The organism is Actinoplanes lobatus (assembly GCF_014205215.1).
GTDB lineage: Bacteria > Actinomycetota > Actinomycetes > Mycobacteriales > Micromonosporaceae > Actinoplanes > Actinoplanes lobatus.
On the sequence record NZ_JACHNC010000001.1, the window covers coordinates 8,288,695 to 8,404,037 of the forward strand.

At 70.8% G+C, this 115,343-nt stretch carries 93 protein-coding genes, 1 tRNA gene and 1 pseudogene (2 of these 95 only partly in view); 42 read left to right on the forward strand and 53 right to left on the reverse strand.

Going from position 1 to position 115,343, the window contains the following annotated elements:
* Window positions 1-716: the 5' portion of a carbohydrate ABC transporter permease gene (locus BJ964_RS37945; RefSeq protein ID WP_229807335.1), read on the reverse strand. It extends 205 nt beyond the left edge of the window; the window shows 716 of its 921 coding nt (coding positions 1-716); its start codon is at window positions 714-716; the stop codon falls past the left edge of the window.
* A gap of 61 nt (window positions 717-777) precedes the next feature.
* Window positions 778-2,067: an ABC transporter substrate-binding protein gene (locus BJ964_RS37950; RefSeq protein ID WP_188125163.1), complete on the reverse strand. Its 1,290-nt coding sequence runs from the start codon at window positions 2,065-2,067 to the stop codon at window positions 778-780.
* A gap of 178 nt (window positions 2,068-2,245) precedes the next feature.
* On the opposite strand from BJ964_RS37950, the gene BJ964_RS37955 reads away from it, so the two are divergent.
* Both BJ964_RS37955 and BJ964_RS37960 read left to right on the forward strand, forming a co-directional pair.
* Window positions 2,246-3,253, forward strand: coding sequence for a LacI family DNA-binding transcriptional regulator (locus BJ964_RS37955; RefSeq protein WP_188125164.1), 1,008 nt, complete (start codon window positions 2,246-2,248; stop codon window positions 3,251-3,253).
* A 1,557-nt stretch (window positions 3,254-4,810) separates the two neighbouring features.
* Entirely contained in the window at window positions 4,811-5,113 is a 303-nt protein-coding gene (locus BJ964_RS37960) for a hypothetical protein (RefSeq protein WP_188125165.1), read from the forward strand.
* Here BJ964_RS37960 and BJ964_RS37965 read toward each other — a convergent pair.
* Complete coding sequence (locus tag BJ964_RS37965) at window positions 5,068-6,327, reverse strand: RNA polymerase sigma factor (RefSeq protein WP_203832439.1); 1,260 nt, start codon at window positions 6,325-6,327, stop codon at window positions 5,068-5,070. The genes BJ964_RS37960 and BJ964_RS37965 overlap by 46 nt on opposite strands.
* 113 nt (window positions 6,328-6,440) lie before the next feature.
* Window positions 6,441-6,776 (reverse strand): YciI family protein, encoded by a 336-nt coding sequence (locus BJ964_RS37970; protein WP_188125166.1) that lies wholly within the window; start codon window positions 6,774-6,776, stop codon window positions 6,441-6,443.
* 130 nt (window positions 6,777-6,906) lie between these two features.
* Here BJ964_RS37970 and BJ964_RS37975 point away from each other — a divergent pair, with 130 nt between their 5' ends.
* The 5 genes from BJ964_RS37975 to BJ964_RS37995 all read left to right on the forward strand — a co-directional run bounded on the left by BJ964_RS37975 (window position 6,907) and on the right by BJ964_RS37995 (window position 10,100).
* Entirely contained in the window at window positions 6,907-7,743 is an 837-nt protein-coding gene (locus tag BJ964_RS37975; RefSeq protein ID WP_188125167.1) for an arginase family protein, read from the forward strand.
* A 79-nt stretch (window positions 7,744-7,822) separates the two neighbouring features.
* Window positions 7,823-8,752, forward strand: a complete 930-nt coding sequence (locus BJ964_RS37980) for a hypothetical protein (protein ID WP_188125168.1) — start codon at window positions 7,823-7,825, stop codon at window positions 8,750-8,752.
* A 137-nt stretch (window positions 8,753-8,889) separates the two neighbouring features.
* Window positions 8,890-9,096, forward strand: coding sequence for a Clp protease N-terminal domain-containing protein (locus BJ964_RS37985; protein WP_188125169.1), 207 nt, complete (start codon window positions 8,890-8,892; stop codon window positions 9,094-9,096).
* Between the two features lie 205 nt (window positions 9,097-9,301).
* Window positions 9,302-9,745, forward strand: a complete 444-nt coding sequence (locus tag BJ964_RS37990) for a GNAT family N-acetyltransferase (RefSeq protein WP_229807334.1) — start codon at window positions 9,302-9,304, stop codon at window positions 9,743-9,745.
* Entirely contained in the window at window positions 9,738-10,100 is a 363-nt protein-coding gene (locus BJ964_RS37995; protein ID WP_188125170.1) for a hypothetical protein, read from the forward strand. Before BJ964_RS37990 ends, BJ964_RS37995 begins: the two co-directional genes overlap by 8 nt.
* Here the strand turns inward: BJ964_RS37995 and lipB are convergent, their stop codons facing one another.
* The gene (gene lipB, locus BJ964_RS38000) at window positions 10,101-10,754 is read right to left on the reverse strand and encodes a lipoyl(octanoyl) transferase LipB (RefSeq protein ID WP_188125171.1); all 654 of its coding nucleotides are present in this window, start codon (window positions 10,752-10,754) and stop codon (window positions 10,101-10,103) included.
* A 132-nt stretch (window positions 10,755-10,886) separates the two neighbouring features.
* Here lipB and BJ964_RS38005 point away from each other — a divergent pair, with 132 nt between their 5' ends.
* On the forward strand, window positions 10,887-11,372 hold the full coding sequence (locus tag BJ964_RS38005; RefSeq protein ID WP_188125172.1) for a hypothetical protein: 486 nt from the start codon (window positions 10,887-10,889) through the stop codon (window positions 11,370-11,372).
* A 4-nt stretch (window positions 11,373-11,376) separates the two neighbouring features.
* On the opposite strand, the gene BJ964_RS38010 is transcribed toward BJ964_RS38005, so the two are convergent.
* Window positions 11,377-11,814 (reverse strand): MarR family winged helix-turn-helix transcriptional regulator, encoded by a 438-nt coding sequence (locus tag BJ964_RS38010; RefSeq protein WP_188125173.1) that lies wholly within the window; start codon window positions 11,812-11,814, stop codon window positions 11,377-11,379.
* Window positions 11,815-11,889: 75 nt separating this feature from the next.
* On the opposite strand from BJ964_RS38010, the gene BJ964_RS38015 reads away from it, so the two are divergent.
* On the forward strand, window positions 11,890-13,164 hold the full coding sequence (locus BJ964_RS38015) for an alpha/beta fold hydrolase (protein ID WP_188125174.1): 1,275 nt from the start codon (window positions 11,890-11,892) through the stop codon (window positions 13,162-13,164).
* A 30-nt stretch (window positions 13,165-13,194) separates the two neighbouring features.
* Window positions 13,195-13,581 (forward strand): nuclear transport factor 2 family protein, encoded by a 387-nt coding sequence (locus BJ964_RS38020; RefSeq protein WP_188125175.1) that lies wholly within the window; start codon window positions 13,195-13,197, stop codon window positions 13,579-13,581.
* A 39-nt stretch (window positions 13,582-13,620) separates the two neighbouring features.
* Here BJ964_RS38020 and BJ964_RS38025 read toward each other — a convergent pair whose 3' ends face one another.
* Genes BJ964_RS38025 through BJ964_RS38035 form a run of 3 tightly spaced genes read right to left on the reverse strand, consistent with a single transcriptional unit; the run spans window position 13,621 to window position 17,197 of the window.
* Complete coding sequence (locus BJ964_RS38025) at window positions 13,621-14,691, reverse strand: tetratricopeptide repeat protein (protein WP_188125176.1); 1,071 nt, start codon at window positions 14,689-14,691, stop codon at window positions 13,621-13,623.
* Window positions 14,688-16,940 carry a CHAT domain-containing protein gene (locus tag BJ964_RS38030; protein ID WP_188127401.1) on the reverse strand — a complete coding sequence of 751 codons (2,253 nt, stop codon included), beginning with the start codon at window positions 16,938-16,940 and terminating at the stop codon, window positions 14,688-14,690. The genes BJ964_RS38025 and BJ964_RS38030 overlap by 4 nt, the downstream gene beginning before the upstream one ends.
* Window positions 16,941-16,945: 5 nt before the next feature.
* On the reverse strand, window positions 16,946-17,197 hold the full coding sequence (locus BJ964_RS38035) for a hypothetical protein (RefSeq protein WP_188125177.1): 252 nt from the start codon (window positions 17,195-17,197) through the stop codon (window positions 16,946-16,948).
* A 73-nt stretch (window positions 17,198-17,270) separates the two neighbouring features.
* Here BJ964_RS38035 and BJ964_RS38040 point away from each other — a divergent pair, with 73 nt between their 5' ends.
* Window positions 17,271-18,215, forward strand: a complete 945-nt coding sequence (locus tag BJ964_RS38040) for an aldo/keto reductase (RefSeq protein ID WP_188125178.1) — start codon at window positions 17,271-17,273, stop codon at window positions 18,213-18,215.
* Window positions 18,216-18,248: 33 nt separating this feature from the next.
* Here the strand turns inward: BJ964_RS38040 and BJ964_RS38045 are convergent, their stop codons facing one another.
* Window positions 18,249-19,319: a tetratricopeptide repeat protein gene (locus tag BJ964_RS38045; RefSeq protein WP_188125179.1), complete on the reverse strand. Its 1,071-nt coding sequence runs from the start codon at window positions 19,317-19,319 to the stop codon at window positions 18,249-18,251.
* A 104-nt stretch (window positions 19,320-19,423) separates the two neighbouring features.
* Between BJ964_RS38045 and BJ964_RS38050 the strand changes: the two genes are divergently transcribed.
* Complete coding sequence (locus BJ964_RS38050; RefSeq protein WP_229807333.1) at window positions 19,424-20,716, forward strand: FAD-dependent oxidoreductase; 1,293 nt, start codon at window positions 19,424-19,426, stop codon at window positions 20,714-20,716.
* 60 nt (window positions 20,717-20,776) lie between these two features.
* Here BJ964_RS38050 and BJ964_RS38055 read toward each other — a convergent pair whose 3' ends face one another.
* Window positions 20,777-22,192 carry an AMP-binding protein gene (locus BJ964_RS38055; RefSeq protein WP_188125180.1) on the reverse strand — a complete coding sequence of 472 codons (1,416 nt, stop codon included), beginning with the start codon at window positions 22,190-22,192 and terminating at the stop codon, window positions 20,777-20,779.
* Window positions 22,193-22,246: 54 nt separating this feature from the next.
* Between BJ964_RS38055 and BJ964_RS38060 the strand changes: the two genes are divergently transcribed.
* Window positions 22,247-23,539 carry a helix-turn-helix domain-containing protein gene (locus tag BJ964_RS38060; RefSeq protein WP_188125181.1) on the forward strand — a complete coding sequence of 431 codons (1,293 nt, stop codon included), beginning with the start codon at window positions 22,247-22,249 and terminating at the stop codon, window positions 23,537-23,539.
* On the opposite strand, the gene BJ964_RS38065 is transcribed toward BJ964_RS38060, so the two are convergent.
* The 9 genes from BJ964_RS38065 to BJ964_RS38105 are packed head-to-tail and all read right to left on the reverse strand — an operon-like array spanning window position 23,506 to window position 32,561.
* Window positions 23,506-25,038, reverse strand: a complete 1,533-nt coding sequence (locus BJ964_RS38065; protein ID WP_188125182.1) for an ATP-grasp domain-containing protein — start codon at window positions 25,036-25,038, stop codon at window positions 23,506-23,508. The two genes, BJ964_RS38060 and BJ964_RS38065, sit on opposite strands and share 34 nt — an antisense overlap.
* 56 nt (window positions 25,039-25,094) lie before the next feature.
* Entirely contained in the window at window positions 25,095-25,838 is a 744-nt protein-coding gene (locus BJ964_RS38070) for a class I SAM-dependent methyltransferase (protein ID WP_188125183.1), read from the reverse strand.
* Entirely contained in the window at window positions 25,828-26,796 is a 969-nt protein-coding gene (locus BJ964_RS38075; RefSeq protein ID WP_188125184.1) for a hypothetical protein, read from the reverse strand. The genes BJ964_RS38070 and BJ964_RS38075 overlap by 11 nt, the downstream gene beginning before the upstream one ends.
* Window positions 26,793-27,758 (reverse strand): PLP-dependent transferase, encoded by a 966-nt coding sequence (locus BJ964_RS38080; protein ID WP_188125185.1) that lies wholly within the window; start codon window positions 27,756-27,758, stop codon window positions 26,793-26,795. Before BJ964_RS38080 ends, BJ964_RS38075 begins: the two co-directional genes overlap by 4 nt.
* A complete protein-coding gene (locus BJ964_RS38085; protein ID WP_188125186.1) occupies window positions 27,758-29,203 on the reverse strand; it encodes a radical SAM protein in 1,446 nt (481 codons plus the stop codon). The genes BJ964_RS38080 and BJ964_RS38085 overlap by 1 nt, the downstream gene beginning before the upstream one ends.
* A gap of 13 nt (window positions 29,204-29,216) precedes the next feature.
* Complete coding sequence (locus BJ964_RS38090) at window positions 29,217-29,672, reverse strand: SAM-dependent methyltransferase (RefSeq protein WP_188125187.1); 456 nt, start codon at window positions 29,670-29,672, stop codon at window positions 29,217-29,219.
* Window positions 29,669-30,724, reverse strand: a complete 1,056-nt coding sequence (locus BJ964_RS38095; RefSeq protein ID WP_188125188.1) for a thioesterase domain-containing protein — start codon at window positions 30,722-30,724, stop codon at window positions 29,669-29,671. The genes BJ964_RS38090 and BJ964_RS38095 overlap by 4 nt, the downstream gene beginning before the upstream one ends.
* Window positions 30,721-31,917 carry an MFS transporter gene (locus tag BJ964_RS38100; protein ID WP_188125189.1) on the reverse strand — a complete coding sequence of 399 codons (1,197 nt, stop codon included), beginning with the start codon at window positions 31,915-31,917 and terminating at the stop codon, window positions 30,721-30,723. Before BJ964_RS38100 ends, BJ964_RS38095 begins: the two co-directional genes overlap by 4 nt.
* Window positions 31,911-32,561, reverse strand: a complete 651-nt coding sequence (locus tag BJ964_RS38105) for an alpha/beta fold hydrolase (RefSeq protein ID WP_188125190.1) — start codon at window positions 32,559-32,561, stop codon at window positions 31,911-31,913. The genes BJ964_RS38100 and BJ964_RS38105 overlap by 7 nt, the downstream gene beginning before the upstream one ends.
* Before the next feature lie 228 nt (window positions 32,562-32,789).
* Here BJ964_RS38105 and BJ964_RS38110 point away from each other — a divergent pair, with 228 nt between their 5' ends.
* Both BJ964_RS38110 and BJ964_RS38115 read left to right on the forward strand, forming a co-directional pair.
* Window positions 32,790-34,556, forward strand: a complete 1,767-nt coding sequence (locus BJ964_RS38110; RefSeq protein WP_188125191.1) for a flavin-containing monooxygenase — start codon at window positions 32,790-32,792, stop codon at window positions 34,554-34,556.
* Window positions 34,544-36,001, forward strand: a complete 1,458-nt coding sequence (locus BJ964_RS38115) for an SMP-30/gluconolactonase/LRE family protein (protein WP_188125192.1) — start codon at window positions 34,544-34,546, stop codon at window positions 35,999-36,001. Before BJ964_RS38110 ends, BJ964_RS38115 begins: the two co-directional genes overlap by 13 nt.
* A gap of 41 nt (window positions 36,002-36,042) precedes the next feature.
* Here BJ964_RS38115 and BJ964_RS38120 read toward each other — a convergent pair whose 3' ends face one another.
* Window positions 36,043-37,086, reverse strand: coding sequence for a M15 family metallopeptidase (locus BJ964_RS38120; protein ID WP_223149682.1), 1,044 nt, complete (start codon window positions 37,084-37,086; stop codon window positions 36,043-36,045).
* A gap of 169 nt (window positions 37,087-37,255) precedes the next feature.
* Between BJ964_RS38120 and BJ964_RS38125 the strand changes: the two genes are divergently transcribed.
* Window positions 37,256-40,024, forward strand: a complete 2,769-nt coding sequence (locus BJ964_RS38125) for a S8 family serine peptidase (protein WP_188125193.1) — start codon at window positions 37,256-37,258, stop codon at window positions 40,022-40,024.
* Between the two features lie 44 nt (window positions 40,025-40,068).
* Here the strand turns inward: BJ964_RS38125 and BJ964_RS38130 are convergent, their stop codons facing one another.
* Complete coding sequence (locus tag BJ964_RS38130; RefSeq protein ID WP_188125194.1) at window positions 40,069-41,271, reverse strand: MFS transporter; 1,203 nt, start codon at window positions 41,269-41,271, stop codon at window positions 40,069-40,071.
* A 134-nt stretch (window positions 41,272-41,405) separates the two neighbouring features.
* Here BJ964_RS38130 and BJ964_RS38135 point away from each other — a divergent pair, with 134 nt between their 5' ends.
* The 6 genes from BJ964_RS38135 to katG all read left to right on the forward strand — a co-directional run bounded on the left by BJ964_RS38135 (window position 41,406) and on the right by katG (window position 50,592).
* Window positions 41,406-44,981: a nitrate reductase subunit alpha gene (locus BJ964_RS38135; RefSeq protein ID WP_188125195.1), complete on the forward strand. Its 3,576-nt coding sequence runs from the start codon at window positions 41,406-41,408 to the stop codon at window positions 44,979-44,981.
* A 1-nt stretch (window position 44,982) separates the two neighbouring features.
* Complete coding sequence (gene narH / locus BJ964_RS38140; RefSeq protein ID WP_188125196.1) at window positions 44,983-46,620, forward strand: nitrate reductase subunit beta; 1,638 nt, start codon at window positions 44,983-44,985, stop codon at window positions 46,618-46,620.
* The gene (gene narJ, locus BJ964_RS38145; protein WP_188125197.1) at window positions 46,617-47,198 is read left to right on the forward strand and encodes a nitrate reductase molybdenum cofactor assembly chaperone; all 582 of its coding nucleotides are present in this window, start codon (window positions 46,617-46,619) and stop codon (window positions 47,196-47,198) included. The genes narH and narJ overlap by 4 nt, the downstream gene beginning before the upstream one ends.
* Window positions 47,195-47,914 carry a respiratory nitrate reductase subunit gamma gene (narI, locus tag BJ964_RS38150; RefSeq protein WP_188125198.1) on the forward strand — a complete coding sequence of 240 codons (720 nt, stop codon included), beginning with the start codon at window positions 47,195-47,197 and terminating at the stop codon, window positions 47,912-47,914. Before narJ ends, narI begins: the two co-directional genes overlap by 4 nt.
* A 69-nt stretch (window positions 47,915-47,983) precedes the next feature.
* Window positions 47,984-48,418: a Fur family transcriptional regulator gene (locus tag BJ964_RS38155; protein ID WP_188125199.1), complete on the forward strand. Its 435-nt coding sequence runs from the start codon at window positions 47,984-47,986 to the stop codon at window positions 48,416-48,418.
* Window positions 48,415-50,592, forward strand: coding sequence for a catalase/peroxidase HPI (gene katG / locus BJ964_RS38160; protein ID WP_188125200.1), 2,178 nt, complete (start codon window positions 48,415-48,417; stop codon window positions 50,590-50,592). Before BJ964_RS38155 ends, katG begins: the two co-directional genes overlap by 4 nt.
* A gap of 45 nt (window positions 50,593-50,637) precedes the next feature.
* On the opposite strand, the gene BJ964_RS38165 is transcribed toward katG, so the two are convergent.
* Window positions 50,638-51,606 carry an NAD(P)-dependent alcohol dehydrogenase gene (locus BJ964_RS38165; protein ID WP_188125201.1) on the reverse strand — a complete coding sequence of 323 codons (969 nt, stop codon included), beginning with the start codon at window positions 51,604-51,606 and terminating at the stop codon, window positions 50,638-50,640.
* Window positions 51,607-51,754: 148 nt separating this feature from the next.
* Here BJ964_RS38165 and BJ964_RS38170 point away from each other — a divergent pair, with 148 nt between their 5' ends.
* Complete coding sequence (locus BJ964_RS38170) at window positions 51,755-52,417, forward strand: lytic polysaccharide monooxygenase auxiliary activity family 9 protein (RefSeq protein WP_229807332.1); 663 nt, start codon at window positions 51,755-51,757, stop codon at window positions 52,415-52,417.
* Window positions 52,418-52,473: 56 nt separating this feature from the next.
* Window positions 52,474-52,995 carry a hypothetical protein gene (locus BJ964_RS38175; RefSeq protein ID WP_188125202.1) on the forward strand — a complete coding sequence of 174 codons (522 nt, stop codon included), beginning with the start codon at window positions 52,474-52,476 and terminating at the stop codon, window positions 52,993-52,995.
* Between the two features lie 4 nt (window positions 52,996-52,999).
* Here BJ964_RS38175 and BJ964_RS38180 read toward each other — a convergent pair whose 3' ends face one another.
* Genes BJ964_RS38180 through BJ964_RS38190 form a run of 3 tightly spaced genes read right to left on the reverse strand, consistent with a single transcriptional unit; the run spans window position 53,000 to window position 54,612 of the window.
* Complete coding sequence (locus tag BJ964_RS38180; RefSeq protein ID WP_188125203.1) at window positions 53,000-53,614, reverse strand: HAD-IA family hydrolase; 615 nt, start codon at window positions 53,612-53,614, stop codon at window positions 53,000-53,002.
* 57 nt (window positions 53,615-53,671) lie between these two features.
* Complete coding sequence (locus BJ964_RS38185) at window positions 53,672-54,106, reverse strand: HIT family protein (RefSeq protein WP_188125204.1); 435 nt, start codon at window positions 54,104-54,106, stop codon at window positions 53,672-53,674.
* Between the two features lie 20 nt (window positions 54,107-54,126).
* The gene (locus tag BJ964_RS38190; protein WP_188125205.1) at window positions 54,127-54,612 is read right to left on the reverse strand and encodes a hypothetical protein; all 486 of its coding nucleotides are present in this window, start codon (window positions 54,610-54,612) and stop codon (window positions 54,127-54,129) included.
* A gap of 336 nt (window positions 54,613-54,948) precedes the next feature.
* Here BJ964_RS38190 and BJ964_RS38195 point away from each other — a divergent pair, with 336 nt between their 5' ends.
* Complete coding sequence (locus tag BJ964_RS38195; RefSeq protein WP_203832443.1) at window positions 54,949-55,872, forward strand: cation transporter; 924 nt, start codon at window positions 54,949-54,951, stop codon at window positions 55,870-55,872.
* A gap of 160 nt (window positions 55,873-56,032) precedes the next feature.
* Here BJ964_RS38195 and BJ964_RS38200 read toward each other — a convergent pair whose 3' ends face one another.
* On the reverse strand, window positions 56,033-56,560 hold the full coding sequence (locus BJ964_RS38200; RefSeq protein ID WP_188125206.1) for a hypothetical protein: 528 nt from the start codon (window positions 56,558-56,560) through the stop codon (window positions 56,033-56,035).
* 457 nt (window positions 56,561-57,017) lie between these two features.
* Here BJ964_RS38200 and BJ964_RS38205 point away from each other — a divergent pair, with 457 nt between their 5' ends.
* Window positions 57,018-57,434: a DUF1801 domain-containing protein gene (locus tag BJ964_RS38205; protein ID WP_188125207.1), complete on the forward strand. Its 417-nt coding sequence runs from the start codon at window positions 57,018-57,020 to the stop codon at window positions 57,432-57,434.
* A 229-nt stretch (window positions 57,435-57,663) separates the two neighbouring features.
* Here the strand turns inward: BJ964_RS38205 and BJ964_RS38210 are convergent, their stop codons facing one another.
* Window positions 57,664-58,488: a YwqG family protein gene (locus BJ964_RS38210; RefSeq protein WP_188125208.1), complete on the reverse strand. Its 825-nt coding sequence runs from the start codon at window positions 58,486-58,488 to the stop codon at window positions 57,664-57,666.
* Between the two features lie 194 nt (window positions 58,489-58,682).
* Between BJ964_RS38210 and BJ964_RS38215 the strand changes: the two genes are divergently transcribed.
* Entirely contained in the window at window positions 58,683-59,309 is a 627-nt protein-coding gene (locus tag BJ964_RS38215) for a ClpP family protease (protein ID WP_188125209.1), read from the forward strand.
* Entirely contained in the window at window positions 59,306-59,920 is a 615-nt protein-coding gene (locus tag BJ964_RS38220) for a ClpP family protease (protein WP_188125210.1), read from the forward strand. The genes BJ964_RS38215 and BJ964_RS38220 overlap by 4 nt, the downstream gene beginning before the upstream one ends.
* 90 nt (window positions 59,921-60,010) lie before the next feature.
* Here BJ964_RS38220 and BJ964_RS38225 read toward each other — a convergent pair.
* Window positions 60,011-60,274: pseudogene (locus BJ964_RS38225) on the reverse strand (helix-turn-helix domain-containing protein); the annotation flags it as partial.
* A 143-nt stretch (window positions 60,275-60,417) separates the two neighbouring features.
* On the opposite strand from BJ964_RS38225, the gene BJ964_RS38230 reads away from it, so the two are divergent.
* A complete protein-coding gene (locus BJ964_RS38230; protein WP_188125212.1) occupies window positions 60,418-60,960 on the forward strand; it encodes a hypothetical protein in 543 nt (180 codons plus the stop codon).
* A 164-nt stretch (window positions 60,961-61,124) separates the two neighbouring features.
* Here the strand turns inward: BJ964_RS38230 and BJ964_RS38235 are convergent, their stop codons facing one another.
* Window positions 61,125-62,012: an alpha/beta fold hydrolase gene (locus tag BJ964_RS38235; protein WP_188125213.1), complete on the reverse strand. Its 888-nt coding sequence runs from the start codon at window positions 62,010-62,012 to the stop codon at window positions 61,125-61,127.
* A 153-nt stretch (window positions 62,013-62,165) separates the two neighbouring features.
* Here BJ964_RS38235 and BJ964_RS38240 point away from each other — a divergent pair, with 153 nt between their 5' ends.
* Window positions 62,166-62,672 carry a hypothetical protein gene (locus BJ964_RS38240; protein WP_188125214.1) on the forward strand — a complete coding sequence of 169 codons (507 nt, stop codon included), beginning with the start codon at window positions 62,166-62,168 and terminating at the stop codon, window positions 62,670-62,672.
* A 54-nt stretch (window positions 62,673-62,726) separates the two neighbouring features.
* Here BJ964_RS38240 and BJ964_RS38245 read toward each other — a convergent pair.
* Window positions 62,727-62,853: transfer RNA gene (locus tag BJ964_RS38245), tRNA-Pro, on the reverse strand.
* Window positions 62,854-63,246: 393 nt separating this feature from the next.
* On the opposite strand from BJ964_RS38245, the gene BJ964_RS38250 reads away from it, so the two are divergent.
* On the forward strand, window positions 63,247-64,089 hold the full coding sequence (locus tag BJ964_RS38250) for a TRADD-N-associated membrane domain-containing protein (protein ID WP_188125215.1): 843 nt from the start codon (window positions 63,247-63,249) through the stop codon (window positions 64,087-64,089).
* A gap of 618 nt (window positions 64,090-64,707) precedes the next feature.
* On the opposite strand, the gene BJ964_RS38255 is transcribed toward BJ964_RS38250, so the two are convergent.
* Window positions 64,708-65,625 (reverse strand): tyrosine-type recombinase/integrase, encoded by a 918-nt coding sequence (locus tag BJ964_RS38255; RefSeq protein WP_188125216.1) that lies wholly within the window; start codon window positions 65,623-65,625, stop codon window positions 64,708-64,710.
* Between the two features lie 295 nt (window positions 65,626-65,920).
* On the opposite strand from BJ964_RS38255, the gene BJ964_RS38260 reads away from it, so the two are divergent.
* The 3 genes from BJ964_RS38260 to BJ964_RS38270 all read left to right on the forward strand — a co-directional run bounded on the left by BJ964_RS38260 (window position 65,921) and on the right by BJ964_RS38270 (window position 67,831).
* Window positions 65,921-66,364: a YunG family protein gene (locus BJ964_RS38260; RefSeq protein WP_239163843.1), complete on the forward strand. Its 444-nt coding sequence runs from the start codon at window positions 65,921-65,923 to the stop codon at window positions 66,362-66,364.
* Window positions 66,365-66,419: 55 nt separating this feature from the next.
* Window positions 66,420-66,803, forward strand: coding sequence for a hypothetical protein (locus BJ964_RS38265; RefSeq protein WP_188125217.1), 384 nt, complete (start codon window positions 66,420-66,422; stop codon window positions 66,801-66,803).
* A gap of 590 nt (window positions 66,804-67,393) precedes the next feature.
* On the forward strand, window positions 67,394-67,831 hold the full coding sequence (locus BJ964_RS38270) for a chemotaxis protein CheW (RefSeq protein ID WP_188125218.1): 438 nt from the start codon (window positions 67,394-67,396) through the stop codon (window positions 67,829-67,831).
* Between the two features lie 285 nt (window positions 67,832-68,116).
* Here the strand turns inward: BJ964_RS38270 and BJ964_RS38275 are convergent, their stop codons facing one another.
* From BJ964_RS38275 to BJ964_RS38285, 3 genes are all read right to left on the reverse strand, one after another.
* Complete coding sequence (locus tag BJ964_RS38275) at window positions 68,117-68,500, reverse strand: hypothetical protein (protein WP_188125219.1); 384 nt, start codon at window positions 68,498-68,500, stop codon at window positions 68,117-68,119.
* Between the two features lie 180 nt (window positions 68,501-68,680).
* On the reverse strand, window positions 68,681-69,229 hold the full coding sequence (locus BJ964_RS38280) for a tetratricopeptide repeat protein (RefSeq protein ID WP_188125220.1): 549 nt from the start codon (window positions 69,227-69,229) through the stop codon (window positions 68,681-68,683).
* An 18-nt stretch (window positions 69,230-69,247) separates the two neighbouring features.
* Window positions 69,248-69,766, reverse strand: coding sequence for a hypothetical protein (locus BJ964_RS38285; RefSeq protein ID WP_188125221.1), 519 nt, complete (start codon window positions 69,764-69,766; stop codon window positions 69,248-69,250).
* A gap of 43 nt (window positions 69,767-69,809) precedes the next feature.
* Here BJ964_RS38285 and BJ964_RS38290 point away from each other — a divergent pair, with 43 nt between their 5' ends.
* Genes BJ964_RS38290 through BJ964_RS38300 form a run of 3 tightly spaced genes read left to right on the forward strand, consistent with a single transcriptional unit; the run spans window position 69,810 to window position 72,603 of the window.
* Window positions 69,810-70,238 (forward strand): hypothetical protein, encoded by a 429-nt coding sequence (locus tag BJ964_RS38290; protein WP_188125222.1) that lies wholly within the window; start codon window positions 69,810-69,812, stop codon window positions 70,236-70,238.
* Window positions 70,239-70,279: 41 nt separating this feature from the next.
* The gene (locus tag BJ964_RS38295; RefSeq protein WP_188125223.1) at window positions 70,280-70,969 is read left to right on the forward strand and encodes a response regulator transcription factor; all 690 of its coding nucleotides are present in this window, start codon (window positions 70,280-70,282) and stop codon (window positions 70,967-70,969) included.
* Window positions 70,966-72,603: a sensor histidine kinase gene (locus BJ964_RS38300; RefSeq protein WP_188125224.1), complete on the forward strand. Its 1,638-nt coding sequence runs from the start codon at window positions 70,966-70,968 to the stop codon at window positions 72,601-72,603. The genes BJ964_RS38295 and BJ964_RS38300 overlap by 4 nt, the downstream gene beginning before the upstream one ends.
* On the opposite strand, the gene BJ964_RS38305 is transcribed toward BJ964_RS38300, so the two are convergent.
* A complete protein-coding gene (locus tag BJ964_RS38305) occupies window positions 72,578-73,804 on the reverse strand; it encodes a glycosyltransferase family 4 protein (RefSeq protein ID WP_188125225.1) in 1,227 nt (408 codons plus the stop codon). The two genes, BJ964_RS38300 and BJ964_RS38305, sit on opposite strands and share 26 nt — an antisense overlap.
* A 63-nt stretch (window positions 73,805-73,867) precedes the next feature.
* On the opposite strand from BJ964_RS38305, the gene BJ964_RS38310 reads away from it, so the two are divergent.
* Complete coding sequence (locus BJ964_RS38310) at window positions 73,868-74,830, forward strand: LacI family DNA-binding transcriptional regulator (RefSeq protein WP_188125226.1); 963 nt, start codon at window positions 73,868-73,870, stop codon at window positions 74,828-74,830.
* A gap of 39 nt (window positions 74,831-74,869) precedes the next feature.
* Here the strand turns inward: BJ964_RS38310 and BJ964_RS38315 are convergent, their stop codons facing one another.
* Window positions 74,870-75,748, reverse strand: coding sequence for an aldo/keto reductase family oxidoreductase (locus BJ964_RS38315; protein ID WP_188125227.1), 879 nt, complete (start codon window positions 75,746-75,748; stop codon window positions 74,870-74,872).
* Between the two features lie 73 nt (window positions 75,749-75,821).
* Here BJ964_RS38315 and BJ964_RS38320 point away from each other — a divergent pair, with 73 nt between their 5' ends.
* Complete coding sequence (locus BJ964_RS38320) at window positions 75,822-76,265, forward strand: winged helix-turn-helix transcriptional regulator (protein WP_188125228.1); 444 nt, start codon at window positions 75,822-75,824, stop codon at window positions 76,263-76,265.
* Between the two features lie 18 nt (window positions 76,266-76,283).
* On the opposite strand, the gene BJ964_RS38325 is transcribed toward BJ964_RS38320, so the two are convergent.
* From BJ964_RS38325 to BJ964_RS38350, 6 genes are all read right to left on the reverse strand, one after another.
* A complete protein-coding gene (locus tag BJ964_RS38325; RefSeq protein WP_188125229.1) occupies window positions 76,284-77,339 on the reverse strand; it encodes a FecCD family ABC transporter permease in 1,056 nt (351 codons plus the stop codon).
* Entirely contained in the window at window positions 77,336-78,340 is a 1,005-nt protein-coding gene (locus tag BJ964_RS38330; protein WP_229807199.1) for an iron chelate uptake ABC transporter family permease subunit, read from the reverse strand. Before BJ964_RS38330 ends, BJ964_RS38325 begins: the two co-directional genes overlap by 4 nt.
* Window positions 78,337-79,110 (reverse strand): ABC transporter substrate-binding protein, encoded by a 774-nt coding sequence (locus BJ964_RS38335; RefSeq protein WP_188125230.1) that lies wholly within the window; start codon window positions 79,108-79,110, stop codon window positions 78,337-78,339. Before BJ964_RS38335 ends, BJ964_RS38330 begins: the two co-directional genes overlap by 4 nt.
* Window positions 79,111-79,118: 8 nt before the next feature.
* Window positions 79,119-80,093 (reverse strand): ABC transporter substrate-binding protein, encoded by a 975-nt coding sequence (locus BJ964_RS38340; RefSeq protein WP_188125231.1) that lies wholly within the window; start codon window positions 80,091-80,093, stop codon window positions 79,119-79,121.
* A 75-nt stretch (window positions 80,094-80,168) separates the two neighbouring features.
* Window positions 80,169-82,310: an AMP-binding protein gene (locus BJ964_RS38345; protein WP_188125232.1), complete on the reverse strand. Its 2,142-nt coding sequence runs from the start codon at window positions 82,308-82,310 to the stop codon at window positions 80,169-80,171.
* Complete coding sequence (locus tag BJ964_RS38350) at window positions 82,307-103,111, reverse strand: non-ribosomal peptide synthase/polyketide synthase (protein ID WP_188125233.1); 20,805 nt, start codon at window positions 103,109-103,111, stop codon at window positions 82,307-82,309. Before BJ964_RS38350 ends, BJ964_RS38345 begins: the two co-directional genes overlap by 4 nt.
* Window positions 103,112-103,181: 70 nt before the next feature.
* Between BJ964_RS38350 and entS the strand changes: the two genes are divergently transcribed.
* Window positions 103,182-104,465, forward strand: coding sequence for an enterobactin transporter EntS (gene entS, locus BJ964_RS38355; protein WP_188125234.1), 1,284 nt, complete (start codon window positions 103,182-103,184; stop codon window positions 104,463-104,465).
* Window positions 104,466-104,519: 54 nt separating this feature from the next.
* On the opposite strand, the gene BJ964_RS38360 is transcribed toward entS, so the two are convergent.
* The 9 genes from BJ964_RS38360 to BJ964_RS38400 form a co-directional block, all read right to left on the reverse strand.
* Window positions 104,520-107,072 carry an ABC transporter permease gene (locus tag BJ964_RS38360; RefSeq protein WP_188125235.1) on the reverse strand — a complete coding sequence of 851 codons (2,553 nt, stop codon included), beginning with the start codon at window positions 107,070-107,072 and terminating at the stop codon, window positions 104,520-104,522.
* A 4-nt stretch (window positions 107,073-107,076) separates the two neighbouring features.
* Window positions 107,077-107,841, reverse strand: coding sequence for an ABC transporter ATP-binding protein (locus BJ964_RS38365; RefSeq protein ID WP_188125236.1), 765 nt, complete (start codon window positions 107,839-107,841; stop codon window positions 107,077-107,079).
* 85 nt (window positions 107,842-107,926) lie between these two features.
* Entirely contained in the window at window positions 107,927-108,730 is an 804-nt protein-coding gene (locus BJ964_RS38370; RefSeq protein WP_188125237.1) for a siderophore-interacting protein, read from the reverse strand.
* A 73-nt stretch (window positions 108,731-108,803) separates the two neighbouring features.
* Window positions 108,804-109,025: an MbtH family protein gene (locus BJ964_RS38375; RefSeq protein WP_188125238.1), complete on the reverse strand. Its 222-nt coding sequence runs from the start codon at window positions 109,023-109,025 to the stop codon at window positions 108,804-108,806.
* The gene (locus BJ964_RS38380) at window positions 109,022-109,276 is read right to left on the reverse strand and encodes a phosphopantetheine-binding protein (protein WP_188125239.1); all 255 of its coding nucleotides are present in this window, start codon (window positions 109,274-109,276) and stop codon (window positions 109,022-109,024) included. Before BJ964_RS38380 ends, BJ964_RS38375 begins: the two co-directional genes overlap by 4 nt.
* The gene (locus BJ964_RS38385; RefSeq protein WP_188125240.1) at window positions 109,273-110,625 is read right to left on the reverse strand and encodes a lysine N(6)-hydroxylase/L-ornithine N(5)-oxygenase family protein; all 1,353 of its coding nucleotides are present in this window, start codon (window positions 110,623-110,625) and stop codon (window positions 109,273-109,275) included. The genes BJ964_RS38380 and BJ964_RS38385 overlap by 4 nt, the downstream gene beginning before the upstream one ends.
* Before the next feature lie 60 nt (window positions 110,626-110,685).
* On the reverse strand, window positions 110,686-111,306 hold the full coding sequence (locus tag BJ964_RS38390; protein ID WP_188125241.1) for a GNAT family N-acetyltransferase: 621 nt from the start codon (window positions 111,304-111,306) through the stop codon (window positions 110,686-110,688).
* Window positions 111,307-111,412: 106 nt separating this feature from the next.
* Entirely contained in the window at window positions 111,413-112,375 is a 963-nt protein-coding gene (locus tag BJ964_RS38395; protein ID WP_188125242.1) for a hypothetical protein, read from the reverse strand.
* A gap of 82 nt (window positions 112,376-112,457) precedes the next feature.
* Window positions 112,458-112,913, reverse strand: coding sequence for a TetR/AcrR family transcriptional regulator (locus BJ964_RS38400; RefSeq protein ID WP_229807198.1), 456 nt, complete (start codon window positions 112,911-112,913; stop codon window positions 112,458-112,460).
* A 185-nt stretch (window positions 112,914-113,098) separates the two neighbouring features.
* Between BJ964_RS38400 and BJ964_RS38405 the strand changes: the two genes are divergently transcribed.
* Window positions 113,099-113,674, forward strand: coding sequence for a dihydrofolate reductase family protein (locus BJ964_RS38405; protein ID WP_188125243.1), 576 nt, complete (start codon window positions 113,099-113,101; stop codon window positions 113,672-113,674).
* 30 nt (window positions 113,675-113,704) lie between these two features.
* Here the strand turns inward: BJ964_RS38405 and BJ964_RS38410 are convergent, their stop codons facing one another.
* Window positions 113,705-114,673 (reverse strand): Acg family FMN-binding oxidoreductase, encoded by a 969-nt coding sequence (locus BJ964_RS38410; RefSeq protein ID WP_223149684.1) that lies wholly within the window; start codon window positions 114,671-114,673, stop codon window positions 113,705-113,707.
* A 176-nt stretch (window positions 114,674-114,849) separates the two neighbouring features.
* Between BJ964_RS38410 and BJ964_RS38415 the strand changes: the two genes are divergently transcribed.
* Window positions 114,850-115,343, forward strand: the 5' end (the start) of a protein-coding gene (locus BJ964_RS38415) for a zinc-dependent alcohol dehydrogenase (RefSeq protein ID WP_188125244.1). Its footprint extends 517 nt past the window's final position; 494 of the gene's 1,011 nt are visible here — the first part of the coding sequence; it begins with the start codon at window positions 114,850-114,852; its stop codon lies beyond the right edge, outside the window.

Consider the following 115,343-nt stretch of genomic DNA (forward strand, 5'->3'; position numbering starts at 1 on the left):
GATCCGGTCACGCAGAGGATGGCGCACAGGGCGAGCGACGGTTTGAGCAGTGGCAACGTGATGTGCCGGAAGGTCTGGAGCCGTGAGGCGCCGTCCAGGCGGGCCGCCTCGTAGACGTCACCGGAGATGCTCTGCAACCCGACCAGCAACAGCAGCATGTAGAAGCCGGCGAACCGCCACACGATCAGCGCCACGGTGGACCAGAGCGCCGAGCTGGGCGTGCCGAGGAACGAGTCGATGCCGAGGAACCCGAGCGGGCTGCTCTGCGGCGAGTAGAGGGCGTAGAACAGCAGCGACGCCGAGGCCAGGCCGAGCGCCGACGGCACCAGGAACGAGCTGCGCAGGATCCCGGTCCAGCGGCTCGACTCCTGCACCAGCAACGCCAGGGCGAGCGCCAGCCCGAGCAGGATGACGGTGGTGACGACGGTGTACTTGATCGTGAACCAGACGGCCGGCCACAGCAGCCGGTCGTCCATGACGTCCTGGTAGTTCTCCGGCGCGTTCCAGCCACGGTCACCGGTGAACAGCCCCCAGTCGGAGACCGACATCCGCGCGACCAGGACCACCGGCACGACGAAGAAGATCAGAACGAACAACGCGGTGGGTGCGGCATAGGCCCAGCCGGTCAGCCTCGGCCGGCGTCGTCGTTTCGAACCCCTCATCGGTACGGCCGGCGAGCTCCGTTGTTGTTCCAGGGTGGAGACGGGAGATGCCACGGTGGCTCGGTCCTTAAGGTTGGTGCGGCGCCCGGCTCACTGCACCGGGCGCCGCCACTCGTCACTGTCCCAGGACTCCGGTCACGGCCTCGTTGTCCTTCTCGAGGCTGCCGGCGTCGCCGTACACCTGATTGCGCAGAAGGGTGACCCACGGGCTGCCCGGCGCGTTGAACGCCTGCTGGAAGTTGACCGCGACCGGGGTCTTGCTCTGCGGCGAGGCCGCGGCCTTGTTGATCGTCACCACCCGCGGGTCCTTGGCCGAATACTGGTTGTCCACCAGATCGGTGCGGGCCACGCTGGAGTTGTTCTTGGCGAGAACCTCGACCTGCGCCGCCTCGGACATCAGCCAGGACATGAAGTTCCAGGACTGCTGCGTCTTCTTCGAGTCCTTGGAGATGCCGATGCCGTCGCCGCCGACGAAGGTGGAGCCACCACCGGTGACACCCGGGATCGCGGTGACGCCGACGTCGACGGTCTTCGACGCGGTCGGCAGCAGCGTCGCCGGGTAGGGCATCACGCCGATCTTGCCCTCCTGGAAGGCGGCGACCCAGGTGGCCCCGGTCTCGTCCTTCGAGCCCGGCGCGATCGCACCGGCCCCCTGGAGTTCCCGCCAGGTGGAGTAGACCTTCTGCGCAGCTGGACCGTTGAGCAACGACTTCGTGCCGGCCGGGTCCATCACCTCCTCACCGCTGGCCCAGACCATCGGGAACCAGGTGAAGACGTTGCAGCCGCCGCAGTTGCCGCCGAAATAGGTGCCGTAGACGTCCTTCTTGCCGAGCTTCTGTACGGCGAGGGCCTGCTGTTTGAACTCGTCCAGAGTGGTCGGGCCCTTCTCCGGGTCGAGTCCCGCCTCCTTGTAGAGCCCCTTGTTCCAGAACACCACCGACAGGTCCAGAACGAAGGGCAACACGTACTTCTTGCCCTCGTAGGTGCCGGCCTGGACGTGCCCCTGGTTGATCTTGTCGGCGTAGGAGAGCTGCCCGATGCTCTCGGTAAGGTCGAAGAACAGGCCCGACTTGGTCCAGTTGGGCACGTAGACGATGTCGGCGGCGAACAGGTCGGGCAGGTCGCCGGAGCCGGCCGCCGCGCCGACCTTCGCGACGTAGTCGTCGTTCGGGACGATGGTCAGCTCGACCTGGTTCTTGTGCGAGGCGTTGTACGCCTCCACCAGGGCCTTGGCCTGCAGTTCGAGGGGAGCACGGGTCCACAGGGTCAGTTCGGAGCCGTCGTCGACCCCGTCGACGCCGGCGCCGGCCGGCGGGGCGGCTGTTCCCTTGTCGCCGTCCCCGCCACAGGCGGCCAGCCCGGTGATCAGCAGGCCCGCCAGGGCGGCGCTCAATATTCGACGCACGGAGCACCTCCGGTTTTCGGTGAGTTTCGGTGCGGGTATATTCGCGGGTACGCTCGGGACGAGTTGAGCAGTGAAGAGGTACGAGCCAGGCGTACCGAAAAGGTTTTCCGGAACGTAATACGGAGGAAAAACCGTTGTCAAGAGCTTCGATGGCCCGCTCCGATGTGGAGGTGCTCCCGTGACCACCCGTCCCGTCACGCTGCGCGAAGTCGCCAAGCTCGCCGGCGTCTCCATCGCGACCGCGTCGAAGGCCCTCAACGGACAGCCCCAGGTCCGCGCCAGCACCCGTGACCGGGTGTTGCGTGCCGCCGAGCAGCTGAACTTCTCGCCCAACACCCTCGCCCAGGGCCTGATCACACAGCGCAGCGGGACGGTCGGGCTGCTCACCTCCGACCTGGAGGGCCGATTCTCCATCCCGATCCTGATGGGCGCCGAAGACGCTTTCGGATCCGACCAGACGTCGGTGTTCCTCTGCGACGCCCGCGGCGACAACGTGCGCGAGAAGCACCACCTGCGAGCCCTGCTGTCACGCCGCGTCGACGGGCTCATCGTCGTCGGCGCCCGCCCCGACGCCCGGCCATCGCTGGGCGAGTTGCCGGTGCCGGTCATCTACGCGTACGCGCCGTCCGAAGACCCCTCCGACCTGTCCCTGGTCACCGACAACATCGGCGGCGGCCGGCTCGCCGTCGACCACCTGATCCGCCACGGCCGCCGCCGCATCGCCCACATCACCGGCGACGCCACCTACGGCGCCGCCCAGGACCGCGCCACCGGCGCCCTGGCCAGACTCGCCGAGGAGGGCCTCGAACTCGCCGGCGACCAGGTGTGGTTCGGCAACTGGTCGGAGGCGTGGGGCCGCGGCGCCACCCGCATGCTGCTGCAACGCGACCCGGAGATCGACGCCGTCTTCGCCGGCTCCGACGAGATCGCCCGTGGCGTCCTCGACGTCCTCCACCAGGAGAAACTCGACGTACCGTCCCAGGTCGCGGTGATCGGCTTCGACAACTGGAACATCCTGGCCGCCAACGCCCGGCCACCGCTGTCCACCATCGACATGAACCTGGAACAACTCGGCCGCCTGGCCGCCCAGCGCCTGTTCGCCGCAATCGGCGGCACCCTCGGCTCCGGCACCGAGACCGTCCCGTGCCGCCTGATCACCCGCGAGTCGACGGCCCCCGTCAGCTAGAGATCTTTCATGGCCGAGGTCCGCGTTTCGCTTCCGGCTCTTTCCCGGTACGCGTGACGCCGTCCCCGTCTCATCAGGGCCGTCCCGTCCGGTCGGCGCGATCTCGCTGCCCACTCCGGCCCGTGCCGCGCCCGCCGGGCGTAGATCGGTCGGATACTCCCGCATGTGCCGCCCTGTCGCGCCGGGTGGGTGGTTGCGGTGGTGATCGCCAGGCAGCCGAAACGCTGCCCCGGCCGTCACGCCGATCACGCCGGGCGGCCGGTTGCGGCTGTGATCGCCAGGCAACCGAGGCGCCGCCCCCGGCCGTCACGCCGATCACGCCAGGCGGGTGGTTGCGGTGGTGATCGCCAGGCAACCGAGGCGCCGCCCCCGGCCGTCACGCCGATCACGCCAGGCGGGTGGTTGCGGTGGTGATCGCCAGGCAGCCGGGGTGCTGCTCCCGGCCGTCACGCCGGGTCGCGCCGGTTGGGTGGTTGCGGTTGACGCCGGTCGTGCCTGGGGGAATCCGTCGGGGGTCACTCACCGTAACCATGGCGGTGAGTGCGTGGAGGCGCGTGGTAGATCGGTGCTGTTCCGGCCATCTCGATCTTCCACAAGGGCCGGTGACCGGGGTTCCGCGCTTACGCGGAGTGTCGGCTGACCGCGTTGTCGGGGTGAGCGGGCGCGAAAGCCGTCGGGTGGGTGGCCGTCACGGCGATGGGCGGGGTGGGCACACACGCTGGTGATGTCGTGGTCGGCTACCTGCCTTATAGCGGTGGTGGCCCCGGACGCGGTGACTTGCGTGTGCGGCCACCGCCGCTTCGACAGCCCGACCGTGTGTGTCTACCCGCGCTGAGGCCCGACCGTGTGCGGCCGTCGGACCTGGCGGGGCCGGGGATGACGATTACGGTGACCGGCGCAACGGCTGGGAGCGGCACCTCGGGTGTCTGGGAAGCAAGACCGTGACCACCCACCCAGAGCGACTGGCGTAACGGTCGGAAGTGGGCACCTCGGGTGTCTGGGAAGCAAGACCGTGACCACTTGCTCAGGGTGACTGGCGTGACGACTGGGAGCGGCACCTCGGGTGCTTGGGAAGCAAGACCGTGACCACTTGCTCAGGGTGACTGGTGTGACGGTCGGGAGTGGCAGCCCGGGTGCTTGGGAAGCGACACCGCTACCAGCCGCCCAGGGTGACCCCGGTCCGCCGAGGGTGGGAGCCGACGCCCCGGCCGTGACCGGCGGCAAAGAGGGACGCGGCACGCCGGCTGGCCTGCCCGGCCACCGATCTACGCCCGGCGGGCGCGGCAAAGGCGGGAGCGGGCAACAAGCGAGCGCCGACCGGACGGGACAGCCCTGATGAGGCGCGACGAGGTCGCGCGTACAGGAAAGAAGGAGTTGGAAGCGAAACGCGGACCTCGGCCACAAGAAACCGGCCATCGCAGCCTGGGAGGTCGGTTTCCGGGCCGCGACAACGGCCGGCACGGACCGGGGCCCGGCTCTGCGGCGCCGGGGTCATCCGTTGGGACAGCCCACTTCCGGGGGACGGCTCAACACCCTGCTGAGCTGCTAGTTTTCGTCATGGCCTTCATTCAGATCATCGAGTACGAGACCGAACGCGCCGACGAGATGTGGGCTCTCGGCGAGGCCCGGAGTGCGGCGATGGGCGACTCACCGCCCGGGTTCCGGCTCAAGGTCACACAGGATCGCGACGATCCGAAGCGGTTCGTGACGATCGTGGAGTTCCCCTCGTACGAAATGGCGATGGAGAACAGCGCGAAAGCCGACACCGACGCGTTCGCCCGGCAGATGGCCGCTCTCTGCACGGGCGCTCCTCGTTACCGCAATCTCGACGTCAGGCGGACCGTTCCGCAGGAGGAGTGACCCAGGGGCGGCCCGGCGACCGCCTCAGCATCCGGTGGCTCGGCCTCGGCCAGGCGTTCGGTGAGGTAGGCGCGTTCGGTCTCGTTGCCGGTCAGGTCCAGGGCCTGGCGGTAAGCGTGGGCTGCCTCGGCGTTTCGGCCAAGTCGCCGTAGCAGGTCCGCCTGAACGGCCGGCAGGTAGCGGTAGCCGGACAGGCGGCCGCCGAGTTCCAGCCGCTCGACCTCGGCCAGCGCCGGCTCCGGCCCGTGGACCTCGGCCAGCGCGACCGCACGGTTCAGCGTCACCACCGGCGACGGCCACACCCTCGACAGCGCGTCGTAGAGCGTCAGGATCTGCGGCCAGTCGGTCTCCTCGAAGGACGGCGCCTGCGCGTGCAGGGCGGCGATCGCGGCCTCCAGCACGTACCGCCCGGGGCGGCGGGCCCGCAGCGCGCCCACGATCAGGCCGTCCGCCTCGGCGATGGCCGCCCGGTCCCACCGGGAGCGGTCCTGCCGGTCCAACCGCACCAGCTTGCCGTCGTCGCCGACCCGGGTGTCCCGCCGGGCCTCGGTGACCAGGAGCAACGCGAGCAGGCCGCGAATCTCCGGCTCGCCGGGCATCAGATCGGCGAGCGTCCGGGCCAGGTGCAGGGCCGGGCCGGTGAGATCGGTACGGATCAGGTCCCGGCCCGCCGGCGCGCTGTGCCCGGTGGTGAACAGCAGGTGGATGACCCCGAGGACCCCGCCGAGGCGCTCGGGCAGTTCGGCCGGTTCGGGCACCCGCAACGGGATCCGGGCGGCGGTGATCTTCTTCTTCGCCCGGGTCAGCCGGGCCGCCATCGCCGGCTCGGAGACGAGGAACGCCTGTGCGATCTCCGCCGTGCTCAGACCGCACACCAGTCGCAGGGTGAGAGCCGGTCGCACCTCGGGCGCCAGCGCCGGATGGCAGCACATGAAGATCAACCGCAAACGCTCATCGGGTACGGCGTCCGCCGGGTCCTCCGGCTCGGCGGCCTCCTCGTCCGGCCGGGCCAGCAACGCCAGCTTGGTACGGAGCACCCGCTCCCGCCGGAGGACGTCGAGCGCCCGCCTGCGGGACGCCGTGATGAGCCAGGCGGCCGGATTCGCCGGAACCCCGTTCTCCCGCCAGGCCGTCAGCGCGGCCGCGTAGGCGTCCTGCACGCATTCCTCGGCCACCTCCACGTCCCGGGTGACCCGTACCGTCGTGGCGAGCACCACCGCCCAGTCACCGCGGTGCGCGTCGGTGACCGCCCGGTCGGCGGAGTGCACCGCGGCGGCTGGGTGGTGCGCGTCGGTGACCGGGCGGTCGGCGGCGTGTGTCACGCCGGTCACCCGTGCGCCGGCGGCCGGACGAAACCACCGGCGACCGCCCGGATTTCGACACCCCCGCCCTGCCGGACGGCCGGATTGCGGCCCGCGATCGCCAGCGCCTCGTCCAGATCGGAGGCGTCGATGACGTAGAAGCCGGCGATCACCTCCTTGGACTCGGCGAACGGCCCGTCGGTGATCCCGGCGCCCCGGATCGAGGTCGCGGTGCTCCCGTCCGCCAGCGCGAACGCCGCCGCGAGCCGGCCCGACCCGGACAGTTCCGCGGCGTGCCGGTCGTGCATCTCCAGGTCCCCGGGCGCGTCCCCCGCATAGATCAGGACCGCGTACTGCGGCATGGTCGTCCTCCCTCTCGTGATCACGATCGTCCCGCACCCTTACGACGAACGGCCCACAAGAAATCGACAGAACGGCCGGGACTGAAATAATATTCACTCGACCGCATATCGATAGAAGGAGGAGTGGCGAATGGTGGAGACTCCCGTTCTGGAGATCGCCCAATGGCAGGGCTCGGGGACGCCGACCGCGCGGCGGCTCCGGCGCGGGGCCGCCGACCTGGCCGCGCTCGTCCCCGCGGGCGACCACATCCGGGTCGACGTGAGCGACCGGCCCGGCACCGCGACCGACGGGGTGGCCGCCCTCGACGTCCTGTCGAGGAACCTCCAGGCCGTCCGCGCCGCCATCCCGGACCGCCCGGCAGTCGTGCTGGGCGGTGACTGCGGGGTCGAGCTGGCGCCCGTCGAAGCGGCGCTGGCCCGCCACGGGACCGGGCTGGCCGTGATCTGGTTCGACGCGCACGGCGATCTCAACACGCCCGAGTCGTCGCCGTCGGGCGCCTTCCACGGCATGGTCCTGCGTACCCTGCTCGGCGACGGCCCATCGGAGCTGCTGCCCGCGCACACGCTGTGCCCGGAGCAGCTGGTGCTCGCCGGGGTCCGCGCCCTCGATCCCGGGGAGCGGGCCTTCGTCGATGCCGGCGCGGTCGAACGCATCGGGGTGGCGGATCTGGTGGACCCGTCGCCACTCCTGTCCGCGGTCGAGGCCACCGGCGCCGAGGCGGTCTACGTCCACATCGACGTCGACGTGCTCGACCCCGAGTTCTTCGCCTCGGTCGGCACCCCGGAACCGCACGGAATCACCCCCGCACGGCTCGTCGGCGCGGTGCGTGCGCTCGCCGCCCGGTTCCCTCTCGCCGGGCTCGGCATCACCGAGTACGAACCGGCCCGCCCCAGCGATCAGGACGTCGTCCGTGAGATCGTCCGCGCCCTGGTCCCGCAGGTGCGATCCACCCCGCCGGGCCGGTGATCCGTACGGGAAAATGTTTCATATTCGGCGCCGCGTGACCGAAAGGACTGCGAAGCGCCGGAGAGGAGCGGAGGTCACGATGGCTGTGCGCACGATCCTGCGCTGGCCGGCCATGCTCGCCGGGCTGGTGGGCGTGCTCTCGACGGCGGCCTCGGCGCCCAGGTGGACCGGGCCGTCCGACGGCCCGGCGCTGTACGCGGAGTGCCGGGAAGCGGCCCAGGAAGTCTTCGAGAAATACCGTGACCAGCCGAATACATTGTTCGACTTCGTCTGTGCGGTGCCGGACGGCACCCCCGTCGACCCCGGGCTGTGGATTCCGGCCGCACCGGTGCTGCCGGCGCCGACCCCGGTGCTGACCGCCGGCCACGAGGTCTGTGTGACCGGCCCGGGGCGGCCGGTGACCGGCACGGCCCTGACGAAGGCGCTGGCGAACGGCGACGGTGCGGAACTCGTCTACGAGTACGAGCACCTGGGCGGCGGCGAGACGATGGTGAGGGGCGGCGCCTCGGCCCTGGAGTTCCGTCCCGGCGACCTGGCGCCGGGCGCCTCCTACCGCTGGCGGGCCCGGGTGGACGACCCCGCGGACCGGGACTCCTCAGAGTTCGTCTACCGAAGCCCCGAGGCCGAAGAGCGCCGGTGGTCGCCGTGGTGCGAGTTCACCGTGTCCGCGGACGCCGTCGACTACCGTGAACTGGGCGACGTCAGCCTGGAGGCGCTGACCGAGCTGGGCCTGCGGCCCGATCGCCCGTACACGATCAGCCTGTCCGGCGCCCAGCGGCGCCTCCTCCGCAAGGGCACCGACATCGGCACGACCACCGCCCGGATGACCCGGACCGGCCTGCGGTGGACGGACCTCCTCACGCAACTGGACCGGTCGGCCTTCTTCGCGGACGAGTTGGCTCTCGAGATCGGCGACGAGTCACCCCGGCAGGACGGCATCGCCTACCGGCGCCTCCTCAGCGAGCTCTCCGTCAAGCTGGGTGGACCACGCCACCCCCACCTCGCCTGAGCCACGTCAGCCCGATCCCGCCGACGCTATGGTGACTCGACGGCGCCCTGCCGTTCGTGGCCGGTGTCGAAAAACGCGTCCAGATAGGCGCCCGGTTCGAGGGTGCTCCCACGGAGCAGCGAGAAGATCTCCGCTCCGTGACCGGGTTCGTCGGACAGGGAGTAGACCTGCGCCAGTCCGAGATATTCACCGGCCACATCGGCACCGAACACCTGCTGCTCGGCGTGCTGGCCGCGACTGACAACGCCGCCGTCGCGAGGTTCGGGAAGGTCGGGGTCGGCTACGACGCCGCTCTGGCGGAGATCGAACGGCTGCGGCGGCCGGCTGGGCGTCACCGGTCGTGACCGGCGGCAGTGGGGTGGAGGTGACGGGCCGGCCCGCCCGGCCACCGATCTACGCCCGGCGGGTGCGGCACAGGCGGGAGCGGGCAGCGAGATCGCGCCGACCGGACGGGACGGCCCTGATAACGGCGGGACGAGGACACGCGTACCGGAAAAGCGCGGAAGCGAAACGCGCACCTCGGCCACGAGGTTCTCTAGACTCCGGCGGGTGATCGTGCGGATGGGCAGTGTGGCGGATGCGGCGGCGCTGGCGGAACTGCGGGACATCGGGCCGGACGGGATCGCGGCGCTCGCCGGGTGGATGGCCATGCATGCGGAGACGCATCTGCCGTTCGTCGCCGAGGTCGACGGGTACGTGGTCGGCTGCGCCTGGCTGTTCGTGGCGCAGCGGGTGCCCGGCGGCCGGGCGATGGACCGCCGCTTCGGTGACGTGCAGTCGGTCATGGTCCGTGAGGAGTTCCGGCGCCGGGGCATCGGCGCGGCGCTGATGGCCGCGATCCTGGCCGAGGCCCGCGACCGGCGGCTGCTGCACGTGACCGTCCATTCCGGCCGCCGGGCGGTCGATTTCTACCTGCGTAACGGTTTCACCCATCACCGCCAGATTCTGATCTGGGAGTCGACACCTTCGGATGCCAGGATGAGCCATGCCTGAGGTACGAGTCGTCAGCACCGTCCTGCACGCGATGGCTGTGGTGATCTTCGGTCTGCTCGCGTGGAGCGGGGCCGACGGGATCCGGTCGGGTGTGCCGGAGCTCGGCGTCCCGATGCTCATCGCCGGCGTCGCGGGTTCGGTCGGCGCGCTGGTGATCCTGTCGTCGGTGCTGCGCCGGCGGCACGGCACCGCGGATCAGCGGGCGGCGCGCATCGGCATGGCCGTGGCCGCGGTGGTCACCGTCGTGGTCGGCGTGGCCCTGGCTCCGGCCGGCTGGGAGCGGGGCTTCGTCATCGCGGTGAACGCTGGAGTCGGTTTCCTGCTGGCCGTTTTCGCCGCGCTCGCCGGGAAGTAGTCACGCTCCGAGGCGGTCGGCGACGGCGTTCCGGATCTCGGCGTCCGACGGCATCCGGACACCCTGCTCGGCGGCCACCTGCCGCACCGAGGTCATCTCGACGTCGCGCAGGCCGCAGGCGATGAACGTGTCGTAGACCGACATGTCCGGGTCGATGTTGAGGGCGAAGCCGTGGCTGGTGATCGTGCCGCGCACCCGCATCCCGATCGAGGCGACCTTGCGGTGGTCCGGTGTCCACACCCCGACCAGGCTGGTGGCGCGGCGCGGGGTGTCCCGGCGGACGGCGGTCAGGCCGAGGTCGGCGAGCGCGGTGATGAGGCCGAGTTCCAGCCAGCGGACGATGTCGCCGGGTCCGCGGTCGCGCAGGCCCAGCACCAGGTAGCCGACGAGCTGGCCGGGTCCGTGGTAGGTGGCCAGCCCGCCCCGGTCGGTGGGGACGGCCGGGATGCCGGGTAACAGCGCTGCGAAGTGCTCCGGGCTGGTGGCCCGCCCGTAGGTGACGACCGGCGGATGGCTGAGCAGAAACAGCCGGTCGCCGGCCTCCCGTTCACGCCGCTGCCGGACCCACTCGTCCATGTCGGCCATGGCCCGCTCGTACGGCACCTCGCCGAGATCGACCCGGCCCAGTGGCGGCGGTGTCCTGTTCCCTCTCATCACTCCTCCATGGAAGCAGCCTTCCGGCGGTGTCGTAGCATCCACCGTCACAGTGTTGACCTTGGAGGCGGGATGGCAGGCGGACACGGCAGCGGATGGACGCCGGAACAATGGCGCCGCGTGCTGGGCCCGATGCTAGCTCTGTCGGTGATTCTCCTGGTGGGCCGCAATGTTCTGGCCAAGGAGCCGGTGGAGAACGAAGCCGGGAAGCAGGCGATCATCGACTCGCTCTTCACCAAGGGACGCGTTCAGGTCACCGACCCGAACGCACTGGACCAGTGGCTGGGCGAGCCGGTGACGGTGTTCGTGGACCAGACCGAGTTGCGGGTGACACCCACCCGGGCCACCACGGGTACCGGGGGTTGCGCTTCGGGTCCACGGGTCACGATCGACCTGACCGTGGAGCCGGCGGCCCATGCGGCGGCCCTGGCCCTGGGCAAGTTTCAGCTGAGGACCGCGGACGGTTCCGTGGTGGGCGCGATCAGGGGGTGCTCGGAGGGTTTCGGGGAGACCACCGGCCGGCTCTCCATCGTCTTCGAGGCGGAACGGCCGGACTGGCTGATTCTGGCCAACCTCACCGAGAGCCCGGAAGCGATGTGGCAGCTCCAGGTCTCGTAGGACGTCAGCCGAAGGCGACCTTCGTCAGCAGTTCGGTGAGGGCCTTGCGCTCACGGTCGGTGAGGTTCGCGAAGCTGATGTCGCCGGCCTCCCGCACCGCCGTGAGCCCCCGCTCCAGAAGCTCCCGGCCGCCGGGCGTGGCGACGATGATCCGGGAGCGCCGGTCCCGCTCGTCCGGGCGGCGCTCGACCAGCGCACGCCGCTGCAACTCGTCGACGAGCGCCACCACCTGGCTGGGGTCGAGACCGAGGAACTCGCTGAGCTCCCGCTGTGTCGGCCCCAGGTCCTGGCTGGCGAGCCACAGCACCGACAGTGACCGGACCTTGAGGTCGAGCGGCGCCAGGCGGGCGTTCGCGGCTCCGCTGGTCACCGCGCGGGCACGGGCCAGCAGGAAGGCGGGATCGGCGGCCAGGTCCGATCCGAGCAGCCGATGTTCAGACATTGAAAACCTCAATCATTGACTTTCTCAAATATATAGCGGGACGATGGCGGGCACGCGAGCCTCAGGGAGGACCTCATGCGTACCGTGAAATGTTTGGCCCTGGCAATGATTCTGGCCATCGCCGCCGCACTGCCCGGCAGCCCGGCCACCGCGGCCCCACCCGCCGGAGAGCACCGCGGCACGCTTGCCGGCGGGGCCACCTGGCTGGGCCACATCCCGGACGACTGGAACGGCACGGTCCTGCTCTTCGCGCACGGCTTCGGCCCGCTGCGCCCGCAGGACGCGCCCAGCGACCGGACGCGGGAGTTGCTGCTCGCCGAGGGGTACGCGATGGTCGGCTCCTCCTACTCCGGCCCGACCATGTGGGCGCTGGAGACGGCCGAGAACGATCAGTACGCCGCGCTGCGGGCGTTCGAACAGATCCTCGGTACGCCGCCGCGGCGCACCATCGCGATCGGCCGGTCGATGGGCGGCCTGGTCAGCGCACGGCAGGCGCACCACCCGCGCGGCGGCATCGACGGGGTGCTCACCACGTGCGGGATCGTGGCGGGCGGCCTGAACCTCAACAACTATCAGCTGGACGGGCTGCACGCGCTCTCCGAACTGCTCGCTCCCGGCCGTACCATCCCATTGGTCCGTTATGACGGCCCGGAGCAGGCCGCGCAGGCCGCCGCCGACATCCTCGCCGTGACCACCGAGGCGCAGGCCTCGCCCCAGGGCCGCGCCCGGATCGCGCTGGCCGCCGCCCTGTTCAACCTGTCCGGCGGAACCGGCGACCCTGCCGGGCAGCAGCAGCGGCAGTTCCTCGCGCTGACCGCCGGCGGCGCCCTCAACCGGTACGTGACCGCCCGCCAGCAGATCGAGCTCTCCGCGGGCGGCAACAGCGCCTATAACAGGGGTGTCGACTACCGCGCCCTGCTGACCGGAAGTGTTCACTCGGCGCAGGTGCGGGCCCTCTACCGGGAGGCGGGCCTCGACCTGCGCGCCGACCTGGACCGGCTCACCGCGACGGCGGACGTGACCGCCGACCCGTGGGCGGTCGCCGACCTGCGCCGCTCGTCGATGGTGAACGGGCCGCTGCGGGTGCCGCACCTGACCATCCACACCCTCGTCGACGAGTTGGTGCCAGTCGAGCACGTCGCCTGGTACGGCGCGCACACCCGGCACCGCCCGGATCTGTTCCGCAGCCTCTACGTGAACGCCATCGGCCACTGCGCCTTCCAGCCCGCCGACGATCTGGCCGCGCTGCACCTGCTGGAGGCACGCCTCGACACCGGCCGCTGGCCGCGAATCGTGCCCTATCACCCTGGACGGCTGGTCGGCGGACTCGGCGAACCCGGGCGGCTATAGTCAACAAATTGACTATCCCTCGGAGGATCGATGACCACCTTCCGTAAGGCCGTGGAAGCCCGCGACGCCGCCGCCATCGAGGCGCTGCTCGCCGACGACGTCGTCTTCACCAGCCCGGTCGCGTTCAAGCCCTACGAGGGCAAACCGATCACCGCGGCCATCCTCCGCGGCGTGCTGCGCGTATTCGAGGACTTCCAGTACGTCCGCGAGATCGCCGACGGCCGTGACCACGCCCTCGTCTTCGAGGCCAAGGTCGACGGCAAGGCCATCACCGGCTGCGACTTCCTGCACTACGACGAGAACGGCCTCATCGACTCGTTCATGGTCATGGTCCGCCCGCTCTCGGCGGCGCAGGCCTTGGCCGAGGCGATGGGCGCGCAATTCGACCGGATCCGCCAGGAGGCCACAAACCCGTAGACCCAAATCCGTTTCCGGTACGGGCGGAGCGCCGCGAAATCAGGATGCGGCGCGCGCCCGTGCCAGCTCCTGGCGGACCTGCTCCAGCATGGCGGTGTCGGACGCGAGGTCGGGGTGGCTGACCTGCCGGTCGAGTTCGACGACCAGCTCGAGTTCGCGGACCGCCTGATCGAGGTTCCCGGTCGCCCGGTAGTTCATCGCCATGTTGAACCGGGTGACCGCCTCACCCGACCGATCCTCCACCTCCCGGCGGATGACGAGAGCCCGCTTCAGGAACCGCATCGCCCGATCCCGGTCGCCCATGGTGTCGTACAGGAAGCCGAGGCTGTTGAGCGTGGTCGCCTCACCCCTTCGATCACCCACCTCACGATGGATGTGCAGCGCCTGCCCGAAGTAGTCCTGCGCCCGAGTTTGATCACCCAGGGCGCTGTGCACGAGACCCAGGTTGCTGAGAGTGATCGCCTCACCCGACCGATCACCCAAGTCCCGCTGAACCGGGAGCGCCTGCTCCAGATAGCTGCGCGCTCGAAGCCGGTCGCCCAGGCCGTTGTGGACGAGACCTATGTTGCTGAGGAGGATCGCCTCGCTCGCCCGATCACCCAGCTCCCGCAGAATCGGCAGAACCCGCTCGTAGTAGTCCAGCGCCTGCCGCCGGTCGCCCAAACGGTCATGGACGCCGCCGATGTTGTTGAGGGTGGCCGCCTCGCCCTTGCGGTTTCCCGCCTCCTGGGCGATGGGCAAGGACTGCTCCAGGTACTCCAGGGCACGCTGCGGGTCACCCAGCCGGCCGTGCATGACGCCGATCTCGCCGAGGATGACCCCCTCGTTCGGCCGGTCGCCGGCCGAACGGCAGAGGCGCAAAGCCTCTTCATAAGCCGCCAATGCCGGCCGGGCCTGCCCGAGGGCGGCTTGAGCCCTGCCCAGGTGGTGCAGGGCCGCGGCGTCCGGGCCCAGAGTCAGGGTCAAACTCACGAGAGCCACCACGTCGGCGAACCGGGACATCCGTAGCCACATCGGCGACAACTGGCGCGAGAGAAGGCGGGCGATCGCCGTCTCCCCACCCGCCACCGCCAAGCGGTGCACCTCCACCCACCGCTCGACGGATGTCATGCGCTGGCGTCGGACTCGGCGGGGTCGGTGACCCAGATCTTGTAGAGGGAGCGGGCGGCCGCCGCGCACGCCGCGACGTGCTCCTCGTCGGTGAGCAACGGGCGGATCAACGGGCGCAGCACGTTGGAGACGAAGTAGCGGGGCTGGCCGTTCTCCGGGTCGGTGCCCTCTTCGAGGAGACCGAGGTCGGCGGCCCGCCGGATGTGCTTGCCGGCGTCCGGATGGTCGTGGACGGCGCGGACCGTCTCGGCCGGCACCGGCAGCTCGACGACGTTCACCTTGGCGAGCATCCGCTGGAGGTCCTCGGGCTGGGAGCTGAGCAGCTTCTTCGCCAGGATGGTCTCCCGGCGGAAACGGTCCGCCTCCGCCTGGATGGCGGTGATGAAGCCGTCGATGTCGAGGCTGGTGTCGGCGACGATCAGGTCCAGCCAGTCCAGCAGACGCGGGTTGCCGGCCGCGGCCTCGACGGCACGCTCCCGGATGCCGGGGTCGAGGGCGGAACCGGGCCGCAGGTTCGCCAGGTTGGAGATCTTCTTGTCCTGCTCGACCTGGGACAGGGTCTCCAGCGCCTCGACGACGACGGTGGTTCCGGCGGGCTCCGGGAAGCGGTACCGGCTGGTGATGATGACGCGGCTGGGACTGCCGGTCCCGCGGATCGCCTTCAGCAGCGCCGGCAGGATGTCGGCCATCTCGGCGGAGAGGATGTGGCCGCCGTTGCGCTCCTCGAGGTTGCCCTCCTCGAAGTCGTCGAACACGAACAGGCACGGCGTCTGCGCGAGCGGCCCCTTGAACAGGAACCGCAGGCGGACGGCGAGCGGGGCCTGCTCGTTGTCGAGCAGCTTGGTGGCCTCGATCTGCTGCTCCATGGTCGGGAAATCGATCTTGTCGGTCAGTTCCCGGAACTTGGTCGGATCGACCCGGCCGTACCAGACGACACGCTGGTGGGTGGGCATCCGCTCCAGCAGCCGGGAGGAGAGACTGCTCTTGCCGAGACCGCCCATCCCCTGCAGAACCAGGGCCTCCGCGGCGCCCGCCCCGTCCAGAGGCTGTTTGAGGGTCCGCAGACAGCGCTGGATGACGCGCCGCCGCCCGACGAACGCGGCGCGGGACGCCACCCGGGACAGCCGGGTCTGCGGATCCAGGAAGTCCTGGTCGGCGGACCGGATCCGCGGCAGCGCGCGCCCGATCGTCCGCAGCGGAGTGACCATCGGAGCGAGCGGCGAACGGTCGGCGTAGACCCGTAACAGGTGCCAGTCGCAGCTCTTCTGGGCGAACAGGTGCCGGCGGGCCTCGACGATCGCCCGGTCGAGGCGCTGCCCGTCGGCGAGCCCCTGGTAGAGCTGTGCCGCGAACTCGGTCGCGGCCAGGTCGCTGACCGGCAGGGCCCATCCCAGTACGGCCGGGGCGCCGGCCCGGACCAGGCTCTCGCTCATCGAGGGCAGTGTTCCGCCGTCCGGCGCGTTCCCGGTGAGGCAGCCGGAGACGAAGACGAGGCGGGGCCAGTACCCGGCCATGGCCTGGGCGATCTGGTCAGCGGTCACATCGGAGCGCCGGCCCAGCTCGTCCTCGGCCACGAAGACGGGCTGCCCGTCCGTACCGATGGTGGCGTGGCCGCTGAGATGCAGAACGTCGAAATAGCCCTCGCCGTGGTCGAGGCTGAGGAAGCGGAGACCGTCCAGGGTGCCGCTCTCCTCGACCACCAGCTCGCTGCCGGCGCGCGAGGTCGCGGCCAGGATCTCCCCCTCCTCGCGCTCGTAGTTCAGCACCGGCGTGACCCCCTCCGGGGAGGTGGCCATGAACAGCACCCGCAGCGGCCGGTTCCCGGGAGCCACCGGTTCCTTGAGCGCCGTATTGGTGCCGATGGCCCGCACCGGAAGCAGCGGCGCCGTCCCGGAGACGGTCAGATAGGCGCCGTCCCTGGCGAGCAGCTCCCACGGCAGGTGCCGGAGCCGCTCAGCCGCCGTGATCCGCAGCGTGCTGCCCGGCGGGCTGCCGAGGACGTCCTCGAGCCACCGCTCGTCGGAGTCCAGCAGTTCCGCCAGCTTCGCGCCCAGTTCCCGCAGCTGCGACGACTCGAAGAGCTTCTGAGCGATCGCATGCGGCGTGTAGACATGCTCGACCACCCCGATCAGCTCCTCGATGGCGGCCTTGTCCAGCGCCCGCGTCTTCGGCTTCCCCTCGCCACTGGACAGCCGAAGCTCGGAGTAGTCCGAGGTCTGCTCGAAGACTTCCAGCTCGAACACATTCATCCGGCTCACGACCGATCCTCGTTCTCTCTCGCCGCCTGCTCGATCTGAGCGAGGAGGGCTCGCAACCGATCAAGGTCGGGACGGCTGGCGTCCGGCCCCGGAGTCAGCGTCAGGCTCGCGAGGTTCGCGGCATCCGTGAACCGGGACGTGAGCAGCCACTTCGGCGCCAGCACCCGCTCGAGCCGGTGGGCGATCGCCGGCTCCCGGCCGGCCACCGCCAAGCGGTGGACCTCGATCAAAGGTTCGACGGTGGTCATGACTGGGACTGACGGACAGGACGGTGACGATCGATTGGTTTTGTTTTCACAGTTGGGGAGTACGGTGATCTTCATGAGTGGCATCGGTGCTGGGCTTGAGGTCTTTCCGCTCGCCCTGGGTGGCAACACGTTCGGCTGGACCAGTGATGAGACCGCGTCGCACCAGGTGCTCGACGCCTTCGTGGAGGCCGGGGGCGACTTCCTCGACACGGCCGACGGCTACTCGGCGTGGGTGCCGGGGAATTCCGGCGGCGAGTCGGAGACGATCATCGGGGACTGGATCGCCTCGCGCGGCAGCCGGGACCGGGTGGTCATCGGCACGAAGGTCAGTCAGCACCCACAGTTCCGGGGGCTGGCCGCCGCCACGGTGCGGGCCGCCGCCGATGCCTCACTGAAGCGGCTGCGGACCGACCACATCGACCTGTACTGGGCGCACTTCGACGACCCGAGGACGCCGCTCGAGGAGACCGCCGCCGCGTTCGACGGGCTGGTCAAGGACGGCAAGATCCGGGCGGTCGGCCTGTCGAACTACACCGGTGAGCGGATCCGCGAGTGGTTCCGGATCGCCCGCCGGGACGGGCTCACCCTGCCGGTCGCCGTGCAGCCGCACTACAACCTGGTCCGCCGGGGTGGCTATGAGAGCGACATCGCCCCGGTCGTCGCCGAGGAGAATCTGGCCGTCGTGCCCTACTACGGGCTGGCCAGCGGGTTCCTCACCGGAAAGTACAAGACGGCCGAGGACCTCGACGGCGCGATCCGGGGCGGCGCGGCAGGCAACTACCTCAACGACGCGGGGCTGGCCGTCGTCAAGGTGCTGGAGGAAATCGCCAGGGACCACGGCGCCGCCCCGGCGACCGTGGCGCTGGCCTGGCTGCGCGGGCGGCCCGGCATCGCCGCCCCGATCGCCAGCGCCCGTACCCTCGACCAACTCCCGGCGCTGATCGCCTCCGCGACCCTGCACCTGACCTCCGCCGATGTGGAGGCGCTCGACGAGGTCTCGGCCCGAGTCCCGCAGTAGTCGTCTCGCTTCACGATCGAATCCCGATCTCGATCAGGCGTTGTCGCGGTCCTGGTCCCGCTCGCGGCGTACCTGGTCGAGCACGGCGATGTCGGCGTGCAGGTCCGGGTGGCTGACCTGCCGGTCGAGTTCGACGACGACCTCCAGCTCACCGATTGCGCCATCGAGGTCCCCGGCCGCACGGTGAATCGTCGCCAGGTTGAATCGGGCGGCCGCCTCGGCCGTACGGTCGCCGACATCCTGGCTGATGCGCAACGCCTGCAGGTAGCAGACCAGCGCCGGCTCCCATGCGTCCAGTCCGGCATGGACCGAACCGAGGTAGTTGAGGGTGGCCGCCTCACCCGCCCGGTCGCCCACCTCCCGGACGATGAGCAGGGCACGGTGCAGGCAGGCCAATGCCGACTGGTGATCATCCAGATACTCGTACACGCCGCCGATGTTGTGCAGGGTGGTCGCCTCACCGGCCCGGTTTCCCTCCGCCCGGAGAATCGGCAGAGCCTTCTGGAAGAAGTCCAGCGCCCGTCGCCGGTCATCCCGATCGTTGTGCACGTGTCCGATGTTGTTGAGGGCCGCCGCCTCGGTCGCGCGGTCGCCCACCTCCCGGCTGATCCGCAGAGCCTCGTCGAAGTTGTCCAGGGCCGCCCGCAGGTCGCCCAGGTGGCTGTACACGCTGCCGATGTTGTTGAGCGTGGCCGCCTCGCCCGGCCGGTCGCCCGTCTCCCGGCTGATGAGGGCCGCCTGATGGAAGTTGTCCAGGGCCGACCGCCGGTCACCCAGGGTGTTGTACGCGCTGCCGATACCGTTGAGCGTGACGCCCTCGCCCGTCCGGTCGCCCTGGCTCCGATAGAGGCGCAGCGCCCGCCCGAAGTCGGCGAGCGCCTCCCGGGGCCGCCCGGTGGACGTCCGCGCCCGGGCCAGGTCATGGAAGGCGGACGCGTCCGGGCCCAGGGTCAGAGTGGCGCATGCCAGTGCCGCGATGTCCTCGAACCGGGAGCCGCGCAGCCAGAACCAGCGCACGCTGCGGCCGACGTCCCGGGCGATCTCCGGCTCCCGGCCGGCCACCGCCAGACGGTGCACCTCCACCCACTGCTCGATGACGCCCATGACGGGAACTGACGGACGTCGCTGTGGCGTTCGCCGGACACCATCGCCTGACTTCGGCGGGAAAGCGAGGGCGCCCGGACCGGGCCGTCGTCATGATCATCAGCATGGAGCGGGTGGTGATCATGGGGGCGAGCATCGGGGGGATGCTCGCCGCGCGGGGACTCAGCGGCCGGTGCGGGCGGGTGACCGTCTTTGATCGGGACAGTCTTCCGGAGACCGCGCGGCCCCGGCGCGGGGTGCCGCAGAGTCGGCAGGCCCACGCCCTCCTGGCCCGTGGCAGCACCGTCCTCGACCAGCTCTTTCCCGGGTTCGTGGACGAGATGCTGGCGGCCGGTGTGCCCCAGGGTGACCTGCACGACGACTGCCACTGGTATCTCGACGGTTATCCGATGCGGCGCGCGCGGTCGCCGATGCCGGTCTACGGCGTGACCCGGGCGCTGCTCGAGCACCTGATCCGAGAGCGGGTACGCGCTCTCCCGAACGTGGAGATCATCGACGGTGCCGAGGTCACCGGGCTGTTGCATACGGGCGGCGTGCGCGGCGCACGCGTACGAGTGAATGGGGTTGACAAGGAGATCGAAGCGGATCTCGTCGTCGACGCGGGTGGGCGGTCGTCGCGGTCGCCGGTGTGGTTGCGGGAGCTCGGCTACGGGGAGGTGCCGGCGAGCACCGTGCGCACCGACGTCGTCTATACGACTCGTCACTATCAATATGAACCGGGTCGTATCGACTTCGCGGTGATCATGGCGCCGTACCCGGGGATGCCGCGCACCGGCGTCACTATCCGTCAGGAGGGTGGCCGGGTCGTGCTGCTGCTCGCGGGCATGCACGGCGACGAACCTCCGGTCGACGACGCCGGGATTCTCGCTTTCGCTCGATCGTTTCCCGGGCCCGAGATCAAAGACTTCCTGGGTACGGCGGTCGCGCTCGATGATCCGGTCCGGATGCGCTTTCCGGCGAGCGTCCGTCACCACTACGAACGCCTGCCGCGCCGCCCGGCGGGGTTCGTGGTGGTCGGTGACGCGCTGTGTAGTTTCAATCCGATCTACGGTCAGGGCATCACGGTGGCCGCGCTCCAGGCGCTGCTGCTGACCCGGATGACCGGAATCGATCGCTACTTCACCGAGGCGGCCCGCCTGGTGGCCACACCGTGGTCGCTGGCCACCGGCACCGATCTGCGGTTTCCGCAGGCGGAAGGCCCGCGGCGCGCCGTCGACCGGCCACTCAACGCCTACCTGGCGCACTATCGCGCGGCCGCCTCCCGGGATCCGGCTCTCGGCGCGGCCTTCCTACGGGTGTCGAACATGCTGGCCCCGCCCACCCATCTGCTGACCCCGGGCCGTCTGCTGCGGGTGCTGCGCTCGGCGCCCGGAGCCCGGCGGGTCACACGTGGTTGACGAACCCGGCGGGTCACAGACGGCTGGCCGGTTCAGGCCCGGCGCCCGGCGCCCGGCGGATCACAGGCGGCTGAGCAGGAGGCGGGTGTCGGTTTTGCCGTTCGGGGTGACCGGAATCGAGGGGACCTGGCGGATCGTGTCAGGGACGGCGTAGGGCGGGAGGACGGCGGCCAGGCGGCTGCGCAGCCAGGCCGGGCCGCTGCCGGGTGGGGCCGTGTAGAAGAGGGCCAGCTTCTCGTACGTGCCGGGGCGGGCTCCGGGCACCGGGACGACCACGCACTGTTTGACCTGGCCGATGCCGCTGGTGACCGCCTCGATCTCGGACGGCTCGATGCGGTGGCCACGGATCTTGACCTGGCGATCGGCGCGCCCACGGAAGTGCAGCACCCCGTCATCATCGAGAAGACCCAGGTCACCGGTACGGTAGAGCGCGTTCCGAAAGCGCTCGGCGGTGGCCCCGGGGTCGCCGAGGTAGCCCAGCGCCAGCCCGGCCCCGCCGATGTGGATCTCGCCGTCGATCAGCTCGATCGTGGTGTCCGGAACCGGGCGGCCGAGTGGAATCCCGTCCGGCCGGTCCACGTCGGCCGCGACGATCGGGTGGTAGGTCGCGAAGACGCAGGTCTCGACCGGCCCGTACCCGTTGGCGAGAACGGTCTCCGGGAACCGCCGCAGGAACCGGCCGATGTGTGGCGGTGACAGGCGTTCGCCGCCGGTGAGCACGTGGCCGAGGCCGGTGAAGCAGTCCGGCTCCAGGTCGACGAAGAGGTTGAACAGCGACGCGGTCAGCCAGGCGGTGTTCACGCCGTGGGCGGTGACGAGCTGGTGCAGCACGTGCGGCAGCAGGTGGTCGTCGGGGGCGACGACGACCGTTCCGCCGGTGGTGAGCGGGCCCCACAGTTCGAGGTTGAACGCGTCCCAGGCCGCCGGCGACGACTGGCACATCACGGTGCCGGGGCCGAAGGAGAGCGGTCCCCCGGCGGCGAACAGCCGGGTGGTGGCGCGGTGCGGGGACACCACGCCCTTGGGCACGCCGGTGGTGCCGGAGGTGAAGAAGACGCAGGCCGGGTCGTCGGCGGTGCCGTCGACCGGGGGTGGCCGCTCCCCCAGCGCCGCCCATTCGGACAGATCATGGGAGAACGGATTCCAGCCGGACGGGCCGGCGACCACCGGCGGGTCGAGGGCTTCCAGGAGCAGGCCGACGCGGTCCGGGGGCCATCGCGGGTCGAGAGCCGCGTACGCCGCACCGGTCTTCAGAACGGCGAGCAGTGTCATCACGAGGTGGGCGCCGCGGGGCAGGCGTACCGCCACGAAGGTTCCCGGGCCGGCGCCGTGCCGGGCCAGGTCGGCGGCGGCGGACTCGGCGGCCGCGTCGAGGGTGCGGTAGTCCACCGCGACACCCCGGTCGATCACCGCGACGGCGTCCGGGCGTTCCACGGCACGCGCGGCGACCTGCTTGTTGATCATGTGGTGCGGCATTTAACACTCCCGTGATTAATGTGGACACCGCGGTACGACGGGAAAGGCGCGGACTTGGGCGATTTCCGCTGGGAACAGCTCGGCGAGACGGCGGTGCGGGCGTATGCCTACGCGGCCGCCCGCACCGACGTCGACCGCACCGAACTCAGCGAGGCTCTCGGCCCGCGAAACGCCGCCGCAGCCGACCGCACCGACACCGAACGCTTCGAGCCCGGCGCGGCCAACCAGACCGACGCCGAACGCCCCAAGCCCGCCGCAGCCAACCAGACCGACGCCGAACGCCCCGGAGTGGGCGTTGCCAATCTGGCCGATATTGAACGCCCCGGAGTGGGCGTAGCCAATCTGGCCGATATTGAACGCCCCGAAACCGGCGCGGCCAACCAGACCGACCCCGAACGCCCCGGAGTGGGCGTAGCCAATCTGGCCGATATTGAACGCCCCGAGACCGGCGCGGCCGGTCCGGTCGGCATCGAGCGTGCCGCGCCCGGCGAGGCTCTTGGGGATGTCGGCGTGGCTGTGGAACGGCTGGTCGCCGCGGGGTTGCTGCGGCCGAGCGGGGACGGCCGCCGGCTGGCCGCGGTGTCGCCGGAAATCGCCCGGACACTGCTGCTCGGGCCGGTCGAGCAGGCGATCGCCGAGCTGCGGGCCCAGGCCGACGAAGCGCGGCTGGCGCTCGACGATCTGATGCCGGCGTACCGGGCCGGGCTTCCGGGCCGGGCCCCTGAACACGCGATCGAGCTGGTGCAGGGAGCTGACGAGGTGAGCCGGACGATCGCCGACCTGGCCGCCCACTGCACCGAGGAGGCGCTGCTCTGCGAGCCGGGCGAGCCGTGGCCGGGTCTGGTCGCCGACGAACTGCCGCAGCGTGGGGTGCGGTTGCGGATGCTGTACCGGCACGCAGACCGGTACCGCCCTCCGACCGCGGCGCGGGCCGGGGAGTTGACCGCGCTCGGTGCCGAGATCCGCAGTTCGGCGCCGGGCACGGCACGACTGCTGATCTTCGACCGTACGGTGGCGGTGGCACCGGTCCGGTCCGGCCCTGACGGTGTGGTGCTGCTGCGGGAGCCGAATCTGATCGGCTGTCTCGCCGAGCAGTTCGAACGGTTCTGGATTGCGGCGCTGCCGTTCCCGGACCGGGGCGCGCCGGTGCTGACGGTCAGCGACGACATCCGGGCGCAGATCATCCGCCTGCTGGTCGAGGGCGAGGAGGACAAGGTGATCGCCCGACGGATCGGGCTGTCGCTGCGCACGTGTCAACGACACGTTGCCGAGATCATGGCCCAACTGGGCGCCCGAAATCGTCTGCACGCCGGCTACCTGCTGGCCCGCCGCGCACCGTCACCATGAGACGTGCTGTCGACACGAGACATGCCATCAATACAAGACGCGCCATCAACACGAGAGGCATCGTCAAGACGAGACGCGCCATCAAGACGAGACGCATCGTCAAGACGAGACGCGCCATCAACACGAGACGCATCGTCAAGACGAGGTGCGTTGGCAAGACGAGACGCATCGTCAACATGAGACGTGCCGTCAAGACGAGGTGCGTTGGCAAGACGAGGCGCGCTGTAGAGGCGGGAACCGTCGAGTTCGTAGACGAGTTCGGTCAGTGCGGTGTCGAGGACTTGGATCATCTCGGCGTGGTCGGCGGCGTCGCCGGTGAGCATGTCGAGTTCCTGGGTGTGCACACCGCCGGGTAGCCGTTCGCCGGGGCGAACGAACGGGCGGATCCGGTGGACCCCGGGTGTCGCGCTCGCCGCAGCGATGCCGTGGATGGCGGTGACCGTGCACGGTTGTTCGGGTGCGACGGTGTTGTGCTGGAAGTACACACGATCGGGGCTGGCTCGCCGTACCGGTGGGGTCTCGCCGAGGGCGATGCGGGCGGCCAGATCCAGCAGGTCGAGGCCGGCGGCGCGGTGGGCGAGTTCGGCGATGCCGCCACCGAGCCGCCCGTTGACCTCGATGATCCGGGGCCCTGCCGGGGTCAGTTTGATCTCGACGTGGCTCAGGCCGGTGGTGACGCCGAGGGCCTCGACGGCGGCGACGGCCAGGGCCGCCACCTCGTCCTGGTCGGGGTCGCTCAGGTGTGACGGCCAGAATCCGCCGGTCTCCCGGAACGGTGGGAGGAGGCGGAACTTGCCGGTCACCGCGAGGGCGGTGACCGTGCCGGCGGCGGCCGCGCACTCGACCGACACGTAGTCGCCAAAGTTCGGTTCCGGGCGTCCTTCCAGGTACTCCTCGAGGACGAAAGCGCCGGGCGGCAGTCCGGGCAGGATCGCGGCGGCCTGCGCCTCGTCCCGCAGCAGGTGGGTGTCGCGGCTGGCCTCGCCGTGGCGTGGTTTCACCACGGCGGGCAGGCCGGTGTGGGCGACCGCCTCCGGCCACCGGGCGGGATCGGTCAGCGGCCGGTGGCGTACGGGCGTCACCCCGGCCGTGTCGAGGGCCTCGCGCTGCCGGTGCTTGTCGGTGAGCAGCGCCGCCACGGCCGGGGTGTGGAACGGCAGGCCGAGACGTTCGGCGAGCGCCGCCGTGGGGACCAGCATGCGCTCGCTGAACGTGACGATGCCGTCCGCGGTCAGGTCGGCATCGCCGATACCGGTGACGATGCCGTCCGCGGCCACATCGGTGCCGCCGAAGCCAGCGACTGTGCCGCCCGCGGTCAGGTCGGCGCCGGCGAGAGTGGTGACGTGGTCGAACTCGGCGAACATCGGCATCATGGCGGCCGCGTGTGGCGAGTCGCCCACGATCACCGCCATCGGTGCGTACCTGGCCGCGAGGAGGCTGAGCTCCAACGGCGACGCGGCGCCGGTGTCGTAGACGACGGCGAGCCGAACTCGACCCACGGCATTCCCTTCTCGGCCCTTGCGGCGGGCTCTGATGTTCAGCTGAACAAAACCGGTCAGCCCTTGCGGCGGGCCTTGATGTTCAGGCGGACGTAGTCGATCACCGGCTCCGGCAGGCGGCTCGCCACGTCGTGGACGAAGGTGCGGTGCTCGGATTCGGGGAGCCGGTCGACGTACGGGCCGATGACGACGGTGCCGAGGTAGCTTTCCAACTGCTCGCCCGGTTCCAGGGTGGCCGGGTCGTCGAGCAGGTCGACCTCGATGTCGGTGAAGCCGTTCTCGCGCAGCCGTTCCACGGTCTCGTCGACCCCGGCGAAGTAGGCGGCGTCGGCGGGCTGGCCGAGCACGTCCTCGACGGCGCCGAGCACCCGCCGTACACAACCTTGGCCACCGCATTCGGCGACGAACCAGCCGCCCGGGCGCAGCACCTGGGCGATGTTGGCGAACAGGGCGCTGTGGTCGTGGATCCAGTGGAAGGTGGCGACGCTGAACACCGTGTCGACCGGCTGCTCGACGGGCAGCGGCTTGGTCAGGTCCGCGTTGATCACGTCGACCCGGTCCAGTTTGCCGTCGAGTTTCGCCTTGAGCTGGGTGAGCATCTTGACCGAGCCGTCCACCGCCACGACCCGGCCCTCGGGGAGCAGGTCGAGCAGGGAGAGGGTGTCCCGGCCGGTTCCGGCGCCCGCGTCGAGGACGGTCTCGGTGCCGGCGAGTTCCAGGCGGGCGAGGGTGCGCTTGCCCCAGAACTTGTGCGGCAGCGGCAGGGAGTCGTAGGTGGTGGCGTCCCATTCACGGGGCATCTGGTGTTCTCCGGTTCTCGATCTCGATGGACACGTCGGTGGGCTGTCGCAGCAGTTCGAGCACCGGGCCGGGGGCCGGGATCGGCGCCTGCGGGTCGAGACACTGCACGAGGATGTCGCGCAGCCCGACCGGGGCGCCGTCGAAGCCCAGGCCGCCGCGCAGGTCCTGGCGGGCCGACACGTGCACCTCACCGCCGGTGCGGGCGAGGGTCTCGGCGGCAAGGGCGGCGAGCAGGCATTCCTCCGGGGACGGGCCGCGATCGGTGCCGAACAGCTGTTTCGGCCGGTCGATGACGATGGCGCGGTCGGCGGCGGTGACCGTGGACCGGGCGCCCTGCTGCCACACGGCATGCGCCTCAGCGGCGGCATCAGGAAGCGGCGGTCCGGCAGGGTGCGCCGACGGCGAATCACCAGGCACCCCACCAACTCCCGCCAACGGCGAACCAAGCGGTGCTCCACCGGCACCCGCCGACGGCGAGTCAGGCAGTGGTCCGGCGAGGTGGACCGGTTGCGAGCCGTCCGGGGTCACGAGCAGCAGGCGTACGGGAGTCGGCTCGGCCAGGGTCCGCAGGATGACGCTGTAGCGGCGGACGTGGTCGGCGGCCGCCGCCAGTTGGGTGGGGGTGATCAGGCCGGCGACGTCGAGGTGCACTCCCATTTTCGGCGCTTGTCCGGCGTACCCCCGGATGTTGATCTTTGTGGGGAGCGCGCCCTGCCGGGTGAGTGAGATGGCGACGGTGGCCGCGGTGTCGGCGGCGAGGGCGCTGAGCAGCAGCGCCACCGGATCGCCGGCGACGGTGAAGGGGCGCGCGACGCGGGACGGGCCGAGCAGCATGGGCCGCACGGTGATCTCCGGCCCGGCGGCGGACACGCTGATCGTGGCCTGCGCCTCCCAGGAGGCCCGCCGGACGGTGCCGGCCAGCTCACGCCAGCCGGCCAGGTCGACTCCGGCGATCATGCGGCGGCCTCCTGGGACAGAAGTGCCCGCAACCGCCCGATCAGCGGGGCCGCGTCGTCGTGTCCGGCCGCGACCCGGACCAGGTGCGGGTCGAGACCTGGCTGTTCCCAGGCGGGCAAGGTGATCGCGCCACCGGTCCGGGCAGCGTCGACCGGCACGTGGGTGGTGAACGACAGCAGCCCGCCGAAGCCGGTGTGCGTCTCCACCGCCCACGGCGCCTCGTCGAAGCCGGCCCGGTGGACCGTCGCGACCGCCGGGTGTTTGCGCAGGTACTCGGCTATCTCGTCGGCGTGCCGGTGGTGGGCGGCCATCCGCAGGTCCAGGGTGCGCAGCGCCTGTGCCAGCATCCGGTCCGACCACGGGTCGGGTCGCCCACCGGTACGGGCCACCTGCGCGCTGATCCGGCGCAGCAGCCGCGACGGACCGCATACCGTCGACAGCCCGAGTCCGGCCAGGTCGTCGAGGTAGGGGGCGCAGGTTTCGACGACAACGGTGGCGCCGAGGTCGAGGGGCCGCAGCTGGGCCGGGGACAGCGCGGTGTTGTCGACGACGAGCAGCAGGTCGGTGCTGTGGGCGAGCGCCGCGAGGTCGTTGACCGGGATCGGCCGCATCCCGGGATCGGTCATCGACTCGGTGAGGATGAGCTGGGTCCGCGGGCCGACCAGGGCGGCGACCGCGTCGAGGTCGTCGCAGTCCACGAGGTCGACGGTCCGCCCGGATTCGAGGAATTCCCGCTCGACGTGTTCGCGGGCGGCGCCGCCGAGTCCGGCGGAGACGATCACGTGGCCGCCGGGGTTGGTGAGCGCGGCCAGGGCGTACGCCGTCGCCGCGCCCGGCCCGGACAGGACCACCGCGGTCTCGGCGCCGTGCAGGTCGCACAGTCGCCGCTCGGCGCCGCTGAGGGTGGCCGGGGCCGGCCGGTCGTCGCCGGCCAGCCATCCGGTGTCGGGGGATCCGCTCATCAACGCCTGCATACCGGGGCGTCGGACAGGCTGATCCGCTGGTGGAAGTAGTGGTAGATGATCTCCTCGTGCAGGGCCTCGCCGTCGAGGGTGGGTTTCAGCGCGGCCCCGCCGTCGACCACCTCGACGAGTTTGCGGTCGATGAGGTCGGAGAACGCCGACGCGAACGGCTCGGTCTCCAGCAGGTCGGCGCCGAACTGCCGCTTGTAGCGGTCCAGGACGATCGGCTGGTTGGCCTTGAAGTTGAAGCCGAGCGCGGTGCCGATCGCCTTGTGCCCGTCGAGGCGGCGGCCGTACGCCAGCGGCAGGTCCGGCTGCGTCTGCATGTACCGCACGTACCCGGAGATGTCGGTGTCGTTGTGGGTCTGCACGAACTCGGCGCCGTCGCCGGTCAGCCAGCCGTACGCCCCGGGCCCGTGCGCGATCATCGTGTCGTAGTGCTCCCACTTGTTCTTCGAGGTCTGCGGGATGTTGCCGCCCTCGTAGGTGCCGGGCCGGCTCCACCAGCCGCACGGGCTCGGGTAGTAGTCGTGCTCCAGCAGCACCTCGACGGCCGCCTGCCGCATGGCGTAGGTGGAGGTCAGGTCCGGGAAGTAGCCCTGCTGGATGAGCCGGTCGCGGACCGCCGGGTTGTTCCAGACGGCCCGGTTGCCGATGCCCATCTCGGCCCGGTCGGCGTTGCGCAGCCGGTAGATGGTGATCGTCGGGACGCCCAGTTCGGTGAGCGCGGTGAGGTCGGCGCGCACCGACTCGGGTGTCTGGTAGGGCAGCCCGAACATCATGTCGACGTTGAACGGGCAGCCGGTGTCCAGAAGGTTCCGGACGGCGGACAGCGACTCCTCGGCCGTGTGCCGGCGCTTGGTGAACTCGTTGACCTCGTCCTGGAGTGACTGCACGCCCAGGCTGAACCGGTTGAAGCCGAGGTCCCGGGCGAGCCGCAGGTTGTCGCGGGTGAAGTTCTCCGGGTTGCCCTCGATGTTGAACTCGGCGCCGTCGGTCAGCTGGTAGTGGCGGCGCACGTGCTCGACCAGCGGGGTGATCGTGTCCGCGCTGTTGAGCAGCAGCGCCGCGGTGCCGCCGCCGATGTAGAAGGAGTCGATCCGGGCGTCGGACACCCAGCCGAACCGGTCCAGCCAGCGCCGGGACTCCTCGATCAGCAGGTCCTGCCACAGCCGCAGCGACGAGTCCTCCTTGCCGCGGGGGACCAGGCGCTTGACGTAGTTGCAGAAGTGGCAGATGTAGTTGCACAGCGGCAGGTGGAAGTAGAGGTGGGCCGGCTGGCCGGCGCCGGGGAAGGCCGCGATCTCGTCGATGAGCTCCGCGGGGGTGAGCCGGCCGCCCTCGTTCGAGGTGACGTTGATGTTGTACTCGTCGCGGGGAATCTGGAGCGCCGGGTTGCGCTCCAGGAGGGCTCCAAGGTCGAGTTCCAGGTCATGAACGGCCATGCTGATGTCCTTCCTAGAGGTAATAGGACTTCATGACGTCGTGCACCCAGCCGGGTTCGCGGACGGCCTCGACGGGCGGGACCATGGCGCTCAGGAACGCCTTGACGTCCAGCACGGGAGTGCCGTCGATGGCGTCGAGGCCGCGGACGTGCAGGCGCAGCCCGTCGACGCGGATCAGCTCGCAGCGGGACACGCCGATGTGGTTGGGGCGGTCCTTGACCCGCTGGGCGAGCACGCCGACCTTCGGCAGGGCGGTGTTGCCGCGCGGGTGCCGGGCGCCGCGGGTGGTCCGGGCCGGGTCGCACAGGTGGAAGGAGAAGACCACCTCGATGTGGGAGAACTCCTCCAGCCCGAGGGTGGCCTCGACGTCGACCTGCGCCGGGTCCAGTTCGATCACCGAGTCGACCTTGCCCCAGTGGTCGTCCTCGGGGGTGGTGCGCTCGTTGCGGACGATGCCGATCGGTGTCACTTGTCTTCCTCCGTGGTGGTGGCGGCGTCGACCAGGGCGGCGATGGTCTCCACCTGGCCGGGTTCGATCATGCTGAAGTGGTGGCCCGGCACGTCGTGGACGACGAGTTCACCGGCCCGCCGGGTCCAGTCGAGGTCACGCGGCAGCAGCACCGGCTCCATGGCGTGGTCGGTCACCCGGTAGAGGGTGACGGTGCCCGGGTAGCCGGCCGGGTCGTAGCCGACCAGCGCGTCCAGGTTGTACCGGTACATGTCGACCATCCGCAGCAGCCGGTCGCGGTCGAAGTCGGCCGGTACGGTGCCGGCCGCGACCGCCTCGGTCAGCAGCAGCTCGGCGCGGGCGTCCGGTTCCATGGCCCGCACCTCGTCCAGGTCGAGGTCGAGCTTGAGGCCGCGGCGCAGCAGGGCGTTGAGCGCGTAGTCCTCGTCGCCGCCGGTGTCCGCGGTGGGCCGGGTGTCGAGCAGCCCGACCAGGCCGACCGGTTCCCCGGCGGCGTGCAGCTGCTTGGCGATCTCGTAGGCGTACACGCCGCCCATCGAGTAGCCGACCAGGTGCCACGGTTTCCCGGCCGGGTGGACCTTGCGGGCCCGGGTGATGAAGTCGGCGGCCACGTCCTCGACCGTGGTGAGCGGCTGTTCCCCCGGCTGGAGGCCGACCGACTGCAACGCCCAGAACGGCCGGTTGCGGGGCAGCGCCTGCATGAGCCGTACGTAGACGAGGGTGGTGCCGGAGACCGGCGGCAGCCCGTAGACCGGGGCCAGCTCCGGGTCGCCGTGCCGCAGCCGGGCCAGCGGGCTGGGCGCCTCCCCCGGGTTGCCGCCGCGGACGATCTCGGCGAGTTTCGCGATGGTGTTGGCCTCCAGCAGCTGCCCGGCGGTGACGTCCACCCCGAACAGCCGGCGGATGCCGACCACCACGCTGATCGCCAGCAGCGAGTGCCCGCCGACCTCGAAGAAGTCGTCGTGCACCCCCACCTCGGGGATGCCGATGGTCTCCCGCCACAGGTCGGCGATCTGTAGTTCGGCCGGGTCACGCGGCGCGACGGTCGTCATGGGGTGCTCCGTTCGTACTGGTGGGCGCGGGCGGTGGCCGGGCCGGTCGCCCAGCCGGCGGCCAGGAAGGCGGCGGCCAGCACGAGCCAGCCCGGCCGGCCGCCCTCGATCAGCAGCAGGGTCAGGGCGGCCGGTGCGACCATCTGTGACACGGCCGTCCCGGAGTTGAAGAAGCCCTGGTACTGGCCCTGCCGGTCGGGCGGTGCCAGTTCGTAGGCGAGCACCCAGCCGGCCGACGACTGGACCATCTCGCCGTAGACGTGCAGGCCCGCGGCGACGATCAGCAGCACCGTCGCCACCACGGCGTCACGCCCGTCGGATGCCGCGAAGAACAGGCACATGCCTGCCAAGACCAAAGCAGCGGTACGGGTGGCGCGCACCGCCGTGGGCACGGTGTCGATGCCGGTCGTGACCCGGACCTGTAACAGCACGACGGTGACCGTGTTCAGCACGACCAGGGCGGCGGTCAGCGGTTTCGGCGCGCCGGTGTGCAGCACGATCCACAGCGGCAGGATCACGTCGAGCACCGGCACGTGCAGCGACATCACCATGTTGAGCAGGGTGATCGTGGCGTAGGGCCGGTCCCGGAGGACGGCCAGACGCGGCTCGCCGGGTTGCCGTTCGACGGCGGTGGGCGGGGCGGCGGGCAGCCGGTGCAGCAGGACGGCGGAGCCGAAGAACGAGAACGCGTCAAGGGCGAGCACGATCCGGTACGCCTGCGGGGTGTCCGCCGCCAGCGCCAGCGCCCCGACTCCGGCGCCGATCGCCAGGCCGATGTTGGTGACCACGCGCAACCGGGCGCGGGCCTGGACCAGGTCCTGCCCGGAGAGGACGGCGGCCATCAGGGCCTGCCGGGCCGCGTACCCGCCGCGGCCGAAGAGCGCCCACGCGCAGGCGATCACGACGAACGCCGGGTACGAGTCGAGGACGATGTAGCCGGCCGCCGCGACACCGGTGAGGGCGACCAGCAGGACGGCGACCCGGCGGGCGCCGAACCGGTCGGCGAGATGGCCGGCCGGGACACCGGCCAGCACCCCGGCGACTCCGGCGGCGGCCAGGCCGAGACCGAGCGCCGCCGGGGAGAACCCGAGGACCTGGGTGAAGTAGAGGGCCGAGCAGGTGCCGAACGCACCGTTGCCGATGTTGGTGACCAGCTGTGCGGTCACCAGTTTCCGGGCTGGGCCGGTCAGCATGGGCGCCCGGTGATGACCGCGGCGAGGCGGGCCGGGTCGTCGAGGCAGCCACTGTGGTCGCCGGGGATCGTGGTGACCCGGATGCCGGCGGCGCTCATCCGGCCCCGCTCGTCCGGGCCGATCATGTCGCTGTGCTGGGCGGCGAGCACGTGCACCGGGATGCCGAGGCGCTCGACCATGCGGCCGTACCGGTACATCCACCGCAGGTAGCTGCCCTCGGCCCACTCGTCGGCCTCGTGCTGGGCCGGGTCGGCGGTGAACGACTGGTCGATCACGACGAGGCTGCGGATCAGGCCGTCGCCCCAGGTGGCGGCACAGGCGGCGCCGACCAGGGCGCCGTACGAGTAGGCGATCACGTCGACCGGCGGCCGCAGCAGGTCGGCGACGCGGTGCACGTCGGCGGCGAAGTCGAGGACCGAGTAGCCCCAGGCCGGGCGGGGGCTGTCGCCGTGGGCGCGCAGCGACACGTACATCGATTGACTCGCCGGCGGCAGTGCGCCGCCCAGCCCGCGCAGCTGGTGTTTGTCGCCGCCGAACCCGTGCAGGAACAGCCGGGACGGCCCGGCCGGACCCGTGACGAGGTCGAAGTCGATCAGCTGAATTCCCGGTACGCCGGCCAGCGCCGGCGTTGTTGACCTGCTCAAACAGTCATCCCCGTGTTAGTTCGTTCAGGTGCGCCCCGGCCATCCTCTTTCTTCACCGGACCGGTGAGGAAGGCCTGTCCACTGTCGGATCTCCGCATGGCAGAGATCCGCCTGACTCGATGGCCTTATTGATGTTGACCGTTCGGCAGTCACTTGCTTTAAAGTTCGCGCGCGGCTTAGCTTTCGTTCGGCGACGCACGCACACGGGGGCCTGTCGGAAGGGGACGTATGTCCACGACCCGCGACATCGAAGCGCTTCGCGCGAGATACCGTGCCGAGCGCGACCGCCGGATCCGGCCGGACGCCGGCGGGCAGTACCGCTCCACGGCCGGCGGCGAGTTCGGCTACTACGCGAAGGATCCCTACACCGAGCGCATCGACCGGGAACCGGTGTCCGACCGGGTCGAGGCCACCGTGATCGGCGGCGGGTTCGGCGGTCTGCTCACCGGGGCGCGGCTGCGCCAGGCGGGCGTACGGGACATCCGGATGATCGACGAGGCGGGCGACTTCGGCGGCACCTGGTACTGGAACCGCTACCCGGGCATCCACTGCGACATCGAGGCGACCGTCTACATGCCACTGCTGGAGGAGGTCGGCTACGTCCCGAAGTGGCGGTACGCCCCCGGCGAGGAGATCCGGCAGCACGCGATGGCGATCGGCAAGCGGTTCGACCTCTATCAGGACACCCTGTTCCACACCAAGGTCACGTCGCTGACCTGGGACGACGACACGTGCGAGTGGCAGGTGAGCACCGACCGGGGTGACGCGTTCCGGTCGGAGTACGTGGTGATCTCCTCGGGCCTGCTGACCCAGGCGAAGCTCCCCGGCATCCCCGGCATCGACGAGTTCCGGGGGCACACCTTCCACACCAGCCGGTGGGACTACGGCTACACCGGCGGCGACCAGACCGGCGGCCTGGACGGGCTGGCCGACAGGCGGGTGGCGGTGATCGGCACCGGCGCCACCGGGATCCAGGTGATCCCGCACCTGGCCGAGTCGGCCCGGCACCTGTTCGTCTTCCAGCGCACCCCGTCGACCGTCGACGTCCGCGACAACCGGCCCACCGATCCGTCGTGGGCCGCGTCGCTCCAGCCCGGCTGGCAGCGGGAGCGGATGGACAACTTCCTGACCATCGTCAGCGGCGGGCCCGCCGACGTGGACCTGATCGACGACCGGTGGACGGCGACCGCCAGGCTCCAGCGCGTGTTCCTGACCGGAACCCGTTCCGAGCTGACCGACGAGCAGCTGGAACTGGCCGACGCGGCGACGATGGACGGCATCCGCGCCCGGGTGGACGAGGTGGTCGCCGACCCGGCCGTGGCAACGTTGCTGAAGCCCTGGTACCGGTACATGTGCAAGCGCCCCACGTTCAGCGACCACTATCTCCAGGCGTTCAACCGGCCGAACGTCACGCTGGTGGACACCGCGGACCACGGCGGCGTCACCCGGATGACGGCCACCTCGATCGTGGTCGGCGACCAGGAGTACGAGGTGGACTGCGTCATCTTCGCCACCGGGTTCGAGGTCGGCATCTCCGGCGTGCTGTCCGGGACGTTGCGGGTGACCGGCCGCGGCGGGCGCGACATCTTCGAACACTGGGCGACCGGTTTCCGGACACTGCACGGGTTCACCAGCCACGGCTTCCCGAACCTGTTCCAGCTCGGGCCGATCCACAACGCGAACGCGGTCAACTTCGTCCACATCCTCCAGGAGCAGGCCACCCACATCGGCGCGATGGTCGCCGAGGCCCGCGAGCGGGGCGCCCCGCGGATCGAGCCGACCCTCGAGGCCGAGGACGAGTGGGCCGCCACCATCGACCGGAACGCGCACAGCAGCTACGCGTTCCAGGCCGAGTGCACGCCCGGCTACTACAACAACGAGGGCCAGCCGATGGCGGCGAGCTTCTCGTTCGGCCCGGGCCCGATCGCCTTCCACGACACCCTGCGCCGCTGGCGTACCGACGGAGGAATGGAGCAGGTGCTGTGGAACGGCTGACCGGACCCTCACCGCTGCGCGGGTCGAACGGCATCGCGTTCGGCCCGGACGGGCTGCTGTACGTGGCCGAATTCCTGGCCGGGCGGATCCGCACGGTCGACGTGCACACCGGCGAGGTGTCGGTGCTGGTCGGCGCGGACGGTCCGTTGCAGTCCCCCGACGACCTGGCGTTCGACGCCGACGGCAACCTGTACGTCGTCGACCTGGCGCCCGGCCTGGTGTGGCGGCGTACCCCGGCCGGCGACCTGAGCGTGGTGGCCGAGGGCATCCGCAACCCCAACGGCATCTGCTGCCTCGGCAACCGGCTGTTCGTCAACGAGATGGCCTTCGCCGGCCGGGTGCTGGAGATCGGCGCCGGCGAGCCGGCCGTGCTGGCCGAGGGCCTGATGCTCGGCAACGCCATGCAGGCCGGCCCGGACGGCAACCTCTACTTCCCGCACATGTTCCCGGGCTCGGTCCACCGGGTCGGCCCCGACGGTGGCGAACCGGAGCTGTTCGCCGACGAACTGCCACAGACCGTGGCCGTCCGCTTCGACCGCAACGGCGTCCTGCACGTGCTGCTCGTCGACGAGAACGGCACCGTCGTGCGCATCGACGGCGACCGGCGGACCACGATCGCGACCGGGGTGCCCGGCCTGGACAACGCGGCCTTCTCCGGCGACAACCGGATGTTCGTGTCCAGTTTCGCCACCGCCGGGATCACCGAGGTGCTGCCGGACGGGACCACCCGTGAGATCGTGCCGCACGGCTTCGTGGGCCCCTATGACGTGGCGGTCGACGACGCCGGGAAGGTGCACACCGCCGACCACTACCGGATCGACCGGGCGCTGCTGCCGTTCGCGCACGGCCTGGCCGCCGCCGGTGACCAGCTGCATTTCACCTCGCAGTACGGCCAGACCGGAACCTACGACCGGATCTCCGGGTCACTGCGCATGCGCGAGGTCGCCTTGAATCACCCTCTCGGCATCGCGGTACGCCCGGACGGCGCCGTGGTGATCGCCGAGTCCGGCGCCGGCCGCGTCCTGGCGATCACCGTCGACGACACGGTAGAGGTGCTGGCCGAAGGCCTGGGCCGCCCGGCCGGCGTCGCGGTCGACGCGGACGGCCGCTGTTACGTCAGCGACGAGGAAAACGGCACGGTCCTCCGCTTCGAGGACGGCAAACCGGTCGCCGTGGCCGAAGGCCTGTCCGCCCCGCAGGGCCTGGCCATCGCCGACGGCCGCCCGGTGGTCGTCGAATCGGGCCGCCGCCGCCTGCTCGCCCTCGGTCCCGACCAGCGGACACTGGCCTCGGACCTGCCGGTCGTACCACCCCGCGACCCGCAGCCGGCTCTCATGGTCCACGACCTGCCCGGTGTCCCCCGCCCCTTCGCCGGCCTGGCCACCGCCCCGGACGGCACCCTCTACCTGGCCGGCAACGCCGACGGCAGCATCCTCCGCTTCTAGTCCAGCGGGGTGCCGCAGGGGCACCCCGCTGGGTTCCGGAGTCAGCCGCCGGTGATGGACCAGTGCCAGGCCTCGGAGGGCAGGTTGACGTAGCCGTATTTCGCGGCGTTGGCGGACAGCCACGTGAAGGCCTTGGACTTCCTGGTCAGGGTTTTTCCGTCGGAGGTGACGTCGACGGCCAGGCCGAGTTCGTGCAGGGAGCGGCCGGGGATGGCGGTCGGGACGCGGCAGGAGGAGGACGGCGCGGTCCACACGTCGGGGCAGCCGTTGATCTTGCGGAGTTCGATCTGGCGTGCCTTGGTGCGGAAGCCGCCTCCGGAGATCGAGATGCCGTCGGCGCGGGCGTCGTCGACCATCCGCTTGAAGGCGTAGGCGACGTTGCGGTGCACCGTGACGCCGTAGACCGATGTGGTGTCGGTCACGGTGAACTTGGGGCGGACCTCGTTGACCACGGTGGCGCTGAGTGTGGCGGCCTGCGCGGCGTAACCGGCCGCGGTTCCGGCGGTGGCGATGCGCTGTTCAGTCCGAGGGATCGCCGCGGCGGCGGCCTCGCGCGCGGCGGTGGCCTTCCGTAGCCCGGTGGCGGCGGTCCGGCCCTGAGCCTGGGCGGCGCGCAGGACGGTGGCGGCCTCGTGCAGCCGTTTGCGGCGGGCGTCGCGGTTGGTGGTGGCCGTGGTCACCGCCTTGGTCGCCCTGGTGACGGCATTCTTGCTGCGGGGGCGCTGCTTCTTCGCGCGGGCCAGTTTGTTCTTCGTGTCGGTGAGTCCGCGTTCGGCGGTTTTGAGCCGTTCGTGTACGGCCGCGTGTGCCGTGGTGACATCGGCCAGCCGTTTCCGGGCGGTGGCGTCGGTCCTGGTGGCGGCGGTGACCTCGGCGGTACGGGTCTTGAGCGCCACCTTCTGGTCGGCCAGGGTTCTGCGCAGCGCCGCCTTGGTCGCGTCGACGGTGAGGCTGCGGTACATGATCCTGCTGTAGTCCTTCGCGATTCCGGGGACCGCGGCGTGGGCCGTGCCGGGGTTGCCGACGAGCGGGGCAGCGACCGCGAGGGCGGTGGCCATCGCGGTGATGATCCGTGTCTTCCTCACCTGACGTGCGCTCCTTGCCTTCCGGGTGCGTGGCCGTACCACCGTGCGATCCGGCGGGTGCGGCCGCGATCGGTGTCGGAGAGCGATCCGGTTGCGGTGCTCGAACATTGATCCCGATCCCGATAACATCCACGAGCATCGAATCGATAGATGTCAGTTGGGGGACTGCATGCTTCGAACAACCGTCGCTGCTCTCGCTATCGGCGCCACCGTGGTCGGGATCACCGGCACCGCGGCCCACGCGGAATCACCCGACGATCACGCGTACGCACAGATCGCCGCTCTACAGGAACTCAAGAAGTCGATGACCCCGGACGAGCGCAAGCTCGACAGCCGGCTCGCCATCGAACTGCGCAAACGGGACAACGGGGTGGCCACGAACGCGCTCCCGGCGCTCACCACCGGCGTCGAGGTCACCAAGTCCGGCACGGTCGAGGTCGAGGTGCACGCCGAGAAGGTCGGCGACGACCTGCTCGGCCGGCTCCGCAAGGCCGGCGCGGGGATCCGTTTCCCGTCCGAACAGACCGGTACGGTCCTCATCGAGGCGCCGCTCGGCACGCTGCCGGAGATCGCCTCCTGGAAGGACGTGACCGCGGTCAGCCTGGAGCACGGCGCGATCACCGGCCACCAGAAGGACCCGAACGTGCACGTCAAGCCCGAGTCCAAGGAGACCAAGACCGCCCGGATCGAGACGGCTCTCAAGGCCGCCCCGAAACTGACCACGGCGGCCGCCGGCTCGGTCGTCTCCGAGGGCGACCGCACGCACGCCGCCGACACGGCCCGTACCAGGCACAAGGTGACCGGCGTGGGGGTGAAGGTCTGCGCCCTGTCCGACGGCGTGGACTCGCTCGCCGACTCGCAGACCTCCGGCGACCTGCCCGCCGACGTCGACGTGCTGCCCGGCCAGGAGGGCGAGGGCGACGAGGGCACCGCGATGCTGGAGATCATCCACGACCTGGTGCCGAACGCCGAACTGGGCTTCGCGACGGCGTTCACCAGTGAGGCCAGCTTCGCCGAGAACATCCGGGCGCTGCGCTTCACCGGCGGCTGCGACATCATCGTCGACGACGTCGTCTACTACCACGAGAGCCCGTTCCAGGACGGTCTGCCGGCGCAGGCGGTCAACGCGGTGACCGCGGACGGCGCGTACTACTTCAGTTCGGCCGGCAACGAGGGCAACACCCTCGACGGGACCTCCGGCAACTGGGAGGGCGACTTCGTCGACTCGGGGCTGGGCCTCGGCAAGTTCGCCGGGGACGCGCACGACTTCGACCCGGGCGAGGGCGTGTCGATCCTCAACCCGCTGTCGCCGAACAGCGACGGCCGGATCACCACCCTGTGGTGGGCGGACCCGCTGGCCGGTTCGGCCAACGACTACGACCTGTACCTGATCAACTCGGCCGGCAACGTGACGTCGTTCTCGCAGGACGTGCAGGACGGCGACGACGACCCGTGGGAGATCCTCCAGACCGGCGCCACCACCGGCCAGAAGGTGGCGGTCGTCAAGTTCGCCGGCGCCGACCGGTACCTCCAGCTCACCGTGTTCCGCGGCCGGATGGGCTTCTCCACCCCGGGTGTGCTGCGCGGGCACAGCGGCGCCGTGAACGCGTTCGCCGTGGCGGCCACCCCGGCGGCGGTCGCGCTGCCGTTCGACCTGGAGACCGGCGACCCGGCGAACCCGGTCGGGCCGTACCCGAACGTCCACACCCGGCAGTCGCTGCCGGAACGATTCACCTCGGACGGGCCGCGCCGGGTGTTCTACGCCGCCGACGGCACGCCGTACACGCCGGGGAACCTCTCCTCGACCGGTGGTGTGGTGCGGGCCAAACCGCAGATCACCGCGGCCGACGGGGTGGCCACGTCGGTGTCCGGCTTCAACCCGTTCTTCGGCACCTCGGCGTCGGCGCCGCACGCCGCCGCGATCGCCGCGCTGGCACTCTCCGGGAACCCGGGGATGACCGGCGAGGAGATCCGGGCGGCGCTCACGTCGACCGCCCTGGATCTGGCGCCGGCCGGGTACGACCAGCGCACCGGCAACGGTGTGATCCGGGCCGACCTGCTGCTGCGCAACACCGGCGCCACCCCGCAGCCGCTGGTCCGGGCCGGTGAGCCGACGGTCACCCCGACCACCGGCGACGGCGACGCCCACCTGGAGCCGGGCGAGCAGGCCACGGTCACGGTGCCCGCCGTCAACGAGGGCGACGGCACGGCGACCGGGGTCAGTGTGGTGGTGTCCACCTCGGATCCGGGGGTGACGGTCACGCCGCGGTCCCGGTCGTACGGCACCATCGCGGCGGGCGCGTCCAAGACCCGGGACTACACGGTGACGCTGGCCGCCGACTACCCGCTGGGCCGGCCGGTGACGTTGCAGACCCGGGTCACCTTCGCCGGGGTGCTGTCGCCGACCAACCGGACGGTGCACGTGCCGGTGGGGCAGCCGTCAACGACGGTGCGCGACTTCGCCTACGGTGGCGCGCCGGTGCCGATCCCGGACAACGACCCGACCGGGGCCTCCGCCACGGTCGACGTCGCCGGTGTCGGCTTCGCGTCGGCGCTGACCGTGTCGATCGACGGCACCGCGTGCTCCACGGCCACCGGCGCCACCACGGTCGGCCTCGACCACACCTTCGTGGGCGACCTGATCGGCACGCTGAGGGCGCCGGACGGCCGGTCGGTGACGCTGTTCTCCCGGACCGGGGGCAGCGGCAACAACCTGTGCCAGGCGGTGTTCGACGACGCGGCCGCGACACCGTTCGCGTCGGCGCTGTCCAGCAACGCGCCGTTCACCGGCAGCTGGAAGCCGGCCGGCCCGCTGTCGGCGCTGCGGTCCACGCCGGTCGACGGCACGTGGACGCTGCACGTCGCCGACCGGGTCGGCGCGGACACCGGGTCGATCCGGGCGTTCTCGCTGCACATCGCCGGTTACGAGGCGGCCTGATGACGACCGTCCGGGCGTGTGCGCACACGCCCGGACGGTCCCCGTCACGCGTGGGCGACGTTGCCGGGACGAGGGCGGCCCACCGACAGCACGTCGAGCAGCAGGGCGGCACCGGCCACCAGGGCCAGCAGGACAAGGCCCAGCGCGTACGAGTCGAAACGCTGGTAGATGCTGCCCATGACCAGCGGCGGCACGAACCCGCCGAGCCCGCCCGCGGCACCGACGATCCCGGTCACCGAACCGACCTGGGCGGGCGGCGCCAACTGTGCGACCAGTGCGAACGTCGCGCCGCTGCCCGCGCCGAGGGCGGCGGCCATGGCCAGGAACGCGATCGTGCCCAGCGGCATGAGCGGCGGCGTGAACGCCTGCACCAGCGCGCCGGCCATCACCACGACCAGGGCCACGGCCAGGACCCGGGCCGGGGGCATCCGGTCGGAGAGCCAGCCGCCGACCGGCCGCATGACCACCGCGAGCAGCACGAATCCGGCCATCCGGTTGGCGGCGTCGGCCGGGGTCAGGTCGTAGGCGGTCTTCAGGTAGGCGGGCAGGTAGACCGAGAACGCCACGTAGCCGCCGAACGAGACCGCGTACAGTGCGGCCGCCTGCCAGGTGATCCGCAGTTTCAGGGCGGCACCGAGGCGTTGCGCGAGCGGCGCGGTGGGCACCGTCCGGCCGGGCGCGTCACGCAGCAGCAGCCAGGCCACGACGGCGTACGCGGCAAGCGCCCCCGCCGTGATCAGGAACGGGGTGGCCATGCTCCCGGCGTCGACCAGCTTGACCGTGGTGAGCGCGCTGATCGCCGTCCCGCCCATGCCGACGCCGAACACACCGACCGCGAAGCCGCGCCGCTCCGGCGGGAACCAGGCGTTGACGAACGGGACACCGACCGCGAAGGTGGTGCCGGCGATGCCCAGGAAGAAGCCGCCGACCAGCAGCGAGGCGAGGGCGTCGTGGCCGAACAGTCCCAGGTAGAGCACCGGGACGATGGTGATCAGTGTGATCAGCGGGAGCATGATCCGGCCGCCGTAGCGGTCGGTGAGCGCGCCGACCGGGATGCGGCCGACCGAGCCGACCACCACCGGTACGGCCACCAGCAGCGCCTGCTGGAACGAGGTGAGGCTCAGTTCGGCCTGGAATCTGCTGGCCAGCGGGCTGAGCAGGGCCCAGGCCCAGAAGTTGAGGGCGAACCCGAGAGTGGCCAGGAACAGCATCAGGTTGGGACGGCCGGTCGTCGGTGAAGTGCTCATCGGTCTCTCCGTGAGGGATGGTCTTCTCCGGTCAGGGTGGCACAAACACGAGCCGGGGTTCGCGATTCCGCTTGCACAGGCGCCCGGCTCGGACGAATGTGAGACCCAGGCCACTCAACCGGAAGGATCGCTCCATGGCGGACGGTTCCGGACAGGCGTTGTTGCAGTTCGGCGGTCTGATCAGGCGGGCGGAGGTGTCGCCGGACGGCCGGGCGCTCTACCAGATCGGCGGGCGGGAGGCGGACGCCTTCTACCGCGACCGCTGGTCGTACGACAAGGTGGTGCGCTCCACCCACGGGGTCAACTGCACCGGCTCGTGCTCGTGGAAGGTGTACGTCCGCGACGGCATCATCACCTGGGAGCAGCAGCAGACCGATTATCCGACCGCCGGGCCGGACCGGCCGGAGTACGAGCCACGGGGCTGCCCGCGCGGGGCGGCGTTCTCCTGGTACACCTACTCCCCCACGCGCGTGCGGTACCCGTACGCCCGCGGGATCTTGATCGAGATGTTCCGGGAGGCGCGGCAGCGGCTCGGTGACCCGGTGGCCGCGTGGGCCGAGATCCAGGACGATCCGGCGAAGCGGCGCGCCTACCAGCAGGCCCGCGGTCAGGGCGGCCTGGTCCGGGTGAGCTGGGACGAGGCCCTGGAGATCGCCGCCGCCGCCCACGTGCACACGATCAAGGAGTACGGTCCGGACCGGATCGCCGGGTTCTCCCCGATTCCGGCCATGTCGATGGTGTCGCACGCGGTCGGCGCCCGGTTCATGAGCCTGATCGGCGGCACCATGCTGTCGTTCTACGACTGGTACGCGGACCTGCCGGTGGCCTCGCCGCAGGTGTTCGGCGACCAGACCGACGTGCCCGAGTCCGGTGACTGGTGGGACGCCTCCTACCTGCTGATGTGGGGCTCCAACATCCCGGTCACCCGGACCCCGGACGCGCACTGGATGGCCGAGGCCCGCTACCGGGGCCAGAAGGTCGTGGTGGTGAGCCCGGACTTCGCCGACAACGTGAAGTTCGCCGACGAGTGGATGCCGGCCCAGCCGGGCACCGACGGGGCCCTCGCGATGGCGATGGGCCACGTGGTCCTCAAGGAGTTCTTCGTCGGCCGCCGCACCCCGCGGTTCATCGACTACGTGCGCAGGTACACCGACCTGCCCTACCTGATCACGCTGAAGCAGCGGCCGGACGGCGCCTACCAGCCGGACCGTTTCCTCGGTGACGATTTCAAGCCGGTGGTGTGGGATTCGGCCACCGACGCGCCGGCGGTGCCGCGCGGCAGTCTCGGGCACCGGTTCGGCGACGAGCCGGGTCAGTGGAACCTCGATCTCGGCGACATCGAACCGGCGCTGACCTGCCTGGGCGCCGGCGACGCGGTGGAGATCGTGCTGCCGCGCTTCGATCTCGAGGACCCGGCCACGGTACGCCGCGGCGTACCCACCCGCATGGTCGACGGCCAACTGGTGACCAGCGTGTTCGACCTGATGCTGGCCCAGTACGGGGTGTCCCGGCCGGGTCTGCCCGGGCAGTGGCCGATGGGCTACGACGATGCGGACGCGCCCTACACGCCCGCCTGGCAGGAGCCGATCACCGGTGTCCCGGCGGCGCAGGTGGCGCGGGTGGCCCGGGAGTTCGCCGACAACGCGGAGCGCTCCGGCGGCCGGTCGATGATCCTGCTCGGCGCGGGCGTGAACCAGTGGTTCCACGGCGACACCACCTACCGGGCGATCCTGGCGCTGGTCACGCTGACCGGCTGCCAGGGCGTCAACGGCGGCGGCTGGGCGCACTACGTGGGCCAGGAGAAGTGCCGTCCGGTCACCGGCTGGCAGCAGCTCGCCTTCGCGCTGGACTGGGTGCGGCCGCCGCGGCAGATGATCGGCACCGCGTACTGGTACACGCACACCGACCAGTGGCGCTACGACACGTACACGGCCGACGTGATCGCGTCGCCGACCGGCACCGGCCTGTTCAACGGCCGGCACACCATGGGTCTGCTCGCCCAGTCGGCGCGGCTGGGCTGGATGCCGTCGATGCCGACGTTCGACCGCAACCCCCTGGATCTGGCCGACGAGGCCGGCGACGACCCGGGCTCCCATGTGGCGGGCGAGTTGCACTCCGGGCGGCTCGGGTTCGCCTGCACCGATCCGGACGATCCGAAGAACTGGCCCCGGGTGTTCACCGCCTGGCGGGCCAACATCCTCGGCTCGTCGGCGAAGGGCAACGAGTACTTCCTCAAGCACCTGCTCGGCACCCGCTCGAACCTGCGGGCCACCGACGTGTCCGGGAAGGGTGCGGCGCCCGAGGGCAAGCTGGATCTGATGCTCAGCCTCGACTTCCGGATGACGTCGACCACGCTGCTGTCCGACATCGTGCTGCCGGCCGCCACCTGGTACGAGAAGCACGACCTGAACACCACGGACATGCACCCGTTCATCCACGCGTTCACCCCGGCGATCAGCCCGCCGTGGCAGACCCGGACCGACTTCGACATCTTCCACGGCCTGGCCCGGCACTTCTCCGCCCTGGCCAAAACCCATCTGGGGGTACGCAAGGACCTGGTGGCGACACCGCTGCTGCACGACACGCCGGACGCCATGGCCACCCCGTACGGGCGGGTCGTCGACTGGCACGAGACCGGCGAGATGCCGGTGCCCGGAAGGACGATGCCGAGGATCACCGTGGTGGAGCGTGACTACGGGGCGGTCGCCGACCGGCTGGGCGCGCTCGGGCCGCTGCTGGACACGCTCGGCACCACCGGCAAGGGCGTGCACGTCGACGTCCGGCCGGAGATCGACTATCTGCGCCGCAAGAACGGGGTGGTCCTGGGCGACCGGCCGTCGCTGGTCAAGGACGTCCACGCCTGCGAGGCGATCCTGGCGCTCTCCGGCACCACCAACGGGCGGGTCGCCACCGAGGGCTTCCACGACCTGGAGAAACGGACCGGGGTGAAACTCGCCGATCTGGCCGCCGAGCACGAGGGCAAGCAGATCACCTTCGCCGACTGCCAGGCCCGGCCGGTTCCGGTGATCACCAGCCCGGAGTGGTCGGGCAGCGAGACCGGCGGCCGGCGCTACTCGCCGTTCACCATCAACGTGGAGCGGCTCAAACCGTGGCACACGCTGACCGGGCGCCAGCACTTCTTCCTCGACCACGACTGGATGCACGAGGCCGGTGAGGCGCTGCCGATCTTCCGGCCGCCGCTGGACATGCACCGGCTCTTCGGCGAACCGCGGCTCGGGCGCAACGGCGAGCTGGAGATCACCCTGCGCTACCTGACGCCGCACTCGAAATGGTCGATCCACTCCGAGTACCAGGACAACCTGATCATGCTGACGCTGTCCCGGGGCGGGCCGACCATGTGGATGAGCGAGGCGGACGCCGCGAAGATCGGGGTCCGTGACAACGAGTGGATCGAGGCGGTCAACCGCAACGGCGTGGTGGTCTGCCGGGCCGTCGTGTCGCACAAGATGCCCGAGGGCACGGTGTACTTCTACCACGCCCAGGAACGGGTGATCGACGTGCCGAAAGCCGAGATCAACGGCCGGCGCGGCGGCATCCACAACTCGCTGACCCGGCTGCTGGTCAAGCCCACCCACATCATCGGCGGGTACGCCCAGTTGTCGTTCGCGTTCAACTACCTCGGCCCGACCGGCAACCAGCGCGACGAGGTCACCGTCATCCGCCGCCGCTCGCAGGACGTGGAGTACTGACATGCGCGTGATGGCCCAGATCGCGATGGTCATGAACCTCGACAAGTGCATCGGCTGCCACACCTGCTCGGTCACCTGCAAGCAGGCGTGGACCAACCGCTCCGGCGTCGAGTACGTGTGGTTCAACAACGTCGAGTCCCGCCCCGGGCAGGGCTATCCGCGCACCTACCAGGACCAGGACCGCTGGCAGGGCGGCTGGGTGCGGACCCGGACCGGGCGGCTCAAGCCCCGCTCCGGTGGCCGGATCAAGAGGCTGCTCAGCATCTTCGCCAACCCGATCCTGCCGCAGATGCGCGACTACTACGAACCCTGGACCTACGACTACGAGCACCTGCTGTCCGCACCGGCCGGCGTGGACCTGCCGGTGGCCCGGCCGAAGTCGCTGCTCACCGGCGAGGACACCAAGGTGACCTGGTCGGCGAACTGGGACGACTCGCTGGGCGGCGGCAACGAGGTGCTGGCCGGCGACCCGATCCTGCAACGGGTCTCCGACCAGGTGCGCCAGGAGTACGAGAAGGCGTTCCTGTTCTTCCTGCCCCGCATCTGCGAGCACTGCCTCAACCCGTCGTGTGCCGCGTCCTGCCCGTCCGGCGCCATCTACAAGCGGGCCGAGGACGGGATCGTGCTGGTCGACCAGGACCGGTGCCGGGGCTGGCGGATGTGCGTGACCGGCTGCCCGTACAAGAAGATCTATTTCAACCACCGCACCGGCAAGGCCGAGAAGTGCACGTTCTGCTTCCCGCGGATCGAGATCGGCCAGCCCACCATCTGCTCGGAGACCTGCGTCGGCCGCCTCCGCTACATCGGCCTGATGCTGTACGACGCGGACGCCGTCGCGAAGGCCGCCGCCGTCAAGGACGAACACGATCTGTACGAGGCGCAGCGCTCGGTGTTCCTCGACCCCCGCGACCCGGCCGTCGCCAAAGCCGCGCTGGCCGCCGGCATCCCCGAGGACTGGATCGACGCCGCGAGACGCTCACCGGTCTGGGATCTGATCATGAAGTACGAGGTGGCGCTGCCGCTGCATCCGGAGTACCGCACCATGCCGATGGTCTGGTACATCCCGCCGCTGTCGCCGGTCGTCGACGTGCTGCGCGACACCGGCCACGACGGCGAGGACCCGCACAACCTGTTCGGCGCCGTGGACGCGCTGCGCATCCCGATGGACTACCTGGCCGAGCTGTTCACCGCGGGCGACCCCGCCCCGGTCCGGGACGCCCTGAGCCGGCTCGCCGCGATGCGCGCCTACCAGCGGCGGATCAACCTGGGCGAGAAACCGGACGGCTCGATCCCGGCGGCCGTCGGGATGACCGCTGAGGAGATGGACGACATGTACCGCCTGCTGGCGATCGCCAAGTACGAGCAGCGGTACGTCATCCCGTCCGCGCACGCCGAGGACGCCCACCGGCTGGAGGGTCTCGGCGCCGAGTGCTCGCTGGACTACGAGGGCGGCCCCGGCATGTACCAGACCGGCCCGTTCGGCGAGGCGTCCGGAAATCCGGTGCCGGTGCAGGTGGAGACCTTCCACATGCTGCAAGACCGGCAGACCGCCGACGAGCCGCGCCGGCTCAACCTGCTGAACTGGGACGGCAAGGGCACCCCGGAGGGCATGTTCCCGCCCCGGGAGGACAAGTCGTGACCGCTCTCGCCGCCCGCGCCGCCTCCCTGCTGCTGCGCTACCCCGACGATCACGTGCTCACCGCCGTACCCCTGATTCTCGATGCCCTGCCTACGCTGCCCACCCGGATCGCCGAAACGCTCAGGCCGCTCGCCGCCCACCGGGCCGGCGGCGAGCCGGGAGCCTTGCGCACCGAATACGTCGACCAGTTCGATTTCCGGCGCCGGTCCAGCCTGCACCTGACCTACTACACCTGCGGTGACACCCGCAATCGCGGCGAGGCGCTGGCCGGCTTCGCCGCCGCGTTCAAAGCCTCGGGGTACGAGGTGGTCGACGGCGAACTGCCCGACTACCTGCCCGCGGTCCTCGACCTGGCGGCCGCCGACGACACCGGCTGGCGGCTGCTGCGGGAGAACCGGGTCGGCCTCGACCTGCTGGCCCAGTCCCTGAAGGAGTCCGTCTACCGGCACGCCGTCGAGGCCGTCCGCGCCCTGCTGCCGGCCCCGTCATCCGGGGAGCTCGACGCCGCCACCGCCCTGGCCCGTACCGGCCCGCCGGCTGAGCAGGTGGGCCTGCAACCGTTCGGGAGCAGTCGATGAACACGTTCCTGTGGGTGGTCTTCCCGTACCTGTCGATCGTGGTGCTGATCGGCGGGACCGTCTGGCGCTACCGCTACGACAAGTTCGGCTGGACCACCCGCTCCTCCCAGCTGTACGAGACGAACTACCTGCGCTGGGGCAGCCCGATGTTCCACTTCGGGGTGCTGTTCGTGCTGATCGGGCACGTCATCGGCCTGCTCATCCCCAAGTCGTGGACCGAGGCCGTGGGCATCACCGAGCACCTCTACCACCTGATGGCCGTCTTCATCGGCACGGTGGCCGGGTTGTGCACGCTGATCGGCATGGCGATCCTCATCCTCCGCCGCCGCCTCACCGGCCCGGTCTTCGCCGCCACCACGAAGAACGACAAGGCGATGTACGTGGTGCTGGGCTCGGTGATCCTGCTGGGCCTGTGGGCGACCGTGAAGGCGAACATCGCCGGTGGCGGCTACGACTACCGGGAGACCGTGTCGCCGTGGCTGCGCTCGCTGTTCACGCTGCAACCCGACGCCGCCCTGATGACCGCCGTCCCGGCCTCCTTCAAGATCCACGTGATCGCGGCGTTCGTGCTGTTCGCGTGCTGGCCGTTCACCCGGCTGGTGCACGCGTTCAGTGCGCCGGTCGGCTACCTCACCCGCCCGTACGTGGTCTATCGCTACCGTGATCCGCGTGGTGGCCTGCGGCCCACGCGTCCCGGATGGGAGCCGCCCCGCTGAGAGCGGCCCGGCCGGGCCACCTCCCGGTAAAACTGGAATGATTCCAGAAAAGCGGGTTAAGGTCGTGGAATGACGTCCGACCTCGAGGCGCAGCTGCGGGCCGTCTCGCTGCGGGTGACACGGCCACGCCTGGCCGTGCTCGCCACGCTGCGCGACCACCCGCACGTCGACACCGACACGGTGATCGAGCTGGTGCGAGCGGATCTCCCGTCGGTCTCCCACCAGGCGGTTTACGATGTGCTGCGAGCGCTCACCGACACCGGCCTGATCCGGCGCATCCAGCCCGCCGGCGCGACCGCCCGCTACGAGACCCGCGTCCGCGACAACCATCATCACGTCGTGTGCCGCGGCTGCGGCACGATCGCCGACGTCGACTGCGCGGTCGGACACGCCCCCTGCCTCACCGCCTCCGACGATCACGGGTTCGTGGTCGAGGAGGCGGAGGTCGTCTACTGGGGCACCTGCCCCGACTGCGTGACCAAACGTTCGGAGGGAATCTCATGAGCGACAACCAAGATCCGCAACAGAGCGGCTGTCCCGTCGCCCACGGCAGCGAGAGCGAGAACCCGGCGATCGACTCGCCTACCCCGAAGACCGGTGGCCGCCCGCGCGGCAACCGGGACTGGTGGCCCAACCAGCTCGACCTGTCGGTGCTGCACACCCACTCGTCGAAGGGCAACCCGCTCGCCCCGGACTTCGACTACGCCAAGGAGTTCGAGAAGCTCGACGTGGCGGCCCTCAAGGCCGACATCGTCACCGTTCTCACCACCTCCCAGGACTGGTGGCCGGCCGACTTCGGCCACTACGGCGGCCTGATGATCCGGCTCAGCTGGCACGCCGCCGGCACCTACCGGATCCACGACGGCCGCGGCGGCGCCGGTGACGGCGGGCAGCGGTTCGCCCCGCTCAACAGCTGGCCGGACAACGCGAACCTGGACAAGGCCCGCCGCCTGCTCTGGCCGGTCAAGGCGAAGTACGGGCAGAAGGTCTCCTGGGCCGACCTGCTGGTGCTGGCCGGCAACGTGGCCCTGGAGTCGATGGGCTTCAAGACGTTCGGCTTCGGCTTCGGCCGCCAGGACGTGTGGGAACCGGAGGAGATCTTCTGGGGCCCGGAGGACGCCTGGCTCGGCGACGCGCGGTACGTGTCCGAGAAGACCATGTCCGAGGGCGTCGGCGCCACCGAGATGGGCCTCATCTACGTCAACCCGGAGGGCCCGCGCGGCAATGCCGACCCGCTCGCCGCGGCGCACTTCATCCGGGAGACGTTCGCCCGGATGGCGATGAACGACGAGGAGACCGTGGCGCTGATCGCCGGCGGTCACACCTTCGGCAAGACCCACGGTGCGGGCGTCGCCGACGACCACGTGGGCCTCGAGCCGGAGGGCGCGCCGCTCGAGGCGCAGGGCCTGGGCTGGCTGAGCACACACGGCACCGGCAAGGGCGCCGACACGATCACCAGTGGACTCGAGGTCACCTGGACCGATAAGCCGACCCAGTGGAGCAACCGCTTCTTCGAGATCCTTTTCGGGTACGAGTGGGAGCTCACCACCAGCCCCGGCGGCGCCAAGCAGTGGGTCGCCAAGGACGCCGAGGCGATCATCCCGGACGCGCACGACCCGTCGAAGAAGCACAAGCCGACCATGCTGACGACCGACCTGTCGCTGCGCCTGGACCCGGCGTACGAGAAGATCTCCCGCCGCTTCCTGGCGAACCCCGACGAGTTCGCGCTCGCCTTCGCCAAGGCGTGGTACAAGCTGCTGCACCGTGACATGGGCCCGGTCGCCCGCTTCCTCGGCCCGTGGGTGCCGGAGGCGCAGCTGTGGCAGGACCCGGTTCCGGCCGTCGACCACCCGCTGGTCTCGGCTCTTGATGTCGATGTCCTGAAGTCCAAGATCCTCGAATCCGGCCTGACCACCGACCAGCTCGTGTCGGCCGCGTGGGCGTCGGCGGCGACCTTCCGGTCCACCGACAAGCGCGGCGGCGCCAACGGCGCCCGGATCCGCCTGGAACCGCAGCGCGGCTGGGAGGTCAACCAGCCGGTCATCCCGGTGATCGACGCATTGGAGAAGATCCGGCAGGTGTTCAACGCGTCCGGTGGCGCGAAGATCTCGCTGGCCGACCTGATCGTGCTGGCCGGCAACGCGGCCGTGGAGAAGGCCGCCGCGGACGCCGGGCACCCGGTGACCGTGCCGTTCCACCCGGGCCGCACCGACGCCACGCAGGAGCAGACCGACGTCGAGTCGTTCAAGGTCCTGGAGCCGCGGGCCGACGGTTTCCGCAACTACCTGCGGCCGGGCGAGAAGACCCAGCCCGAGGTGCTGCTCGTCGACCGGGCGTACATGCTGAACCTCACCGCGCCGGAGATGACCGTCCTGGTCGGCGGCCTGCGCGCGCTGGCCGGCGGCGTTCTCACCAACGACTTCTTCGTCAACCTGCTCTCCCCGGGCACCCGGTGGAAGGCGTCGGAGTCCCAGGAGCACCTGTACGAGGTCCAGGACGTGACCACCGGCGAGGTCAAGTGGACCGCCACCGTGGTCGACCTGATCTTCGGCTCGAACTCGCAGCTGCGCGCCCTCGCCGAGGTCTACGCCAGCGCCGACGCCCGCGAGAAGTTCGTCAAGGACTTCGTCGCCGCGTGGGTCAAGGTCATGGAGCTGGACCGCTTCGACCTGCGCTGATCCGTCTTGGTGAACCCCGGCCGGTCCGCACGACCGGCCGGGGTTCTACTCCGGGTCGCCGATGGCGATCACGATCGCACCGAGCCGTTGCTCGGTCTCCACCCGGCGGTGCGCCTCGGCGGCCTCCGCCATCGGGTAGACCCTGTCGACGATCGGCCGCACGGCCCCCGCCTCGATCATCTCGGCGAGGTCGGCCAGATCCTCCCGGCTCTCCGGCGCGAACGTGACGATCACGCTCCGGCTGGTCAGCCCTCGGAGCAGCACCGACAGCCGAGGGTTGCCGCTGAGATAGCGCCCGCCCGGGTCGAGCATGCCGAGCAGCCGCCGATGTGAACTCCCGGCGACCATGTCGAAGACGACGTCGAACCGGCGGCCCGTGCTCGTGACATCGACGCTGGTGTAGTCGACGAAGTCATCGGCTCCGAGGCGCCGGAGAAGCTCCTCCTTGATCGCATGGTCGACCGCGGTGACATGGGCGCCCATCGAACGGGCGATCTGGACGGCATGCAGGCCGATGCTGCCACCCGCGCCGTTGATCAGAACCCGCTCCCCCGGCGCGATGCCGGCGCGCCGCATGAAGTGCAGCGCGTTGAGCCCGCCGAGCGGAACGGCGGCCGCCTCCGCGAACGTCATGTTCCGCGGCTTGGGCACGATCGCGGCGCTCTCGGGAACCACGACGTACTCGCCGTACCCACCCAGCCCCAGTCCCGCGGAGCCGTAGACCGGGTCACCGGCGGCGAACCGGGTGACCCGGCCGCCCACCGACACCACCTCACCGGCGAAGTAGCCGCCCAGGATGTGCCGTCGCGGCCTCCGGATGCCGACCGCGATCCGCAGCGGAAGCCAGAACCACTTCACCGAGAACCGGAAGGCCCGCAGCTCGCAGTCGGATTTGGTGGCCTCGGCCGCCCGCACCCTGATCAGGATCTCCCGCTCGCCCGGCAGCGGCGCGGGCACGTCGGTCAGATGTAGAACGTCCGGGTCCCCGTAGCGGGTGTAGACGACAGCCTTCACTCCGCCATCCGATCCGCCGGGGAGTCGCGCTGTCAACAGCATTCGGCACATCCGACCGATTGACATTGGTTGATATCTCGACACATTGACGCAATACTTGCCGGGAGCGCTCCCAATCCCCCGAAAGCCGAAGAATGGAGGACACATCGTGCCCCGACACGAGTCCCGTCGAACCCACCGCCGGACCCTCCAGGTGCTGCTCGTCGCACTCACCACGATGATCAGCATGCTGCCGTGGACCGGCGTGGCCCAGGCGCACGGCACCATCATCAACCCGCAGTCCCGCGCCTATCAGTGCTGGAAGACCTGGGGCAACCAGCACACCAACCCGGCCATGCAGACCCAGGACCCGATGTGCTACCAGGCGTTCCAGGCCAACCCGGACACCATGTGGAACTGGATGAGCGCCCTGCGGGACGGGCTCGGCGGGCAGTTCCAGGCCCGCACCCCCGACGGGCAGCTGTGCAGCAACGCCCTGGCCCGCAACGACAGCCTGAACAAGCTGGGCGCCTGGAAGACCACCACCGTGAGCCGCGGCAACACGACCGTCCAGCTGTACGACCAGGCGAGCCACGGCGCCGACTACTTCCGCGTCTACGTGAGCAAGCAGGGGTTCAACCCGGTCACCCAGACCCTCGGCTGGGGCAACCTCGACTTCATCACGCAGACCGGCAAGTACGCGCCGGCACAGAACATCTCGTTCACCATCAACACCTCGGCCTACACCGGCAACCACGTCCTCTTCGTCATCTGGCAGGCCTCGCACATGGACCAGGCCTACATGTGGTGCAGCGACGTCAACTTCGTCTGATCCACCTCCGGCCCGGGACCCCGGTCCCGGGCCGGGCACTACCCCGAGGTGAGGCAATGAGGACCCGCTACATAGGGGCCGCGGTGGCGCTGCTGACGGCGGCGGCCGGGGCGGTCGCGCTGACCCGGCCGGACACTGTGCCACTGCAAGATCAAATAATGACCCGGATGCGTACGTCACTCGAACAGTCGAGTCCGGAACAGCACAACCACGCCGGCCACGGCGCCCAGGCAGCGGACGCCGCGGTGATCTGCGGGGTCCGCGTCTACGGCTACGAGCCGGCTTCGGCGGGCACACTCACCGACGTGACGGCGGTCTACGGCTTCCACCTGTGCGGGGTCGCCGAACAGCAGCGGCCGTGGGACGTGGCGGTCAAACTCGCCGGCCCGGTCATCCTGAACATGTCCAGCGACCCGCCCGGCATCCAGGTGGTCGAGGCGACCGCCGAGGTGAAGTACGTCGACCGGCTGCGGCAGATGTTTCCGTCCCCGTACGCCGAAATGGCTTTGAAAGAAGCGCTGTCCACCGAGGAGATGGCCGACCTGCGCGGCCGCTACGACGCGGCCGCCGGCCTGTGACCCCTCAACGGCGCTCGCGAACCGCGTGGACGACCTCGGCCAGGGAGCCGACGACCACGTCGGCCCCGGTGAGGCCGGACGGATCCGGCCCGAGACCCACGACGAACGCACCGGCGGCCCTACCCGCGGCGACGCCCGTCGGCGAGTCCTCCACCACCACACATCGTCCGATGTCGGCGCCCAGAAGCCCGGCCGCCGCGAGATAACCCTCCGGGTGGGGCTTTCCGAAGCGCACGTCCTCCGCGGCGATCAGCACCTCGGGAACCGGTAGGCCGGCCCCCTCCAGCCGGGCGGTCATCAACCGGCGAGAACCCGAGGTCACCGCGGCCCACGTCCCGTGCGGCAGGCCGGTGAGAAGACGACGGGCGCCCGGCATGGCCACCACGTCCGCGGCACGATCCTGCTCGACGGCGGCGATCCGGCCGACAACGGCGGCGTGCACGTCCGGAGGAAAGAAGTCAGCGACGACATCCTCGTCGCGACGACCATGGCAGGTCCGCAGGATGGCATTCGCGTCCGCGCCGAATCGAGCGGCCACGTCGCGCCACGCCTCCTCCACCACCAGGCGCGAGTCGATCAACGTACCGTCGATGTCGAACAGCATCGGAACATGCGCCATCGCCACTCCCCTTTCGCCGGCCGCTTCCGGATTCGTGCTCAGCGGCGAGGTCGATCATCACAGGGCGGCCCGGATGGCGACGGCCAGTTCGTCGCGTCGCGCCTCGGACAGGCGGCCATCGGTGTCGTTCAGGAACCCGAAGACACCCGGCCCGCGACGCTCGGCGGGCAGGTCCGGCATGCGCGGCACGATGTGGAAGTGCACGTGGGCGAAGCCCTCCTTCTCGGCGAACTGCACCACGTACGTCTTGACGCAACCGGTGACGGCCCGCAGAGCGCGCGCGAGCCGCACCTGCCAGAGCCCGAGCGTGCCCGCCTCGTCGTCGGTCAGGTCCGCGATCGAGGTCACGTGACGCCGCGGAACCAGGACGAGCCACCCCGGCAGGCTGCTGTTGAAATCGTGCGCCACCCGCCAGAACCGGTCCGCGGCCACCCGCTCCCGAGGCGGCAGCTGATCGAAGCCCTCGTTGTTGCGGCAGGCATAACAGTCCACCGCCGCAGATTACCGGCCGCTCACCAGCCCGGCCCGGGGTCGATCTCCGGGGCGCCCTTCGGCCAGTCGTCGCCCGGCTCGTATGGCCCTCGCACGACGACCAGCGACCATCGCTGAGCACCATCGGGCTCGACCGTGACCGCCACCGGCCAGGACTTCTCCGGTGAGCCGGCACCATGGAGCCTGGTGACGCCATCGCAGATGCTCGTGGCCTTGGCGGTTTCGCCTCCCAGGTCGGTGCCGACGACCAATTCGCCGCCACCGGTGCACCGGTACCGGACCGTGAGGTCGCCCTGATCGCCCGGCAGGCCCAACGACGCCCGCCAATGACCGGTGCGCCCGACAAGCCGGGCAACGATCTGCGGGTCCGCCGGTTCAGCAAGGACCCGCACAGACGGCGACGGCGAGGTGACGACGGGCACCGCCGCCGGATGACGATCGCTGCCGCATGCGGCGATCGAAACGACGACCAAGGCGCAAAGTACCGCCGATCCTCTCAAAACCACTTTCCATTCTCACCGTACGCACACCGAGCCGTACATGATCTTGCTCTTGGCCCGCAGCACGCTACCCGACCACCTTCACGAGGAACAGTCACCTCCTCGCACACGAAATACCCCGAACAGGAAGTCGCCCTGCACGCCCTTGACCATTTGGTGGGTTCTCGCGGGTCGGCGACCTCCCCCGAGAGAGCCTCGATGCGGATCACATCGGGGATGATCACAAGAACAACAAGCCCTCGAAATAGCTCGTGACCGCCCGCTGACGCGGTGAAGCCAACTGCGGCGGCTCATTCGCCTTTTCGCCCGAGTACAGCGCATCGCCTGTGACACTGGGAGACGATGGGAATGCCGGGGCGCTCAGATGCGCATTTGCCGAGGGAGCAGTCTGCGCTGCGTCTGTCCCTGGTCGCGTCGGCCGTGCTCGCGGTGCTCGGTGTCGGCTGGGGCATGGTCGCGGGCTCCCAGGCCATTCTGCTTGACGGCGTGTATACCTTGATCGGCATGGCCTTGACCAGCCTGTCGCTGCGTGCCGCACGGCTGATGGACGCCGGGCCGACACCCCGCTATCCGTTCGGCCGGGAGTCGTTGGCACCACTGGTCGTCGGTATGCAAGGGCTCGTTCTGCTGGGTACCTGTGTGTACGCCGCGCTCGACGCTACCCGCGTCATCTTTGACGGCGGCGTCGAGAAAGTCTCCCCGGGATCCATGGCCGCCTACGGCCTGCTCACCGCCGCGGCCGCGCTGGCCGTCCACCGCTACCTGCGGCGCTCGGACCCGGCCTCCGATCTCCTCGACGCCGAGGCAAGGCAATGGTGGGCCGGCGCCCTGCTCAGCCTGGTAGTCCTGACGGGATCGGTACTCGCGCTGCTGTTCAGCGACCGCCTCGGTTCAGGACCGCAGCGCTACCTCGACCCGGTGCTGGTGCTGGCGGCCTGCCTACTGCTGGTGCCGCAGCCGGTACGCATGATCAAAACTATGGCCGTCGAACTGCTTGAAGGCGCCGCTGATCAGCGGGTCCAGCAAGCCGTCAGCGGCAGGATCGACCGGGTCAGCGCACAGTTCAACCTCGACCGGCCGGCACTGCGGGTGGGCAAGATAGGACGCAAGCTATACGTGGAGGCCGATTTCATCGTCGAGGCCGGGCATTGGGACATTGCCGACGAGGACCGAGTCCGTCGAGAGGTCGCGTCGCAGCTGAGTGACCTACCCTACGATGTCTGGCTCAACGTCGAACTGACCACCGACCCGACCCGACTCAAATGATCCGACCGGTCGGCGTGACCGCCACTCGGCAGCCCGCCGAGACCAGCCGGGCGAACGGCTCGGCTCGGCCGCCACCCAGCGGGGCAGCTCCGCAAGGCCTCGCTCAGCCAGCGCCAACGCGTACCCGAAGGGTTTCGACACCGACCGGACGGTAGGGCGATCACCAACTGTCGCGGCGACCCTGTCGCCTGGCCCCGGTGGCGGCGCTGGCGGCCTGCCTCTTGCGGGCGGCCTGGCCGGCGCCCGGCGACACGCGCCCCGCCGGTGCGGCCTTCTTGGTGGCCCGCGTCGGCGTGGCACGCTTGCCGGCCGGTCGGGCGCGGACGGTCGGCGGCGCTGTATTGCGCATTTCCTGTGCCGCCGCGAGGCGCTCGTTCTTCAGCTCCTGCGCGCTGCTCCGGGCGGCCGCGGCCAGGTGTCGGCTGACCCGGGCGAGTGCGTCCTCGAAGACCTCGGCCTTCTCCGCGTTGCGCAGGTTCTTCGGTCGGGCCTTGCCGCGACCGCCGGACGTGGCGACCCGCGCGCTCGCCTCGCGGCGGTAGAGGCCGACGTACTTGTCGCGGGCCCGGCGCACCCGGCCGTGCAGTTCGACCAGGCCGTCCTCGTCGGCCCCGATAAGCTGCTCGCGCTCCGTTTCCCGGAACAGCGCCAGCTCAGTCTCGCTGAGCGAGTTCAGTAGCGCCTTCAATAGCCACGACCATAAGCCGCCAGTCAGCCCGAGATGTCAAGATTCGCCAACGGGAGTGGGTCAAGAAGCGGTGGGCGGGCGGCGTCGACATCCCCCGGCGCAGGTCCACAGCCCTCGTACGGTGCCGAGACTGTCGCACTCGAGATCGATCACCACGGTCGGGTCGTGCTCGGACGGAGCACGGCGAGCCACAGCTACCGGGCGGCACATTGGATTCGGACGGCGACAGATAGACCGGCCCCGCAACTGGCGCACTGTCTTCGGCTTGACGGTGAGTCCTGCTTCGGCGCCAAGCCCTGTGAGCCGGCATGGTCGGCTGATTGCGGCGATGAACAGAATCCCACCTCGGACAATCGCTCGCGGTTGCCGCCCTGGCAGCTACTCAAGGAGCGCTATTGACAGGATCGCGCGTTAAAGGCGCGGCTTCTGCACGGCCTCCGGGCACTACGATTCGGGCATGACGGCGCCGACTGGGCGGCCGGTCGAGGATTTCCTCGCCGAAGTGCCGAACGAAGATCGACGGGCCGACGCACGTCGGCTCATCGCGCTCATGCGTGAGGTCACCGGTGAGGAGCCGGTGATGTGGGGGCCGAGCATCATCGGCTTCGGTCGCTACCACTACCGGTATGACAGTGGCCATGAGGGCGACAGCGCATTGGCCTGCTTCTCACCGCGCAAACAACACCTCGTGGTCTACCTGATCGGCGGGTTCGCCGACCGGCACGCATCGATGCTCGCACGACTCGGGCGGCACAAGATCGGCAAGGGCTGCCTCTACCTGAGGAGCCTCGACGACGTCGATCTGGCTGTCCTGCGCGAACTGGTCGAGCGCTCGGTACGGGTGCGGAGGGGCGTCGATCAAACCTCTTCCTGATCTATCCGGACGTACGGATGGGGCTCACCACCGTGGCTACCGGCCGCTTGCGGTGTCGAAGGGCCCGGCCTGCCGGGCCCTTCGAGCTCGAGCAGGCGGGTGGCCTCCTCGTCGTGGGTTCGATCGGTGGGCTTGAGATCCACGCGCGTCCGGTTCTTCACCGTCTTGGTGCCGGGCACTTGGACGAAGAGCCCCGCCCCGAAACGGACCTAGCCTTCCTACCGCCCGCTCAGGAGCATTGGAAGATCATGGTGGGCGGGTTCTGCGGGCAGCGCGGGCAGGTGAAGAAGTAGTTCGCGCCGACGTCGCCGAGGCAGAGTCCCGCGTCCATGCCGCCGTCCACGGCACCCGCGGGCCTCCAGCGGCGCCACGACTCGCCGTCCCATTCCCGGGAGGCGACAGTCACCAGGTGGGACATGGTGGTGCCGCAGTCACACACCGGGTACTGCGGGTCCTGGATCCACTCCGGCCAGCCGCCCGCCTTGGTGCCATCGGCGGCGCTGAGGTGCGCGAAGTAGCTCCACCCGCGCTCCTGCGCCCACCCCTCTACCCGATCGCGCAGGTCGTCATCGAGTTCCCAGGCGTCGGGCAGTTCCCGGACCCGCTCGGGACTCAGCGAGCAGGCCACCGGCACGTGATCCTCTTCGACGGCCTCGTCGTCCGGCGGCTCCGGATTGTCGAGCAGTTCGCCGATCGAGGCCTCCGCGCGCCACCGCACGAGCGGCAGCGGCCGGCAGTCGTCGTCGTGCAGCGCCGGGCACCACAGCAGCTGGAAGACGTCCGTGCCGCCGGGAAACACCAGCTCGGGCACGTCCCGCGCGAAGATCTGCAGAACCGCGACCATGACGATCGGCTCGTCGTGGTCCTCCTCGGACTCGCACACCGGCCAGGCCTCCCCCACTGGCCACAGCAGCGGCCCGCCCAGCGAACTCTCCCGCACCCCCGGATCCGCCCGCCGCGGATGCAACCGCACCGTGGTCTTCCACCTGCCCGCGAACTCCGGAAACGCACCCTCCACATCCAGTGGCGGCGATGGTGTGACGATGCTTCCCATGTGAACACTCCCCGTTCGGCCAACCCGACCGGGGCACTGTATACGCGGGGTCCGACAACAACGCCCCATCACAACCCGTGCCGTCCCCGAACACAGTTCTGCCTCATCTGCTGACCGCAGATCGGCTTGGCCGGCGGGCGCCATCGCGCTGAAGGTGGAGTCGACACGCAGAGCCGAGCCGGAGGAGAACAGCCATGCACCCATTCACTGCCGCGACGCCAGGCGGAACCGGGTCCGTCGACGACCAGCTGTCCGTCCAGTTGCTGCACCAGCGCATCATCGTGCTCGGGGCCGAGGTCGACGACCCGATCGCCAACCGGATCTGCGGGCAGCTGCTGCTGTTGTCCGCGGAGAACCCGCTGAGTACCATCAACCTGTACATCAACTCGCCGGGCGGTTCGGTCACCGCCGGGCTGGCGATCTACGACACCATGCGGCTGATCCCCAACGACGTCAGCACGCTGGCCCTCGGGCTCGCCGGGAGCATGGGGCAGTTCCTGCTCACCGCGGGCACCCCGGGCAAGCGGTACGCGCTGCCGCACGCCCAGATCCTGATGCACCAGGGCTCGGCCGGGTTCGGCGGCACCGCGGCGGACGTGGAGATCTACGCCAATCAGCTGGAGCGGCTCGGCCACACGCTGCTGCGCCTGACCGCCGAGCACACCGGGCAGCCCATTGACACGGTCGAACGCGACAGCAGGCGTGATCGTTGGTTCACCGCCGAGGAGGCCCTCGAGTACGGCCTCATCGACCGGGTCCTCGACAGCGTCGACGACGTACGTCCCGAGGTGGCCAGCCAGCCGATGGGGCTGAGCGCATGAGCCACTACACCATCCCGACCGTCGTCGAGAAGACGCCGAACGGGGAACGCGCCTTCGACATCTACTCCCGGCTGCTGTCGGACCGGATCATCTTCCTCGGCACCGAGATCGACGACGGGGTCGCCAACGTGGTGATCGCACAGCTGATCCATTTGGAATCGACCGGGGAACAGGAGATCGGGCTGTACATCAACTCCCCGGGCGGCTCCTTCAGCGCGCTGACGGCGATCTACGACACCATGCACTTCGTCCGGTGCGACATCGCCACCATCTGCGTCGGCCAGGCCGCGTCGGCGTCCGCGGCGCTGCTCGCTGCCGGCACACCGGGCAAGCGGTCGGTGCTGCGGCACGCGAAGGTGACCCTGCACCAGCCGTCCGGCCACGCCCGCGGCACGCTGCCGGACCTGGCCGTGGAGGCCAAGGAGGTGGCCAAGGTCCGGGCCGAGATGGATCAGATCCTGGCCGAGCACACCGGTCATTCGATCGCCAGGATCCGGGAGGACACCGACCGCCGGATGACCTTGGCGGCCCCCGACGCCGTCGCCTACGGCCTCGCCGATCGGGTCATCACCCGGCGCGAACCACGCGGCTACCGGCTCAACGCCGCCTGATCAGGCGGCCAGCAGGACGACATCGCCGGACCGGGAGCCGCGCGGCGCGTGTGCCGCGCGGCGCAGCCGGGCCGTCTCCAGCCGGAGAACCGGGGCGCGATGCGCCGTAAGGTCACGCCCCACCTCGGCCAGCAGGTCGGCCAGCCCGATGCCCAGCGAGTCGCAGACGGCGGCCACGATCTCCGAACTCGCCTCCTTGCGGCCGCGCTCCACCTCGGACAGGTACTGCACCGAGACGCACGCGTCCCGGGCGACCTCGGCAAGGGTCCGCTCCTGCTCCAGCCGACGGCGCCGCAGCACCTCGCCGAGCAGGGTGCGCAACAGAGGCCGCGGTCGGTACGTCACGTCTGCCATGCGCCGACGGTAGTGAGCCGTCGCCGTCGCCGACACCCGATCGGGCCCGGTTCTGCCAGCAGCGTAGGAGCCGTATGCAGAAGTCCGGTCACGGCCTCCGGATCATCCGCCCGTAGGCTGCGGCGATGCGGAAAGGATCTCGGGTGACGACGAGCAGGCGACGACAGTGGGTCATGCTGGCCACGGTGCTGGCGCTCGGCACCACGGCGTGCGACGACAACTCGCCACCGAACGCAATCGTCGGTTCGCCCGTCGCCGCGGCCGCCACCGAACGGGCCGTCCGGGCGCTGGAGGCCGACCCCGGTTTCGCCGGAGAGGTCGTCCAGGCCGATGGCCGCTGGCATCCGCTCTGCGCAGCCCGGCCGATGGGGATCTCACCGGACTCGGCCGACGCCGAGGACGTGACGACCGTCTACGCCTGGGTCTACTGCAAGTGGGTCCCGGAGGGCGCGGGCACCACATCGCCGCCGGATCCGGGTGGCCTTCCCGCGCTCGCCTCGCCGGTCGTAGTGCACCTGGGCGACAACCTGCTCTACGAGTTGCCGCAGGACGGTGAGGAGTACGAGCAGTCGATCGCCGAGATCTTTCCGGCGAACCTCCGGAAGGCCGCCGTCGACGGCAGCCCGGAGGGGAGCACGGCGATCCGGGAACTGGACGCCCGGGTCGCCCGGGAGCTGAGCCGATAACCGAGAACGGAAGCCCGGTCCGCATTCTCCTATCGCCAACCGCGCGGCGTCTCCCGGTTCACCCGCGCTGACGCCGTTCCTGGCCGCGACTTGGTACGACGCCACCGCATCGGGCCTTGATCTTGCTGCTCGACAAGGTCTGCGGGTCAGGCGTGCGAGCGAACTCAAGGAAGTACGGGTAGTGCGGCGAAGACGGTGTCCCAGTGGCCGAAGGTTGTGGTGCCGTGGCCCGCGTTCGGGAAGGTCACGAAGGTGGGGTTGGGAAGGCGCGCGGCCAGCCAGCGGCCGTTGGCTTCGGGCACCAGGCTGTCGCGGTCGCCGTAGTAGAGGTGAACCGGACAGCGCACCGCGGTGACGTCGATGTCCCAGGGGCCGCCCCAGGCCAGGTTGTCCCGGGCGTACCCGTCGGCGTTGCTGAGTGCCTCGCGCATGTCGACGGCCCAGCAGCGGCGAACCTCGGGGGTGAGCCAGGTGAGCTCGGTTGCCGGGATGCCGTCGAAGTAGGCGGCGACCATCGCGTCGTCGTCAGCGATGTCGAGCAGTGCCACATCGGGGGCCAGGTCGGACCGGAAGCCTGCGAGGGCGGCGTTCAGGTCGCCGGCGTCGGCCAGCGCGAGCAGGTCACGTTCGTGGTCGTCGGGATCGTGGGGCAGGGCGAGACGCCACGGTCCGATGCCGCCGACAACGGCTACCGCGGTGACCCGTTCGGGCGCGGCCAGAGCGGTGGCGAGTGCGTAGGGTCCGCCACCGGAAAGCCCGACGGTGCCGAACCTGGCTACTTCCAGGGCGTCGGCGATCGCGATCGCGTCGGCGCCGACCGAGGCGAGGCTCGGCGAGGTGTTCGGCGTGCGGCCGTAGCCTGGCCGGTTGAAGGAGATCAGGCGGATCCCATGGTCGCGTGCGGCATCGCTCAACGGCGTCGCCTGGTGTCGTGAGCTGGGCGTGCCGTGGTGAAAGAGCACCGGCCGCCCGCCGAGGTCGCCACCCTCCAGCACCGGAACCTGCCGTCCACCCGCGAGCGTGATGATGCGTTCCCGTGCCTCGGCCGTCATGCCCGCAATCTAGATCAACAAAATTCGAGAGCCGCCCCGAGGGGCCTCTGCATGGTTACTCACAGCGACGCCCGCAAGACCCGCATCACGGCATGTGACTTCGTTGCCGGTAGGGATTCCGGATGCTGAGACCTGCCGCCGTATGCTGCCGGAATGGCGTCGTTCACCGAGCAGGAGACCGAGCGGCAGTGGGATTACGAGCTGCTCTACGACGGTGCGGTCACCGGCTTCATCAGTGAGGCGATGCTCGACCATGTAATCACCGAGCTGGTGAGTCTCGGGTACGGCATTGCCGAGGTTCGCGGCGGGACCGGTGCGCCGATGCTGCTGAAGCTGCTCGAATCCGTCCCGGCACACTATGACTACGCGGTCGGCAACCTCAGCGCGACGATGGATGCGCTCCGTTATCTCGACCTCAGCGGGCGTACTGGTTGGGCGCTCGTCATCCGCCGTTTCGACGAGACGTTCGCGGCTGATCCTGACTGGGCGCGTGGGCTATGTGACGTCGTCACCCGGGCGTCGTACGAGCACCTGCTCAAGGGCGACCGGTTCCTGATGCTGGTACAGAGCCCGGTCGAGCTTCCGCTCGGTGAACTCGGTGGCGAGCGTCCGGCTTGGCGCACGCGCGAGCCTCATTCTCACCACGCCGAAAGCCAGTAACTCGAAACAAGCAAGGCCAACCGGCGTCCGGATCACGACCACGTGAGGGCGTTGCGGACCGAAGGGGATTCGAACCCCTGGTGGGGCATGGCACGCCAGTGGCCCCACGCGTTCCAAGCCGCCGTGCGTACCCGGCTGCCGGCTCATCGACGCTGCAATAACCCGGCTCTGCCACCGGCCCACCGCAGTATCACCGCAACGGGTGCAGCGCAAGGTCAAGCTCGCACGCGAGCCGGCGGACCGTCGTCGACTTGCCGGATCCCGGTGTGCCACCGACCCAGAACATCGGCACGCTCGTCACCATCCGCACCATGCTGCCAGACGACCACCAGGCGCTGGCCGCGCACCTTCATCAAGGACTCTCGCTCATCGGCACAGCCGCGAGCCGAGCTGCCGCAGCGGCCGGTTTGCCTATTGATCGCCGGCGCCCATCTGGGCGATCGACGCCGAACAGCACAGATGATCGGATGCCCAACGAACGACGCTCGGCAGCCAATCTTTGACCGCCAGGCTGATGCGCAGTGGTTGGCAAATCGGAAGGGTTGATCGGCAACTCTATATCTCTGGAGCGCCCATGACGGCACAGGCCACCGACACTGCGGCACCCGCAGACCCCGGGACAAGATTGGCAGATCTGGAAGCTGACTCCGCAAAGGCGTATGAGCGAATCGAGCGTGAGAACGCAGAAGAACGGCTCAGCTCATGGCGTTTTGCGGCGGCGATCGGCGTTCTTTTCATCGTTGGGGCGGGGGTGTTCGTCGCCGCAGCCGTGCTGCTCGACTGGCGAGCGACGACCGATCCGATCACCAGCGTCCTCCTGATAATCGCCGTTTTCCTGTTCCTGGGAGCTATGGCCGGGCCGATCATCGCGATAGCGATGCAGCGTGCCCGGGCTCGGCACAATGAGTTGAGCCAACGTGAGTTCGACAGTATCGACCGGGCTGCCGCGAGTATCGATGACGAGGCGCTGGGTGACCTTATCTCGTTCAATTTTCGGCTGATGGATCGATTTATCAATGTAGCACTGGGCCAAGCGAAGGCCTCGTACCTGTTCTGCGCAGGTGCCGCAACGGCGGCACTACTTGTTTTACTAGCCGGGACAACAGCTCTACTTGCGGTCAACTCTGTGTCGGCTCAGGTGACGGTCGGCGTCATCACCGCTGCAGGCGTAACGCTTTCTGGGTTCATCAGCAGTACATTTATGAATGTCTACAAGATGACATCACGGCAAATGAGTTACTATTACGGCCAACCACTCGTGCACTGCTTCCTGCTCCATGCGGAATGGCTCGCGCAGCGATCCCAGCCGGAGGATCCCGTCCAGCATCGGCTCATCGACGCGACGCTCGGCGCCAGTCGGAACGCTCAGCAGCAGTTGCTCGATCTCATGGAAGTCAGACAGTCGAAAGGCGGCTAATCGACGTCCGTTAACGTCGAATTCTGAGATTCTTCCCAGCCTCGACGGACTATCGATGCTCCGACTTCCCGGATAGCCCGGTACGCGGATCTGGAAGTGAAATTTCGGCATCGACTCGCCTGTGTTCCCGCGCACTCAACTCGGCAGGGGAATTCGCCTAACCAGCGCGGTGATGAGGTCCAGATACGTCATCGGTCACCCATCCTTTGGTGTTACAAGGCGGCCCGCAGAGGATGCGTCGCCCGTCGGCGATGGCAATCTCCCCCGATCCGTTACAGCTCGGGCATGTCTGAGCCGCTGGCGGGCGATGCGGCATCAGGTGGTGTAGCTGCGGATGACGGCGGGCTGCTTGGGCGTGAACGGTTTCGCGCTCGTCATGGCTCGGGCGAGACAGCGCACCGTCGTCCCGATCGACGAAGACGTCGCCGGAGGGCGCCAGCATGTACGACTCCCACAGTTGGTTGAAGACGGTGAGCATGCCCCACTGCCGCGCTCGCGCACCCCATGAGTGGTCCGACGCGGCCTGATCGGCGACCAGCCGAGCAAACGAATCCTCTGCCACCACGGCCTCACGATACGACGGGCGCTCCTGTCACCACGGATACGCGCTGATGGCGGCTACGTCCCGGACGCCATGAAGGCGGCGAGGATGTAGTTGGGGTGTCGGTCGAGGTTCTTGCGAGCCCGGTCGTAGCGGATGTTGGTGCGTGGGTCGGCGTGGCGGGCGGCGATCTGGACGTCGCGGAGGCTGACGCCGGCGTCGAGCATGGTGGTGACGAACGTGTGCCGCAGCATGTGCGGATGCATCTTCGGGATCCGGAGGTCGGCGATCTCGGCCAGGTACTTGAGTCGGCGGGTCGCGGCATGTCGGTCCATCCGAACTCCGCAGGCGTTACGCAGGACCGGACCGTCGTCGCGGCCCTCGACCGTACGGTCGATCGCCCGGGCCACCGCTGGAGGCAGCGGCACCAGCACGACCTTGCCGCCCTTACCGCGAACCTTCAGCACCCGGTGCCCGTGTTCCTCGCCGAGGTCGGCGATGTTGGCGCCGCAGGCTTCGAAGATCCGCAGACCGAGCAGGCCCAGCATCGCGACCAACGCAAAGTCGTTGAGGTTGGCCGACAGCCGAGCTGCGGTGATCATCGCCTCGAACTGCAGATGGCTGAGGCCGAGAGTGGGCGACTCGGGCGGCACCATCGGCCGCCGGACGTAGTCGGCGGGTGAGTGCGGCAAGATCTGGTCGATGACGCAGACACGGTAGAAGCCGATCACCACCGACAGCCGCCGGGACACCGTCGACGGCTGGTAACAGCGGACGTCCTGCAGGCAGCGCACATAGCGCTCCACGTCCGTCCGTGCTGCGGCGAGGGGATCCAAGGGTTGATCGGCCGACCACCGTAGGAAGACCTTGAGGTCGGAGTCGGTGTGCATCCGGGATTGGCCGCGGTAGCGGCCGAGGTACGCGGCCACCGCTGCCGCCAAGAGACGCGAGTCGGAACTGGTCGGGCTGAGCTGGAGCGCTGTTGAGGAAGTCATGCCCCACGCTTCGACCAGCCCGCTCTGGCGCTGATCGTCCAGGTCCTCCGCCGACGCGGCGCATGAGGCGACGCCTACTATTCAGGCGCCGGGCGGCGGTGCACCTTCGTGAGGTTCTCCCCGAGCGATAACCGCTGCTCGGCACCTCGGCACCTCGGCACCTCGGCACCTCCCACGACCATCGCGCTCGCGGCGGCAGATGAGCGCTCCCGCCGGTGGCGCCGCTCGGCCGGTCAGGACCCGAGGCGCGTTCTTTCCTTGACTCTCAACCCGGTCGAGGGCTGACCCTTCCTGGGTGACGTCTGGAGAGCGCGACCAACGAACAGCCCCTCTCACGATTGACCTGGAGGTGCTGCGGCCGGTACTGCGGGCCGGCTGGGGAGCGGATACCTGTGACCCGCACGATGTGCAGGACTGGCACGCCGGCAACGCAGCCCGTGGTCAATGCGGGGTGACCGCCTTGATCATTCAGGACCTGCTCGGCGGAGAGCTGATTCTCGGCGAGGTCTTCGCAGGAGACGCCAAGGTCGGCTTCCACTACTGGAATCGGTTAGCCGACGGCCGCGAGGTCGACCTGACGGCTGACCAGTTCCACCCACAGGAAGTCGTTGTCGGTGGTCAGGTACAGCAACGCCCGCCGGGCCCACCCCGGCGATGCCGCCAGCAGTACGAGATCCTGCGGGACCGCGTCTTCGCAGCCCTCTACGGCGGCGATCCCACGCAATCCGTTCAACGGTGATAGCCGACCGACAGGCCGAGCGCACGAACGGCGGCAGATCCGGATGTCGGCTGCGATGATCCAGTTCATGGAAGTTCGGGTCGCTGCTGTCTATCCCGGCGCGCCGATGATGGTTGACGCGATGGTGGCGGGGACCAGGGTGACGGCGGAATGGGTCGGCCCTCGTCCGGCCGCCGGCGATGTCGCTGACGTGGAGCTGGGTATCGATGAGGTTCTGAAATGGGCGCACTCGATCGCCGTCGACGGCGATCAGATGACGCTTCGGGAAGGCCCGCTGCTACGTGGAACCGTCGAGATTCAGGAGCAAGATCGCCTGACGGTTCGGATCGCCGAAGGCCTTGCGGAGGTTGAGGTCGATGACCTCTCCGGCGACGTGCCTTTCGGTACCGCCGTTGCTCTGGCCATCGGCCACCTCAAGCTGTACCCGACCGGTACGTGAACTTGACACTCCAGTTGCTTCTACGCGGCAGTAGAGCACGTCGCGCGACGTTACTCTCCCACCATGCCGCATCGCTTCTATCGACGCCATTGGGCTGACACTCGAAGCGATAGTTGTCGGTCGCGAGGCCGCGGTGCAGGCCATCGCGATGTTTCCGGGTCGATGGAGCATTCCCTTCCAGCGATACAACCCCGGCGTCGAAAGTTCTGGTCCCGAGTGGCGACCGACGTGATCGGGAACCTATGGGAAGTCCGTGATGACCCTCTACCGGAGAACCGGCCACCCGACACGTGGATCACCTTCACCACGGCTCCCGACGCTAAGGCATCGAAACCTGCCGACAAGTCCGGTGGTCCGGCACGCTTGACCGGCAAATGATCGCATCCAATACGCCGTGGTAGCCGCTTCTCCTGGCAACGGGAACAAGCCAACGAGATGGCCGACATCTGTCGCAACCTGCCCAGTGGCTCCGAGATGGCGAGCCTGCGAATTGATCCGCCAGATTCCTTGGCTCGGGTACTCGATCGCCCGATATTCCTGGTGATCCGTCACGGCATGTCTCTCGGCGGACACCATCCCAGGAGTTGCGCATGTCGAGTCGCCAGTTCGTCACCTTCGAGGTTGCCGGCCAGTTCTTCGGCGTAGACGTGGACGCTGTGCAGGAGGTGCTGTCGTACAGCGAGTACACGCCGGTGCCGATGGCGCCGAACGCGGTCGGCGGCCTGTTCAACCTGCGCGGGCAGGTGATCGCCGCGGTGGACCTGCGTGTGCAGTTCGGGTTGCCGCGCCGAGAGATGTCCGGCCTCGTGATGAACGTGATCGTGCGGTACGCCGGTGAGCCGGTGAGCCTTTTGGTGGACCGTATCGGGCAGGTCGCCTATCTGGACGCTCAACTGTTCGAGGAGCCGCCGGCAACACTGACCGGCCCGTCACGTGCGCTGGTCACCGGCGCGTACAAGACCGACGGTAAGCTCCTGCTGGTGCTGGACGTCGCCGAGTGCGTGAACACCGCCCGCGTCCCGGCCTAAGACCCGTACTCGTCACGCCGTGGCTCGCCGGGAACAGCCCTGGCAATAGTCACCGATTCCACGTTCCCGCTTCCCGACCATGGTCGTCATTGCCGCGGCTGAGCTTGCCGCTTAACCTCCCGCTCCAGCCGGGGACCGCCGACGGACAAACCCGTTGCGTTGTCGCGTGCAACTGCGTTCGGTACTAAACGTATGCGTTCACGGGCAGCGACGGAGGCCAGCCGCGCGTTGTCGGCGGCGGTTGAGTAGGCGTGAACTTGCCCGGCCAAGCCCTATACCGGCCCGTCAAGGCTCGCCGTCATCGAACTCGTCGGGAAACTCGGACAGCCGCGCAAGGATGGCCCGTTCAAGCACCGCGTCCTCGGGGAAGAGCTCGAAATATTCATCCTCCCTCGAATTGAGATACTCTAAATCGTCACGGTTTACAAGCAAATCCGTGAAGAACGGATCAAGGTCTCGAAAGCCGAAATATCTGAGCCCTTCCGCAGCTCGTCGAAACGTGACCTCCTCGAACGTTTCGACAGCCCACGCCAACCCTTCGGGGATTACATTGTTGTGAAGGTGCTGAATTCCTGCAAGCATCCTGGTGCCCTGAGAGGCAGTTTCAAAGGAATCATCGAGCCATACATCAATAGAATGATTCCAGACTGCATGCAAAGACGGTTCCATTATCCCAACTCCGGTACAGCGCCGCCGAGGGGTCGCCAATCTATCGCACGCTACCGGTAGGCGCTGTCGCCTGACGCACTCAACTCAGATCCGGATGCTCCTCAGGTAGTACCGGGTCGTGGGTGACGTGGTCTCCCATGTGAGTGTTTGTGGTGCGGTCCAGTGGGGTGGTTGTGCCACTCAGGTTGTTTTCAATGTGGTTGCTCGTTGCTGGCGTAGTCGGTGAAGCATAGCGGTGTCGGAGGCGAGGCCGGTGTGGCTGACTTGGCGGTCGAGGTCGACGACGATCTCTAGTTCGTTGATGGCCTGGTCGAGGTTTCCCTGGTCCCGGTGGATTCTCGCGAGGTTGTAATGGACGGCTGCTTCGCCGGCCCGGTCGCCGACCTCCCGCCGGATAAGCAAGGCCTGCTGGAGGTAGGTCAAGGCCTGCTGCTGATCCCCAAGGTCGTTGTACACCTTGCCGATGTTGTTGAGGGCGGCTGCTTCGCCGGCTCGGTCGCCGATCTCCCGCTGGATGGGTAGGGCCTGCTGATGGCAGGCCAGGGCTTGCTGCCGATCTCCGAGGTCGTTGTACACCTTGCCGATGTTGTTGAGGGTGGTCGCTTCGCCGCCCCGGCCGCATCCCGAGACCGCACCAGCCGCAAACAACCCCACGCCGACATCCAGACACCCCTCAATACCCGATCCACCAGCACAAACATGCCGTGGATCACCAAGGATTACCTGCATATCAAGCAGAGGAGTGCATCAGCTATCTGTGAGTTGGCGTTCGACGACTTTTCCGGTGCCGTCGTCGACACGCCCAAGGTGCCGCTGAAACGATCGGGTGGGATCGAGGCCGAGTGCGACGGCGAAGCCGGAGAAACGTGTCGGTGATCGTGCGCCAGCGGTCCTGGCCGGGGACGGTCCAGAGGTCGCTGCCCACGTCTCGGGGGTCGGCGAGGTCGGTTCGATAGTCAGGGCGATGGTCGTGTCGTCACCGGCATAGTGGCAAACGGCGATGAAGAAGGCGTTGCCAATGTCCAGCCAGGGCAGATCGGCAGGGCCGCGGGCCAGGCGGAAGGGCCGGGCTGTCTCGTCATCGGCGGCCAGACGGTCGAGTGAGCCTGATTGGCATTCCATCTCGTGCGGGCCGGCGAGGAAATTCAACGGGTCCTCGAACCACGGAACGACCCTGGTCAAGGCGGCTACGCCCGGGTTCTTCCAGGTCCGGGTCTCGATGGGCGGGGTCAGCTGCGAGGGATCGATGAGGACACGAACGTGCACGGCGGGTACTTGCAGGAGGGCCGCGTGCGGCAGGATCCGCGCTGTGATCAAGTTTCGTGTGCGTTCCTACCAGGACCGGATGGCCGGCTATCGGCGGGTCCTCGAAGCTCGTTCACCGGAGACGACCCTGGAGCGGCTGCGGGAGCTGGCCGGTGACGAGATCCGCCCGGTCCGGCTCTGGACGGCCCGCAATCCCCGGACGCCGGCGGACGCGCTGGCCCGCCTTCTCGGCGACGCCGATGAGTCGGTGCAGTGGAATGCGCTGCTGCACACCGGAACTCCGGGAACGGCTCTGGAATGGCTGGCCGACGAGGAGGAGGCGAGATACGGCGTCCGGCATTTCCTCTGCCGCAGCCTCATCGTCCACCATCCGAACACGCCGGACGCGCTGCGCCGGCGCCTCCTCCGGGCCGGCGCGTGCGGATGCCCAAAGTGGTGCGGTGGCCGAATCCCGTTCCGGCGTCTGACGTAGCAGAGGCCGGCCGGTTGCGGGGTGGTGTTTGGATCGGTGGGGTGGCCACCGAGATCCTGATCGCCGAGGACAACCCCAAGCAGGCCGAGCTCGCCGCCGCCTACCTGCGGCGGGAGGGGCACCGGGTCACGCTGGTCGGGGACGGGCCCGCGGTCTTCGAGGCGTGCCGGCAGCGGCGGCCGGATCTCGTGGTGCTCGATGTGATGATGCCGGCGCTCGACGGGGTCACCGTCTGCCGGGTGCTGCGCGCCGAGTCGGACGTGCCGATCCTCATGTTGACGGCCCGGGCCGCTGAGGACGACATCCTGCGTGGGCTGGACGCCGGGGCCGACGACTATCTGACCAAGCCTTACAGTCCGCGTGAGCTGGCGGCCCGGGTGCGGGCCCTGCTGCGCCGGTCGGGGGCGCTGCGGGACCGGGATCAGCCGGTGCTGCGTACCGGGGATCTGGAAGTCGATGTGGGGCGGTTCGAGGTCCGGGTCGGCGGGCGGCCGGTCGTGCTCACCGCCAAGGAGTTCGGGATCATCGAGGTGCTGGCCGGGGCGCCGGGGCGGGTGTTCACCCGTGGCGAGATCCTGGCGAAGGCGTTCGGTTTCGACCGGTACGTTCTGGAGCGCACGGTCGACGCGCACGTGCGCAACCTGCGGCGCAAGCTCGGCGACGACCCGGACGATCCACGGTACGTGCAGACCGTCTACGGGCGGGGCTACCGGCTGGCGGCCGAGCCGTGAGTTTCCGCATCCGCGTCTTCCTGCTGGTGGCCGTCGTCGGGCTGGGCGCCACCGGGCTGACCGTGGCGCTGACCTGGTGGCAGGCCCGCGACCAGGTGGGCGAGGCGGCGTCGGCGTCCCGGGAGACGACCGAGACGATCCGCGGCGAGTTGCGGGCCCAGGCGCTGCGCAACGGGACCTGGGAGGGGGTGGACCAGACCCTGAAGCGGTTGCGGGCGCAGACCGGGCAGCGGATTCGGCTGGTCGACCCGTACGGCAACGCGGTGGCCGATACCGATCACATGGACGGTCGCGCCGCCCGGCCGCCCGGCCCGGTTGCGGTGATCGTCGACCCGCTGCCCACGCTGGTGCTGCCGGTCGGCGGTGACGAGCGGATGGCGACGCTCACGGCCATCGGCGCGTACCGGGAGGAGACGGTGTGGGCGGCGTGCCTGTTCCGGGCCGGCTATACGCCGCTCGGCATGGTGGGCGCGGACGGCGTACCCCGTCATGGTCTTTCCGGTGTTGATCCGGAGACTCTCGAAGCGTGCCGGCCTGGGCCTTTCCCGGAGGGGACCCGGGAGGCGGACCGTCTCGAGGTGGGGCAGTGTGCCGAGGCCGGCTGCCTGCGCGAGGCGTTCCGGCGGCGGATCACCGACTCGGACGTGGCGCCGCCGACGCTGCTGCTGACGATCGGCGCCGCGAACGAGCCGGTGCGGGCGCTGGACACCGGCCCGGTCCTGCTGATCACCGTGGTGGTGGCGGCGCTGGCGATCGGCGGCGCGCTGCTGATCAGCCGGCGGGTGCTGCGCCCGATCGGCACGCTGACCGCGGCGGCCCGCCGGCTCGCCGACGGCGACCGGGCCGGGCGGGTGCCCGACGACGGTCGCGACGAGATCGGCGAGCTGGCGCGGGCTTTCAATCAGATGACCGATTCTGTACGGGCTGCGGAGGATGATCAGCGGCGGCTCATCGCGGATGTGGCGCACGAGTTGCGTACCCCGCTGGCGAATCTGCGCGGCTACCTGGAGGCGATCCAGGACGGGGTGATCGAGCCGACGCCGGAGGTGTTCGCGTCCCTGCACGACGAGGTGATCCTCAACCAGCGGATCGTCGACGACCTCCAGGAGCTGGCGCTGGCCGAGGCCGGGGCGCTGGTCTACCACCGGGAGCCGACCGATCTGGCCGAGCTGATGGAGACGGCGCGGATCGCGCACCGGCCGGCCGCCGACGCGGTGGGCGTCCGGCTCACGGTGGAGTCGGACGGCCCGGTGTACGCCGACGCGGACGCCGACCGGATCCGCCAGATCGTCGGGAACCTGGTCGGCAACGCGTTACGCGCCACCGCGTCCGGCGGCTCGGTCACCCTGCGCGCGCACGCCAGCGGCGACCGGGCGGTGCTCCAGGTGACCGACACCGGGGTCGGGATCGCGCCGGAGCACCTGCCACTGGTCTTCGACCGGCTGTGGCGGGCCGACCCGGCGCGCGGCCGGGGCACCGGCGGCAGCGGGCTGGGGCTCGCCATCGTCCGGCAGATCGTCCACGATCACGGCGGTGAGGTGAGTGCCCGCAGCACCGAGGGCGCGGGCACCACCTTCGAGGTTTCGCTGCCGTTGACCGGTGACCGCGTCAGCGGCGCCGTGCCGACCCGGTGACGGCGTCCTCCGCCGCGCCGTCACGCTGAGATGGCACCACCCGACGACGGCCGAGCAGGTCGGCGAAGAGCGTCTCCCACCGCGCGACGACCACCGGCATCTCGTAGCCGGAGGCGGTCGTCCGTGCGGCGGCGCCCATCCGCTCCCGTTCGGCGGGAGCCTCGATCAGGCGGGACAGGCCGGCGGCCAGGCCGGGTACGTCCTTGGGCGGGATGAGCAGCCCGTTCACCTCGTCGTCGACCACGTCGGCCGGGCCGGTCGGGCAGTCGAACGACACCACCGGCAGTCCGGCGCTCATGGCTTCGAGCAGCACCATCGGCAGGCCCTCCTTGCGGGAGGAGAGCGCGAAGATCGACGCCTTGGCGAACTCGGCGTCCAGGGTGCGGGTCACGCCGCGCAGCCGGACGACGTCGACGAGGCCGCGTTCGGCGATCCGGGCGGTGAGGCGGTCCCGGGCCTGGCCCGCGCCGAAGATGTCCAGCCGCCATTCCGGGTGCTGCTCGTGGACCAGGGCGAAGGCGTCGATCAGCATGTCGAAGCCTTTCTGCTGGCCCAGCCGCCCGGCGGCGATCACGGTCCGGGTGCGGTCCGGCTCGGCCGTCGGAGTCCGTGGCGGAATGCCGTTGGGGATCCGGAACAGTCGTGCCTCGTCGCCGAGCGCCTCCCGGTAGGTGGCCAGGTCGGCGCGGGTCAGCACGGTGACGGCGTCCAGGCGCGGGTAGGCGCGGACGATCCGCTTCTGCAGGCCCTTGCGGTAGCTGCTGAAGTTCATGTGGTCCTGGCCGATCCGGATCAGCCGGCCCGGCGCGAACCAGGCGGACAGCAGGTTGAGCGCCGGCCGGGTGCTGAACAGGACCCCGTCCTTCTGGGCCCGCATGTACCGGATGATCCGCAGGTCGACCATCGGGTCCCAGCGGTGGTACCGGAAGTCCCGGCCGTGCGGCAGCGGGTTACGCAGGGCCCGGGTTCTGCGCAGCAACCGGCGGGACGGGCCGTTCCACCTCGTGCCGTCGGTGCGCAGGTCGGTCAGCGAGACCAGCCGCACCCGTGGGTCCAGCGCGAAGGCCGGACTCTCCGCGGTGCGGTACACACTGGCGATCTCGACGTCGTGGGTGGCGCACAACGCATTGGCCTGGTTGAAGACCGTACGGATCGTGCCACCGACCCCGTACGCGTTGTGCAGTAGATACCTTATATTCACGCGCACAACCTAGGTCGCGGTGTCAATCAAGGGATGTCCACATGTACGGCTATCGTCGTGGCCATGGACAAACGGCACCCGACCCTGGCCGATGTCGCCCGCGTGGCCGGCGTGTCGAAGACCACCGCCTCCCGCGCCATCAACGGGGCGTACGGCACGTCGCCGACCGTTCGTGATCACGTCCGTGCGGTGGCGGCCCGGCTCGGCTTCGCACCGCACACGGCTGCCCGCGCCCTGGCCACCGGGCGCGGCGGCCCGCACCGGCGGGACCGCATCGAGGTGCTGATCGTCGACCCGGATCCGGCCGCGATGAGCGCCAAACCCTTCTACGGGCGGGTGCTGGCCGGCGCGATGGGCGCGCTCGGCGACGAGGATCTCGCCCTGGAGGTACGCCGGGTGGCCGCCGCCCCCTCCGGCGAGGACGACGCCCCGTTCGGCCGTCTGCTGATCAACCTGCCCGAGGCGGCCGTCGCCGCCCTGGCCCGCCGGTCGCGGACCGTGGCGCTGGGCCGCTCCGCGCCCGGGGTGACATTCGTGGCGCCCGACAACGACGGTGGCGCGAGTCAGGCGGCCGCCCATCTGGTCGCCACCGGCCGGGCCAGGATCGGCGCGGTGTTCGGCCCGTCCACGCGGTGCGCCGACGAGCGCAAGGCCGGCTTCCTGCGGGTGATGGCCGGCGCGGGCCTGTCGGTGGCGTCGGTGGACGGCGATTTCACCCGGGCCACCGCCTACGCCGCGACCCGGGAGCTGCTGCGGCGTGAACCGGACCTCGACGCGGTGTTCGCGGCCTGCGACGTGACCGCGATGGGCGTGTTGCAGGCGCTGCGCGAGACCGGCCGCCGGGTGCCGCACGACGTGGCGGTCGTCGGTTTCGACGGCAGCGCCCTGGCGGAGGCCGCCGATCTGTCGTCGGTCTACATGCCGGTCGAGGAGGAGGCCGCGTCGGCGGTGCGGCGCCTGCTCGATCCGGCCCTGCCGCCGGCCGGCCGCCTGCCGACCACCCTGACCGTCCGCGGCTCCAGCTGACCGTCAGGGTGGTGACGCGCCGGCTCGTCCGGCGCCCGGTCAGCGGCCGATCTTGTCCAGCTCGGCGAGGTCCTCGGCGGAGAGGGTCAGGTTCGCGCCGGTGATGTTCTCGCGCAGGTGGGTTCGGGAGGACGTGCCGGGGATCAGCAGGATGTTGGGTGAGCGGCGCAGCAGCCAGGCCAGCGCCACCGGCATCGGCAGCGCGTCCAGCCGGGCGGCCACCGCGGACAACGCCGACGACTGCAACGGGCTGAACCCGCCGAGCGGGAAGAACGGCACGTAGGCGATGCCTTCGTGGGCGAGCTCGTCGATGAACTCGTCGTCGTCGCGGTGGGCGAGGTTGTAGAGGTTCTGCACGGACACGATCGGTGCGATCGCCCGCGCCTCGATCACCTGTTCCGGTGTCGCGTTGCTGAGTCCGAGATGCCGGATCAGGCCCTGCTGCTGGAGTTCGGCGAGTGTCTCGAACGCTTCGGCGACCGGCTCGGGCCGGGGTCCGGCCGCGTCGCCGAGGCGCAGGTTGACCACGTCGAGCACGTCGAGGCCGAGGTCTTCGAGGTTCTCGTGCACCGCCCGGCGCAGGCTGCCGGGGTCGCGGGCCGGGGGCCAGCCACCCTGCCCGTCGCGCTCGGCGCCGACCTTCGTGACGATGTGCAGCGAGTCCGGGTACGGATACAGCGCCTCGCGGATCAGCCGGTTGGTGACGCGCGGACCGTAGGCGCCGGCGGTGTCGATGTGGGTGATACCGAGTTCGACGACGTCGCGGAGCACGGCGAGCGCGTTGCCGGGGTCGGCGGGTGGTCCCATCACACCGGGTCCGGCGAGCTGCATGGCGCCGTAGCCGAAGCGGGTGACGGGCAGGTCCCCCAACGTACGGAAACCGCCGGGAAGAGAGGTGGAGCCGTGATGATCGCTCATGGGCTCCACTGTCGAGGGGTAGCTTTCCATGAGGAAGTAGGCACCTGAAGGTGCGTAACGTGGGGAGAAGTACGTGGCGACGACGACAGCGGCGCAGAAGCGGGCGGCCGCGAAAATGGAGTACGACGCTTTTGTCGCGCGGTGTCCCAGCCGTGCGCTGCTCGACCGGATCGCGGACAAGTGGGTCGTGCTGGTCCTGGCCGCGCTTCGCAGCGACTGCGCCGGTGAGCCCCGCCCGCTGCGGTATTCGGAGCTGTCCCGCACGCTGGCCGGTGTCAGCCAGAAGATGCTGACGCAGACCCTGCGCGCCCTGGAACGCGACGGTCTGATCCTCCGGACCGTGACGCCGACCGTGCCGGTCACGGTCACCTACGAGCTGACCGGTCTCGGCCTTTCCCTGCACCGGACGATCCAGGGCCTGAAGGCGTGGGCCGAGACGCACATGGACACTGTGCTCGCCAACCGCGAGTCGTACGACGGCCACACCGTGGCTCCCCGGGCCGTGTCGCCGCGGTGACGAACGGCCGGATCCGCCTCAGCGAACCCGGCGGGAGTGCACGAGCAGGAGCCAGCCGAGGTAGATGCCGCCCACGCCGGCCGTGACCACGCCGACCGGGAGTTCGCTCGGGGCGACCGCCCGCCGGGCGATCAGGTCGCTCGCGACCAGCAGCAGCGCGCCCATGAGGCCCGCCGCGGTGAGCCCCGCGCCGGGTGAGCGGGTGAGCCGCCGGGCCAGCTGCGGCCCGGCCAGGGCGACGAAACCGATCGGCCCGGTGGAGGCCGTGGCGATCGCGGTGAGCCCGACCGCGACCACGACCAGCCCGAGCCGGGCCCGTTCCAGGGGTACGCCGAGGGCCGCGGCCGCGTCGTCGCCGAGTTCCAGCATCGGCAGGTACCGGGACAGGATCACGGTGATCGGGATGAGCAGCAGCAGCCCGAACCCGACCAGCTGCACGTCATCCCACCGGCGTTCGAAGAGGCTGCCGACGATCCACACCGTGGCGGCCCGGGCGTCGCGCAGGTCGGCCCGGCTGACCAGGTAGTTGATGATCGCGATGAGGATCGCGCTGACGCCGATGCCGACGAGCACGAGCCGCAGCCCGTTGACGCCGCTGCGGTAGGCGAGCAGGTACACCGCGATCGCCGCGAGCAGCCCGCCGACGAAGGCGCCGGTGGCGGTGAGCAGTGCCCCGCCGCCGTAGAAGAGGATGACCAGAATGGCCCCCACCGACGCGCCGTAGCCGAAGCCGATGACGTCGGGGCTGCCCAGCGGGTTGTGGGTGAGCCGCTGGAAGATCGCGCCGCTGACCCCGAAGGCGATGCCGGCGACCACGGCCACCAGGGCGCGCGGCAGCCGCCGCTGGACGACGAACAGCTCGGCGAGCCGGCTGCCCTCCCCCTGCAACGACTTGATCACCTCGGGGAACGGCACCGGATAGTCGCCGACGCTCAGCGACACCAGCACCAGCCCGGCGGTGACCAGGATCAGAATCAGACAGACCAGGATGGTACGGGGTTCGACACGGAACGAGACCCGGTCGGCGGCGAGGCGGACGTCCTTGATGGAGCGGGCCGGCGAGAGGGCCTTCACAGCGGCACCACCTGACGGCGGCGGACCAGGGCGATGAGGACGGGCGCGCCGATCAGTGCGGTGACGATGCCGGCCTCCAGCTCGCTGGGGCTGATCACGACCCGGCCGACCACGTCCGCGCCGAGCAGCAGGACCGGGGCGAGCAGCATCGCGTAGGGCAGCACCCACCGCAGGTCGGCCCCGATCAGGGCGCGGGCCGCGTGCGGTACGGCCAGCCCGATGAAGGCGAACGGCCCGGCGGCGGCGGTGGCGGCGCCGCAGAGCAGGGTGACGGTGGCGGCGGAGGCGAGCCGGGTGCCGGCCAGGTTCACGCCGAGGGCCCGGCCGGTGTCCTCACCGAGCGACAGCGCGTTGAGCGGGCGGCTCAGCAGCAGCGCGATCACGATGCCGACGACCAGGAACGGCAGCACGTCTAGCAGCACCGACTGATCCCGCCCGGAGAGGCCGCCGACGATCCAGAACCGGAACTGGTCGAGGGCTTTCGCATCGAGCATCTGCACCCCGTACGTGTAGGCGACCAGGACCGCGCCGATCGACGTGCCGGCCAGGGCGAGCCGGACCGGTCCGCCGGGTCCCTTGCCACCGCCGCCGAGCAGGTAGACCACGACGGTCGCGGCGGCCGCTCCGGCGAAGGCGAACCACACGTACCCGGAGGCGGTGGTGATGCCGAAGAAGCTGATCGCGGAGACCACCGCGGCGGCGGCGCCGGAGTTGACGCCGAGCAGGCCGGGGTCGGCGAGCGGGTTGCGGGTGAGCGCCTGCATGACGGCGCCGGCCAGGCCGAGGGCCATGCCGATCAAAAGCCCGAGGACGGTACGGGGTACGCGCTGGGTGGTGACGATGACGGCCTCGGGCGACCCGTCGGAGTGCCACAGCGCGTCGACGACCGTGGCGAACGGGATGGCGCGGGCGCCCACGGCGAGGCTGAGCAGCACGGCGAGCGCCAGCAGGGCGAGGCAGAGCAGCAGGCCCGCGATCCGGCGGGGCAGGGTGTTCGTCACGCGGCGGTCCGGTCCAGGATGGTGAGTGCGGTGAACAGGCGGGCGTAGTTCCGGTGGGAGAACGCGTGCCAGGTGTCGTCCCACGGATGGGCGCGGAAGCCGGGCGGGATCTCCCCATTGACGAGGATCATGTCCGCTCGTGCGGCGGACCACGGCACCGGGGTGCCGTGCGGCCCGTCGTCGGGAGTGTGGTCGCCGACGACCTTCAGTCCCAACTCCCGGAGCGTCACGAGCCAGGGGTAGCGGGACGGGTCCAGGATCGACAGTCGCGCGCCTCGCGCGTACCCGAAAATGATCGTGCGTCCGGCGAGCGACTCGGTGACCTGGAGCTTCGCGGCCTGATAGGAATCGGTCGCCGGAGGCGAAGCGCCGAGGGCGACCGCGAGCCGGGCCGTTTCGGCGAGCAGGTCGTCGAGCGACTGCCGACGTTCCTTGAGCGGCAGTGTGACGACCGGGAAGCCGGGGTAGCGGTTGTCATGGCGGTCGACGACCAGGTCTGGCTGGGCCTCGGCGAGCACGTCCAGGCGGACCGCGGGATCATCGGGGGTGTCGAGCCGCGCCACACCGTCCGCCGAGAATCCGGCGGCGGCGAAGCAGACGTCACGCGACGGGTCCGGGCCGAGCGCCGCCGCGACCGGATGAATTCCGGCGGCGGCCAGCGTGGAGGTGGCCAGGAGATCGGCGACGGCGACCCGGCGCGGCGCCGCCGGCAACACGAGGGTGATCCCCCGGCCGTCGGTGTAGCGCCACGGCCCCCGATGATCCCGCATCAGAGTTGTCAGCCCTTGAGGGTCTTCGTGATGTCGTCGAGGACGATGCCCGCCGCGATCGGGCCACCGCGCGAGGTCCACGGCACACCGTCGACCGCGACGACCTTGTTCGCCTTGACCGCGCCGAGCTGGTTCCAGGAGGCGTTGGCCTTGGCCTGTTCGAGGGCGGCGGCGCCGTCGTTGTTCAGGGTGCCGAGGAAGATGTAGTCGGCGTCGAGGACGTCGAGCTTCTCCAGGCTGACCGGGTCGGACGGGCCGGTGCCCTCGGTGAGCTGGGCGTCCGGGCGCTTGAGGCCGAGCTCCTCCACGATGGTGCTGGAGAAGTGCTGCTTCTGGAGGTAGGACGGGCCCTGCGGGTTCCAGCGGACGAGGCTGACCTTGGCGGCGCCGTTCGCGGCGATGGCGGCCTTGGTGTCGGTGACCTTCTTGTCGTAGGCGGCGAGCACCTCGGTGGCCTTGGCCTCCAGGTTGAGCGCGTTGGCGACGCCCTTGAGGCTGTCCTTCCAGGTGCTGTCGACCATGCTGGTGATGACGGTTGGCGCGATCGCGTTGAGGTCCTTGATCTGCGCCGGGTCCGGGTCGAGGAAGTGTCCGTAGAGGATCAGGTCGGGCTTCGGGTCCAGGGTGGCGATGGCCTCGATGTTCGGCTCGACGATCTCGCCGACCAGCTTGACGTTGGGCAGCTGCGGCGCGAGGTAGCCGGCGACCGAGTCACCCTGGCGGGACTTGCTGGCGCCGATCGGGGTGACGCCGAGCGCGAGGGCCGCGTCCAGGTCGGTCTCGGCGAGGGCCACGATGTTCTTCGGGGCCGACGGGACGGTCACCTTCGCGCCGGAGGCGTCGGTGATCTCGCGGGTGGTGGAGGCGGGGGCGGCGCTCTCGCCGGAGGCGGTCGGCTCGGCCTCGGAGGAGCAGGCGCCGAGGGCGGCGGCCACCGTGGCCGCGGCCAGGAGCGCACCCATGCGCTGGGTGAAGCGGGACATCATGAACTCCCGGGGAGCAGTCGGAATCAGGCGGCTGGGCCGCGCTGAGTTTCTATCACATGAGGTAAGGCTTACCTAACGTCCGATCGACGCGGAGGTGGCCACCACAGTGGATTCGGTCGGCCCGTAGGTGTTGAAGAGCTGGACATTCGGGGCAATCTGCTGCCATGCCGCGACCCGGTCCGGCAGCGCCGCCTCACCCCCGATGATCACCGTGCGTACCGAATCCGGGACCCTGATGTCCTGAGTGGTGAGGGCGTGCACCAGTTCGTGCCAGAACGCGGTCGGCAGGTCGAGCACGGTGAGTCGCAGCTCGCCGCACGCCCGCAGGAACGTCTCGGCCGAGGCGTGCATCTCGGGCTCGCGCAGCACCAGCGTCCCACCGGTCGAGAGAGTGCCGAAGATCTCCTCCACACTGGCGTCGAAGTGGAGGGCCGCGAACTGGAGCACCCGGTCACGGTCGGTGAATCCGTACCGACAGGTGGCGGCCGCTACGAAATGCGACAGCGCCCCGCGGCTGATCTCCACGCCATTCGGCCGGCCGGTCGACCCGGAGGTGTAGATCACGTACGCGAGCGCGTCCTCCGGCACGTTCCGGCGGACCACCGCCTTCCCGCCGGCGACCTCCTCCATGATCAAGAGCGGTCGCGCGTCCGCCAGCACATCCGTGTTGCGTCCCGCCGGACCGTCCGGGTCGATCGGCAGATACGCCGCACCGGCCAGCAGCACGCCCAGGATCGCGACGACGGCGTCCGGCTCACGCCGCATCCGCACCGCGACCAGGCTGTCCGCTTCCACCCCGCGATGGGCCAGGTCGGCGGCGACGGCGCCGGCTCTCGCCCACAATTCGGCGTACGTGTAGCGCGTCCCGCCCTGCTCGACCGCCACCGCGTCCGGCGTCGCCTCCACCTGCCGGGCGATCCGGTCCAGAACCGGTGTGGCGTCGCGATCCCGCCACACCGGACGGCGCGGCACGACCGCCGGGCCCAGCCGTAGCCGGCCCAGCGGCGTCTCCGGCTCGGCGAGCAGGCGCAGCAGCCGGTCCAGATGACCGGCCAGGCCGGACTCCGTGTACCGGGCCGGGTTGCCGTCCACCTCCAGGCTCATCCCGGTGCCGTCGCCGAAGTCGCGGATGCCCAGCGCCAGGTCCTCGACCGGCCCGGCCGAGATGTTGTGCATGGTGCCGGCCGCGGTGCCGAAGCGCAGGTCGTTGTCGAACGGCATGGCGTTGACCACCGGCCCGAACAGCCGCCGGTCGCTGCCGACCAGCCCCAGGTCACGCCGCATCTGCTCGTGCCGGTAGCGGTGGTGCGGCCGGGACCGTCTGATCTCGGCGGCGATCTGCCGGGCCAGGCCGGGCAGCGTCTGGTCGGGGCGGACCGGCACCCGCAGCGGCACGATGTTCATCACGATCGCCGGGACCCGCAGCAGCGGAGTGCCGAGGCGGCCCATCACCGGCAGGCCGAGGACGGCCTCCGTCGTACCGGTCATCCGGTGCAGGTAGGCCGCGGTGGCCGCGGCGAACAGCTCCGGCCAGCCGACGCCGAGGCCCTTCAACTCGGCGGCCCGCTCGGGGCCGATCCGGGTGACCGCCCGGACCGTGTGGTCGGCGACCGGCGCCGGGGCGGCCAGCGCGGCCGGCTCCGGCATCCCGTCCAGGTAACCGCGCCAGAACTCCCGGTCGGCCGGGTGCTTCGGGGAGACGAGATAGGCGTCGGCCACCTCGAGAACGGTCACGAACGGGCGGAACGGCCGCCCCTCCCCCATCGTGTACAGGTCGGCGACCCGGCGGGCCAGCATCGAGAACGCGAACCCGTCGATGGCGATGTGGTGGATCCGCTGGTGCCACAGCCACGTCCGCGGGCCGACCTGGAACAGCGCCTGCGCGAACAGCGGGCCCTCGGCCAGGTCCACCGAGGTACGGACGTCCGCCCGCATCCAGGCGAGCGCCTCGTCCTCGCCGCACTCGCGGACCGGGAACGGGAACGGCCGCGGGTCGATCACCTGCCACGGGCCGGCGTCGTCGGAGCCGTACCGGGTGTGCAGCGACTCCGCCTCGCCGACCGCCTGCCGGACGGCCGCCTCGAATCGCGCCACGTCGAGCGGGCCCTCGATCCGCACGTAGTCGGCGGTGTTGTAGACCGGGCTGGCCGGGTCGAGCTGCTGGGCGTACCAGAGCGGGGACTGGGCCGGGGACAGCCGCAGGTGTTCGGTCATCGGTGGTTCTCCCAGGTGTTCGCCAGCTCCGGGCCGATCAGCGCGAGCGCGGCCGGGTCGGTCATCTCGTCGTGGGTGCAGGGCACGGGCACCGCCCGTACCGTCGCGGCGTGCGCCTCCCAGGCGTCCGCCCGGAATGCGTCGTCGGTCTCCTCGTTCGCCGCCGTGAACAGCAGCAACTCGCCGTCGAAGAAGCCCAGCGTGGCGCCGTTGACCTGCCCGCCTGCGGCCGCGAGGTTGGCCTCGATCGCCTCCAGCGCGGGCCGTCCGAGTCCGGCCAGGACCCCCGAGCCGCTGAGCGCGGCGAACGCCTCGTCGCGGTCCGCCGGCAAGGCGTCCAGGTCGGACAGGGCGAGCAGGAAGTCCAGGCCGTCGCCGGCCGCCGGGCCGGTCTCCCCGCCCTTTCCGGGGTACGCGTCGAGCAGGGCGAGGCGCACGTCCTGCCCGGCGCGGCGCAGCTCGGTGGCCATCAGGTGCGCCACCGTCCCGCCCAGCGAAAAGCCGGCCAGGTGGTACGGGCCCTGTGGCTGGATCTCGCGGATCAGCGCCAGATAGTCGGCGGCCATCTCCTCGGCGGTGGGCGTGTGCCCGGGTTCGGTCAGGCTGCGGGCCTGCAACGCGTAGACGGGCCGTCTCGTGTACCGGGCCAGACCGGCGAACGACCAGCCCAGCCCGGCGGCCGGGTGCACGCAGAACAGCGGCTCCCCCTCGCCGGTGGGTCGCAGCGGCAGCAGCGGGCGCAGCGCGGCCCCCGGTTCGGCGCCGGAGTCGATCAGCCGCGCGAGGGCGGCCGGGGTCGGGTTGGCGATGATGTCCGGCACCGTCACCACGCCCTGCATCGCCATCTGGACCCGCACCACCAGCAGCGAGTGCCCGCCCAGGTCGAAGAAGCCGTCCTGGACACCGACCTGTTCCAGGCCCAGCACCTCGGCGAACACGCCGCAGACCAGGCGTTCGGTGGCGGTGCGCGGCCGTCCGCTGCCGCCCACGGTGAACTCGGGCGCGGGCAGCGCCCTGCGGTCCAGCTTGGCGTTCGGGGTGAGCGGCAGCGCGTCCAGCTCGACCACGGCCGCCGGAACCATGTGCTCCGGCAGGGTGGCGGCGAGCCGTTCGCGCAGGTCATCGGCCGGGTGGTCGAGGACCACGTAGCCGACGAGCCGTTTGATGCCGTGGTCGGTGCGCAGGATCACGGCCGCCTGGCGTACCTCCGGCTGCTCTGCGAGGGCCGCCTCGATCTCGCCGAGTTCGACCCGGAAGCCGCGCAACTGGATCTGGTCGTCGGAACGGCCGAAGAAGTCGATGTTCCCGTCTTCTCGCCAGGACACCACGTCGCCGGTGCGGTACATCCGCTGACCGGGCTCCCACGGGTTCGCGATGAACCGTTCCGCCGTCAGGGCCGGGCGTCCCGCGTACCCCCGGGCCAGACCGGGACCACCCAGATAGAGCTCGCCCTGGACGCCCACCGGGACCGGCCGCAGGGCCTTGTCCAGGATGTACGCGGTCGTCCCCGGGTCGGGGACGCCGATCGGCACGCGGGCGCCGTCCCAGCCGCGCCGGTACTCCCACAGGGTGGAGTTGACGGTCGCCTCGGTCGGCCCGTAGGCGTCGATGAACCGCATCCGCTCACCCCACCGCCTGGCCAGTTCCGGGGTGACCGCCTCGGTTCCGCACAGCAGCACGGCCCCGGCGGGCAGTTCGGCGTCCGGCGGCAGCGCGCCGAGCACCGCGGGCGGCAACGCGATGTGGGTGGCCCCGTTCGACGCGATGTAGTCGGTGAGCGCCTTGTCCGCCACCCGCCGCGCGGACGGCACGATGATCGACCGAGCGCCGGTGAGCAGGCCCATCGCCAGCTCGAAGAACGCCAGGTCGAAGCTGATCGACGCGAACTGGAGCACCCTCGAGTTCTCGTCCACGCCGAACGACTCGCGTGCGGTGGCGAGCAGTGCGGCCACGCCCTCGTGGGTGACGACGACGCCCTTCGGCAGGCCGGTCGACCCGGACGTGTAGATCACGTACGCCGGATTCCGCGGATCCACGTGGATGTCGAGCGGGCTGTCGTCGGTCTCGTCGAGGTCGTCCATGAGCAGCGTCTCGACGCCGGGCAGCGCCGCCGCGGTGGCCCGGGTGGCCAGGCCGACGACCGGGCAGCCGTCGTCGAGCATGTGCGCGATCCGGGCGGCCGGGTAGGCCGGGTCGATCGGCAGGTACGCGGCGCCCGCCTTGGCGACGGCCAGCACCGCGACCGCCATCTCGACGTCACGGGGCAGGGCCAGCGCCACGGTCCGCTCCGGGCCGGCGCCGTGGCCGCGCAGCACCCGGGCCAGCCGGTTGGAGGCGGCGTCCAGTTCGGCGTAGGTGAGCCGCCGGTCCTCGCAGACCACGGCGATCTCGTCCGGCCGCTGGTGGGCGGCGAACAGTTCGGCGACCGTCCGCGGCTCGTAGCCGCCGGCCCGGCCGGTGAACCCGGCCAGGTCGGCCGACTCGGCGACGGTGAGCAGCGACAACCGGCCGATCGGGGTGGCGGTGGCGTCCGGGACCGCACGGAACAGGGCGTGCAGCCGCTCGCCGAGCACCGCCACCTCGGCCGCGGTGAACACGTCGGCCCGGTACCGCAGTTGCAGCACCAGACGGTCGCCCGGGTTCACGGCCAGGGCCAGCGGATAGTGGGTGGTGTCCTCGTCGACGACCCCGGTGATCCGCAGCCCGGCGAACGTCTGCCGCGCCTTCTCGGCGTCGAACGGGTAGTTCTCGAACACGGCGAGGGTGTCGAACAGCTCCCCCGATCCGGCGATCCGCTGGATTTCGGCCAGGCCGAGATGCTGGTGGTCGAGAAGCCGGGACTGTTCCCGCTGGACCGTGTCCAGATAGTCGCCGACCGTGCGGTCCGGGTGCAGGCGCACGCGTACCGGAACGGTGTTGATGAACAGGCCGATCATGTCCTCGACGCCGGGCAGACCACCCGGGCGACCGGACACGGTGGTGCCGAATACCACGTCGTCCTGACCGGTGAGCTGGCCGAGCAGCAGCGCCCACATGCCCTGGACCACGGTGTTCAGGGTGAGCCCGCGGGTCCGGGCCCAGCCCGTCAGGGCCGCGGTCAGCTCCTCCGGCAGCGTCACCTCGTGCTGCTCCTGCACGGTCGGCGCGGGCGGCGTGTCCGGGGCGACCCGGGTGGGCCGGTCCAGGCCTTCCAGTGCGTCGGCCCAGGCCGCGTGCGCCGCCGCCGGGTCCTGCCCGGCCAGCCACGTCAAATACTCCCGGTACGGGGTGACCGCGGCCGGGCGCTGTCCGGCGTACCGGGCGAACAGGTCGCCGACCAGCAGCGGTGTGGACCATCCGTCGAGCAGGATGTGGTGGTTGGAGATCAGCAGGCGGCTGCGTCCCGGGCCCCGCCGCAGCAGGGTGAACCGGAACAGTGGCGGCGCGGCCAGGTCGAACGGCGCGCGGTCCTCCTCGGCCGCCCGGTCGCAGTCGGTATCCGTGGGTGCGTCGAGTTCCCGCCACGCGGGCTCCGGGTCGGCCGGGATCACAGCGAGCAGGCCGTGCTCGCCCTGGAGGAAGCCGGCGGCCAGGTTGGGGTGGGCCCGCAGCAGATCGCGGGCGGCCGTGCGCAGTCGCGCCCCGTCGACCTCGCCCTCCAGGTCGAAGGCGAGCTGCACGGTGTAGACGTCGGCGCCCAGCTCGGCGTGGTAGGCGAGGCCCTCCTGCAACGGCGAGGCGGGCAGCAGGTCGGCGAACCCGGGGTAGCCGGCTTCGAGGCGGTCGATCTCCGCCTGGCCCGTTCTGACCAGCGGGAAGTCGGACGGGGTGTGGCCGTGTTCGCCGCCCAGCCTTTGCAGCGCCGTGAACCAGGCGTCGGCGTAGGCGGCGACCTGCTCCTCGGTGAGCACGCCGTCCGGCCAGGACCAGTCGGCGACCAGTTCGGTGCCGTCCGGGGACGCCTCCGCGTTGATCTCGATGACGTGGGTGGCCGGCATGTCGGCGTCGGCGCCGCCGTCGCCCTGGCTGCCGTCGGTGGCGGCCACGGCCCGGCCCAGGTAGTTGAAGGCGATCTGCGGCTGGGCGGTGCCGGCCAGTTCGCCGTCCAGGTAGCGGAGCAGCCCGTAGCCGATACCCGAGCCGGGGACGGCCCGCAGTTCCTCCTTGACCCGCTTGACCGAGCCGCCGGCGGAGATGCGGACCGGGTGGACGCTGGTGAACCAGCCGACCGTACGGGAGGTGTCCAGGCCCAGGTCCTCGCGGCCGTGGGTCTCCCGGTCGACCAGGATCGACGGGCGGCCGAACGCCTCGGCCAGGGCGGTCAGCAGCACGTCGTCCACGTTGCCGTGCACCGCGGCCGGGATCGTGGTGAGCAGCGGCGCCGCCCCGGTCAGTGTCCGGCGCAGGTGACGCATGGTGGCCGTGGTGTCCTGGGGCCCGAGTGGGCGTACGCCCAATGGGGTGTTGTCACCGGCGAGAACGCGCCGCCACGCTCCGATCTCGCCCCGCCGGCTCGCGGCCTCCGCGGACAGACGGCGCGACCAGCGGCGGAACGACGTCGGGGCGGGCTCCAGACGCCGGCCGGCCTGGGCGGCCGCAAGGTCCGGCAGCAGGATCCGCCACGACACCGCGTCCACGACCAGGTGGTGGGCGACCAGCAGCAGGCGGCCGTCGCCGTGGACGGCACGCAGCATGATCCCGGCGGCCGGGTCCAGTTCCGCCTGGGCGCGGCGGGCGTCGGCGGCCCAGTCGCCCGTCCCGTCGCTGAGCACGTCCTCGGCCTTCGTCGCGCCCGGCGGCGGCACGATCAGGCGGGTGCCGTCGGTGCGGGCGCGCAGCAGGTCGTGCGTGTCCAGGACACTTTGCAGGGCGGGCGCCAGGTTCTGGCCCTCGCAGGAGACCATCACCGCCTGGCTGAAACCGCGCGTGCCCGCGCCCAGCTCGTGCAGCCAGTGCATGATCGGCGTGAACGGCACCTCGCCGAACGCCTCGGCGCGCGGCTCGGCGTCGTCACGGACCGCGCCGGCCACCGCGGCCAGCCCGGCCGGGGTGCGGTGGTCGAACACCTGCCGCGGGGTGATCGCCAGCCCGGCCGCGCGGGCCCGGCTGACCAGCTGGATCGACGAGATGCTGTCGCCGCCCAGGTCGAAGAACGCGTCGTCGGCGCCGACCGACTCCAGGCCGAGGAGCTGGGCGAACAGGTCGCACAGGATCCGCTCGGCTGCGGTCGTGGGTTTCTTCCGGTTGGCGAGAACCACATCGGGCACCGGCAGCGCGGCCCGGTCGACCTTGCCGCTGACCGTCAGCGGCAGCTCGTCGAGGCGGACGATCACCGCCGGAACCATGTAGTCGGGCAGCGTGGCGGCGAGCCGTTCACGTACGCCGGCGGCCTCGCCCGTCACGTAGCCGATCAGGCGGCGGGCACCCTCGGCGCGAACCACCACGACCGCCTGGTCCACGCCGGGCAGCGCGGCCAGGGCGGCCTCCACCTCGCCCAGCTCGATCCGGTAGCCACGGATCTTCACCTGGTCGTCGGTCCGGCCCAGCAGTCTGAGGTTGCCCTCCGGCTCCCACATGGCCAGATCGCCGGTACGGTACATCCGCTCGCCGGTCTGCCACGGGTCGGCGACGAACCGTTCGGCGGTGCGGGCCGGGTTCAGGTAGCCACGGGCCAGACCGGCGCCGGCCAGGTACAGCTCGCCCGGCACGCCCGGCGGGACCGGCCGCAGCGCGCCGTCCAGGATGTACGTGCGGGTGCCGCCGATCGGCCGGGACAGGCCGGTCGACTGCCAGTGCCAGGCGTCGACGGTGTACTCGGTGGGGCCGTACAGGTTGTTGACGGTCAGGCCGTCGATCGCGGTCAGCCGCCGCCACAGGGAGTCCGGGACGGCCTCGCCGCCGACCGACACCACACTCGGGCGGTGCCGGCCCTCGCCCAGCAGGCCCGCGGTGAGCAGCTGGCCCAGGTGGGCCGGGGTGAAGTCGAGGTAGCCGATCCGGTGCGTGTCCACGTAGGCCGCCATCGACTCGGGGTCGCGGTAGACGTCGTCGGTGAGCACATGCAGCTCGTGGCCGGCGAACAGCCACAGGATCGGGTCCCAGGCCGCGTCGAACGAGAACGAGGTGGTGTGGGCGATCGCCAGTCGCTGTTCGGTGAACACGCCCGCGCGGTGCGAGGCGAGCAGGTTGGCGATGGCGGCGTGCGTGACCGCCACACCCTTCGGGCGGCCGGTGGAGCCGGAGGTGAAGATGGCGTACGCGGTCTGGCGCGGGTCGATACGGGTCGTCAGCGGGCCCCCGTCGTAGCCGTCCAGGTCGGGCAGCCCGTCTTCGTCCAGGACCACGACCGGGCGGGTGTCGTCCAGCATGAGCGCGACCCGGTCGGCCGGATAGGTGGTGTCGATCGGCAGGGCGGCCGCGCCCGACTTGAGCACGGCCAGCAGGCCGATCACGTAGGACTCGTCGCGGGGCAGCCGCAGACCCACGTACGTCTCCGCCCCGGCGCCCTGGGCGATCAGCCACCTCGCCAGCCGGTTCGACGCCGCGTCGAGCTGCGCGAACGTCAATCGCGTCTGCCCCGCGACGAGTGCGGCCACGTCCGGGTTCTCGGCCACCGTGGTGGCGAAAACGGTCGGCAGCAGCGGTTTCTCGCCGACCTCCTGGCCGGTCACGGGCGCCGCCGCACCCGGGTTGGGCACTCGGCCGACCAACTGGTCCGCTTCGGTCGCGAAGGCGGTGAGCAGCTGGGCGAGCCGCTCCCCCACCTCGGTGACCCGCTCGGCCGTGAAGCAGTCCGGGCGGTATTCCAGGTGCAGTTCCAGGGTTTCGGCGGGAATCACCGAGAGGCTCAGCGGGTAGTGGGTGGCGTCGCTGCCGCCCACGCCGGTGATGGTGAGGCCGTCGGCGTCGCGGGCCGCCTCGTCCGGGTCGAACGGGTAGTTCTCGAACACGGCCAGGGTGTCGAAGAGCTCGCCCGCGCCGGCCAGCCGCTGGATCTCGGTGAGGCCGACATGATGGTGGGCGGTGAGAGCGGCCTGCTCGGCCTGGATGCGGGTGAGCAGCTGGGCGAGGGTCTCGCCCGGGTGCAGGCGCACCCGTACCGGGACGGTGTTGATGAACAGGCCGATCATCCGCTCGACGCCGTCCACCTCCGGCGGGCGGCCGGAGACGGTCGCGCCGAAGATGACGTCGTCGCGGCCGGTGAGCCCGGCCAGCAGCATGGCCCAGGCGCCCTGTACGACGGTGTTCATGGTGACGCCGAGGGCGCGGGCCGCGGCGTCGAGCGCCACGTCCAGTCCGACGGTGATCTCGGCCGGGTGGATCGGCTCGCGGTGCCCGGCGGCGGCCGCGAGACACGGTTCGGCGCCGTCCAGCGCCAGCTGCCACGCCTGGCGGGATACTTGCGGGTCCTGCTCGTTCAACCAGGACAGATACCGCCGGAACGGCGCGACCGTCGGCAGGTCGCCACCCTGGTAGGCGGCCATCAGCTCCCCGATGAACAGCGGCGTCGACCATCCGTCCAGCAGCAGGTGATGGCTGGTGATGGTGAGCCGCCGCCCGGCCGCCGTCACGGCGTCGCCGGTGCCGGCGCTTCCGGCCACTGCCGCCGGCGTGGAACCGCGGGTGCCGGCGCTTCCGGCCATTGCCGCCGGCGCGGCAGCGTTGGTGCCGCCGCTTTCGGACAGGCTGGCGTGGATCAGCGGGGCGGTGGCCAGATCGAAGCGGTCCGGGACGGTGTCCGACCACGGCACCGTGGCGGTTCGCGGGACGACGGCGACGACCGAGCCGGAGGCCGTGCGATGCACGGCGATCCGCAGGTTCTCGTGGCGGGCCAGGACGGTGTCGAGGGCGGCGCGCAGCCGGTCCTCGTCGAGCGGGCCGGAAAGGTCGATGGTCAGCTCGGTGACGTAGACGTCCGGGCCGGAGTCGTCGAGCAGGGTGTGGAAGACCATGCCCTGCTGGAGCGGCGACAGCGGGAGTACGTCGGCGAGATCCGGGTGGGCGGCCTCGATTTCGTCGATCTCGGCCTGGGTGAGGCTCACCAGCGGCAGGTCGGAGGGGGTTCGGCCACCTCGTTCGACGGCCGCCAGCTCACGCAGGGCGTCCTTCCAGCGCTCGGCCAGGTCGGCGACCGCGGCCTCGGTCAAAACCCCATCGGGCCAGGTCAGCACGGCGACGAGGTCGCCGTCGCGGATGTCGGCGTTCACTTCGAGGGGGTACGCCACGGGCAGCTCCCGCGCGCCGCCCCGCAACCGGGAGGACTCCGGCGCGGGCGACCACGGCTCGCCGGTGTTCGACCCGGCCCGCCCGAGGTAGTTGAAGCAGATCGGCCCGGTGCTGCCGCCGTCGAAACCGACACCCCGATCCGGTACGGCCCGCAGCTGCTCCTTGATCCGCTTCAGCGATGCGGCGGCGTCCCCACTGCCCGGGTCGAGCAGAACCGGGTAGAGGCTGGTGAACCAGCCGACCGTCCGGGCCGTGTCGGCGTGTGGAAGATCCGCGCGGCCGTGGCTCTCCAGATCCACCACGGACACGGTGTCGTCGCCGTAGCCATACGCCCGCCGCCAACCGGGCAACGCCCGGGCAAGCCCGGTGAGCAGCACATCCTCCGGGTTGCCGTGGAACGCCACCGGCACCACCGACAGCAGCGGCTCCGCCGGAACACGGATCTCCAGCCGCCGCAGCGTGGCGGTGGTGTCCACAGCCGGGTCGAGCGGGCGGTCGCCGATCGGGGCCGCGGCGGCCGCCGCGGCCGCCCACAGGCGGGCCTCGGCCTTGCCACCCCCATCCCCGGGACGGCGGTCGGGCCCGACGGAAGAACCCTCGTCGTGGCCGGCCAGAACACCACCACGACGAGCCGGGGCCCGGCCATCACCGCCGGCCGGGGCATCGCCACTACCGCCGACCGGGGCATCGCCATTCCTGCCGGCCGGTGAGAGGGCCTTGTTGCGGGTCTGGAGGAGGGTGGTCCAGCGGCGGAAGGAGGTGCCGGCCGGGGTGACCGGATGGCCCTCGCAGGCTGCGGCCAGGTCGGGGAGCAGGATGCGCCAGGACACCTCGTCGACGACCAGGTGGTGGATGACCAGAAGCAGGCGGTCGCCTTCATTCAGCCGTAGGCGGACGGCCTCGAACATGCGGCCGGCGGCCGGGTCGAGGCGCTGCTGGGCGGCCGTCAACTCGGTGGCCACATCGGCACCGCCCACCCGGAACGGGACAGCGGCACCGGGCGGGGGCACCGACAGGTCCCAGCCATCAGTGAGGCCGGCGCGCAACAGGTCGTGTGCGTCGTAGACCGCCTGGAGGGCCGACCGCAAGGTGTCGTCGGGCAGGCCGTCGGGCAGGTGGACCAGGATCTCCTGGCTGTAGGCGGTGGCCAGAGCGACGTCGCCGCCGGTCAGGTCGCGCAGCCACCGGATGATCGGGGTGGCCGGAATCCTGCCGTAGGCCGCGTCGCGTGGCTCAGCCCGGTCGGCGGTGACCGGGACGGCGACGGCGGCGAGCGCCTCGACCGTACGTTCCTCGAAGACCTGTCGCGGGGTGAGCATGAGCCCGGCCGCGCGGGCCCGGCTGACCAGCTGGATCGACGAGATGCTGTCGCCGCCGAGGTCGAAGAAGCTGTCGCTCATCCCGGCGGGCACCCCGAGCACCTCGCCGACCAGGGTCTGGATCAGGCGTTCGGCGTCGGTGTACGGCGAACGGGACGCGCTGACCGGCTGCGCCGGGGCGGGCAGGGCACGACGGTCCACCTTGCCGGACGGGGTGAGCGGGAACGCGTCGAGGGTGACGGTCGCGGACGGGACCATGTAGTCGGGCAGCCGGTCGCGCAGCAGGTCCACATCGGCGGATCCGACGACGTAGCCGACGAGTCGCCGTACCCCGGGATGGTCTTCGCGAACCATGGCGACCGCCTGGATCACGCCAGGTAGGGCGGCCAGTGCCGCCTCGACCTCGCCCAGCTCGATCCGGTAGCCACGGATCTTGACCTGGTCGTCGGCGCGGCCGAGCAGTTCGAACCGGCCGTCGGTGAAGCGGGCCAGGTCGCCGGTGCGGTACATGCGGCCGGAGCCGTACGGGTCGGCGACGAAGCGCTCGGCGGTCAGGCCGGGCCGGTTGAGGTAGCCGCGGGCCAGACCGGGACCGGTCAGGTACAGCTCGCCGGTCACACCGGGCAGCACCGGGCGCAGCGCGGCGTCGAGAACCCGCACGGTGGTCCCGGCGATGGGCGTGCCACCGTCGGCGGTCCACTGGTACGCGTCGACCGTGTACTCCGTCGGCCCGTACAGGTTGACGGCCCGAACACCGGCGTCGAGCAGCGTCCGCCACAGACCCGGCGGCACCGCCTCGCCACCGACCGACACCACGGACGGCACGTGGCCGGGCCCGGTGAGCAGGCCCCGGTCGACGAGTTGTTCCAGGTAGGCGGGGGTGAAGTCGATCCCGTCGATCCGGTGTTCACGCAGGTGGGCGAGGAACACGTCGGGGTCGGCGTAGTCGTCGAGGACGTGCAGCTCGTGCCCGGCGAGCATCCACAGGATCGGGTCCCAGGAGGCGTCGAACCCGAACGACGCGGTGTGCGTGACCCGAAGTCGGCCGGCCGACGGGAAAAGGTCACGGCGGTGCCCGGCGAGAAGGTTCGCGATGGAGCCGTGGCTGACGACGACGCCCTTCGGCGTACCGGTGGATCCCGAGGTGTAGATGATGTAGGCCGCCTGGCCGGATTCCAGCGAAACCGGCGGTGGCGTTGCCGCGCCGCCGGACGGCAGCGCGTCGAGGGTGACCACCGGCCGCGCGTCGGCGAGCATGAGCGCCACCCGGTCGGCCGGGTAGGCGGCGTCGATCGGCAGCGCGGTCGCACCGGCTTTGAGCACGCCGAACAGGGCGACGATCGCGTCCGCGCCGCGCGGCAGCCGCAGCGCCACCACGGTCTCCGGCCCGGCGCCCAGTGCGAGCAGCGTGTTGGCGACCCGGTTGGATGCGGCGTCGAGTTCGGCGAAGGTGAGCGTCCGGTCCGGCCCGACGACGGCGGTGCCGGTGTGCTCGGCCAGACACGAGGTGATCGGCGTGAACGGCCGCGCGCCGGCCGGCGAGGGCGGCAACGCGGCAACCGGCAAGGACGGCAACGCAGCGGCCGGCGAGGACGGCGGCACAGCAGCCGGCGAGGACGGCGGCACAGCAGCCTGCGAAGACGGCAACGCGGCGACCGGCGTGAGCGGTTGCGCGGGGTGGCCGTGCTGGGCCGAGTCGGCGGTGACGACGCTGGTCGCGGCGACCAGCCGCCCGGTGTCCGCACCGATCGTGCCGAGAAGGGCGGCGAGCCGCCCGGCGATGTCTCCGGCTTCGTCACGGGAGAAGCAGTCCGGCCGGTAGTCGAGGTGCACCTGAAGCCCGTCACCCGGGGTGACGGTGACGTTCAGCGGATAGTGGGTGGCGTCGCGCCCGGCGACAGCGCCGATGGTCAGCCCGGCGACGGTCTCGGCGGCCTTCTCCGGGTCGTACGGGTAGTTCTCGAACACGGCGAGCGTGTCGAACAGGTCCCCCTCCCCGGCGAGACGCTGGACCTCGGCGAGGCTGAGGTGCTGGTGGTCGAGCAGAACCGCCTGCTCGCCCTGAACCCGCCGCAACAGCTGGCCGAGCGTCTCGGCCGGATCGATCCGGATCCGCACGGGCACGGTGTTGATGAACAGCCCGACCATCGTCTCGACACCGGGCACCTCGGCGGGCCGCCCGGACACCGTGGCCCCGAACACCACGTCGCTACTGCCGGTGAGCTGCCCGACCAGAAGAGCCCAGGCGCCCTGGACAACGGTGTTGAGGGTGACGCCGAGCCGCCGGGCCGCGGCCGACAGCCGCTCCCCGTCGACCGAAACCGTGACGGTACCGGGCAGAATCGCCACGCGAGCGTTCGCCGGCCCGGACACGAGGGTGGGGGTGACGTCCTCGAGCGCGGCCCGCCACGCCTGCCGCGAGGCCTCCCGGTCGGTGCCGGAAAGCCATCGCAGATAGTCGCGGTACTGCGGGGCGGCGGGCAGACTCCGCCCCCGGTACAGGTCGAACAGCTCGCCGAGCAGCACCGGCGTGGACCACCCGTCGAGCAGCACGTGGTGGTTGCTGAACAGCAGCCGGTGCCGGTCCACACCCTGCCGCAGCAGCGCGAACCGGGCCAGCGGCGCCCGGGTGATGTCGAACTTGCGGCCTCGGTCGCGTTCCTCGAAGCGAGCGTCGAAGTCGGCCTCCAGCCACGGCACGTCCACGGTGGCCGGAATCGCGGCGACCGCCCGCCCGTCGCCAGTCCGCCCGAACCAGGCCCGCAGATTGGCGTGCCGCACGAACAGCGTGTCCACGGCCCGCCGCAGCGCCGCCACATCCAACGGCCCGGCCAGATCGATGGCGAGCTGGCTCAGATAGACATCGGGCGCGTCCGCGTCGAACTCGGAGTGGAAGAGCATGCCCTCCTGCAACGGCGACAGCGGGCACACGTCGACCAGCCCACCACCGAGGGCATCCAGATCACCCTGGGTGACGTCGGCGGTCACGTCGGACGGCGTCAGCCCACCCTCGGTGAGCTGTGCGATTTCGGTCAGCTCGGCGAACCACGCCTCGGCCAGCGCCCGCACGTCGGCCTTGGCGAGAACACCACCGGCCCACGTCCAGGTCGCCCGCAGCTCACCACCCACGGTCGCGGCGTTCACCTCGACGGCGTGCGGCAACGGCATGTCCGGCGACCCACCGGCGGCGGCACGCTCCGGCGCCACCCCGAAATCGACGTCCTCCGGCGCCGGCATCCGCCCCAGATAGTTGAAACCGATCTGCGGAGCGGGCACATCGGCAAGCTCACCCGAGAGCCACCGCAGAGGCCCGAACCCGATACCGTTCTCTGGTACGGCGCGAAGCTGCTCTTTCACGGATTTCAGACTCGTGGCCGCGTCCCCACCGGCGGAGAGCCGGACCGGGTAGACCGTCGTGAACCAGCCCACGGTCGCGTCGAGCCCGTCCACCTCGCGGCCGTGACCCTCCAGGTCGATCAGTGCGTCCGCACTCCCCCGCCACCCCTGCACGGCCCGGGTGAGCCCGGTGAGCAGCACGTCGTTGGCCCCGGCGTGGAAGGCGGCGGCCACCGTGCCGAGCAGCGGCCCGGTCACCGCGGCGGGCAGTGTGAGGGTGAGCTCGCGGGAGGTGACGGTGGTGTCCAGCCCCGGGTCCAGCGGCCGTGATCCGAGCAGTGGCTCGTCCCCGGCCGGCACCGACCGCCAGTACGGCAGCTCGGCCGACCGGTCCCCGTCTGCCTGGGCCTGCGCGAACCTCCGGAACGAGGTCCCCGACCGCAGCAGCGTGGTCCCCGCGCAGGCGGCCCGCAGGTCGTCCAGGATGATCCGCCAGGAGACACCGTCCACGACCAGGTGATGGATCACCAGAATCAGGCGACCGGGCTCGTCCCCCTGGTCGAGGTGGACGGCCTGCACCATGCGACCGGCCCCCGGGTCGAGCCGGGCGATCGCGGCCGCCGACTCGACATCGACCAGCCCTTGCCACACCGGCTCGAACCGGCCGCCCGGCTCCGCGCCGGCCCGGCCACGCGGCGCAACCCCCAAGCCGTCAACCGACTCCGCGCCGGCCCGGCCATGCGGCGTAACCCCCGAGCCGTCAACCGACTCCGCGCCGGCCCGGCCACGCGGCGTAACCCCCGAGCCGTCAACCGACATCGCCTCGGCCCGGCCACGCGGTGCCGCGCCGGACCGGCCGGCCGGCGGTTCGGTGGCGGTCGGCACCAGCGGAACGGCCCGGAACCAGTTGGTGGGCAGGCTCTCCGGGACGGTCAGGGTGTCGCCGTCGAGGCGGGCGCGGAGCAGGTCGTGGCGGCGCAGCACGGCGGTGAGGGCCGCTTCGAGATCGGCGCCGGCGGGCACCCGCAGCACCACCGACTGGTGGTACCCGGCGGTGACCGGCCCGAGCGACGCCAGCCACGCCGACATCGGGGTGGCCGGGATCTCGCCGAGCGCGTCCGCGGCCGTCTCCACCGGGGCGCCGTCCAGTTCGCGTGCCACCGCGGCCAGCGCGCGGGGCGTCTGGTGGGTGAACACGTCGCGCGGGGTGACCACGAGACCGGCGGCGCGGGCCCGGCTGACCAGCTGGATCGACGAGATGCTGTCGCCGCCCAGGTCGAAGAACCCGTCCGTGACACCGATCCCGGGCACCCCGAGGACCTCGGCGAACAGGCGTGCGAGGGTGGCCTCGGCGGCGCTGGCGGCGGCCGCGTTCTCGACGGCCAGGTCCGGGGCGGGCAGCGCGTTCCGGTCCAGCTTGTCGTTGGCGGTACGCGGCAGCGCGTCCAGCACCACGACGGCGACCGGGACCATGTAGTCAGGCAGGCGCGAGGCCGCGTACGTCTTCACCGTGGCCGGATCGGCGCCGCCCACCACGTACGCGACAAGCTGTTTGCCACGCTCCTCGCGCATGACGACCGCGGCCTGGACCACGGCGGGGTGTTCGAGCAGCACCGCCTCGATCTCGGCGGGCTCGATCCGGAAGCCGCGGATCTTCACCTGGTCGTCGGCGCGGCCCAGGATGCGCAGCACCCCGTCGGAGCCGAAGCGGGCCAGGTCGCCGGTGCGGTACATGCGGCCGCCGCTGTACGGGTCGGCCACGAACCGGGTGGCGGTGAGCGCCGGGTCGCCGAGGTAGCCGCGGGCCACCGAGGCGCCGCCGACGTACAGCTCGCCGGTGACCCCGGCCGGAACCGGGCGCAGGGCGGCGTCGAGGACGTAGACGGCGCTGCCCGCGGTGGCGGCCGCGCCGGTGTTCCACCAGACGTAACCGTCCACGGTGGTCTCGGTGGGCCCGTACTGGTTGATGGCGAGAAGGCCGGGCTGCGCCAGCAGACGGTCCCAGAGGGTGGCCGGGACGGCCTCGCCGCCGACCGTGACGATGCCCGGGTGGTGGTCGCCGTCGAACAGCCCCTCCGCGACGAGCTGGGCCAGGTAGGACGGGGTGAAGTCGAGGTAGTCGACGCGTTCGGCGCGCAGCAGGGCGAGCAGCGCCTCCGGGTCGCGGTAGGTGTCGCCGTCGACGACGTGCAGGGTGTTGCCGCCGGCCATCCACAGGATCGGGTCCCAGGAGGAGTCGAACGTGAACGGCGCGGTGTGGGCGATCCGCAGCCCGTCGGCCGGGAAGAGGCGGGTGGCGTGCGAGGTGTACAGGGCGCCGAGGCTGCCGTGGGTGGCGACGACGCCCTTCGGGGTGCCGGTCGACCCGGACGTGAAGATCACGTACGCGGCCGTTTCCGGGTGGGGGTACGGCATCGCGTCGACCGGTCCGTCGAGGGCGGGCAGCGCGTCCAGGACCAGCAGCGGTTTCGCGGCGGCGGTCATGGCGGCGATCCGCGTCTGCGGGTAGGACGGGTCCAGTTGCAGCGACGCCGCCCCGGACCGCAGCACGCCGAGCAGCGCCACGACCGCGTCCACGCCGCGTGGCAGGCGCAGCCCGATGACCTTCTCCGGGCCGGCCCCCTGCCGGCGCAGCCAGGTCGCGAGCCTCTCCACGGCCACGTCCAGCTCGGCGAAGGAGAGAGCCCGTTCACCATCGGTGACAGCGGTCCGGTCCGGGGTGCGGCGGGCCTGCGCGGCCAGCACCTCGGGAACGGTGACGGCCGCGACCGGCGCCGCCGCGACCGGCCGCTCGGCAGGCGCGAGGATGTCGAGGTCGCCGATGGGCTGGTCAGGTGCCGCGACGGCGGCCGCGAGCAGCCGTGTGAACCGGTCGGCCAGCTGCGCCACGGTGGCCGGATCGAACAGGTCGGTGCGGTACTCGAGGTAGCCGGCCAGACCGTCCACGCCGGGGGTCTCGGCGACGCTGACGGTCAGGTCGAACTTGGCGATCTCCGGTTCGGTGTAGGCGATCTCGACAGTCAGGCCGGGCAGCACCGGGGCCTGCTGCATGCCGTTCTGGTAGGAGAGCATCACCTGGAACAGCGGGCTGTAGGCGGCCGACCGGCGCGGGTTGACCGCCTCCACGACCCGGTCGAACGGCAGGTCCGCGTGGTCGTACGCGGCCAGGTCGACGGCCCGGACCCGGCCGAGCAGCTCGCGGAAGCCGGGGTTTCCGCTGGTGTCGGTGCGCAGCACGAGGGTGTTGACGAAGAACCCGACGAGCCGGTCCAGGGCGGCGTCGGCGCGCCCGGCGACCGGTACGCCGATCGGCAGGTCGGTGCCGGCGCCGAGCCGGGTGAGCAGCGCGCCGAGGCCGGCCTGGAGCACCATGAACAGGCTGGTGCCGGTGCTGTTGGCCAGATCCCGCAGCTCGCGGTGCAGGTCGCCCGGGATGGTGAAGCCGTGCAGGCGGCCGGCATTCGACGCGACGGCCGGGCGGGGCCGGTCGGTGGGCAGTTCGAGGACCTCGGGCAGGCCGTCGAGCGCCGACGTCCAGTAGTCGGCCTGCTCCGCGCCGACCGCGTCGAGCAGTTCGGTGTGCCAGAGCGTGTAGTCGGCGTACTGCACCGGCAGCGGGGTGAAGGCCGGCGCGATCCCGGCGGTGCGGGCGGTATAGGCCACGGCCAGGTCGGAGCAGAGCGGTTCGAGCGACCACTCGTCACCGGCGACGTGGTGCAGCAGCAGGAGCAGCCGGTGCTCGTCCGGCCCGTCGGTGATCAGCGCGGCCCGCAGCGGCGGCTCCGCGTCCAGCCGGAACGGCGTGTTCACCGCCGCGTCGCACTCCCCGGGGCTCAGTACCGGCAGCGTGACCGGAACCGGGTCGAGAATCTCCTGGTACGCCTCCCCGTCCTCGGTGCGCAACACGGTCCGCAGCGTCTCGTGGCGCACGGTCAGGTCGGTGATCGCGGCGGCCAGCGCCCGCACGTCGACCGGTCCGGACAGCTTGAGCACCAGCGGCAGGTGGTAGGTGGCGCTCGGCCCGTCCAGTCGGTCCAGGAACCACAGGCGCTGCTGAGCCGAGGAGAGGGAAAGACGCTCCGGGCGTACCCCCGAAAGGAGCTGGGGACGCCGCGGACCCGCGGCCGTCAGGCGCAGAGCGAGGCCGGCGGGCGTCGGGGCTTCGAAAACGGACCGCAGCGGCACCTCGGCGCCGAGTTCGAGGCGGATCCGGCTGACCATGCGGGTGGCGAGAAGCGAGTGGCCGCCGAGGGCGAAGAAGTCGTCGTCGGCGCCGACCGTGTCCAGGCCGAGCAGGTCGGCGAAGATCGTGCAGAGGGTGCGTTCCTGTGGGGTCTCCGGGGCGCGGCCGGTCGCGGTGATCGCCGGGGCGGGCAGGGCGCGGCGGTCGAGTTTGCCGTTCGGCGACAGCGGCAGCGCGTCGAGCCGGACGGTCACGGCCGGGACCATGTAGGCGGGCAGGGTGCGGCGCAGCGGTTCCAGGTCGACCGGGTCGACCGTGTAGCCGATCAGCATGTCGTTGCGGACCGCGACGGCGGCCGGGCCGCCGGACGCGGCGATCAGGGCGGCCTCGATCTCGCCCAGCTCGATCCGGAAGCCGCGCAGTTTGATCTGGTCGTCGGTGCGGCCCAGGTATTCGACGGCGCCGTCGGCACGCCAGCGGGCCCGGTCGCCGGTGCGGTACATGCGGCCCGCACCGAACGGGTTGGCGACGAACCGTTCGGCGGTGAGCCCGGCCCTGCCGAGATAGCCGTGGGCCAACTGGATTCCGGCCAGATACAGCTCACCGGGGACGCCCGGCGGGACCGGCTTGAGGTGGCGATCCAGCACATATAGGCGGGTGTTCCAGACCGGGCGGCCGATCGGTACGACCTGGTCGCCGGGCGCGCACGGCCAGTGGGTGACGTCGACGGCGGCCTCGGTGGGGCCGTACAGGTTGTGCAGCTTGGCGGCTGGGAGCAGGGCGAGGCATTCTTGCGCCAGGGCAGCGGGCAGGGCCTCACCGGACGTGACAATCCGCCGTAGTCCGGTGCACGTCTCCGCACCGGGCGAAGCGAGGAACGCCTGGAGCATCGACGGCACGAAGTGGACCGTGGTGATCTGCTCGTCGCGGATCAGGGCGGCCAGGTAGGCGGGGTCGCGGTGGCCGTCGGGGCGGGCCACGACGAGATGCGCACCGGCCAAAAACGGCCAGAAGAACTCCCAGACGGAGACGTCGAAGCCGGCCGGGGTCTTCTGGAGGACGCGCTCGCCCTCCTTGAGCCCGTATTCGTGCTGCATCCACAGAAGGCGGTTGACGATGGCGACGTGTGGGACGAGCACGCCCTTCGGCCGGCCGGTCGATCCTGAGGTGTAGATGAGGTAGGCGGGGTCCTCCGGTTTCACCTCTGGAAGATCAACTTGCGCCTCGGGAAGATCGGTTTCGGTCAAAATAACCGCGGGATCGGCGTCGGCCAGCATGAACGCGATCCGGTCCGCCGGCAGGTCGGGGTCGATCGGCAGATACGCGCCACCGGCCCGCTGCACCGCATGCAGGGCAACGACAAGATCAAAAGACCGGGGCATCTGTACGGCCACGATGCGCCCCTGAGCGCCACCGGCCACCAGGCTGCGGGCCAGGGCATCGACCCGCTCGCCGAACTCCCGGTAGGAGAGGGCCGAACCCTCGAAGGTGACGGCCGGCGCGTCCGGGGTCGCGGCGATCCGCTCAGCGACCAGACCGGGCAGGGTGGCCCGCACGATCGGCCGGTCCGTGTCGTTCCACCGGTGCAGGACGGCTTCCCGCTCCTGGGCCGTGAGCAGGTCGATCGCGCCGATCGGCCGGTCCGGCTCGGCCACCGCGGCGGCCAGCAGCCGGGTGAAGCGGTCCGCGAACGCCTCCATGGTGGCCCGGTCGAACAGCGCGGCCCGGAACTCCAGCCCGGCGTGCATCGGCTGCCCGGCGCCACCGTCGGCGACGCTCACCGTCAGATCGAACTTGGCATCCCCGGCCGGCGTGATCTCGATGGCCGCGTCCAATCCGGCCAGATCCAGGGTCTCGCCCAGCCCCGCCCGGTAGACCAGCAACGTCTGGAACAGCGGGTGATATGCCAGCGACCGCGCCGGATTCAGCCGCTCCACGAGCCGGTCGAACGGCAGGTCGGCGTGATCGAACGCGGACACGTCGGCCTGCCGCACCCGGTCGAGCAGCTCGGCGAACGTGGGATCGCCGGAGGTGTCGGTGCGCAGCGCGAGGGTGTTGACGAAGAAGCCGACCAGATCGTCGAGGGCGGTGTCGCCACGGCCGGCGACCGGGGTGCCGACCACGATGTCGGTGCCGGCGCCGAGCCGGGTGAGCAGGGCGGCCAGGCCCGCGTGCAGCACCATGAAGACGCTGCTGCCGGCGGCCGCGGCACGGACCCGGTCGGCCAGGCCGGCGGGCAGGTCGAAGCCGACGGTGGCGCCCTCGCCTCCGGCGACGGCCGGGCGGGGCCGGTCGGTGGGCAGGTCCATCACATCGCGCGCGCCGGCGAGGGTGTCGCGCCAGAACGCGATCTGGGTGGGTTCGGTTGCGGCGAGCAGCTCCCGCTGCCAGAGGGCATAGTCGGCGTACGAGACGGGCAGTTCCGTCCAGTCCGGGGCGTGACCGTCGCGGCGGGCCCGGTAGGCGGTGGCCAGATCGGCCATCAGCGGCTTCATCGACCACTCGTCGCCGGCGATGTGGTGCAGCAGCAGGACCAGGTCGTGGGTGGTGTCGTCGACCCGGCGCAGCGCGGCCCGCAGCGGCAGGTCGCGGGTCAGGTCGAACGGCTCGCGGATCGTCGCGGCCACGTCATCGGTCTGCCCCAGGACCGGCCGCTCGCCGAGAACGCGCTGGCAGGGGACGCCGTCTGGGCCGGCCGGGAAGACCGTGCGCAGCGTGGCGTGCCGGTCGGCGAGATCACCGATGGCGGCTTTCAGGGCGGGCACGTCCAGGTCGCCGGTGAGCCGGGCGACCAACGGCATGTGGTACGCGGTGGTGTCCTCGTCGAGGCGGCTCAGGAACCACAGGCGCTGCTGGGCGTACGACAGGGGCACGGTCTCCGGCAGGTCGCGGCGGGTCAGCGCGGGCCGCGTCGGGGCCTGCTCGGTGGAGGCGGCCGCCACACCGGCCGGGGTGGGCGCGGCGAACAGGTCGCGCAGGCTGATCTCCCGGCCCAGATCGGCGCGGAGCCGTCCGATCAGGCGGGTGGCGAGAAGCGAGTGGCCGCCGAGGGCGAAGAAGTCGTCGTCGGCGCCGACCGCGTCCAGGCCGAGGACGTCGGCGAACAAGGCGCACAGGCCGGTTTCCAGCGGGGTGGCCGGGGCACGGCCGGCGACCACCGGCATCTCGGCGACGGGCAGGGCCCGCTTGTCGACCTTGCCGTTCGGGGTGAGCGGCAGCCGGTCCAGCCGGACGATCACCGCCGGGACCAGGTAGTCGGGCAGGGTGGCGGCCAGTTCGGCGCGCAGCGCGGCCGGATCGACGTCACCCGCCACGTAACCGGCCAGGCGGACCACCGGGCCGGGCACCGCCAGGACGGCCGCGCCGGCCACACCGGGCAGCGCGGACAGGGCGGCCTCGATCTCGCCGAGCTCCACCCGGAAACCGCGGACCTTCACCTGCTGGTCGGCGCGGCCCACGTACTCGATCTCGCCGTCCGGGCGGACCTTGACCAGGTCGCCGGTCCGGTACATGCGGTCGCCGGGGTCGCCGTACGGGTCGGCCACGAACCGCTGGGCGGTCAGCGCCGGCCGCCCCCGGTAGCCACGTGCCAGCGACGGCCCGGTCAGGTACAGCTCGCCGACCACACCGGACGGCACGGGCTGGAGCCCGGCGTCGAGGACGTACGCGCCGGTGTGCTCCAACGGGGTGCCGATCGAGACGGTGGCGGAATCCCGGAGGTCGGGCATGGTGTGGCGCTCCCAGCGAATGACGAACAATTTAGGTGAGGCTAACCTATGTTGGCTTCACCTTTTCGATCACCCGCTTCTCATCCACAAGGAGACGCCGATGCGCCTCGGTGACCTCGTCATCGACGTGACGCCACTCAGGACCAGCAGGGACTTCCGCTTCCTGTTCGCCGCCCGCCTGGTGTCCCTTCTCGGCCTCGGCCTGACCCTCGTGGCGCTGCCGCTACAGGTGTGGCAGCTCACCCACTCGTCCTGGCACGTGGGACTGGTGAGCGTCGTCAACATGGTCCCGATGCTGATCGGCACCCTGGCCGGGGGCATCCTGGCCGACCGGATGGACCGCCGGAAGCTGATCCTGCTGGCCCGGGGCTCCGCGGTGGTGGTGTTCGCGGTGCTGGCCCTGAACGCGGCGGCGGACACCCCGTACCTCTGGGTGATCTATCTGTCCGCGGCGGTCAACAGCGTCCTGAACGGACTGTCCGCGACCGCGCTGATGGCCACCACTCCCAACCTGGTCGGCCGCGACCAGCTGCCCGCGGCGGGCGCGCTGATGGCCATCACCGCCGAGCTGGGCGCGATCATCGGCCCGTCGGTCGCGGGTGGCCTCACCGAGCTCGCCGGCCTGTCCTGGAACTACGGCCTCACCGCGGTCGCCACGTTCATCACCACGGCGCTGATCGCCTTCATCAGGCCGCAGCCCCCGGCCGGCGCCGAACCCGACGAGTCTCCGCTGCGCTCGATCGCCGGTGGCCTGCGATTCGTGGCCGCCAACCGGTTGATCGCCGGGCTGCTGCTGATCGACATGGTCGTGGTCGTCTTCGCGATGCCGACCGCGATCTTCCCCGAGCTGACCGAGCGGATGTACGGCGACGGCGGCACCGTCCTCGGCCTGTTCTACGCGGCCCCCGGTGTGGGCGCGATGATCGCCGCCCTGGCCAGCGGCTGGACCGGCACGGTCAAGCACACCGGCCGCCACCTGATCTGGGCCACCGCGGCGTGCGGCCTGGCCGTCGCCGGGCTGGGCCTGACCGCCGACTGGCTGTGGGTGTCCCTGTTCTTCCTGGCCCTGCTCGGCGCCGCCGACACCATCTCGGAGATCCTGCGCCGCTCCCTGCTCCAGCACAACACCCCCGACCACCTCCAGGGCCGGGTGAGCAGCCTGTGGCTGGCGCAGACCAACGTGGGCCCGGCCATCGGCAGCGTCGAGGTCGCCCTCGCCGCCCGCCTGGCCGGCCCGGCCACGGCCCTGATCGCCGGTGGCATCCTGTGCGCGGCCGGAGCGGTCGCCGTCGGCGCGTCCAGCCGCGAACTCCGCGACGCCAGCCTCCACGACCCGAGCGCCGACGACCTCCTCGATGCCGCCGCCCCGACGTCCGGCAACTGAGCCCGCCGCCCGGCCGGCGATCGCCGGCCGGAGCGAGGTCGCATCCCGGTCCCGTCACCGGCGGCCGGCCACAAGGCTGAGCGCCCGCCCGGCCAGGGCGATCCGCGACGGGATCAACACCGCCACCACACCCGCGGCCAGGCTGGTCACGACCACCACCGCGATGGCGCCCCAGGGCACCACCACATGGGCTCCCGGATCGGTCTGCCGCAGCACCCCGGTGACCGCGATCAGGCTGGTCATCGCGACCGCGATACCGACGAGCAGAGCGCCCGCGATCACCGTCAGGGTCTCGTAGAGGATCGCCGTCAGCACCTGGCGCCCGGTGCCACCGGCCACCCGCAGCAGGGCCACCTCGCGGCGCCGCCGGCCGGCCGACATCAACAGGGTGTTGGCGATGGCGATCGCGCTGTACAGCAGCGCCATCCCGATCAGCAGGGAGAAGACCACCTGATTCGCCCGGCCGGCGGCGTCCGCCTGGGCCGCCAGCCAGTCCGGGGTGGAGGTGGCCGTACCACCGTACCGGCCGGCCACCTCGGTGATCGGGCCGGACGGATCAGTGCCCGCGCCGGTGGCCAGGTACACGGTGGTCAGCATCGGATCGTGCACATGCGGGGCGACACTCTCCCGCGACAGAAGCAGGCCCGGCAGCCCACCGCCGGACACCACCACGGCCGCCACCGCGACCTCGGTGCGGCTGCCGTCGCCGAAGTAGAGCGTGTGCCGTTCGCCGGCCTTCCACCCGACCATGTCCGCGCCCTCCCGGGTGAGCACCACCGAATCCGCCGCCAGGCCGTCCAGCGATCCGCTGACCACGTCGAGCCGATGGGTACGGCTGACCGCCCCCAGATCCACCCCGGCCCCGCCGACCGACCACACGGTGTCGCCGGAGACCGCGAACAGTTCGGTGTCGATCACCGGAGTCACCGCGGTGACCCCGGGCACCCCGGCGAACGCGGTGGCGGCCTGGCCGGGCAGCCCGCCCGCTGCCTCGACGACGTGGCTCGCGGTGGTGTGCGCCCGGTTCTCGTCGACCACCGAGGTGGTGATCGTGGCGCCGACCCCGAGAGTGGAGACGGCGATGGCCGCGGTGAGCATGACCGGCGCCCCTGTCGACACCGTCCGCCGTACGCCGGTCCGGATGTTCTGCAGCACCAGCGGACCGATCGACGGGGTGAGCCAGGCCAGCGGACGGCCGAGCAGAGCCGTCAGGTGGGGCAGGAAGAGCGGGCCGAGCGCCGTACCGGCGATGATCAGTGCCTCGGTGACGACGACCGAGATCGGCACCGCCGCCTCGGCGCCGGCCGCCCGCAACGCGATCACCAGGCCGGCGGCAACCACCAGGAACAGCACGCCGGCGAACCACCGGCCGCCGGTCATCACCCGCCGGTCGGCGGCCGCGTCCCGCAGCGCCTCGACGGGCGCCACCCGCGCCGCCCGGCGAGACGCGCTGATCACCCCGAGGGCGGCCACCAGCAGGCCGACCACGAAGGCGATCACCAGCGGCAGGCCGGAGGCGCCGGCGGTGAACCCGGGCGGCGCCAGGCCGTTGCGGACGAGCCGTCCGGCGAGGAAACCGGCGCCGACAACGCCGATACCGCACCCGGCGAGCGCGCCGAGGGCACCGACCACCATGCTCTCCCGGAACACCATCCGGCGTACGTCCTGCGGCGCGGCGCCGACCAGGCGCAGCAGCGCGATCTCCCGGCGCCGCTCGGCAACCGTGAACGCGAAGGTGCTGGCGACCACGAACACCGCCACGAAACCCGCGATCACCGCGGTCATCGCGAGCAGGGCCACCATGTCCTCGCGGGCCTGGCGGTACGGGTCGGCGACGACGCCCTCCGCACGGGCCGTTCCGGTGGCCACGGTGACGCCGTCGGTGGCGACGGCATCCCGGATCCCGGCGGCGACCTGCTCGGTGGCGGCGCCGGCCGCCGGTTGAACGCCGAGCGCGTCCACCTGCTCGCCCGCCGCCGACAGGCGGGCCGCCGCCGCGTCGGTGAAGAAGACGGTGTCCTCAGGCGTCACCCCGGACGCCTCGGTGATTCCGGTGACCCGTCCGTCGGCCACCCCGCCGGGGGTGCTCACCCGCAGGGTCGAGCCGACCTGCGCCCCGGCGGCCCGCGCCAGCGACGCGGACACCACGAGGTCGCCGTCGGCCTGCGGCGCGGTTCCGGCCACCATCCGGTACGGGGTGAGCGCCGCCCCGCTCCACGACCGCCCGACCGGTGTGCCGCCGGAGCCGTTCACACCCGCCGGCAACAGCTGGATCGTGAACCAGCGATCGGCGATCACCTGTGCGACGCCAGGCACCGCCGCGATCCGGCCGGTCAGCGCCGCGGGGATCCGGCGCGTCTCCGGCGCCTCGCCGATCCACTCCCCCGGCCCGTTGCCGGACGGCAGGCGCAGCTCCTGCTCGGCATGTACCAGGATCGGCACGCCTGTGTAGCGGTCGGCGCCGGGCAGCACCGGGTCGAACCGCACGGCCGCGGAGATGACCAGGGCGTTGGTGGCGACCAGGCCGACACCGAGGGCGAGCGCGACGAACGAGCCGGCGAACAGGATCCACCGGTCACGCAGGGTGCGCAGCGCTGTCCACAGCATCGTCTCAGCCCTCCAGCCGCGACATCACGTCGGCGATCTCGCGGGCTCCGGCACCACGCACCTCGGTGTGGACCTGCCCGTCGACCAGGAACAGGACCCGGTCGGCGTACGACGCCGCGACCGGATCGTGCGTCACCATGATCAGTGTCATGCCGGTGTCGCGGACCACCTCGCTCATCAACTCCAGCACCTCACGGCTGGTGTTCGTGTCGAGGGCGCCGGTCGGCTCGTCCGCGAACAGCACGTCCGGCCGGGTGATCAGCGCCCGGGCCAGTGACACCCGCTGCTGCTGGCCGCCGGAGAGCGCATCCGGCCGCCGCCGCGCCTGCTCGGCGAGGCCGACCCGGGCCAGCGCGTCGCGTACCCCACCGCGGGCCGGGCGGCGCCCGGCCAGCCGGAGCGGCAGCTCGACGTTCTGCTCGGCGGTGAGCGACGGGAGCAGGTTGAAGGCCTGGAAGACGAAACCGATCCGGGTACGCCGTAGCACGGTGAGCTCGTTCTCCGAGAGGTTCCCGATCTCCCGGTCGCCCAGGAACACCTGCCCCGAGGTGGGCCGGTCGAGCCCCGCGGCACATTGCAGCAGCGTGCTCTTGCCGGATCCGGACGGGCCCATCACGGCCGTGAAGGACCCGCTGGCGAACGACGCCCGCACACCGCGCAGCGCGTGCACGGTGCTGGTCCCGGAGCCGTATGTCCTGGTGAGCCCGACCAGCCGGACCTGATCGGTGGTCTGCGTGTGCGGCTGCCGTGCCGCAGTGGGTCCGCCCATGGCACTGAGCCAACCATCTTCCGGCGCCCGGGGAATCCGCGCGAGCACCCGTTCCGAGGTACGGGTATCCGTACCTCCGCCGGCGTCAGTCCTCGTCGGGGGCGTGGTGGTCGAGGTTCTGAACGCCGCGCTTCCAGTAGCCGTCGACGTCGACCGCGTCGGCGGGGAGGGCCCGGTCGTTGCGGAGGTGGCGGCGGATCGGCTTGAGGGTGGTGGCCTCGCCGGCGATCCAGACGAAACCGTCACCGGGCGGGAGCTCGGCGGCGGTGATCGCGTCCAGCAGAAGGGTGGTGCCTCCCGGCTCGGCGCCGTCCCGGTGAAGCCAGGTGAGCGTCACATCGGCGAACCAGGTCAGCTTCTGCTCCTCCACGGCGTCGGCCACCTCGACATATGCCAGGACTCGGCGGCCGGCGGGGATCTGCTCCAGGAAGCGGGCCACGGCGGGCAGGGCGGTCTCGTCGCCGGCGATGAGATACCAGTCGAGGTCCATCGGGATCAGGACCGAGCCGCGCGGGCCCAGGACGCCTACGGTCTGGCCCTCGCTCGCCTGGGCCGCCCACGTGGATGCCGGGCCCTCGCCGTGGATGACGAAGTCGAGGTCGAGTTCGCCGGGGCGGTGGGCGCGGACCGTGTAGTCGCGGAACACCGGGCGGGGCGTTCCGGGCGGCGGCGGGATCAGGCCGTTGGGGCCCAGGGCGGGCATGATCGGCAGTTCGGCGCCGTCGGCCGGGAAGAAGACCTTGACGTGGTCGGCGGGGGCCGGGCCCTGGAAGCCGTCGAGGTCGTCGCCGCCGAGAGTCACGCGGACCAGGCGCGGGGTGATCCGCTGGACGTTGCGGACCTGGAGCAGGCGGGGCTCGAGGTCGTACTGGACGATCGTGGCGGGCACGGAACTCCTCCGTAGACGGCGGTGAAAAGGCACGACCCGCCGTGGAAGAACGGCGGGTCGTGTCGGGAACAGATCAGGCGGACGGCGTGTCCATGGCCCGGATCAGGCTGGCCGGGCGCATGTCGGTCCAGGTCTTCTCGACGTACTCCAGGCAGTTGGCGCGGGAGTCCTCCGGGTGGGCGACCGTCCACCCGGCCGGGATCTCGGCGAACGACGGCCACAGCGAGTGCTGGCCCTCCTCGTTGACGAGTACCAGGTAGGTGGCGTCGTCGTCCTCGAACGGGTTGGTGCTCATCGGACGGCCTCCTGCCGCGCGGCGGTCAGCAGCGCCCACCAGCCGTTGACGGTGGCGTCCTCGGCGAGGTCGGCGAAATCGAGGCGGACGCCGCCGGAGCGCCAGCGCTCGACCAGGGTCATCAGCCGGATCGAGTCGAGGCCGACGTCGATCAGGTCGTCGTCGGGGCCGAAGCTGTCGGCCGGCTCCTCGAGGACCTCGGCGATCTGCGCCTGTAGTTCGGCGGCGGACGTGGGCAGCGGGGCGGTCATGGTCGGTCTCCGGAGGTGACGAGTGTCCACGGCTCGGCGGCCGGGACGGGGTGGCGGTCGGCGAGCCGGGCGGCGACCGACGCGACGATCTCGCCGGATCGCACCGCCACCGCGGACAGCAGGGAGGACGTGATGCCGTGCGAGTGCTCGGTCGCGCCCTGGAGGTAGACGCCGGCGTGCAGGGCCGGGTCGGTGACGAGCCGGTAGTCGCGGCCGATGCGCGGCAGGCCCTCGTCGTCGCGCCGGCACAGCGGGCCGGTCGCGCCGAGCAGTGTCGCCGCGTCGACCGGACGGCAGCCGGTGGCGTAGATGACGGCGTCGGCGCTCAGCTCGGTCAGTTCGCCGGTGGGCAGGTGTTCGACCACCAGCTCGACACCGTCGGGGCGCGATTTCAGGCCGGTGACCCGGGAGGCGTTCATGACGCGGAGCCGGTTGCGGCCCAGGATCCTCTCACCGTACGCCTTGCGGTACAGCTCGGTGATCAGGTCACCGTCCACCACCGAGTAGTTGGTGTTGCGGTGGTAGTCGAACAGCATCCGCTTCACGTCGTCCGGGGCGCCGTAGTAGAGGTCCACGGCGGACGGGTCGAAGATGCCGTTGGCGAAGTTGCTGTCGTCGGCGGGGCTGTAGCCGTACCGGAAGAAGACCGAGCAGACCTCGGCGGCCGGGTAGCGTTCGTGCAGGAAAGCGGTCGTCTCGGCGGCACTCTGGCCGGCACCGACCACGACGAACCGCTGGGGCCGTTCCACCTCGAACGTCTCGACGCGGTGCAGGATGTCGAGGTTGTGCCAGACCCGCTCGGAGACGGTGACCTCCGGCGGCAGGGCCGCTTCCAGCCCGGCGGCGACGATCACGTTACGGGCCCGCACGACCCGGGTGCCGCCGTCGGTCCGGGCGATCACGTCGACCGCCCGGGCCTGGCCGTCGGCGCCGGTGACCGGGACGACGTCGGTGACCGTGTGCCCGTACGCCACGCTGTCCTTCATCCGGCCGGCGGCCCAGCTGAGGTAGTCGTGGAACTCGACCCGCAGCGGGTACATCGTCTTGTAGTTGATGAAGTCGGCGAGCCGGTCGTGGGCGTGCAGGTAGGAGACGAAGCTGAAGTCGCTGGCCGGGTTGCGCATGGTGACCAGGTCCTTGAGGAAGGAGACCTGCATCGTCGCGTTCTCGAACAGCATCCCGCGATGCCAGCCGAACTCCTCCTGCTTCTCCAGGAAGACGGCCTCGATGCGGTCCTCCAGACGGGCGCACCGGGCGTTGTGCTCCTCGACGGCGATGGCGAGGGCCAGGTTGGACGGTCCGAAACCGATGCCGACCAGGTCGTACACCGTGGAGTCGGAGGGATTCAAGGTCAGGCCCTTTCGAGCGGAGCGGCACTGCCGTGCGGAGGTTAGGCTAACCTAACCATTTCAGGCGAGTAAAGCGGGTCGTGGATGCGACATGAGCGCGGCACACTTGTGCCCCAGATCGACCTCGATGAGCGGCTCGAATCCCGCGGCCGCGAACATCCGGCGTGCCATGGCGTGCCGCGCGTCCGGGTCGGCGACCACCCGGGCGCACCGGGGATCGGCCGCGAACAGGCCGTCCACCAGCGCCGCCATCAACTCCCGGCCGAGGCCGCGGTCGGTCGCCTCGAGCGGCCCGACGGCGATGTGGACACCCAGGTCGTACGCCTCCGCCGGGTAGTACCGGCCGACCACGTCGCGCGGTGTCCGGTAGACCTCCAGGTAGGCCAGGTCGGCCCCGTCGCGTGCGGCGATCAGGGGCAGCGTGCACGCCCCGGCGAGCTGCCGCCGGAGCACCGCGTCCCACCGCTCGACCGGCCAGTTCTGCTCCCAGAACAGGTCCACGTGCGGCAGCGCCATCCAGTCGGCGACCACTGTGCCGTCACCGGCGCCCGGGTCGGCCACCCGCACCCGCCAGGGCCCGTCCAGGTCCGGGACGGGCGGTGGACCGGCCGCGACCACGGCCGGGTCGAGGCCGTCGGTCAGCTCCCGGAAGGACTCCGCCGACCAGGTTTCCGCGCTCATCGGATCCCCCTTTACTTAGGTTCGCCTAACCTAAGCGCTGGAGGGCGTATCCGCCTAGCCCGGGGAGCGGAGGGAACGCTCCCGCCCGTACGGTAAGGTCCCGCGATCAACCGTCGATGCTGCGCGAGAGATTCGCGATGCTGGTGGTCAGCGCGGTGACGTAGGCGCTGATCCGCCACGCCGCGGTGACCAGGCTCGCGAGCCGCGCCACCAGTACCGGCCGGGTCACCACCTCCGGACTGTCGATCACCCACAGGCTCGCCCGGGCGAACAGGTCGCCGATCAGGCCGCGCACGATGTCGCGGGCCAGCAGGATCAGGTCACCGGCCGATCTGGTGATCAATGTCATGGCCGTCGAGGTCGCGGCCAGCCCGCGCAGCGCCTCCACGTTGTTCGCCATGATGTCCAGGTAGGCGCGCACGTCCGGCCGCTCCGGCCCGGGGAACGCCCCGGCCAGGCACCACTCCAGATCGGACGCCAGCCGGCGCAGCTCACCGGCCATCACGTCCCAGTGGCCGGCCTGGTCGGCGACCACCTCCGGGGTGCCGGTGAGATCGTCGAGAAGGCGGCGAAGCGGTTCGACATGCGTGGTCGCGTACTCCAGCCCGCCGGTCCGCAGCAGCATGAACATGCCGGTCACCGGAGTGGCGAACTCGGCGACCGGGGCGGCCTCGGCGAGCAGCGGCTCCACCCACTCGCGGCTGTTGACCGCCTCCAGCACGCCGTCGATGATCTCCGGGGCCGACGGGGCGTCCTCGTCGGCGGAGCCCTCGTCCGGCTGGCCCACCATCTCGGCCAGCGGCTGCTCCCCGGCGGCCACCCGGCGCAGGCCGCGAACGGTCAGGACCAGCGTCTCCTCGACGTACGCCAGAAGCTCGTCGTGTTTTTGATAGCGGTCACCCAGGCCGGTGAGAATCCAGCCGCAGAGTGCCCCGAAAGCGGTCTGGCCCTTCTCGATCTGCCGTCCGGTGAGCCGGACCTGCCCGAGCCGCACCCGCAACCGGTCGAGCTGGGCGGCATGCGCCCTGAGCTGCTCCGGGCCGACCGGGGGCCCGGCGGCCGTCGCCACTACGACGCCATCCCGGAAAGGTAACTCAACGCCACACCGGGACAGTACCGTCCCGTCACGGGGTGGCGCTGACCCAGGGGCGTCAGAAGACGAGCCGGTCCGCGAAGGCCGTCACCACCTCGTCCGGATCGGCGTCCGCCCCGATCGAGGTGGTCAGCATGTCCAGCAGCAGACCGTCCATCGCGTAGTGCAGCAGCGCGATCTCGAAGGCCCCGCCCGGCAGGCCGGTGGTGCGGTGGAACGCCACATCGTCGCGGAAGCCGGCCCGCAGGGTGCCGCCGAGGATCTCGGACAGCCCCGGCCGCCGGGCCGCCTCCAGTCGCAGCTCGATCAGCGCCCGGGTCAGGTCGGGCTGCCGGGTGGTGCGCTCCAGGATGTAGCGCAGGTAGTCGACGAACAACTCCCGGCCCGGCTCGCGGGCGGCCAGGCCGGCGACCACCGTCTCGTCGGGGGCGAACCGCTCCATGATCCGCTCGCCGAGGGCGCCGAGCAGCGCGTCGCGGGACCGGAAGTAGTTCGACGCCGTGCCGGCGGGCACCCCGGCCTCCTGATCGACGGCACGGTGGGTGAGCCCACGGGCCCGCTCGCGGCGAGCACGCGCAACCCCGCGTCGGCGAGCACGCGACGGCGTTCCGGATTTCTGGCCATGCGCGGACACTAGCAGGAACCACTACAGGTGCTGTAGTTTACAAACCACGACAGCCATAGTGGTTAGGGGTCATCTTGCGAAAGCTCGTCTATTTCGTCGCCGCCACCATCGACGGATTCATCGCCGCACCCGACGGCTCGTGGGACTTCATGACGATCCACGACGACGTCACCGCGTTCATGAGCACGCGATATCCGGAGACCGTGCCCACCCACCTGCGCGGGCCCCTGGGCGTCGAGGGGCCGAACCGGGTGTTCGACACGGTGCTGATGGGACGGCACACCTACGAGCCGGCCCTCCAGGCCGGGATCATCTCCCCGTACGCGCATCTGAAGCAGTTCGTGTTCTCCCGCACGCTGCCGGCCTCGGCGGATCCGGCCGTCCAGGTGGTGGCCGACGATCCGCATGCCCTGGCCGACAAGCTCAAGCAGCAGCCCGGCCTGGACATCTGGCTGGCCGGCGGCGGCAGCCTGGCCGGGCAGCTGCTGCCCGTCGTCGACGAACTGGTCATCAAACTGAACCCGATCGTGGCGGGCGCCGGCATCCCCCTCGCCACGACCGGGTTCGACCCGCACCGTTTCGACCTGATCGACACGACCCCGCTGGACAGCGGCGTGGTCGTGCTCCGCTACCGGGCCGCCGCCGGGTAGCGCCCGGCCATCTGCGCCCCGATACGCCGGTCAGCCGCGGATCTCGACCACCTGGTCGACGGGAAGGCGCGGGGTGGGTTCGGCGGCCGGGCCGGTGGTGTCGGCGATGCCGAGACGCACCACGAGGTACGGCGTGCCGAGGCCGCCGAGCAGGTGGCCGAGCCGCTGCCGGGTGAAACCCACCTCGACCGGGCCGCTCAACGGGGTGAGGGCCGCGCCGTGCTCGGTGGCGGCCAGCCACACGGCGTTGAGCGCCTCGCCGGCGCGCAGCCAGTCGGCCGGCTCGTCGCCGCTGCCGTAAAGAACCGCGTAGGTGACGGCGCTGTCGTGCCCGCCCCCGCCGGGAAGGGTGCCGGCCACGCCGAAGTCCCGGCCCGCGACGGTGGTCTGCGCCGGTTCGGCCAGCAGGCTCGCGTCGGGGATGCCGGTGCCGTCGGCGCGTTTCCCGCCGACCCAGGTGGAGGTCTCGGCCTGGAGCAGATCGTCGGCGGTCTCCGCCTTCTGCGCCTGCTCCACCAGGACCGCCAGCTCGATGACCTGATCACGGCTGAGCAGGCACAGGCGGGCGCCGCCCTGCTCGGCGGCCACGGTGAGCGCGTCGAGGACCTTCGCGTCGACCGGTTCGTCGCTCATGGTCCGGCGGTCGGTGTGCCGCTGCGACAACTGGTCGCGGACGCGGACGGCCGCCGGGTCGGCGGTACGGCGTCTGAGCGGCCGGATGATCGCGAGGGGCTCGCCGGCGGGACGCTCGACCTCATGGGCCCAGCCCTCGGCGTCCAGGGCGACCCGGGCGTGGTGCAGCGCGGCGCCGCAACTCACCAGCAGCATGTGCTGGTCCGGGTCCTGGAAGCGCAACTGCCGGGCGGTCACCGCGAACAGCTCCAGGCGGTCGGGGTGCACCACCCAGCGCCAGGGCTGGGTGTTGTGGACCGACGGCGCGTAACGGGCGGCGCCCGCGGCCTGGGCCAGCAGGTCGCGGGTCTGCGTGTCAGCGGTCAAGGTGCCCTCCCCGGCGGCGCAGCGTCACGACGGCACCAGCCTGCCACAGCGGCGGGGAACCCGGAGCGGAACGGTCTCCTCCGGGCTGTCCCGAAAACCGGGTCCATCGACCCTGAACAGCGAGAACATCGAGGAGAACGATCGGATCACAGGCAGTCCCCGAAAGGAGCCGTACGATGCGCGCCGCCGTTGTCACCTCATTCGACAAGCCCCTCGAGATCATGGAGGTGGCCGTTCCGGAGCCGGGTCCCGGCAAGATCCGGGTGCGCCTGGAGGCGAGCGGACTGTGCCACACCGACATCCACGCCGCCCGCGGGGACTGGCCGGTCAAGCCGGGTCTGCCGTTCACTCCGGGCCACGAGGGGGTGGGCATCGTCGACCGGGCCGGTGCGGGAGTCGCCTCGCCGGCCGCCGGGGAGCGGGTCGCCGTGCCGTGGCTGGGGTACGCGTGCGGGACGTGCGAGTACTGCGTCACCGGCTGGGAGACGCTGTGCGAGGCGCAGGTGAACACCGGGTACGGGATCGACGGCGGGCACGCCGAATACCTGGTGGCCGACGCGCGGTACGTGGTGCGGGTTCCGGACGGGATCGCCCCGGCCGAGGCGGCGCCGCTGACGTGTGCGGGCGTCACCACGTACAAGGCGGTGAAGGTCGGTGGGGTGACGCCGGG

Coding starts and splice junctions, on each gene's coding strand:
- BJ964_RS38235 (WP_188125213.1), bottom strand. CDS start 62,012: ATGACGGCCGAGGCACGGGAACGCATCATCACGCTCGCGGGTGGACGG.
- BJ964_RS38270 (WP_188125218.1), top strand. CDS start 67,394: ATGTCGAGTCGCCAGTTCGTCACCTTCGAGGTTGCCGGCCAGTTCTTC.
- BJ964_RS38275 (WP_188125219.1), bottom strand. CDS start 68,500: ATGGAACCGTCTTTGCATGCAGTCTGGAATCATTCTATTGATGTATGG.
- BJ964_RS38335 (WP_188125230.1), bottom strand. CDS start 79,110: ATGCGGGATCATCGGGGGCCGTGGCGCTACACCGACGGCCGGGGGATC.
- BJ964_RS37970 (WP_188125166.1), bottom strand. CDS start 6,776: ATGCCGCAGTACGCGGTCCTGATCTATGCGGGGGACGCGCCCGGGGAC.
- BJ964_RS38255 (WP_188125216.1), bottom strand. CDS start 65,625: ATGACTTCCTCAACAGCGCTCCAGCTCAGCCCGACCAGTTCCGACTCG.
- BJ964_RS38360 (WP_188125235.1), bottom strand. CDS start 107,072: ATGCTGTGGACAGCGCTGCGCACCCTGCGTGACCGGTGGATCCTGTTC.
- BJ964_RS38035 (WP_188125177.1), bottom strand. CDS start 17,197: ATGACCACCGTCGAACCTTTGATCGAGGTCCACCGCTTGGCGGTGGCC.
- BJ964_RS37975 (WP_188125167.1), top strand. CDS start 6,907: ATGGTGGAGACTCCCGTTCTGGAGATCGCCCAATGGCAGGGCTCGGGG.
- BJ964_RS38055 (WP_188125180.1), bottom strand. CDS start 22,192: ATGCCGCACCACATGATCAACAAGCAGGTCGCCGCGCGTGCCGTGGAA.
- BJ964_RS38095 (WP_188125188.1), bottom strand. CDS start 30,724: ATGACGACCGTCGCGCCGCGTGACCCGGCCGAACTACAGATCGCCGAC.
- BJ964_RS38380 (WP_188125239.1), bottom strand. CDS start 109,276: ATGACCGCCCCGCTGCCCACGTCCGCCGCCGAACTACAGGCGCAGATC.
- narI (WP_188125198.1), top strand. CDS start 47,195: ATGAACACGTTCCTGTGGGTGGTCTTCCCGTACCTGTCGATCGTGGTG.
- BJ964_RS38345 (WP_188125232.1), bottom strand. CDS start 82,310: ATGACCGAACACCTGCGGCTGTCCCCGGCCCAGTCCCCGCTCTGGTAC.
- BJ964_RS38340 (WP_188125231.1), bottom strand. CDS start 80,093: ATGTCCCGCTTCACCCAGCGCATGGGTGCGCTCCTGGCCGCGGCCACG.
- BJ964_RS38375 (WP_188125238.1), bottom strand. CDS start 109,025: ATGAGCACCAACCCGTTCGAGGACGACGACGCCACCTACCTGGTACTC.
- BJ964_RS38240 (WP_188125214.1), top strand. CDS start 62,166: ATGGCGTCGTTCACCGAGCAGGAGACCGAGCGGCAGTGGGATTACGAG.
- BJ964_RS38085 (WP_188125186.1), bottom strand. CDS start 29,203: ATGGCCGTTCATGACCTGGAACTCGACCTTGGAGCCCTCCTGGAGCGC.
- narH (WP_188125196.1), top strand. CDS start 44,983: ATGCGCGTGATGGCCCAGATCGCGATGGTCATGAACCTCGACAAGTGC.
- BJ964_RS38265 (WP_188125217.1), top strand. CDS start 66,420: ATGATCCAGTTCATGGAAGTTCGGGTCGCTGCTGTCTATCCCGGCGCG.
- BJ964_RS38070 (WP_188125183.1), bottom strand. CDS start 25,838: ATGCCCCGTGAATGGGACGCCACCACCTACGACTCCCTGCCGCTGCCG.
- katG (WP_188125200.1), top strand. CDS start 48,415: ATGAGCGACAACCAAGATCCGCAACAGAGCGGCTGTCCCGTCGCCCAC.
- BJ964_RS38020 (WP_188125175.1), top strand. CDS start 13,195: ATGACCACCTTCCGTAAGGCCGTGGAAGCCCGCGACGCCGCCGCCATC.
- BJ964_RS38280 (WP_188125220.1), bottom strand. CDS start 69,229: ATGCAGGTAATCCTTGGTGATCCACGGCATGTTTGTGCTGGTGGATCG.
- BJ964_RS38025 (WP_188125176.1), bottom strand. CDS start 14,691: ATGACATCCGTCGAGCGGTGGGTGGAGGTGCACCGCTTGGCGGTGGCG.
- BJ964_RS38315 (WP_188125227.1), bottom strand. CDS start 75,748: ATGAGCGATCATCACGGCTCCACCTCTCTTCCCGGCGGTTTCCGTACG.
- BJ964_RS38030 (WP_188127401.1), bottom strand. CDS start 16,940: ATGAATGTGTTCGAGCTGGAAGTCTTCGAGCAGACCTCGGACTACTCC.
- BJ964_RS38110 (WP_188125191.1), top strand. CDS start 32,790: ATGTCCACGACCCGCGACATCGAAGCGCTTCGCGCGAGATACCGTGCC.
- lipB (WP_188125171.1), bottom strand. CDS start 10,754: ATGAGAGGGAACAGGACACCGCCGCCACTGGGCCGGGTCGATCTCGGC.
- BJ964_RS38195 (WP_203832443.1), top strand. CDS start 54,949: ATGGGAATGCCGGGGCGCTCAGATGCGCATTTGCCGAGGGAGCAGTCT.
- BJ964_RS38135 (WP_188125195.1), top strand. CDS start 41,406: ATGGCGGACGGTTCCGGACAGGCGTTGTTGCAGTTCGGCGGTCTGATC.
- BJ964_RS38365 (WP_188125236.1), bottom strand. CDS start 107,841: ATGGGCGGACCCACTGCGGCACGGCAGCCGCACACGCAGACCACCGAT.
- BJ964_RS38130 (WP_188125194.1), bottom strand. CDS start 41,271: ATGAGCACTTCACCGACGACCGGCCGTCCCAACCTGATGCTGTTCCTG.
- BJ964_RS38075 (WP_188125184.1), bottom strand. CDS start 26,796: ATGATCGCCGGAGTCGACCTGGCCGGCTGGCGTGAGCTGGCCGGCACC.
- BJ964_RS38205 (WP_188125207.1), top strand. CDS start 57,018: ATGACGGCGCCGACTGGGCGGCCGGTCGAGGATTTCCTCGCCGAAGTG.
- BJ964_RS38175 (WP_188125202.1), top strand. CDS start 52,474: ATGAGGACCCGCTACATAGGGGCCGCGGTGGCGCTGCTGACGGCGGCG.
- BJ964_RS38100 (WP_188125189.1), bottom strand. CDS start 31,917: ATGCTGACCGGCCCAGCCCGGAAACTGGTGACCGCACAGCTGGTCACC.
- BJ964_RS38010 (WP_188125173.1), bottom strand. CDS start 11,814: ATGTCTGAACATCGGCTGCTCGGATCGGACCTGGCCGCCGATCCCGCC.
- BJ964_RS38015 (WP_188125174.1), top strand. CDS start 11,890: ATGCGTACCGTGAAATGTTTGGCCCTGGCAATGATTCTGGCCATCGCC.
- BJ964_RS38125 (WP_188125193.1), top strand. CDS start 37,256: ATGCTTCGAACAACCGTCGCTGCTCTCGCTATCGGCGCCACCGTGGTC.
- BJ964_RS38310 (WP_188125226.1), top strand. CDS start 73,868: ATGGACAAACGGCACCCGACCCTGGCCGATGTCGCCCGCGTGGCCGGC.
- BJ964_RS38180 (WP_188125203.1), bottom strand. CDS start 53,614: ATGGCGCATGTTCCGATGCTGTTCGACATCGACGGTACGTTGATCGAC.
- BJ964_RS38210 (WP_188125208.1), bottom strand. CDS start 58,488: ATGGGAAGCATCGTCACACCATCGCCGCCACTGGATGTGGAGGGTGCG.
- BJ964_RS37960 (WP_188125165.1), top strand. CDS start 4,811: ATGGCCTTCATTCAGATCATCGAGTACGAGACCGAACGCGCCGACGAG.
- BJ964_RS37995 (WP_188125170.1), top strand. CDS start 9,738: ATGCCTGAGGTACGAGTCGTCAGCACCGTCCTGCACGCGATGGCTGTG.
- BJ964_RS38080 (WP_188125185.1), bottom strand. CDS start 27,758: ATGAGCGGATCCCCCGACACCGGATGGCTGGCCGGCGACGACCGGCCG.
- BJ964_RS38250 (WP_188125215.1), top strand. CDS start 63,247: ATGACGGCACAGGCCACCGACACTGCGGCACCCGCAGACCCCGGGACA.
- BJ964_RS38215 (WP_188125209.1), top strand. CDS start 58,683: ATGCACCCATTCACTGCCGCGACGCCAGGCGGAACCGGGTCCGTCGAC.
- BJ964_RS38050 (WP_229807333.1), top strand. CDS start 19,424: ATGGAGCGGGTGGTGATCATGGGGGCGAGCATCGGGGGGATGCTCGCC.
- BJ964_RS38045 (WP_188125179.1), bottom strand. CDS start 19,319: ATGGGCGTCATCGAGCAGTGGGTGGAGGTGCACCGTCTGGCGGTGGCC.
- BJ964_RS37980 (WP_188125168.1), top strand. CDS start 7,823: ATGGCTGTGCGCACGATCCTGCGCTGGCCGGCCATGCTCGCCGGGCTG.
- BJ964_RS38390 (WP_188125241.1), bottom strand. CDS start 111,306: ATGAGCGCGGAAACCTGGTCGGCGGAGTCCTTCCGGGAGCTGACCGAC.
- entS (WP_188125234.1), top strand. CDS start 103,182: ATGCGCCTCGGTGACCTCGTCATCGACGTGACGCCACTCAGGACCAGC.
- BJ964_RS38005 (WP_188125172.1), top strand. CDS start 10,887: ATGCTAGCTCTGTCGGTGATTCTCCTGGTGGGCCGCAATGTTCTGGCC.
- BJ964_RS38040 (WP_188125178.1), top strand. CDS start 17,271: ATGAGTGGCATCGGTGCTGGGCTTGAGGTCTTTCCGCTCGCCCTGGGT.
- BJ964_RS38220 (WP_188125210.1), top strand. CDS start 59,306: ATGAGCCACTACACCATCCCGACCGTCGTCGAGAAGACGCCGAACGGG.
- BJ964_RS38155 (WP_188125199.1), top strand. CDS start 47,984: ATGACGTCCGACCTCGAGGCGCAGCTGCGGGCCGTCTCGCTGCGGGTG.